This window comes from Pseudarthrobacter kochi (assembly GCF_055412805.1).
The window spans coordinates 1-113,389 of record NZ_JBVAYV010000005.1 but is presented as its reverse complement, the minus strand read 5'-3'; the positions used below and the strand labels follow the sequence as shown (position 1 = coordinate 113,389).

The following is a 113,389-nucleotide window of genomic DNA, read 5'->3' as shown; positions in this document are numbered from 1 at the left end:
GCATCGCAACAGAGAGTGCCGGCCCGGAATCGAAGGGGCCCGCATGCCGGAGCAACAGGAAACACTGGAGGGCTTCACCGAGTCGACCTTCAGCCACGGGGGCATCCAGCACCAGGTCTTCCGGGCAGGAGCGGGCCCGGCGGTGGTCCTGATCCATGAGGTCCCCGGGATCCACTCCGGGGTGCTGGACCTCGCCCGCCGCCTGATCGGCCGGGGCTACACCGTATACCTTCCGTCGATGTTCGGGCGGCCCGGCGGAAAAGCGGGCGAGGGAATCGTGAAGTCCATCGCGAAGGTCTGCATTTCCCGTGAATTCGCCGTGCTGGCGAACCGGAGCAGCCCGGCAACGGGGTGGCTGCGCGCCCTCGCCGCCCAGGCGCACCAGGAGTGCGGCGGTCCCGGGGTCGGGGCGATCGGGATGTGCATGACGGGGAGCTTCGCCCTCGCCATGGCACTGGAACCCGCCGTCCTGGCCCCGGTCATGAGCCAACCCGCGCTCCCGGCGGGCCTGACCGCGCGGCGGCGGGCCGCCGTCGGGCTTGACGACGAAGAGCTGGCGAGGATGAAAGACCGGACCAGCCAGGGGCTCCGGCTCCTTGGATTGCGGTTCAGCAATGACCGCGGGTGTCCGGCGGAGCGCTTCGCCACCCTGCGGCGCGAATTCGGTGCGGGCTTCGAAGGCATCGAAGTCGATTCTTCGCCCGGCAACCCGTTCGGGATTGCCCAGTCCGCGCACTGCGTCCTGACCGTGGACCTGGTGGACACTCCCGGCCACCCGACGAAGGCCGCGCTGGACCGGACCATCGAGTTCATTGGCGAGCGCCTTCGCCCGGAGCCCGCATCAACGACGAAACCCGAGGAGAAATGATGAAACCGATGACAGTGGTGTGGACCGCGGCTGCTACCGCCGCGACGGCCGCGGCCGGCGCGCTGGCAACGGATCCGGAGAGTTCCTGGTACCGGCGGCTGCGCAAACCGGACTGGCAGCCGCCCGCCATCGCCTTCCCGGTGGTCTGGACAGCGCTCTACGCGGACCTCGCCGTGAGCTCGGCCGCCGCGCTGGACAGCAACGAGGCGCCCGAGGTCCCCGGCGGCAAGACCGCGCAGCGGCAGATCCGCGCCTATCAGGGTGCCCTTGCCGCGAACCTCGTCCTCAATGCCGGGTGGAGTTGGCTTTTCTGGCGTAGCCGCCGGCCGTGGCTGGCTGCGGCGGAGTGCGCCGTGCTGACGGTGAGCAGCGCCGACCTGGTGCGGCGGACGTACAGGCTTCACCGCGGCGCCGGGGTGTCCCTGGCCCCCTACGCGCTGTGGTGCGGCTTCGCCACTGTCCTGTCGACGGCAATCGCGGGACTCAACCCCCGGGCGGACGGCCGGCAGCGGTAGTCCGCCGGTTCAGCGCCCGGCCACGAGGTTATCCCGGATCTCGCGGCGGAGCACCTTGCCGATGAGCGAGCGGGGGAGGGAATCGAGCACGACCACCCGGCGCGGCACCTTGTAGGCGGTCAGTTGCTTCCGGGCAAAGGCAACGAGCGCGTCAGCATCGATGGTGGTGCCCGGGATCGGCACCACGGCGGCGACGACGTCCTCTCCGCCTCCCGGGCGGGGCATCCCAACCACCGAGACTTCCGAAACGCCCGGGAAGGTGGCAATGACGTCCTCCACCTCACTGGGCGAGACGTTGAAGCCTCCCGTGATGATCAGTTCCTTGATCCGGTCCCGGATTGTCACGAAGTAGTCGTCATCCACCGAGACGATGTCGCCGGTGCGGAACCAGCCGCCGTCGAGCAGGGCGTCCTCGGTCTCCTGGGGCCGGTTCCAGTAGCCGGCGAACACCTGCGGGCCGCGGATCAGGAGTTCCCCCTCCTCACCCGGGGCGCGGTCCAGCGCGACGTTCCGGGGGTCCACCACCCGGATGTCGGTCAGCGGGAACGGGACCCCCACCGTGCCCGGCTTGCGGCTGGGGCCGAACGGGTTGCCAATCGCGATCGGGGAGGTTTCGGTCAGCCCGTAGCCCTCGATCAGGTAGCCGCCGGTCGCTTTCTCCCAGGTCTCCACGGTCGACGTCGGCAGGTTCATGGCGCCCGAGATCGAGAAACGGATGCTTTCCAGCCCGATGCCGCGTTCCGCCGCCGCGGCGGCGATCCGGTCATAAATCGGCGGCACCGCCGGCAGGAACGTCGCGGGGGACTTCTTGAGCGCCTTCAGCACGAGGTCGACATCGAACTTGGGGAACAGGACCAGCTTCGCGCCGATGCTGAGGGCGAACGTCATGCAGAGCGTCAGGCCGTAGGCGTGGAACATCGGCAGCACCGCGTACACAGTTTCCCGGCCGTCCTTGAGCCCGGGCACCCAGGCCCGGCCCTGCGCGGCATTGGCCTGCAGATTGGCGTGGCTGAGCATGGCCGCCTTGGGCAGCCCGGAGGTGCCGGAGGTGTACTGGAGGACGGCGAGGTCCTGGGCCGCCGGGCGCGGATGCTTCTTCCTGAGCTCGCCGGCGACGAGGAGCTTCCGCCACGGCAGCACGGGCCGCGCGGCCGGAGCCTGCCGGCCCTTCGGCTGGTCCTTTGCCACGGAAAGCGCGGCACGGGCCTTGCTGGCCGCCGGAACCGGAAGCCGCAGCGCGAGCCGCTGCAGCAGCGGCATCGCGGGGATGAGCTCCACCGAGACGATGCTGCGGAGCCCGACGTCGGCCGGCAGCTGGCGGACCCGCTCCACGGCCTTGTCCCAGACGATCGCGACGACGGCCCCGTGGTCCTCGAACTGGTGGCGCAGTTCCCGCTCCGTGTAGAGAGGATTGTGTTCGACCACGACGGCGCCGAGGCGCAGCACGGCATGGAAGGCAACGATGTGCTGCGGGCAGTTCGGCAGCACGAGGGCCACCCTGTCGCCGGCCTTGACGCCGAGCTTCTCCAGTCCGGCGGCCGCCCGGCTGATCAGCGTGCCGAGCTCGCGGTAGCTGGTGCGGGCCCCGAAGAACTCCAGGGCGGTCTTCGACCCGTAGCGGCGCACGGAGCTGTCCACGAGATCCACGAGCGAGCCCTTGGGCAACACCAGGTGCGCCGGAACCCCCGGCCCGTAGGAACGGGTCCACGGGCGTTCACGCCAGGGCTGCCCGGATTGATGTTCCGTGCTGCCGGGGGCCGTGCGTGTGGATTTCTTCTTCATGATCAGTCCTTGCCACTGCGAGCCGCCGGGTATTTGCGGGCCAACGGTCCCGCCGGGAAAAATCCTACCGGTGCCGGGCCATCCCCGCTGCCGGGGCTGCACGCGGGCCTGACCCTGGACGTTCGTGACTTTTGGCCCTAGGGGCCGGCCCGGCGCGGGCGGAAGCTTGGGTCAACGCCTGCGCGGATCAGCCGCGCCGTTTCGTGTCGATGCAGGCCATTCCAGGCCGGACATGCGGGATCGGGAGCACCATGAAGCACCAGCAGCCCACCCTCCGTTTCCTTGGAGCCACCGACACGGTCACCGGCTCAAGGTACCTGCTTGAGGCCGGCGGTAAACGCGTGCTGGTCGACTGCGGGCTCTTCCAGGGCTACAAACGAAGCCGCGAACGCAACCGGACGCCCTTCCCGGTCCGGCCCTCCTCGATCGACGCCGTGGTCCTGACCCATGCACACCTGGACCACACAGGCTACGTACCCGCTCTGGTGCGGGACGGATTCACCGGTCCCGTCATCGCCACCGACGGCACCACGGACCTGTGCAAACTGATCCTCCCGGACAGCGGCTACCTGCAGGAGGAGGAAGCCCGCTACGCGACACACCGGGGATCGACCAGGCACAGTCCTGCGCTGCCGCTCTACACCGCGGCCGACGCGGTGAAGTCCCTCAACAGCTTCAAGATCCACGATTTCGACGTTCCCGTGGACCTTGGCGGGGGGATGGAAATGACGTTCGTCCCGGCCGGGCATATCCTGGGCGCCGCCCAGGTCCACGTTCGGACGGGCTCCCACGCGGTGCACTTTACCGGAGACCTGGGCCGGTCGGATGACCCCCTGATGCACCCGCCACGGCCCCTGGGTACGACCGATGTGCTGGTGACGGAGTCGACCTACGGGAACCGGAAACACTCCACCGTGGATCCGGAAAAACAGCTGGGGGACATCATCAACCGGGTCGCGAAACGCGGCGGCGTGGTGCTGTTCGCCGCGTTCGCCGTCGGCCGCGCTGAAACGCTGATGCTGTACCTGTCCCGCCTCCGCAGCAAGCACCTGATCCCGGACATCCCGGTGTACCTCAACAGCCCCATGGCCATTGACGCCTCCGGGATGTACCAGCGGCACCCCGAGGAGCACCGGCTGAAAGAGCAGGAGTACATAAACATGTACAACGTGGCCAAGCTGACCCGCTCGGTCGATGAATCCAAGCTGTTGAACCTCCGCGGCGGCCCGATGATCATCATCTCCGCGTCCGGAATGCTCACCGGAGGAAGGATCCTCCACCATCTGGCCGCCTACGGGCCCGATCCGAAGAACGCGGTGATCCTCAGCGGCTTCCAGGCCGGCGGCACCCGCGGTGCCACGCTGGCAGCCGGCGGGCGCGAGCTGCGCATCTACGGCGAAGACGTCTTGGTCCGGGCTGAAGTGATCCAGATGGAGAGCCTGTCCGCGCATGCGGACACCGACGGACTGATGGCATGGATGAAAGCCGCAGAAAGGGAACCCCGGATGACCTACATCACCCACGGTGAACCGGAAGCGTCGGATGCCCTGCGCATCAGGATCAAACGCGAACTGGGCTGGCGTGCGCGTGTCCCCGAGCACCTCGAAACGATCTCCATCGAGGAGCCACGGTGACCTCCGGCGTCGGAAAGGCCCCGGTACTGGCTGAAATCCACTCAGTGGCCCGGCAGCTGAAGACGGACCGGGACCTCAACGGGCTGGTGCGGCGGGCGGCGGACTGCCGGTTTGCCGCGATCGGCGAAGCCTCCCACGGCACGCACGAGTTCTATACCTGGCGTGACACCCTCAGCAGGCGCCTCATCGAAGAGGAAGGCTACAACTGGATCGGCGCGGAGGGGGACTGGCCCGACTGCTGGCGGATCAACCGCTGGGTGCGGGGCGAGGCCGGGCAGGAGCAAGGCGTCCACGCCCTTCTCGGCGGCTTTGCGCGCTGGCCCACCTGGATGTGGGCGAACGAGGAAGTTGCGGCGTTCCTGGACTGGCTGCGAACCTGGAATCTCCGCCGGCCGATGAGCCAGCGGGTCGGCTTCTACGGGCTGGATGTGTACTCGCTGTGGGATTCGCTCCGCGAGATCATCGGCTGGCTCCAGGAAAACGTGCCCGACGCCGTCCCCGCCGCCATGCGCGCCTGGCAGTGCTTCCTGCCCCACCACGAAAACCCGCACAAGTACGCCTGGAGCACCCGGCTGGTGCCCGAGTCCTGCGAAGCTGACGTCATCGCCCTCCTCACCGAGGTCAGGAGCCGGGTGTCCCGTCCGGGCGGCCATGATGAAGAAGCGTTCGACGCGGTGCAGAACGCCGAGGTGGCGGCCAACGCCGAGCACTATTACCGGATCATGGTCCGCGGCGACCGCCAGTCCTGGAACGTCCGGGACCACCATATGGCCGACACCATAGACCGCCTCAGCAGGCACCTGGGTCCCGACTCGAAAGGCCTCATCTGGGAGCACAATACACACGTGGGGGATGCCCGGGCCACGGACATGGCCCAGGACGGCCTCATCAATGTGGGGCAATTGCTGCGCGAACGGCATGCCGCGGAAGGCGTGATGCTGGTGGGCCTCGCCTGCCACCGGGGCGAGGTGATCGCCGCGGAAGCCTGGGGCAGTCCGGAGCGGATCCTGCCGGTGCCGCCCGCGCGACCGGGCAGCCACGAAGACTTCCTCCACGAGGCCCTGGGGGTGCCGTCGGTCTTGGAGTTCGGTGAAGACAGGTCGGGACCGTGGCTTTCCACCTGGCTTGGCCACCGCGCCATCGGTGTGGTCTATCACCCGCAGCGGGAACTCGGGAACTACGTACCGACCCGGATGGGGGAGCGCTACGACGCGCTGATCTGGTTCGAGGACACCCACGCGCTGCGTCCGGTGCATCATGAAGGGCCGCCGGGGGAACCCGAATTCGAGACGGAACCGACCGGCTTCTAATCCGCCGTCCGGGAGCGGGCCGGGAGAGGCCTGCTGGCCGGCCAAGGGCATTGTTCATGCGGGGACTCGGCGTCCTGCGTGGTGCCCCCGTCCGGCCCCGACAGGCCGGCGGCGAGGATCCGCACGGCGCTGAGAGTCACGAATTCGTTCGGCCCCGTCCGGCCCCAGTCAGTCACGTCAGTCTGGCCCTCAGCCCCCGGCGGGGACCACCAGGCACCCTCGACCGGCCACCGCCCGTCCGGCAGCATCTTGCTCCGCAGCAGCTCGGCGGCCTCGAGGGCGCGGGGGTCTCCCGACAGCCCCATTCGGGACAGCAGCAGCAGGGCCGGGAGGATGCCGTAGTGCCAGAACTCCGGGTACCGAAGCTTGACCCACCGCGGGTCGATCGGACGCCCGGTTGAGGAAGATTTGACGAGCCGGTGTGCCAGCAACAGCTCGGCCGCCCGTTCGGCGGCCTCCCGGGCCGCAGGATCGCCCGTGGCTTTGCAGAACGCGTAGAGCCCTTTGGCGGCGGGCAGCGTCTCATGGAAGGAGGAACGGCGCCCGCTCGCACCGACGTCACAGTTCCAGCCGCCGTCGGGCCATTGCCAGAGCACCAGGTCGTGGGCCAGTTGAGCCACCCGGGGATCCGATGCCATTCCCAACCGGCTGCAGACGTAGAGGGCATTTCCTTCCTGCGATGCGCAGCGTCGGGTGAGTCCGTTGATGACACGGATCTGGCTCCGGTGCTGGTCGCCGTGCAGCCACCCGAGCACCGAACCGGCGGCGTCCAGCAGTGACGGTGCGTCCGCCGCTGTGACGCCGAGGTCGACGAGGGAGACGAGCCGCCAGTGCGCGCCCGTCCATTTCCGGTAGGGATGGACCCCGAAGCCGCCGTCGGGCTGTTGGCCGGACAACAGGGAGGAAACGATCCTGCCGTTGGTTACGGAGCCTTCGGACCACGGGGCGCCGAGGAACTCCAGTCGCGCCGCGCGGCGTACGGCAGGTTCCGGGGATGCCGCCAACCACGCAATGGCGGACAGCCACGCGTCGTGCTTCATGCCTCGACGCTACGCAGGCGGGCAAGGGCGAGTGAGGGGCTTAAGGCCCTAACCGGCGGTGCCCTCCCGGCGCACACTGAAGTGCCGGCGGACTCTTGGTGCTGCCGCCCGGATCATGCGATGCAGAACAGACCGCGCCACGGAAAAGAGCAGGATTCAGAATGAACAAGCCAATCGTCGTCGGTATCAACGGATCGGCCGGGAGCGAGGCAGCGCTGACGTGGGCCCTTGAGCGGGCGGCCCGGGACAAGCTTCCGGTCATCGCCATTCACGCGGTGGACGACCGCTGGATGTCCCCGGATTTCCAGTACCACGAGCTCATCCGGCAATCGGGTATGGAGCTGCTCCAGAAGGCCCAGGCCAGCGCCAGCGAGCAGGCGCCCGACGTCAAGGTGGACATCCAACTCCGTCATGGCAGCGGCGGCTCGGTCCTGCGGGAGGTTTCCAAGGAAGCGTCCATGGTGGTCGTTGGCGAGCATGACAAGCATTGGATGGACGGCGGTCCAATGACGGACCGTGCCTTGCAGATCGTCTCCGCCTCGGAAATCCCCGCAGCAGTGATCCCGCTGAAACGCGGCGGGGACCACGGAGTGGTGGTTGGTGTGGACGGCTCCGAAGAGTCCCTGCAGGCCGTGAGCTTCGCCGCGGCGGAAGCAGACCGGGGCGGTGACGAGCTGACCGTGGTCCTCGCCTTCCGCAGGCCGGCGCGCTGGGTCGAAAACCAGCTGCCGAACAGCGGGCTCGCCGAAACCATCCTCGAGGAGGACCGGATCGTCCTGGCCGAATCCGTCGCCGGGCTGGGCGACAAGTACCCGGACCTCGTCGTCCACCAGCGACTGGAGACCGACACCGAACCCGCCAAAGCCCTCGTCCAAGCCGCCAAGGACGCCCGGCTTCTCGTGGTGGGCAGCCGTGGCCGCGGAGGCTTCTCCCGGATGTTGCTCGGCTCCACAGCCCACGCGGTGCTCCTCAACGTGCCGTGCCCGACCATCGCGACCCGGGTGCACAAGGTCAAGCACGAGGACTGACCGGTAGAGCAGGAAATCCTCTGCAGAAAGGCCCCTCCCTGAAGGGGCCTTTCTGCGGCAGGACCCTTGAGGCTTCCCCGGCCGGGTGGGAGGATGATCCAGTGGAGCCCGTCTTCGATTTTGTCGGTCACTTCTGGGGCTCATTTTCCCGCTGAGCGGACTGTTCGGAGGCTGGGCGCGGTCCTGGTCCAGGGCCAGTGAACGCCGTCACCGGCGCCGGGTGGAACTCTACAAACTCCGGAACCAGGCGGCCGACGTGGAGCAGGCCAGCCGGTCCGAGGTCGGGCAGCTCATGGAGGGCCACGACGCCGTCAACCGGCGGTGGCTCGATTACGAACTCGACGTCGGCAAACTCATCGACTTTCCGGTCATGACCGATGTGCGCGAGCCATTGACGGTGGCGTTCCTGCGCGCCAAACGGACGGCCGACGCCTTGCGGCCGCGGACCCCGGGGACATCACGACGGCGGCGCGGATCGCGGCGGACGCCGGGAGGGCACCCGACTTCCAGCAGGGCTGACGGACCCCTGGTCCAGCACGCAACCGCGGGGCTGCGCGGTTCCGGCGCTTGTTTTGCCCTGATGTCTTTGCCCCGTACGCTTTAGGCGTCAGGCTACTTTGCTGAACGCTGCACCCCCGCCCGGTTAACTCCGTACGAATGTTGTGGCAACGGGGAATGAAACCGCTGACCGTCGACTCTGCAGATTGGGCAACAGGTGGAAATCACCATCATGGTGGTGCTGGTAATAGCGCTGGCGCTTTTCTTTGACTTCACGAACGGATTTCACGACACGGCCAACGCGATGGCCACCCCCATCGCCACCGGTGCCATCAAACCCAAAACGGCAGTAGCCCTCGCGGCCGTGCTGAACCTCGTGGGTGCATTCCTGTCCACTGAAGTGGCCAAGACCGTCTCGGGCGGCATCATCAAGGAAGGATCCGACGGGATCCAGATCACACCGGAAATCATCTTCGCAGGCCTCATGGGCGCCATCCTCTGGAACATGATCACCTGGCTGAAGGGCCTGCCGTCGAGTTCCTCGCACGCGCTCTTCGGCGGCCTGATCGGCGCGGCCATCGCCGGCATCGGCATCCACTCGGTGAACATCGAGAGCCTCATGCAGAAGGTGATCCTCCCGGCGATCTTCGCGCCGATCATCGCCGGCGGCGTAGCGTATCTTTGCACCAAACTGGCCTACGCACTCACCTCCCGCCACGACCCCGAAACCGGCAGCAAGCTCACGCAGAAGCGCGGTGGCTTCCGCACCGGCCAGATCTTCACGTCCAGCCTCGTTGCCCTCGCCCACGGCACCAACGACGCACAAAAGACCATGGGCATCATCACGCTTGTGCTGATCGCCGCCGGCACCCAGCAGCCCGGCTCCGGACCTCCCTTCTGGGTCATCGCCTCCTGCGCCCTCGCCATCGCGATTGGCACCTACTCCGGTGGCTGGCGGATCATCCGCACCATGGGATCCGGACTCACGGACGTTAAGCCGGCCCAGGGCTTCGCCGCCGAAAGCAGCACGGCGTCGGCCATCCTGGCGTCCTCGCACCTCGGGTTTGCACTGTCCACCACCCAGGTGGCGTCCGGCTCCGTCATCGGTTCGGGCATGGGCCGCCGCGGCTCCACCGTCCGGTGGGGAACCGCCGGAAGGATTGCGCTCGGCTGGCTCTTCACGCTGCCGGCTGCCGGGATTGTGGGGGCCCTGACGGCGCTGCTCGTGAAGACCGGCGTCGGCGGGGTGATCATCGCCGCCGCAGCCGGGACCGCGGCCGTGACTTACATGTTCCTCCACTCGAAGAAGTCGCACGTCGGGCACCACAACGCCGTCGAAGTTGAAGAAGCCGGCGCAGCAGTGCGCTTCCGCAGGAAGAAGGCGCTGGCCGTGAGCCGCGCCAACGACAAGCCGAAGGGCGAAGTTTAATGAAGTGGCTGGAACTGGTTCAAGTGGCCAGCGCAACGCTCGTCGCTGCAGTGACCGTCGTCGTCCTGTACGCCCTGGGGGTCCGTCTCACGGCCATCGCCGGCGACGTCAGTGAACGGAAGCCGGCGTGGGTCCGGCCGCTCGCCTACGCGTGCTTTGGCCTGTGCGGCCTCGCCGTGCTGTTCGGGCTGTACCTGATCATTCCCTACTTCAGCAAGTAGAGCCTTTCCGTAAGCAGCGCGGAGGATGGGCAGCCCGGCCGGGATTGGCTAGGCTGGGGCCATGCCTGGATTCCAGTATTTTGTCGCGTCCTCGCTGGACGGATTCATTGCCACCGCTGATGACGAACTGGACTGGTTGCTCCAGTTCGACGGTTTCGCCGGCGGCAAGGAAAGCTACGACGCCTTTATGGCCGACGTCGGCTGCATCGTGATGGGCGGCGACACCTACGCCTGGCTGCGGAAGCACGAACCCGGCACCTGGCCGTATCCCTCGACGCCGTGCTGGGTGTTCACGCACCACGAACTCTCGGCCCCCCGGGGAGCGGACGTGACGTTTGTCCGCGGGCCCGTCGCCGAATTCGTCGAGGACCTCAAAGCCGAAGCGGGAGGCCGGAACGTCTGGATCGTCGGCGGAGGTGTCCTTGCGGCCCAGTTCGCGGACGCCGGCGCGCTCGACGAGATCATCATTTCGATCATCCCCGTGGTGCTCGGCAACGGCAAAGCGGTGCTGCCCATGGCCGGACCGACGCCGCCTCTGGAGCTGGTTTCGTCGAACACCCTGGGGCGGGGCATCGTGGAGCTGCGGTACCGGTTCGGGAGCAGCCCGGCTTAGACCCTGTGCGGCGCCTACCCGGCGATGTCGCGGATCAGGTTGGTGATGCGCGCCGTTGACAGCCTGCGGCCCTGCTCGTCCGTCATGACGATCTCGTGTGTGGTGAGGGTGCGGCCAAGGTGGATTGCCGTGCACGTGCCGGTCACCGTGCCCGCGGTGATGGCCCGGTGATGCGTTGCGCTGACGTCAATTCCCAGGGCCTGGCGCTTGGGCCCGGCGTGCATTCCGGCGGCAAAGGAGCCCAGGGTTTCGGCCAACACCACGTGGGCGCCGCCGTGCAGGATCCCGGCCACCTGGGTGTTGCCTTCCACCGGCATCGTGCCAACCGTGCGTTCGGGACTCATCTCCAGGAAATGGATCCCCATCTTCACCACCAGGGCTCCCACGCCGTAGTGTCCAAGCCAGTCATGCATTTCCTCGGGAACCCCGGCAGCCGCCAGTTCGGCCGCGTACGGGCCCGGCGTGAAATTGTCCTTCATGGGAACTAGGCTGGCACCTGTGAGCGAAACTACCAAACCGGCCCCTTCCCCCCTTTCGGCAGACGCCTCGGCAGACCCGGCACCTGCCCCCGGCACTGCCTCCGTCCACGTCGCCGAGCCGGCCAGGAAGACCCGCCGCGCCGTCGCGGAGGTCTCCGCCACAGAGGCCCCGGTGGTGCCCATCACCGACCAGCCCCGGCTGCTGGTCCTCGACGGCCACTCCATGGCTTTCCGGGCCTTTTATGCGCTGCCGGCCGAGAATTTCGCCACGTCGACGGGCCAGCACACCAACGCCGTCCACGGCTTCACCTCCATGCTGATCAACCTGATCAAAGAGCAGAAGCCCACGCACGTTGCCGTGGCGTTCGACGTATCCGACGACACGACGTTCCGCAAGGCCGAATACGACGGCTACAAGGGCGGCCGGAACGAGACGCCCCGGGAGTTCAGCGGGCAGATCGACCTGATCGAGAAGGTCATGACGGCCTGGGGCATCAAGACCATCAGCATGCCCGGCTTCGAGGCTGACGACGTTCTGGCCACGCTTGCCGCCCAAGGCGAGGCCGCGGGCTACGAAGTGCTGCTCGTCTCCGGCGACCGCGACACCTTCCAGCTCATCACGGACAACGTCTTCGTGCTCTACCCGAAGACCGGTGTGAGCAACATCCCGCGGATGGACGCCGAGGCCATCGAGGCCAAGTACTTCGTCACGCCCCCGCAGTATTCGGACCTCGCCGCCCTGGTCGGGGAGTCGGCCGACAACCTTCCCGGTGTCCCCGGCGTCGGGCCCAAGACCGCGGCCAAGTGGATCAACCTGTACGGCGGCCTCGAAGGCATCCTGGCGAACCTCGACTCGATCGGCGGCAAGGTGGGCGACGCCCTCCGGGAGCACCTCGAATCCGTCAAGCGGAACCGCCGGCTGAACCGCCTCCTGACCGACCTGGAACTGCCCGTCTCGCTCAAGGAGCTGGAGGAGCCCCGCCCGGACCACGATGCGATCGAGGAGATCTTTGACCGGCTGGAGTTCAAGACCCTCCGCACCAGGCTGTTCGCCCTCTACGGCAACGAAGCCGAGGACGCCGGGCAGGACAGCATCGAAGTCCCGGAATTCTCCACCCTCCGTGACGCGGCGGAGCTCAAGGCGTTCTTCGATGCCGGCAAGGGCCACCGCTCCGCCCTCGCCGTCGACTTCGCGCCGGGCCGCATCGTCGACGACGCCCCGGCCATCGCCGTGCTCCGCAAGGATTCTGCGGCCTACATCGACCTCACGGCGCTCGACGCCGGGGCCGAGTCCGTACTCGCGGGCTGGCTGCTGGATACGGAGGCAGCCAAGGTCACGCACGGCTTCAAAGCCGCGCTGAAGGCCTTTACCGCCCGCGGCCTCGGGCTGGACGGCGTCGTGGACGACACCTCGGTTTCCGGCTACCTGATCCAGCCGGACCGCCGCAGCTACGAACTCGCCGAGCTCGCGCAGCACCACCTCAAGATGACGGTTTCCACGGAGGCCGCCAAAACCGGACAACTGGAGCTCGCCTTCGGGGGAGAGGACGACGGCGCCGCAACCGGCGCGCTCGTGCAGCAGGCCGCCGTCGTGTTCGCCTTGAGCCACCACTTCGAAACGGAGCTGAGGGTCCGGCAGGCGCAGGAGCTGCTGACCAGCCTGGAACTGCCGGTCAGCCGGGTGCTGGCCCGGATGGAACTTGACGGCATCGCCGTGTCCATGGACCGGATGAACGAGCAGCTCGCGGACCTGGCCAAGGTGATCGACAACGCCCAGGAGCTGGCGTTCGCCGCGATCGGGCACGAGGTGAACCTCGGCTCGCCCAAGCAGCTGCAGACGGTGCTGTTCGAGGAACTGGGCCTGCCCAAGACCAAGAAGATCAAGTCCGGCTACACCACCGACGCCGCCTCGCTGAAGCACCTGCTGGAAAAGACCGGCCACGAATTCCTGGTCCAGCTCATGGCCCACCGGGAATCCGCGAAACTGCGGCAGATGGTCGAATCGCTGAAGAAGTCCGTGGCCGAGGACGGCCGGATCCACACCACCTACGCCCAGAACGTGGCCGCCACCGGGCGGATCTCCTCCAACAACCCGAACCTGCAGAACATCCCCGTCCGCAGCGAGGAAGGCCGCCGGGTGCGGAGCATCTTCGTCGTGAGCGACGGCTACGACTGCCTGCTGTCCGCCGACTATTCGCAGATCGAAATGCGGATCATGGCCCACCTTTCCGGCGACCCCGGGCTGATCCAGGCCTACAAGGAGGGCGAGGACCTGCACCGTTACGTCGGCTCGCACATCTTCCATGTGCCCCCGGCCGAGGTCACCAGCGCGATGCGGTCCAAGGTCAAGGCCATGTCCTACGGCCTGGCCTACGGGCTGACGTCGTTCGGACTGTCCAAGCAGCTGGAGATCTCCGTGGACGAGGCCCGGACGCTCATGAAGGAGTACTTCGAGCGTTTCGGGGCGGTCCGCGACTACCTCCGCGGCGTTGTGGAGCAAGCCCGGATCGACGGCTACACCGCCACCATCGAAGGGCGGCGCCGCTACCTGCCGGACCTGACCAGCACCGACCGCCAGCTTCGCGAAATTGCCGAACGGGTGGCCTTGAACTCGCCCATCCAGGGCTCGGCCGCGGACATCATCAAGCGCGCCATGCTGGGCGTCTCCGGCGCGCTGGCCGAACAGGGCCTGAAATCCCGGATGCTGCTCCAGGTCCATGATGAACTGGTCCTCGAAGTGGCCCCTGGCGAGCGTGAGGCCGTGGAGAAGCTCGTGACGGAACAGATGGGCTCGGCCGCCAGCCTCACCGTTCCGCTGGACGTGCAGATCGGCATCGGCTCCAGCTGGTACGAGGCAGGGCACTAGCCGTCCATTCAGCGCGGTCTCCGGGCGCCCCTCCAAGGGGTTGGTTCCGGGCACCGCAGGAATTCCAGGGGGAGAACACATGGCAGAGAATTACGAGCTCCGGCGGTTCCGTGCAGCCGAAAAAGGCGAACCGGACTACGCGCTGGGGGTTTCCTGGCTGCGCGGTGTCGGCGTCGGGTTCTACGACGAGCGGCACAAGGACGAGTTCGTGGACAAGGTCATGGCCACGTACCGCGTGGACAACCGTGAAATGACCGGGGTCTACCAGGCCGGTGCCGTCGCAGCCCACTCCCTGTCGGCCGACATTCCCGTGGCAACCTTCGGGACCCTGCGCAAGGACCTGAACGTGGGCTACGGCAGGCAGCTCGAAGCGCAGCTGATCACCGCCGTGACCGTCCGCGGAACCCACCGCCGCCAGGGGCTCCTGCGCCGGATGATGACAGAGGACCTGGCCGCGTCGAAAGCCGACGGCCTGGCGATCGCTGCCCTGACGGCGTCGGAGGCCTCCATCTACGGGCGGTTCGGCTTCGGCGTCGCGACGTTCGAACGCAGCATCAAAGTCGACACCGGCCCGCGCTTCCGGCTGCGGCACAATCCGACCGGTACCGTCGAGATCGCTGACCGGAAGGTCCTGCTGGAGCTGGCACCGGGGGTGTTCGACCGCGTCCACCGGGTCACCCCGGGGTCGATCGTGCGGCAGGACGCGTACCGGCAGCGCAGTTCGGGAACCCTCGGCCGGGACGGCGCGGAGGACGAGTCGATCCGCTGCGCCCTGCACTACGACGCCGACGGCGTGGTGGACGGCTATGTCGCCTACAAGTTCTCCGGCTGGGACACCAAGCCCCACACCATGGACGTCATCGACCTCGTGGCGGCCACCGAGTCCGGCTACCTGGAGCTGTGGCAGTTCCTTGGCAGCCTCGACCTCGTCCAGCGGGTCACATGGCCCGAAGCCCCCGTGGACGATCCGCTGACGTGGGCCCTGGAGGATCCGCGCTGCATCGAGTCCTCCGAGAACGGGGACATGCTCTGGCTCCGGATCCTGGACACAGTTAAGGCCCTGGGCGCGCGACGCTATGCAGCGGACGGCAGCCTGGTCCTGCGCGTCACCGATACCCTGGGCTTCGCGGCCGGCACGTTCACCCTGGGCGTGAGCGCCAGCGAAGCGCGGGTTGCGGCTGCTCCGGAAGGCGCCGAACCGGACCTTACCCTCGACGTCGCGGAACTGGGATCCATCTATCTGGGCGCTGTCTGCCCGGTGACGCTGACGGCCGCCGGCCGGATCGCCGAGCACACTCCCGGGGCCGCGCGGACAGCGCGACTCATGTTCGCCGTCGAACGCGCAGCGCACTGCCTGACGCATTTCTAGTGGCCTCCGCCGTCCAGTTGCGCAGTCCCGTTGCGCTTTGACCGGCGTTGCCGTATACGACTAGACTAAACGGGCGTGTACTACGTGCGCGCATCTTCAATCCACAAATCAGGATGACCCGGCGATATGCCGTGTTCTGTGCCCGGGTCGCCGACCCGGATGCAGCGGTTCGCCTGACCGACTCACTATCCACAACGGAGCCCCTACTACATGACCATCACCTCCACCGAGAAGCCCGGTACCCCCGTAGTCGCGATTAACGACATCGGTACCGCTGAGGACTTCCTCGCAGCAGTCGACGCCACCATCAAGTACTTCAACGACGGAGACCTCGTCGAAGGTACCGTCGTCAAGGTCGACCGCGACGAAGTTCTGCTCGACATCGGTTACAAGACCGAAGGTGTCATTCCCTCCCGCGAGCTGTCCATCAAGCACGACGTTGATCCCGGAGACGTCGTCTCCGTTGGCGATCTCGTCGAAGCCCTGGTGCTCACCAAGGAAGACAAAGAAGGCCGCCTGATCCTCTCCAAGAAGCGCGCTCAGTACGAGCGTGCCTGGGGCGACATCGAGAAGGTCAAGGAAGAAGACGGTGTCGTCACCGGTACCGTCATCGAGGTTGTCAAGGGTGGTCTTATCCTCGACATCGGTCTGCGCGGCTTCCTGCCCGCATCCCTCGTCGAGATGCGCCGTGTGCGCGACCTTGCTCCGTACATCGGTCAGAAGATCGAAGCCAAAATCATCGAGCTGGACAAGAACCGCAACAACGTTGTGCTGTCCCGCCGTGCATGGCTCGAGCAGACCCAGTCCGAGGTCCGCTCCACGTTCCTCAACAAGCTGGAAAAGGGCCAGGTTCGTCCCGGCGTCGTTTCCTCCATCGTCAACTTCGGTGCCTTCGTGGACCTGGGCGGCGTAGACGGCCTCGTCCACGTTTCCGAGCTGTCCTGGAAGCACATCGACCACCCGTCCGAGGTTGTCGAAGTTGGCCAGGAAGTCACCGTCGAGGTCCTCGAGGTCGACCTGGACCGCGAGCGTGTGTCCCTGTCGCTCAAGGCTACGCAGGAAGATCCGTGGCAGACCTTCGCCCGCACCCACGCCCTCGGGCAGGTTGTTCCGGGTAAGGTCACCAAGCTGGTTCCGTTCGGCGCGTTCGTTCGCGTTGAAGACGGCATCGAAGGCCTGGTCCACATCTCCGAGCTCGCCGTGCGCCACGTTGAGCTGGCCGAGCAGGTTGTATCCGTAGGGGATGAGCTGTTCGTCAAGGTCATCGACATCGACCTCGAACGCCGCCGCATCTCGCTGTCCCTCAAGCAGGCCAACGAGGGCGTCGACGCCGAGTCCACCGAATTCGATCCGGCTCTCTACGGCATGGCCGCCGAGTACGACGAAGAGGGCAACTACAAGTACCCGGAGGGCTTCGATCCGGAGTCCAACGAGTGGCTTGAAGGCTACGAGACGCAGCGCGCCGCCTGGGAGCAGCAGTACGCTGACGCCCAGACCCGCTGGGAAGCCCACAAGAAGCAGGTTGTCCAGCACGCTGCCGACGACGCTGCAGCTGCAACGTCCGGTGAGAGCGACTCCGGCACCACCAGCTACTCCTCCGAGCCGGCTGCAGCCGAGTCCACCACCGGTGGCGGCACGCTCGCTTCCGACGAGGCTCTTGCAGCACTGCGCGAGAAGCTGACCGGCAACTAACTGCCTCTGGTTCCCGGGGAGTCCGCTCCCCGGGGCTCGGCAGTTCGTAGCTTGAAGTAGCACCGTCAAGGTGGCCGTCCCCTCCGGGGGCGGCCACTTTGCGTTGTGGGACATGCCCCGCGGGTTCAGCCCCAGGGGGACATGCCCAGTGGTGGGTGCTGCCATTGAACATGTGGGCTCTATGTCCAACCTTCGGGCCTGGGGCGGGACATGCCCAGAGCTGCTGGTGGGTCCGGGCCGCGCCGGGGGAGCATGCCCGGCCCGCCGGTTGGTCGCGGCGAGGGGACATGTCCAGTTCCGGCTCCCGACGTCGGACATGTGGCCACTATGTCCTTTCGCATTCCCTACGGGGGAGCATGTCCGGCGGCGTTCGACGATGATGCCTCGACTGAGTTCAAGTTCGAGAACACCCCGATCAACCTGCTGAATTCCTCAGAAGCACCGGAACTCGTAGTCCTCGCCGTGGCGGCTTCCCTCGAGGCAGGTGCCCGGATGCAGTCCGCCATCTAGGTCGACGACGCCAGGTGAAATTGCGGTCGCGGCCACGTAGCCATGGGATGGGGACATGTCCAACTTTGGCCCCGGCGGGTGGGCACGCTGGGACTATGTCCAAGGTCTTGGGCCATCGTGGGGCATGTGCAGTCCTTGGACGCGAAGCCCAGCACGGGACATGTCCAGTGGCGGCCCCGGCGGGTGGGCACGCTGGGACTATGTCCAAGGTCTTGGGCCATCGTGGGGCATGTGCAGTCCTTGGACGCGAAGCCCAGCACGGGACATGTCCAGTGGCCGGCCGGGCGGGTGGGCACGCGGACCCTAGCGCAGCGCGATCCTGGCCTTGACCGGGACGGCGGCGGCAGCGGAGGCTTCGCCTTCCTCCAGCTCGGCCCCGGCTGAGCGCAGGAGGACCAGTGCCGCGGCATTCCCGGCCGTTGTGTCGGCCTCCAGCACCGAAGCCCCGGACGCCGCGGCCCGGTCGATCACGAGGCGAAGGGCCTCCCGGGCGATCCCCCTGCCCCGGAAGCTGCGGCCGAGCCAGATTCCTGTTTCCAGCGCGCCTGCCCCGGTCCGCTTGAGCCGGATGGATCCTGCCAGTTCCCCGTCGGAGCTGATGGCCCAGCTCTTCTGCTGTGCAGGCCCGTCGAGTCCGGCCGCCGCATGGTGGTATTCGCGGAACCAGCTGATCCGGTCCGAGTTCCAGCCGGCGGCGCTGCCCAGGGGAGGGGTTACCTCGTCGGCGTCGGCGTCCTGGATCGCCACGGTCAGGAGTTGCTCCAGGACCGCCTCGGAGACATCGACGAGGCGGACAGCGGCGGGGGTGGGCTCAGCGGCATCGGAAGACTCAGTGCGGGACATCGATCCACTCCGTTTCTCCAGGCAGCAATTCGGCGGTTCCGGCAGACAACGCGGCGAGCCGTTCGGCCGCCCTGGCAAGGTCTGCCGGATCATCCGGCAGGGCTAACCTCAGGACAGTAGTTTGCGCCTCATAACTGCTTTCGGCCATGACATATCCCGCGGCGCGCAGGTCATTTTCCAGCCGCCCGGCCGCCGTGTGCGGAACGGTCACCGAGCAGATCCGCAGCCGCCGGCGTTGCACCAGCGGCGCCCGGTCCAGGGCCGCGGACACGGATTCCGAGTAGGCCCGGACCAGTCCGCCGGCGCCGAGCAGGATCCCGCCGAAGTACCGCACCACGACGGCGGTCACGTCGCTGAGGTCCGCCACGCCGGGCGCGGTTTCGCGTTTCAGCAGCGCGTCGAGCATTGGGATGCCCGCGGTGCCGGACGGCTCGCCGTCGTCGTTGGAGCGCTGGACGTCGCGGTCCGGACCGAGAACGAAGGCGGAGCAGTGGTGCCGCGCGGCGTAAAATTCCCGGCGCAGCCCGGCCAGGACCGAACGGGCGCTCTCCTCGTCCGCGGTGCGGTGCAGCACGGTGATGAACCGGGAGCGTTTCACCTCGAGCTCGTGGCGGAACTCCTGGCCTGCCGCCAGCGTGGTGTAAACGGTGGCCCTGCTCTCCGGGAAAACCGCATCATCAGCCACCGGATCAGTTTAGTCTGGTGGGGTGCTGAAAATCGGGTTGACGGGCGGCATCGCCTCAGGCAAGTCAGTGGCCGCCTCGCGCCTGCGCGAACTCGGCGCCGTGGTGATCGACGCCGACGCCCTGGCCCGTGAGGTCGTGGAGCCCGGAACGCCGGGGCTCGCCAAGGTGGTGGACGCTTTCAGCAAAGCCGTCCTGACGCACGACGGCGGCCTGGACCGGCCGAAGCTCGGCGCCCTTGTCTTCGGCAACCCGGATCGGCTCGCGGTGCTCAACAGCATCATCCACCCCCTCGTCCGGGAGCGTGCCGCCGCGCTGGCCGCAGCGGCCCCGAAGGGCGGCGTCGTGGTCCAGGACATCCCGCTCCTCGTCGAGACCGGCCAGGGCCACAATTTCCACCTGGTCGTGGTGGTGGACGCCCCGGACGCTGTCCGGGTGCAGCGCATGATGCAGCACCGGCACATGACCGCCGCGGACGCGCAGGCCAGGATGGCCGCACAGGCCGGCAGGCAGGACCGGCTGGCAGCGGCAGACGTTGTCCTGGACAACTCAGGATCCAAGGAGGAACTCCGCGACTCCGTGGACCGGCTCTGGAAGTTCCGGCTCGCGCCGTTCGCGGAGAACCTGTCCAAGCGCCGCCTCGCGCCGCGGACCGGCGGGCCGGTGCTGACGCCCGCCAACCCGGACTGGCCCGCGCAGGCCGCCCGGCTCATCGCGCGCCTGCGGGCGGCCGCGGCGCCGGACATCCTGGCCCTTGACCATGTCGGTTCCACTGCCGTTCCCGGACTCGCGGCGAAGGACGTTCTTGACCTCCAGCTCGGCGTGGAGGACATGGCCGCCGCGGACCGGATTGCGCCGCTGCTGGCGGAGGCCGGGTTCCCCGCCTGGCCCGGCGTTGTCGCCGATAACCCCAAGCCCCCGCACCCCGACCCGGCGGACTGGCGAAAGCGGCTGCACGGCAACGCGGACCCCGGGCGGGCGGTCAACCTCCACGTCCGGGCGGTGGGATCCCCGGGCTGGCAGTTCGCGCTCTGCTTCCGGGACTGGCTGCGCGACGACGCGGACGCCCGGGCTGACTACCTCGCCGAGAAGCGCCGGGTCGCCAGGCTGCACGACGTCGACAAATCCACTGCGGGCTACGCTGCCGACAAGGAAGCCTGGTTCGCCGGGCACGCCGCGGTGCGGATGGAGGAGTGGGCGCAGCGCACCGGCTGGAAACCGCCGTCGTACAGCACCCCGGGACCGGAGAGCCGGCCGGAGAACCGGCTGGAGAACCTGCCGGCGACGGACCCGGGCGATACCACCCCGGGTACCGCCCAAAGCTGAATCAGGACACAGCGTCGGGGGCCGGCGGTAGATTAGATACATGAGTCTTGCCCAGCAGATCAACCGTGTCGTGGCACCCTTCGAGGTCATCAGCGAGTTCCAGCCGGCGGGAGACCAGCCCGCCGCCATTGCTGAACTGACCGAACGCATCAAGAACGGCGAGAAGGACGTGGTGCTGCTCGGCGCCACCGGTACCGGCAAGAGCGCGACGACGGCGTGGCTGATCGAACAGGTCCAGCGGCCCACCCTGGTGATGGTGCAGAACAAGACCCTCGCCGCGCAGCTCGTCAACGAATTCCGCGAGCTGCTTCCGAACAACGCCGTCGAGTACTTCGTCTCCTACTATGACTACTACCAGCCGGAAGCCTACGTGGCGCAGACGGACACTTTCATCGAGAAGGACTCCTCCGTCAACGAGGAAGTCGAACGGCTCCGGCACTCCGCCACCAACGCGCTGCTGACCCGCCGGGACGTCATCGTCGTCGCCACCGTGTCATGCATCTATGGCCTCGGAACCCCGGAAGAGTACATCGCCGGCATGGTGACACTCCGCAAGGGCGCCGAAATGAACCGCGATGACCTGCTCCGGAAATTCGTTTCCATGCAGTACTCCCGCAACGACATGGACTTCCACCGCGGCACGTTCCGGGTCCGCGGCGACACCGTGGAAATCATCCCCATGTACGAGGAGCTGGCGATCCGGATCGAGTTCTTCGGGGACGAGATCGAGAACATCTACACCCTGCACCCGCTCACCGGGGAAATCATCCGGGATGAGACCGAGATGTATGTCTTCCCGGCCTCGCACTACGTGGCCGGCCCGGAACGCATGGGCCGGGCGATCAAGCGGATCGAGGACGAGCTCGCCGAGCGGCTCCAGGTCCTGGAGAGCCAGAACAAGCTCGTCGAGGCCCAGCGCCTGCGGATGCGCACCACCTACGACCTCGAAATGATGCAGCAGATGGGGTTCTGCAACGGCATCGAGAACTACTCCAGCCACATCGACGGCCGCGCCCGCGGGACAGCGCCGCACTGCCTTATCGACTACTTCCCGGACGACTTCCTCCTGGTCATTGATGAGTCCCACGTCACCGTCCCGCAGATCGGCGCCATGTACGAGGGCGACATGTCCCGCAAGCGCAACCTGGTGGACCACGGCTTCCGGCTGCCCTCGGCGATGGACAACCGGCCGCTCAAATGGGACGAGTTCCAGGACCGTGTGGGCCAGACCGTCTACCTCTCAGCCACCCCGGGCAAGTACGAGCTCGGCAAGTCCGACGGCTTCGTCCAGCAAATCATCCGGCCCACCGGGCTCATTGACCCCGAGGTGATCGTGAAGCCCACGAAGGGCCAGATTGATGACCTTCTCGGCGAGATCAAGACCCGCACCGCGAAGAACGAACGCATCCTGGTCACCACCCTGACCAAGCGGATGGCCGAGGACCTCACCGACTATCTGCTGGGGCACGGTGTCAAGGTCGAATACCTGCACTCGGACGTGGACACGCTGCGCCGGGTCGAGCTGCTCCGTGAACTCCGGATGGGCGTCTTCGACGTGCTGGTCGGCATTAACCTCCTCCGTGAGGGCCTGGACCTGCCCGAAGTGTCCCTGGTCAGCATCCTGGATGCGGACAAGGAAGGCTTCCTGCGCTCGGCGACGTCGCTGATCCAGACCATCGGCCGCGCCGCCCGCAACGTCTCCGGCGAGGTGCACATGTACGCGGACCGGATCACCGACTCGATGGCGAAGGCCATCGACGAGACCAACCGCCGCCGCGCGATCCAGGTGGCGTACAACACCGAAAACGGCGTCGACCCGCAGCCGCTGCGGAAGAAGATCGCCGACATCACCGACCAGATAGCCAAGGAGGACGCCGACACCCGCGAGCTCCTCGCCAACGCCGGCAAGGCGCGCGGCAAGGGCAAGGGCGGAGCCAAGGTGCGGGCGGACGGGCTGGCGGCAGCGCCGGCTGAGGACCTTGTCGGCCTGATCGAGCAACTCACCGAACAGATGCATGCCGCCGCCGGGGAGCTCCAGTTTGAGCTCGCCGCACGGCTCCGTGACGAGGTCGGGGAGCTCAAGAAGGAGCTGCGCCAGATGCAGTCCGCAGGGCACGCCTAGGGTAATGTTGGTCGGACGTAGGGGAGTATCCCAAGCGCTACGATCGTCAACACGCACGGCACAGATGCCCTGCCGGGCGTAGCGGGCAGCCAAAAAGTACCAGGTACGCAGTACCGGACCGCCAGGCCAGTCGGAGAGACTTACACCGCACAGTCACACCCTGCGAAAGGTATCTTCGTGCCCGAACTTCCCCTCTGGTTTGAGATCGGCTCCTTTGTCGTCCTCGGCATCATCCTGGCCATTGACCTGTTGCTGGTGGTGAAACGTCCGCATGAGCCGTCCATGAAGGAAGCCGGCCTGTGGGTGTCGTTCTATATCGCCCTCGCGCTGGTCTTCGCCGGAGCCATGTTCGCCTTCACCGGCCCCGAGTTCGGCGGACAGTTCATTGCCGGCTGGGTGACCGAATACAGCCTCAGCATCGACAACCTGTTTGTCTTCATCATCATCATGGCCCGCTTCTCGGTACCCCGTAAGTACCAGCAGGAAGTGCTCATGGTGGGCATCATCATCGCCCTGATCCTGCGCGGCATCTTCATCCTGCTCGGGGCGATCGTGATCGAACAGTTCAGCTGGGTCTTCTACATCTTCGGCGCCTTCCTGCTCTGGACGGCCTGGAAGCAGTCCCAGGACGAGGGCGAAGACGAGGAGGACAAGGAAAACCCGCTCATCGCCCGGATCCGCAAGGTCCTGCCGATGTCGGAGAAGTTCGACGGCGGCAAGCTGCGCACCGTCGTGGACGGCAAAAAGGTCTTCACCCCCATGCTGATCGTCTTCGTGACCATCGGCATGACCGACCTTCTCTTCGCGGTGGACTCCATCCCGGCCATCTTCGGCCTCACCCAGAGCGCCTTCATTGTCTTCACCGCCAACATCTTCGCCCTGATGGGCCTGCGGCAGCTCTACTTCCTGCTCGGCGGGCTGATGAACCGCCTGATCTACCTGAAGCACGCCCTGTCCGTGATCCTCGCGTTCATCGGCGTGAAACTGATCCTGCACGCCATGCACGTCAACGAACTCCCGTTCATCAACGGTGGCCAGCACATCGAGTGGGCTCCGGAGATCCCGACGTATGTCTCCCTCGCGGTGATTATCGGCACCATCATCATCGCCGTCGTCGCCAGCCTGATCAGCTCCAAGGCCGCAAAGTCGAAGCTGGACACCCGGCTGGAAGAGGACTCCCGCAAGAGCCTGACCGACGCGGAGTAGCCTCACGGTTCGGCTAAGCTCGGACCGTGAAAATATTCGAACCCAGAGCAGCAGACGGTACGGTGCTGGCACCGACAAGGGTCCCGCGCCAAACCATTTGGGTGTTCAGCCCCGCCCAGCTCCTCGGCGGGGTGGGCAGCGGCGCCAGCCTATCGGTCGGGTCCCTGCTGGCCGTCCAGCTCTCCGGCTCGAACGCCTGGGCCGGTTCAGTCACCACCACCATGACCCTCGGCGCCGCCGCGGCCGCCCTGCCCCTCGCCGGACTTGCCGGACAGCACGGGCGGAGGGCCTCCCTCGTCACGGGCCTGCTCGCCGCGATGGCCGGCGCGGTGCTGGTGATCGTCTCCACGGTGACGGGCGCGTTCCCGGTACTGCTGCTGGCAGCTGCCCTGCTGGGACTCGGCACGGCCGCGAACCTGCAGGCCCGCTTCGCCGCCGTCGACCTCGCCGAGCCGGAACACCGCGGCCGTTCCCTGGCCGTTGTGGTGTGGGCCGTGACCATCGGCGCCGTCGCCGGACCCAACCTGATCCGGCCGGGCGCCCTCGTGGGGGAGGCACTCGGCCTGCCGGCGCTGGCCGGGCCCTTTGTGTTCTCGACGGCGGGGCTGGCGCTGGCCGCCCTGCTCCTGCTCATCGGACTGCGGCCGGACCCGCTGCTGCTCGCCGGCCGGCTCCGTTCCGACCGCCAACCGCCCGCCGACAGCGCACCGGCCAAGGGCACTGCTGGACACCGGCGGCGACACGGCCTGCGTCACGGACTGCGCGCCATCCGGGCCTCGCCGAGGGCAGGCATGGCCCTGCTCGCGGTCATTGCAGCCCATGGCTGCATGGCCGCCGTAATGTCGATGACGCCCCTCCACCTGCAACTGCTGACGGAGGGGCCGCTGGCGGACATGCCGGCCGGCCACACGCACGCCGCCAGCACCGATGTCCTGGTCCTGATCGGCTTCACCATCTCGCTGCACATCGCCGGGATGTACGCGCTCTCACCGGTCATGGGCTGGCTGACAGACAAGGCGGGCCGGCTCCCGGTCATCCTGCTGGGCCACGGCCTGATCCTGGTCTCAGTCCTCGTGGCCGGCTTCGGCCAGGCCGAACCGGCCCTGGTAACCATCGGCCTGGTGCTGCTTGGGCTGGGCTGGTCCGCAGCGACCATCGCCGGCTCCACCCTGCTGGCCGAAAGCGTCGGCGCGGACGACCGCGTCCTCGTCCAGGGCGTCTCTGACACCATGATGGGCGTCGCCGGCGCGGTCGGCGCTGGGTTCTCCGGGCTGGTGATGAGCGGCGTCGGCTATGCGGGCCTCAACATGGCGGCAGCCGCCGTCGCCTCGGTGGTATTCTCTGTCGCCCTCCTCGCTGTCCTGCGTGCCCGCAGCCTGGCGGCGGCCTGACCGGCGGAGTCAGCCGCCTCGGCTCATTCCCGTACGGAGCGGGTCAAGCCGAGGAGCCGGGCGAAGATGCCTTCGCCGTCGTCCGCGATGCCGTCGTGGTGGAAGTCCGCTGACTCCCAGACCTGCAGTCCGCGGACGGCCGCGGCCGTCCCGAGCGAGAGTTCGCGGTCAACATAGATGTCGTCGGTGTACACGGCCGCGGCCACCGGCACCGTGTTGACTGCGAGCTGTCCGGCGTCGTAGAGAGGTGGCCAGTCGTCCTTTTCGGCGAGGAGCCGGGCAACGTTCCGCAGCGGCCGGAGGGCGGGATCCTGCTCGAAGTACCAGGGATAGACCATTTCGCCGGTGAGCAACGGCTCAGGGGCGTCCGGGGAGAACTCCGGGAAATCCTGCAGCACCCGCCAGGCGGCCCAGCCCGTGGACTCGCCCTGGCCGTAGATGGATTCGTGCATCAGCGCGTACAACGGATTGGCGGAGCGCGACACGAGCCCGCGGACCTGCTCCAGGAAGGCGTCCGAAAGCCGGTCGCCGCCGGGTGTGCCGACGAAAGCGTCCTCCAGCAGGTGGTGCAGGGCGTCCACCCGGGTGTTTCCGCCCAGGAAGGATCCGACCATCTGGAAGCGTTCCGCGGTGAGCCGTTCGCCGTCGGGCAGGAATTCCTCCGTGGCGCGCAGGTGCCGGGCGATCCGGGTGACCGCCGCACGGTCCTCGGGGTACCGTCCAAAGTACTCGGCGTTGCGTGCCGCCACCCGCTGGAAGGTGGCCTGGTAGACGCGGTCCGCGGGCCCCGACAGCGGGGCCAGGCCTCCCGTGATCAGGGCCTCGCGCAGGCCGTCCGGGGCGAAGGACAGGTACGTGAGGGCACAGAAGCCGCCGTAGCTCTGGCCGTAGATCGTCCACGGCCCGGAGCCCAGGGCCAGCCGGATGGCCTCGGCGTCGGCGACGATGGAGTCCGCCCGGAAGTGCGCCAGGTAGTCCGCCTGGTCGGCGTCGTTCCCGCGCAGCGGCAGCGTGTTGCGGTCGATCGGAGCCGCCAGGCCGGTGCCGCGCTGGTCCAGCATGAGGATGCGGAAGTCCTTCGCGGCGGCCTTGCTCCAGCCGCCGAGCGCGGGAAGCCGGTTCCCGCGCCCGCCCGGGCCGCCCTGCAGGTACAGCAGCCACGGGAGCTGGTCGGCCGCTTCCTCGCTGTGGTCCGCGGAGACGTATTCGCGGGCGAAGACGGTGATGGTTTCGCCGGCGCCACCGCCGAAGTGGTCCAGCGGCACTTCGAAGTAGTGCTCCGCCGTGCGCATCCCGCGATAGGCATGCCGCGACTTGACCGTGTGCGGGACCGTTAGCTGCGCGGCCTCCAGGAGGTCCGCCCGGGACAGGGCAGCAGCCGTCCGGTCAACAACTGTCCGGTCAGCCACGGGCCTGGGCCTTGCGGGCGCCTCCGAAGGCTTCCAGCGCCTCGCCGGTGAGCCGGAAGGTGGACCATTCCTGCATCGGGTGGGCGCCGAGTTTCTTGTAGAAATTGATGGAGGGCTCGTTCCAGTCGAGGACGCTCCATTCGACGCGCGCATAGCCGCGGTCGACGGCAGTCTCGGCCAGGTGCTGCAGCAGCGCCTTGCCGTGGCCTTCGCCGCGGGCCTCGGGGCGCACGTACAGGTCCTCGAGATAGATGCCGTGGACACCCTCCCACGTGGAGTAGTTCAGGAACCAGAGGGCGAACCCCCGGACCTCGCCGGTCCCGTTCTCGGCCATGGCGGCGAACACCCGCGGGTTCTCGCCGAACAGGGCCTCGCCAAGCATCTCCGGGGTGTTCCGGACGGCGTCCGGCTCCTTCTCGTAGAGCGCCAGGTCATGGATCATGTGGAGGATTGCGGGGACATCGTTCGCCGTCGCGGGCCGGATTACACTCATTCTCCGAGTTTACTAGGGCCGCCTAGAGCCGGTTGACGTCCGTCACGCGCACGACGGCGGTGCCGGTCTCGTCCGATGCCGCGAGGTCCACCTCCGCGGAGATGCCCCAGTCATGGTTGCCCGCCGGGTCCTCAAAGATCTGCCGGACCTTCCACAGGCCCGGCTCCTCCGTGATCATCAGCAGGCCCGGGCCGCGGGCGTCCGGGCCGGTGCCGATGTCGTCGTGTTCGTCGAAGTAGTCATCCAGCACGTCCTCCCAGCGTTCGGCGTCCCAGCCGGAGCCGGAATCGAGCTCGCCAAGGGCGGTGGCGTCCTCGTCGGCGAAGAGCTCCACCCGGCGGAACATCTCGTTGCGGACCATCACGCGGAAGGCCCGAACGTTGGACGTGAGCGACGGAGGCGGGGGAGGCGGGGCGTCGTGCGGCGTCGGGGCCTTGCCGGAGGTGAGCTCCTCCCATTCATCGAGGAGGCTGGAGTCGACCTGGCGGACCAGCTCGCCGAGCCAGGCGATGAGGTCCTCGAGGTCCTCGCGGAGGGCGTCCTGGGGGACGGTCTGCCGCAGCGCCTTGAAGCCGTCGGCCAGGTAGCGCAGCACGATCCCCTCGGAGCGGGCCAGTCCGTAGAACTGGACGAACTCGCCGAAATTCATGGCCCGTTCGTACATGTCACGGACGATTGATTTGGGCGCGAGTTCGAAGTCGCCGATCCACGGTGCGGCCCGGCGGTAGACGTCGAAGGCCCCACCGAGGAGCTCCGCGAGTGGCTGCGGGTAGCTGACGTCGTCGAGCATGGCCATCCGCTGGTCGTAGTCGATCCCGTCGGCCTTCATCGCGGCGACGGCCTCGCCGCGCGCCTTCTTCAGCTGCGCGGACAGGATCTGCCGGGGCTTCTCCAGCGTCGACTCGATGACGGACACAACGTCCAGGGCGTACGACGGCGACTCCGGATCCAGCAGCTCCAGCGCCGCGAGGGCAAAGGGGGACAGCGGCTGGTTCAGGGCAAAGTTGGCCTGCAGGTGGACGGTCAGCCGGACGGTGCGGCCGTCGGTGCCCTGCTCCTGAAGCGGGATCCGCTCCACGACGCCGGCTGCCAGGAGCTCACGGTAGATGCCGAGCGCCTTCCGCATGAGCTGCAGCTGGGAGGAGCGGGTCTCGTGGTTTTCGGTGAGCAGCCGGCGGGCGGCCTGGAACGGATCGCCCGGCCGTTCCATCAGGTTCATCAGCATCGCGTGGGTCACGGCGAAGCTCGACGTCAGCGGATCCGGGACGGATTCCACCAGGCGCTTGTAGGTCGGTTCGCCCCAGGACACGAAGCCCTCCGGCGGCTTCTTTTTGACCACCTGGCGGAGCTTCTTCTGGTCGTCGCCGAACTTGGCCGTGGCCTTGGCCATCGCCTTGACGTTCTCGGTGACATGCTCCGGGGCCTGCACGACGACGGTCCCGGCGGTGTCGTAGCCGGCCCGGCCTGCCCGGCCGGCAATCTGGTGGAATTCGCGGGAGTTCAGCAGCCGGGTGCGGACGCCGTCGTACTTGCTCAGCGCGGTGAGCAGCACGGTGCGGATGGGGACGTTGATGCCCACGCCGAGCGTGTCGGTACCGCAGATGACCTTGAGCAGCCCGGCCTGGGCGAGCTGCTCCACGAGCCGGCGGTACTTCGGCAGCATCCCGGCGTGGTGGACGCCGATGCCGTGCCGGACCAGCCGGTTGAGGGTCTTGCCGAAGCCGGCGGCGAAGCGGAAACCGGCGATGAGCTCGGCGATTTTGTCCTTCTCCTCGCGGGTGCAGACGTTGATGCTCATGAGGTTCTGGGCCCGGTCGATCGCCTCCACCTGGCTGAAATGCACCACGTAGACGGGCACCTGTTTCGTGGCGAGGAGTTCCTCGAGCGTCTCGTGCACGGGCGTCTGCTCGTAGTAGTAGTGCAGCGGGATGGGCCGCTCCACCGAACTGACGGTCGTCGTCGGGCGGCCGGTCAGCCCGGTGATGCCGGCTTCGAAGCGGCTGACGTCGCCGAGCGTGGCGGACATCAGCAGGAACTGCGCCTGGGGGAGCTCCAGCAGCGGGACCTGCCAGGCCCAGCCGCGCTGCGGGTCCGAGTAGAAGTGGAACTCGTCCATGATGACGGCGCCGAGCTCGGCGGCGGCGCCCTCGCGGAGGGCGATGTTGGCCAGGATCTCCGCCGTGCAGCAGATGATCGGGGCGTCCTGGTTGACGCCGGAGTCGCCGGTGATCATGCCGACGTTCTCGGCGCCAAAGATCTCGCACAGGGCGAAGAACTTCTCCGAGACGAGGGCCTTGATCGGTGCGGTGTAGTAGCTCCGCTGCCCGCGGGCCATGGCCTGGAAGTGGACCGCGATCGCGACGAGTGACTTTCCCGATCCGGTGGGGGTGGCCAGGATGACGTTGGCGCCGGAGGCAAGCTCCATGATGGCCTCGTCCTGGGCGGTGTACAGGGCCAGCCCGCGGGTTTCCGTCCACTCGACGAAGCGGGTGTAGAGCTCGTCCGGGTCGAGGCCGGTCCGGCCTGGGACCCGGGCGGACGGTGCGGGGAGCTGATCAACAAGTTTCATTGCTCACCAGCTTAGTGGCCGGCGCCGCGGTAGGGTCGCGCGCCTCCATGGCCGCTGTTCCGGCCGGGGTTAGGCTTCGGACGGCGCATCGTTGCCGGTGACTGGAGGACAGCTGTGAAATGGGATCCCGCCAAGTACGTGCAGTTCGGGGACTACCGGGACAGGCCTTACTTTGACCTGACGGCCCGGGTCCACGCGGACGCGCCCCGTCATGTCGTCGACCTTGGCTGCGGTCCCGGGAACCTGACGGCCACCCTCGCCGGGCGCTGGCCCACGGCAGAGGTCACGGGCCTGGACTCCTCAGCGGAGATGCTGGCCCAGTCCGGCGGCCATGCGGATCAATTCGCCAATCTCTCGTTCAGCCAGTCGGATATCGCCGGCTGGACGCCCTCCCGCGACACCGACGTCGTTGTCACCAACGCAGCCCTCCAGTGGGTTCCCGGCCACCGGGACATGCTGGCCCGCTGGCTCGCCGCGCTCAGGCCCGGAGCCTGGTTCGCGCTTCAGGTGCCCGGCAACTTCAACTCGCCCTCGCACACGCTGATGCGCGGGCTTGCGGAGTCCGGGGCGTGGGCGGGCCGGCTCGCCGGGGTGCTGCGCCACGAGGATGTTGTGGGCGGGCCGGACGACTACTTGAACATCATGCTCGACGCCGGCTGCGATGCGGACGCGTGGGAGACCACCTATTTCCTGCTCCTGCCCGGTCCGAACCCCGTGCTGGAGTGGGTCCGCGGCACCGGACTCCGGCCGGTCCTTGCCGCCCTGTCCGCCGCGGATGCCCGCGCGTTCGAAGCCGAATACACGGCCTTGCTGGCGGAGGCCTACCCCGCCGGCCCGCACGGCACGGTGTTCCCGTTCCGCCGGATCTTTGCCGTCGCCCGCAAGCGGGAATGATCCGCACGGGTTTCCGGACCGGCGGAGGGTCCGGAACCGTGTGACAACGGAGCACTGTGTGAGCGTGGTTACAATGTCGGGGCAGCGTGGGGACGGCTGCCGCGAACGATCCGATCCGTGCCCTGGTCTAGCGATGGAGGTTCGGTGCTTATTGGCCTGACGGGCCGGCTGTTGGCCGCCCACAAAGGTACCGTGCTGGCCATTGTGGCCCTGCAGCTCGTGCAGACGACGGCCACCCTCCTCCTGCCCACCCTGAACGCGGGCATCATCGACAGCGGAATCGTCGCTGGCAATGTCCCGGTGATCCTGAGGCTGGGTTCCTGGATGGCCGCGATCGCCTGTGTGCAGGTCGCGGCGGCCATCGGCGCCGGCTATCTGGGCGCTGTTGCGGCGATGGAGCTTGGCCGGAAACTGCGGGAAGAGCTGTTTGCGAAGGTGCAGTCGATGTCCTCCCAGGAAGTCGGCGCGTTCGGTGCCGCCAGCCTGGTGACCCGGGCCACCAACGACGTCGCGCAGGTCCAGAACCTTGTTGTCCTCGTTTTCACGATGCTCGTCGCAGCGCCTGCCATCTTCATTGGCGGCATCGTGCTCGCCGTGCACCAGGACATCGCCCTGTCCGGCATCGTCGTCGCGGTGATTCCGGTGCTGGCGGTCATCATGGTTCTGATCGTGCGCCGGCTCATTCCGCTCTACCGGCAGGGCCAGGAGCTCATCGACAGGATCGGCCGGGTCCTGCGTGAGCAGATCATCGGCGCCAACGTCATCCGTGGCTTTGTGCGGCAAGGGCACGAGATCCGGCGCTTCGACGGCTCCAACAAGGAACTGACCCGGAACAACCTGCATTCCGCGCTGCTGGTTGCCGGGATGATGCCGCTGATCATGCTCGTGGTCAATCTCTCCTCCGTCGGTGTGGTCTGGTTCGGCGGCCACCGGATCCAGTCCGGTGAGATGCGGCTGGGCGCCCTGACAGCGTTCATCGCCTACATCCTGCAGATCCTGATCGCGATCATGATGGCGATGTACGTCTTCATGACAGCCCCCCGCGCGGCTGCCTGCGCGGAACGAATCCAGGCGGTCCTCGACACCGCGCCGTCGATCACGGACGGCCCGGGGGGTGCTGCGCCCGAAGGCAACGCCGTGGAGTTCCGAAACGTATCCTTTGCCTACCCCGGCGCCGAGGCGCCGGTCCTCGACGGCGTCAGCTTCACGGCCGTTCCCGGGACCGTGACGGCGGTCATCGGCGCGACGGGCAGCGGGAAAACCACCCTGCTGAACCTGCTGCCCAGGTTCCTGGAGGCCACCGGCGGCGCCATCAGCATCGGCGGACGCGATGTGCGCAGCCTGCCCCTGGCAACGCTGCGGAACCTGATCGCCGTCGTTCCCCAGCACTCCTATTTGTTCTCCGGGACGCTCGCCGGGAACTTGAGGATGGGCGCGCCGGACGCGACGGACGACGACCTCTGGCAGGTGCTGGGAAGCGCGCAGGCCGAGGGGTTCGTGCGGAAGCTGCCGCAAGGGCTGCAGTCACCGGTGAGCCAGGGCGGCACGAACTTTTCCGGCGGCCAGCGGCAGCGCCTGTGCATCGCCCGGGCCCTGCTCCGCGAGGCTCCCTTGTACTTGTTCGACGACAGCTTCTCGGCGCTTGACTACGGCACCGACTACCGGCTCCGCGAGGCGATGGGGCCGCTGCTGCACACGGCCACCGTCCTGATCGTCGCCGAACGGATAGCCACGATTGTGGACGCGGGGCTGATCCTGGTCCTCGAGGGCGGCCGGCTCGTGGCGCAGGGAACCCATCAGCAACTGATGGAGTCGTCGCCGAGCTACCAGGAGATCGCGGCCTCGCAGCTCGTCCTCGAGGAGACCCTGTGACCCCGGAACCGGCGCCCGGCGCCGGAGCGGACACCCCCACCACCGCCGGCGCCCGGGACCAGGCGCCGGTGGACACGCCGACGGGCGGCCGGCACGAATCCCTCCCGGCGGCCGCCCCCGGGGACGCCGCGAAGGGCAGCCGTTTCCGCTGGCGCACCGCTGGTCGACTGCTCGGACTGCTGCGCCCGTCGAAGTGGCTGATGGCCGGTGTCATCGCCGCCACGTGCGCCTTTGTGGTGCTCAACGTTGCGGCACCGAAAGTGCTGGGTGACGCCACCGACGTGGTCGTTGAGGGGGTGGTCGGGGGATCCTTCAACCAGGCCAAACTGGCCGCCCTGCTGGCGGGGGTGTCCGTCATGTACCTGGGTGCCTCCCTTTTCAGCTGGATCCAGGGAACCCTGACCGCCGTGGCGGTGCAGCGCCTGGGCTACGGGCTGCGCGCATCGGTGGAGCGGAAACTGCACGTCCTGCCGTCCAGCCACTTCGACGAGCAGCACCGCGGTGACGTGCTGAGCCGCGCCACCAACGACGTCGACAACGTCGCCCAGGCGCTCAACCAGCTGCTCAACCAGCTGATCATGTCGCTGTTGATGCTCTCCGGAGCCCTGGCCATGATGCTGTGGCTCTCCCCGGTCCTGGCCGTGATCGCGCTGGCCTCCGTCCCGGTGTCCACCCTCATCACCGTCCTCGTGGCCCGGAAGTCGCAGGCCCATTTCACCGAGCAATGGGGGAGTACCGGCGAGCTTCACGCGCAGCTGGAGGAGTTCTTCACCGGCCACGAGGTGGTCAAGGCCTTCGGACGGCAGGAGGCGGCCGCGGCCAGCTTCAAGGACGGCAACGACAAACTGGCCCGGGCCAGCACCCACGCCCAGTACGTGTCCGGCGTCGTTCAGCCCCTGATGGTGCTGGTGTCCAACCTCAACTACGTCGCCGTCGCCGTCGTCGGCGCCCTCCAGGTCCTGGCCGGAGCCATGACCATCGGCGGCCTGCAGGCCTTCATCCAGTTCAGCAGGCTCTTCAGCCAGCCGATGGGGCAGATTGGCGGCATGCTGACCCTTCTGCAGTCCTGCCTCGTGTCGGCCGGGCGGGTCTTTGAGCTCCTGGATGCGCCGGAGATCCCGGCCGAGACTGCCGCCGGTGCGGCGCCGGCCCGTGCGGGCGATGCACCGCCCGACGCCGCCGGCCGGGTCGCGTTTGAGCATGTCACCTTCGGCTACAGCCCGGTCTCGCCTGTGGTCCAGGACCTGTGCTTCGCGGTCGAACCCGGCCAGACCGTGGCGATCGTGGGGCAGACCGGCGCCGGCAAGACCACCGTGGTCAACCTCCTGATGCGCTTCTACGAACTGGATTCCGGCCGGATCACGGTCGACGGCGCGGACCTCGCCGAGCTGACCCGCGACGAACTTCGGGCCAACTTCGGCACGGTGCTGCAGGACGCCTGGCTCTTCACCGGCAGCATCCGCGACAACATCGAGTACGGCCGGCCCGGCGCGGGCGATGCCGAGATCGTCGCCGCGGCGCAGGCCAGCCATGTGGACCAGTTCGTCCGGGCCCTGCCCGGCGGCTACGCCACGATGCTCGGCAACGACGGCGACTCGCTGAGCCGCGGCCAGCGCCAGCTCATCTCGATTGCCAGGGCGCAGCTGGCAGGCCGCAACATCCTGGTCCTCGACGAGGCCACCAGTTCGGTGGACAGCCGCACCGAGGTGCAGATCCGGCAGGCCATGCGGCGTCTCCGGCAGGGACGCACCAGCTTCGTCATCGCCCACCGCTTGTCCACCGTCCGGGACGCTGATCTAATTCTGGTCATGGACCAAGGACGCATCGTTGAACAGGGCACGCACCGCCAACTCATTGCCGGGGGCGGTTTCTACCTGAAACTGTACGAGGCGCAGTTCGCCCGCCGCGAACAAGGCAAGCCCGCCCGGGAGACGGGAAAGTGACGTCCATCGAAGCATCAACCTCGCCGTTCCCCGGTGCCTGGCGACCCAATCCGGGCAGCTCTGTCCCGCTGTTTGACCAGCTCCGGCTCACCATTATTGAACGGGCCGACAACGGGACCCTGGCGCCCGGAACCAAGCTCCCTGCCGTCCGGAGCCTTGCCGGCGAACTGGGCGTCGCGCCGCACACGGTGGCCCGGGCCTACAAGGAACTGGAGGCGGCCGGCGTCGTCGTGACCAGGGGCCGGAACGGGACAGTGGTGTGCGCCCGGGACGAGGCCTGGAGTTCACTTTCCGCTGCCGCGGCCGGGTTCGCCGGTGCTGCGAAGGCCCAGGGCGCCAGCTTCGCCGAAGCCGTGCAGTTGCTGGCCGCCGCCTACGACCGGGAGTAACTCTCCGGTAGCACATCGTGCGGCGTTTCCCGGCCGGGGGCGCAGCCGGGAATAGAAATTCGAAGAAGTTTTCGATTAGCATTGATAGCGTGCCTAAAGCCGTAGCTGAAGATCCAGCCGTTGATTCCCAGCCCACCGTTCAAATGGGCTCCGTTCCGATGAGTCCGGCAAAACCCGGCCGCGGGGAGGACTCCCGCCCCGCGGTGAAGCGTCCGGACATGTCCCGGCTCGTCGTCAAGGGCGCGCGCGAACACAACCTGCGCAACGTCGACCTGGACCTGCCCCGCGATTCCATGATCGTCTTCACGGGGCTCTCCGGCTCGGGCAAGTCCTCCCTGGCGTTCGACACGATTTTCGCGGAGGGCCAGCGCCGCTACGTCGAGTCCCTCTCCGCCTACGCCCGGCAGTTCCTGGGCCAGGTGGACAAGCCCGACGTCGACTTCATCGAGGGCCTCTCGCCCGCAGTATCCATTGACCAGAAGTCCACCAGCAAGAACCCGCGCTCCACGGTGGGCACCATCACCGAGATCTACGACTACATGCGTCTCCTGTGGGCCCGGGTCGGCCGCCCGCACTGCCCGGTCTGCGGGGAGCCCGTCGCGAAGCAGACCCCGCAGCAGATCGTCGACCAGCTGCTGGAACTGCCCGAGGGGACCCGCTTCCAGATCCTGGCCCCGGTGGTCCGTGGCCGCAAGGGCGAATTCGTCGAGCTGTTCAAGGAACTCACTGCCAAGGGCTACTCGCGCGCCCGGGTCGATGACAAGCTGATCCAGCTCAGCGATCCGCCCAAGCTGGGCAAACAGTTCAAGCACACCATCGAAGTGGTCGTGGACCGCCTCGTGGTCAAGGAGGGCATCAGCCAGCGACTCACCGACTCGGTGGAAACCGCCCTCGGCCTGGCCGAAGGACGCATTCTCGCCGAATTCGTCGACCTCGACGCTGACGATCCCGAACGCATCAGGGCGTTCTCCGAAAACCTTGCCTGCCCCAATGAGCACCCGCTTGCAATCGACGAGATCGAACCGCGCTCCTTCTCCTTCAACAACCCCTTCGGCGCGTGCTCGGCCTGCAGCGGCATCGGCACGAAGCTCGAGGTCGATGAGGAACTCATCATTCCGAACGGTGAGCTGTCCCTCTCGGAGGGAGCAATCGCCCCCTGGTCACTCGGCACAGCAACCACAGAATACTGGAACCGTTTGCTCGGCGGACTCGCCAAGGAACTCGGTTTCTCGATGACAACCCCGTGGGACAAGCTCTCCGAGGACACCCGCCAAACCGTGCTGCACGGCAAGGACCATAAAGTTGTGGTGCAGTACCGCAACCGCTTCGGCCGGGAACGCAAATACAGCACAGGCTTCGAGGGCGTCATCCAGTACGTCCACCGCAAACACCTCGAAACGGACTCGGACTCGGCCCGGGACCGCTACGAGGAATACATGCGGCAGATCCCGTGCCCGGCCTGCAACGGCGCACGCCTGAACCCGGCGTCGCTCTCGGTCCTGATCAACGGCAAATCCATTGCCGAAGTCGCCGCCCTGCCGATGCGCGAGTGCGCCCACTTCCTGGACAACCTCGTACTGAGCGGCCGCGAAGCCCAGATCGCGAACCAGGTCCTCAAGGAGATCCAGGCCCGCCTGACCTTCCTGCTCGACGTCGGGCTGGAGTACCTGAATCTCGAGCGGCCTTCCGGCACCCTGTCCGGCGGCGAAGCCCAGCGCATCCGGCTGGCCACCCAGATCGGCTCCGGCCTCGTGGGTGTGCTCTACGTCCTGGACGAGCCGTCGATCGGCCTGCACCAGCGCGACAACCGCCGCCTGATCGAAACCCTGACCCGGCTGCGGGACCTCGGCAACACCCTGATCGTGGTGGAACACGATGAGGACACCATCCAGGAAGCCGACTGGGTGGTGGATATCGGACCGGGCGCCGGCGAACACGGCGGCATGGTGGTGCACTCGGGTTCCTACAAGGACCTGCTCGAGAACACCGAATCCCTCACCGGCGACTACCTCTCCGGCCGGAAAAAGATTGAGATCCCCAAAAAGCGGCGCAAATACGACAAGAAGCGTGAGCTGAAGGTCGTCGGCGCCAAGGAGAACAACCTCCTGAACGTGGATGCCACGTTCCCGCTGGGCCTGTTTACCGCGGTGACCGGCGTCAGCGGCTCGGGCAAGTCCACGCTGGTCAACGAGATCCTCTACAAGGTCCTGGCCAACAAGCTCAACGGCGCCAAGCAAGTGGCGGGCCGGCACAAGTCCATCCAGGGGCTCGAACACCTCGACAAGGTGGTCCACGTCGACCAGAGCCCCATCGGCCGCACCCCGCGGTCCAACCCGGCCACCTACACGGGCGTCTTTGACAACATCCGCAAGCTGTTCGCCGACACCACCGAGGCAAAGGTCCGCGGCTACCTGCCGGGACGGTTCTCCTTCAACGTCAAGGGCGGACGCTGCGAGGCCTGCTCCGGTGACGGCACGCTGAAGATCGAAATGAACTTCCTGCCGGACGTCTACGTGCCCTGCGAGGTGTGCCACGGTGCCCGGTACAACCGCGAAACCCTGGAAGTCCACTACAAGGGCAAGACGATCGCCGACGTGCTGAACATGCCCATCGAGGAAGGCGCGGAGTTCTTCGCGGCGTTCACGCCGATCGCCCGGCACCTGCGCACCCTCGTCGACGTCGGACTCGGCTATGTCCGGCTGGGCCAGCCCGCGACGACGCTCTCCGGCGGCGAGGCGCAGCGCGTGAAGCTCGCGGCCGAGCTGCAGAAGCGCTCCAACGGCCGCAGCATCTACGTGCTGGACGAGCCCACCACCGGCCTGCACTTCGAGGACATCCGGAAGCTGCTGCTGGTCCTCCAGGGCCTCGTGGACAAGGGCAACACGGTCATCACGATCGAGCACAACCTTGATGTCATCAAGAGCGCGGACTGGATCGTCGATCTGGGGCCGGACGGCGGATCCGGCGGTGGCCGGATCGTCGCCTCGGGAACCCCGGAACATGTCGCCAAGTCCACGGAAAGCCACACGGCTGCCTTCCTGGCGGACATCCTGGCCTGAGACCGGCCCGGTGCCGGTGCCTGCGCGCTAGAAGCCGCAGAGGCGCCGGCACCGCCACCGCAGATACATTCCCGCCGGGGTATGCGAGTTTCTGGCATCCGTTGACTCGTGAGAAACTAAGCCGGTGACCCAAACAACAGTGCCCGTGATCTTTGACCTGGACGGCACTCTTGTCGACCCGGCGCAGGGAATATCGGACGGAATCGCAGCGGCCCTCACAGAGCTCGGACTCGGCATTCCCGGCAAGGCGCGGATGGATGCCATGATCGGCCCGAAACTCAGCCATTCCCTCACGGACATCGCCGGGGTCCCCGCCGAACAGCTCGACGACGCCATCCGCATCTACCGCGCCCACTACCGGGCCACCGGCATCGCCCAAAGCAGGCTCTACCCTGGAATCCGGGCGCTGCTGGAATCGTTCGTCGAGGCCGGACGGCCCCTCGCCGTCGCCACCCAGAAGCCCGAAGGCATCGCCCGCACTGTCCTGGAGCACCACGGCATTGCCGCCCTGTTCCACACTATCCGCGGCTCGGCCGCGGACGAAGCGGCAGCAGCCGGGGCGCCGTCGGGCAAGGCTTCCATCGTGGCTGCGGCATTGGCGGACCTCTCCACCGGACATGGCCTGGACACACAGCATGCCGTCATGGTGGGGGACCGCGCACAGGATGTGGCCGGAGCGGCTGCCAACGGTTTGGACTGCATCGGCGTAGGCTGGGGCTTCGCTTCGGACGGTGAACTGGACGCCGCAGGCGCCGTGGAGATCGTGCACAGCAGCACGGCACTCCACGACACCATAGTCCGGCGGGATCCGGTGCCGACCTCAGCGGTGTCCCCGAATGCAGTGAACCCTGACCAGAACCACAACGCCGTAATCGAGGTGCGCACCGATGGCAATGTTTGATGCAATCCGCTGGACCACGCGGGGCCTCGTGACCTCGACCTGCCGGCCCACGGTCATCGGACTGGACAACGTGCCCAAGGAGGGTCCGTTCATCGTGGCCCCCAACCACCTGTCCTTCCTGGACAGCGTGATCGTCCAGGCGCTGATGCCCCGGCCCGTGGCGTTCTTCGCCAAAGCGGAATATTTCACCACAGGCGGCGTCAAGGGCAAGGTGATGAAGTCCTTCTTCGAGGCTGTCGGCTCCATCCCGGTGGAACGCGGCGAGCAGGCCGCCAGCGTCCAGGCGCTTAAGACGCTGCTGGAAATTCTCGACGCCGGCAAGGGCATTGGCATCTACCCGGAGGGCACACGCTCCCGCGACGGCATCCTCTACCGCGGACGCACCGGCGTCGGCTGGCTTGCTTTGACCACCGGCGCCCCTGTCATCCCGGTCGGACTGATCGGCACGGAGCACCTGCAGCCGGCGGACAGTAAGTCGGTCAAACCCCAGCACTTCACCATGAAGGTCGGCGAACCGCTGTACTTCGACAAGACCGGGCCGGACCACTCCCTGCCCGCCCGCCGGCAGGCCACAGACCGCATTATGGATGCGATAGCCGCACTCAGCGGCCAGGAACGCTCCACCAGCTACAACCAGAGCAAGACCGTCGAGTAGTCACGTCGCCTCAGTCCGCGGGCGAGATGGGCTGGACCATTCCGCCGCGGTCAGGCGTGTTGGGCAAGGAAGTTTTCCAGGGTGGATTCGTCGAGTGGCTCTCTCCAGCCGGGGTTGTCCGTGCCTGCCGCGGGCCAGGGGTGCCCGGCCGTGAACAGGTGCCAGTCCGGGAAAGGGTCCGGGGGCAGTTCCTGGTCGGGATCCGGGCCGGGGTCCGGCGGCAGGCCCAGATCATTGTCCGGTGGCGGGTCCACGCCTGGTTTCATGTCTTCATCCGAGGTCTGTTCCCAGCCCAGGAGCCCGTTCGTTTCCAGGATGCCGGGTGGCCAGTGGGGTGGTTCCCAGTCCTGTTGTTCGCTGGGGTAGTGCCGTCCGGTCGGGGACGTCCAGCCGGGCGGTGCGTCTTTGCTGGCTCCGGCCGGTGTCCAGGCCGAGGAGTGTTTCAGGCCGTGGTGTTTGCGGCAGGGCTGGCCGAGGTTGGAGATCCCGGTGGTGCCTCCGTCAGCCCAGGCCAGGAGGTGGTCGGCGTCGTTGTCCAGGGACTGGTTGTTGCAGCCCGGGAACGGGCACTTCCCGTCGCGGAGCCGCAGCCACTGCCGCACTGCCTTCGGCACCCGGTAGCTGGACCGGCCGATTTCCAGCGGCGCCCCGTCCCGCGGATCAACCAGCAGCCGATAGAACGAACCGGCGCCTTCGGCGACGAGCCGGCGGGCCATCGAGGGCGGGATCGGCCCGTACCCGTCCAGGACCGCCGGTTCCTCCCCGGCGCCGAGCAGGGACAGGACCGGGACGGTGACCAGGACCTGCGCCCGCGGCGACGGCACACCCCCGCCCGCGCCCGTGCCGGTCCCGCCGCCTGCCACTTCGCCGTCGGCGAGTCCGCTGGTCAGCAGCCAGGTCGCGGCGACATCGGCGCGGAGCTGGGTCAGGGTCCTGGCCTCGCCCGGGCCCTGGAGGGCGCGGGCGGCCGCGGTGCTCCGGGCCCAGATCCCCGCGGCGGTATCGGCCGGGAGGTACGCGGAGAACCAGGCCATCCCGTCGGAGTCCGGGCGGTACTCGACCCGCCGGTCCGCAGCGCTCTTGGTGTGGCGTGTTTCGATGCTCTCCCGGTGGTGGCGTTCCCGCCAGGTGCGCGCCTTGGCCCGGAACCGGGACGGAACGAGCTCCCCGGCCGGGCACCCGCGGGCCGGGTCCGGCGCGTCCGGGTCCAGGAAGTGCGCCTCCAGCCCGGCCGCCCCGGCCGGGTCCAGGCCGGCGGTTTCGTCCACAATGATCCGGGCATGCGCCCACGAAATTCTCCCGGCCGCCAGCGCCGCCAGGGTCAGCGGCAAACCCCGCGTCAGCGCCACGCACTCGGACAGGAAGGCACCCGCGGTCCCCTCGCTCACCGTCAGGACACACGCGACCTCCGCCGTCACCGCCATCTCCTGGCACTTAGCGTCATGCGGTGCCACCGCCGGGGCCGCCATGGCATCGGTGGCCCGCAGATAGGCCGCGCCCAGCCGCACCTTCAACGCCGCAGCCCGAGCCTCCCACCGGGCGACCTCTGCCAGCCCGTCCAGGCAATCATCCGCCAAATCCCGCAACGGATCGTCCCCCAACGGACCAGCACCCCGGCCGACACCGGCCCCGGACGGACCACCGCCGTCAGCGCCGGCCCCGGCGACGGAATCCAGCGCCGCAGTCAACACCGCGACAGCAGCCAGGGCCTCCCTGCCATCCGCACTCCATGCTGCCGTGTTGTCCACACTCACATCAGATCACGAGGCAACGACAATTTAGATCGAACCCATGGGGCAGCAGAACGCCGGCAGAAATTGAAGTCCGGCGAAGATTTACCCTCAGGCCATCGCCTCAACGAATGGTGACTCGAGGCCTACGCTGCGAGGTCGCGGCGCCGCCAGCCGGTATAGCCGAGCGCGGCCAGTGCAGCGGCGGCCACGGTGAGCGCCGTCAGCGCCGCCCCGTCCCCGGCGACCACCGGGAGCAGCGGGGAATGCCTGAACGGGGAGAGGTCCATCAGCCATTCCGGGGCATTCCACAGCACCCCGAATTCTCCCAGGGCGACGAAGGCCAGCAGGAGGCCCCAGACCGCCCCGGCCAGCCGGGGTGCCCAGCCAAAGACCGCCAGGCCCGCACTGGTTACCACCCACGCGGCGGGCACCTGGGCCAACGCGGCCACCGTGCTCCGGCCCACCAGAGCGAAGTCATTGACGGCAAAGGCGGCGCCGACGCCGATCGATACCCCCGCCAGCAGGAGCAGCAAAGCCACCCCGGCCAAGGCAAACGTGAAGTGGCTGCTCGCCCAGCGGATCCGGGTAGTGGCCGTGCCCAGCAGGGCCTCGGTGTGGCCCGCGGCCTCCTCGCTGCGCAGATGGTTGGCCGAGGACACCCCGTAGGCTGCGGCCAGCAACCCCATGATGCTGATCTCCGCGGCCAGGAAAGCGTCCGTCAGGGCCTGCCTGCCGCCCAGCATCTTGATCAGGTCCTGGGCGTTCGGTGAACTCAGTAGTTCTGCCACGTTGCTGACCAGGGAACCGATCACGACGCCGAAAACCAGGAACGCCACGCCCCAGGCCACCAGCACGCGGTACTGCAGCCGCACCGCCAGATCCCAGACGCCGGAGAGCGAGCCGACAGCCGGCCCCGGGCGTTCGGCGCGGAGACCGGAACCAAGATCGCGCCGGCCACGGAGTGCGAACGCTGCCGGGACCAGCACGATGCACAGGAAGACCGGCAGCGCCAGCACCCACCAGCGGTCGCCCGCGAAAGCCCGGATCTGCTGGTTCCACCCGATGGGCGAGAGCCAGGAGAGCACAGACGGCCCCGGTTCGGCGAGGTCGCCGACGGCACGGAGCGCATAGGTGACGGCCACGACGCCGATGCTGATCCCGGTCGCGGCCCGGGCGCTGGCGGTGAGCTGGGCCGCCAGCCCGGCCATGGCACTGAAGGCCATCCCCGTGGCAGCCCAGCCCAAGCCGAAAGCGAGGGAGCCGGCGGCCGGCAGCCCGCCGGCGGCCAGCGCGGCTGCCGAGAGCAACCCGAGCAGCACGCTGGCGCCGAGGCTGATCGTGAGGGCGGCTGCCAGCGGCGCGTCGCGGCCCAGCCGTCCGCCGCCGAGCAGTTCGAGGCGTCCGCTCTCCTCGTCGCTGCGGGTGTGCCGGATGGCGAGGATGACCATGAGGACAGCCAGGATGGCGGTCATAAAGGCGGTGTATTTGATCAACGAGAGCGCACCGATCGAGGTGGGATCGTAGATCCGTCCGAACATCGCCACCACGGAGGCGGTCGCGTTCAGGGCGGTGGCGGCCTCGACACGGCTTGCCACATCCGGATAGAGCTCGGCCCCGGCCAGCGCGGTCGAGTAGGCGATCAGGGCAAAGCCGACGATCCAGACCGGCAACATCCAGCGGTCCCGCCGCAGCCCGAGGCGGATCAGGACGCCAGTTCCCGCGAGGGTTTCAGGCATCGCCGGCCCGCCGTCGGCCCGGCTCCCGCGAGGCGGGCCGGCCGGGCGAAGCGCCAACAGCCGCCGCCGGAACACCGGCGGTGATGTCACTGTAGTGGCGCAGGAACAGGTCCTCGAGCGTCGGCGGCTGGCTCGTGAGTGACTTCAGTCCCGCCGTCGTCAGCGCCTGCATCAGGTGGTTCAGGCCGATGGGTTCGACCTGGGCGTTGACCCGGTGATTCGTCACGACGACGTCGTGAACGCCGGGCAGCAGATCCAGTCCCGGCGGCACTGTTGCGACGTCGGCGGTCACGGAGGTGCGGGTCAGGTGCCGCAGTTGCTCCAGCGGGCCAGACTCCACCACCTTCCCGGCGCGGATGATGCTCACCCGGTCCGAGAGCGCCTCGGCCTCGCTGAGGATATGGCTGCTCAGCACCACGGTGCGCCCCTGCTCACGCAGTTCGCGGACGCAGCCGCGGAAGGCGTCCTCCATCAGCGGGTCCAGCCCGCTTGTCGGCTCGTCCAGCAGGAACAGCTCGGCGTCGGTGGCCAGGGCAGCAACGAGGGCCACTTTCTGACGGTTTCCCTTGGAGTAGGTGCGCGCCTTTTTACTGGGGTCCAGCTCGAACAGGTCCAGGAGCCGCTCCCGGCGGTCGCGGTCCTGGCCGCCCTGCAGCCTGCCCAGCAGGTCAATCACCTCGCCGCCCGTCAGGTTCGGCCACAGGGCCACGTCCCCCGGGACGTAGGCCAGCCGGCGGTGCAGCGTCGCAACGTCGCGCCAGGGGTCCAGCCCGAGCACCCGGATGGAACCCGCATCGGAGCGCAGGAGGCCCAGCAGGATCCGCAAGGTGGTGGACTTGCCGGATCCGTTGGGGCCGAGGAAACCATGCACCTCGCCGGAGGCCACGTCGAAATCCAGTCCGTCCAGGGCCGTTACGGCCCCGAACCGCTTCACGACGCCGGTCATTTCCACCACACTGCTCATAGTCAACAAGGTACGCCGGATTGGCGGGCGCGGACCCGTGCGGAAAGACCTGTTTTGCCGCAGGCCGCCACGGTTGGCGGGCGCTCCCGCGGCTGTGATTGAGTTGCTCCATGCCATCTCGCTGGTCCGGCCGGGACACCCAGACGCTTTCCGCCGTGGCGATGAGCGCCCTGTTGCTGGCCAACGCCGCGAAGCCGGTCCTGCGGAAACGGGCCCGTCGGTGAGGCTTCTGCAGTCCCCGGCGGTGCGGGTCGGGCTCTCCATCAGCATCGCCACCGGACTTTACGGCGTGTCCTTCGGTGCGCTGTCCGTCACCTCCGGACTCGACTTCTGGCAGACCATGGCCCTGAGCCTGCTGCTGTTCAGCGGCGGCTCGCAGTTCGCATTCATCGGGGTGGTGGCCGGGGGCGGCTCCGGCGTCGCCGCGATGGGGGCGGCCACCCTGCTGGGCATGCGCAACGGGATTTACGGCATGCAGGTCAACGCCCTGCTGCAGCCGCGGGGCTGGCTGCGGTTCGCCGCCGCCCACGTCACGATCGACGAGTCCACCGCCACAAGCACCGGCCAGACGGACCCGCTCGAGCAGAAGCGCGGCTTCTGGACCGCCGGCCTGGGCATCTTCGTCCTCTGGAACCTGTTCACCGCCGTGGGCGCGCTGGCAGGAGGTGCGCTGGGGGATCCCAAGCAGTGGGGCCTGGACGGTGCCGCCGTGGCGGCGTTCCTGGGCCTGCTGTGGCCGCGGCTCAAAGGCCGCGAACCTGTCGCGATCGCCGTCGTCTGCGCCCTGGCCACCGTGCTGGCTGTACCCTTTGTGCCCGCCGGGGTGCCGATCCTGGTGGCCGCGGTGGTGGCTGCGGCAATCGGCTGGTTCAGCCATGGCCGCAGCGACGAAGGACTGGAACCGGACGTGGACCCCTACGCCGAACACCCGCATCCGCATCCCTCCGGGGACGCCAAATGACCCTGTGGATGTGGCTGCTGCTCTCGTGCCTGTTGGCGTACGCCTGGAAACTGCTGGGCTATCTGGTCCCGGCCAGCGTGCTCCGTGATCCCCGGATGTCCCGGATCGCCGGCACCATGACCATTGGCCTGCTGGCGTCCCTGACAATTGTGAACACCGTGGCCTCGGGCCAGACGCTGGCGCTGGACGCGCGCCTGGGGGCACTGGCCGCGGCCGGCATCGCCCTCGTGTTCCGGGCCCCCTTCCTCGTGGTCGTCCTCGCCGGAGCCGGGGCGGCAGCCGGACTCAGGCTGCTGGGCTGGAACTAGCAGCCGCACCGACTGCCGCCGTACTGCTCCGTAACGGTCTTTAGTCCCTACTTGCCTCCCGGGCCCCATGGGAGCATTCGGTTATGAGCGACAACGACCAGCCGGATGCCCCTGCGCCCGGCAAAGGCCCGCACCACAAGCCGCATGAGCCGTTCGTTCCGCCAGGGGCCGAGTCCACCCGGGAGCTGCGCGAGATGGCACGACGCCGGCGGGAGGCTGAGGAGAAGCTGCAGCACCACCTGCAGGAAGCCAAAGAGAAGCCGGCGGAGGATTGATGCTGAAAACCCGGCTTTCGGAGCGCCTGCAGGATTTGTTGCTCGACAACGACGTGCTGGAGGATTTCCTCCGGCAGTTGGCCGGCCTGGCCGCCGAGTCCGCCGCAGCCGAAACCGGCCGCTCGGTGCGGTGTTCGGTGCTGGTGGCCCGGCACCGTCAACCGGCAGCCCTGGCGGGCAGCCGCGAGGCCCTGATGCTGGAACGGATGCAGGACGACGTTGCGGAGGATCCGGGGCTGGAGGCCCGGCAGACCGGGCTGGCCGTGCTGGTGCCTGACACGACGATGGATCCCAGGTGGCGGCGCTACCAGCGGGCAGCTGCCCAGCGCGGGAGCCGCAGTATCCTCGCCGTAGCCATGCTGGAGGACCGGTCCGCGGTCCTGACTTTCTCGTCGACGTCTCCCGAGGCTTTCGACGACGACGCGGTGGCCGCCTGCGCGGCTCTCGCCTTCCGCGCCGCCAAAGTGCTGCGGCTGGCTGTCCGGCTCGATTCTGCCAAGGGCCTGAACCGGGACCTGATGCAGGCAATGCGGTCGCGGACCGTGATCAACCTGGCCACCGGCATCCTCATGGCCCAGAGCCGGTGCTCGCAGTCCGAAGCGTTCGACCTGCTGTCCAGGGTCTCCAACACCAGGAACGTCAAGCTCCGGATCGTCGCCGAGGAGATCCTCCGGAGGTTCGACGGCGTGCCGGCCGGGACGGCCTTCAGCGCCTGAGCTCGTACGGAGCCGGTCCTAGCCGCGGACAGAGTCGAAGGCGGTGCCCGGCAGCGGTGCCTGCGGCGGCAGCGGCCGGTGGGGGCGCTCCGTGCGGATGGCGTCCTCGACGAGGGCGACCGGGCGGCGCCACGCATCCGACCCTGCCTCCATGGTGTCCACCACGCCAATCAGCATGGCCAGCAGCCGGATCAGGTCCGTCATCGAAATATCGCTGCGCAGGGTGCCCTGGCCCTGCCCGCGGCCCAGGAGGACGGCCACGGACTCGATCAGATCGCCCGTGATTCCCGTGAGCAGTCCGCGGCGGCCGGCGACGGCTCCCAGGAGGTTGGCTTCTTCGCTGGCCACGCCCATCAGCGCGTCAATGACGCGGAAGAGGCCGTCGGCGGCGTCGGGCCCGGCGAGGGCCTCCCCGATGACGGGATCGACCAGCAGTCCGAGTTGGCGGTGCAGCGCCGCGAGGACGAGTTCTTCCTTGTCGGCGAAGTTCCTGAAAAGGGTGGCAGGACCAACTCCGGCGGTCACAGCGATGGTCTGCAGCGGGACCTCGGGGCCGTGCTCGCGGAAGCACTGGCGGGCGGCGGTGATGATCTTGTCAACGTTCCGCGCGGCATCGGCGCGGAGCGGCCTGCGGTCTGCTACCCGGTTCATTTGCCTAGGTTAGCAACGCAAGGCCGGGCCGGGGAGATTACTCCCGAGTAGTGACTAATGTGACGGGTTCCACGGGCGCCAACCCCACCGGCAGGCCGCTGGAGCACGTGAAAGACTGGTGCCATGTTGCTTGCATTTTCTGTCGCACCCTCAGGCCGTCCCGCTCAAACGGCCGGTGACTCACCCGCCGGTTCGGCGGCGGTCCCGGCGGACGAGGCCTCGGTCCACGACGCCGTTGCCGAAGCGGTGCGGATCGTCCGGGAGTCCGGCCTGCCGAACCATACCGACTCGATGTTCACCACGATCGAGGGCGAGTGGGACGAAGTCTTCGACGTCGTGAAGCGCGCCACCGAGGCCGTGGGCCGCTACGGCAGCAGGGTCTCCCTCGTCATCAAGGCAGACATCCGCCCCGGCTACACGGGCGAACTCACCGGAAAACTGGACCGGCTGGAACAGGCCCTCGGGGACGCTCCGGGTCCGGCCGCAGGCTAGGACCCAGGGCCGAACGGGCCCTACCGCCGGGACAGGCCGGCTGGAAGACTGGGGGCATGTTCGAGCATCAGCCCACCGCCCGCTGGACCGCCGTCGAGGGCTTCCTGTCCGAGGTTGTGGTCCGCCCGGACAACTCCCTTAGACGCGCCATAGCCAGCGCCCTCGAGGCGGGCATGCCTCCCATCGAGGTCGCCCCTAACGCCGGGAAGCTGCTCAAGCTGCTCGTGCAGCTCTCCGGTGCCCGGCGGGTGCTGGAGATCGGGACCCTGGCCGGCTTCAGCACCATCTGGATGGCCCAGGGGCTGCCCGACGGCGGCCGGCTCCTCACCTGCGAGTACCTGCCCAAACACGCCGCCGTGGCCCGCGCCAACGTCGACGCCGCCGGGCTGGGCCATCTTGTCGAGATCCGGGTCGGGGCGGCACTGGAGACGCTGCAGGCGCTCGCCGACGAAGGCGTCGAGCCCTTCGATTTCGTCTTCATCGACGCAGACAAGGAAAACAATCCGCATTACCTCGACTGGGCCATCCGCCTCGGCCGGCCGGGCACCGCCGTCGTGATGGACAACGTGGTCTGGGAAGGCGCCGTGCTGGATCCCGCCATGGATGCCGTCAACGCCCCGGGCATCATCAGCGCCCTGCACATGCTGGGCGAGGACCCGAGGCTGGACGGCACCGTGATCCAGACCGTGGGTTCCAAAGGCTGGGACGGCTTCGCCCTGGCGCGGGTGTAGCAGCGGCGGGCGCCGCGCCGGCACTGGACCTGACGCCGGAATTCCCAAAGTGCTAAGTGTGCTTAGATTTACTGACGGCCGAAATTACCGGGCAGTAGCCCGACCGGCAGGCATGGACGCCAACAGCACCAGAGACCCTTCGAAGGAGAACAGGCCCGAATGAACCGGACTCCCGATTCCCAGCGGCCCGTTGCCGTCAGGATCAGTTCTGCGCCGGAGGACCTGGCCGTCCTCGGCCCCCTGCTGGCGGCGGCCCGGTCCGCCGTCGGCGACGTCCCGGCGTTGCTGGAGCTGGCCAAGGCCGCGGCAGCGACCGCCCCGAACCCCGGCGAGGGCCGGACGGCCTTCCTGTGGGAAATCCTGGCGTCGGTCACGGCCGTCGACGTCGCCGCCGGCCGTGCCATCGAACCGCACCTGGACGCCTCGGCGATCCTCGCCCAGGCAGCCGGCCACGCGGCGGTGGAAGGCTGGGAATGCCCGGACTTTGACGGTGTCCACTTTGACGGCGCCTGGGGTGTCTTTGCCGCTGAAGCCGCAGGCCTGCGGCTCGAGGCCAAACCGGCGGACGGCTGTTTCCTGCTGCAGGGTTCCAAACCCTGGTGCTCGCTCGCCGCCCAACTGGATCACGCCGTCGTGACCGCCCACCTGGACGACGGCGGCCGGGCCGCCTTCGCCGTCGACCTCCATGCCCCCGGTGTGAGCTTCGCGGACCCGGAATGGACCAGCCGGGGACTCACGGAAATCCCCAGCGGCACCGTGCACTTCGACGCCGTTCCGGCCGTGCCGCTGGGCGACGCCGGCTGGTATTACCGCCGGCCCGGCTTCGCATGGGGCGGCATGGGCGTGGCGGCGTGCTGGCTGGGCGGCGCCGTCGCGGTGGCCCGCGGGTTCAAGGTATCCCTGCTCGCAGCTGCCGACGGCGGCCGCGAACCGGACCAGCTCGCCCTCGCGCACCTCGGCGAAATCGACCGCACCCTCACCGCCCTGACCGGATACCTGGCCCGGACCGCCGCGCGGATCGATGCCGGGGAAGTCTCGGACCGCGGCGCCTGGAGCGAGGCCCTCCGCGTCCGCGGCAACGTGGCCACCGCCGTCGAACGCATCCAGACCCTGGCCAGCCAGAACCTTGGACCCGCCCCGCTCGCCTTCGACCCGGTCTACGGCAAGCGCATGGCCGACCTCGCCCTGTACATCCGGCAGCACCACGCCATGCGCGACGACGCGCAGCTCGGAGCCCTCACGCTCAAGGGGGACCACCCGTGGTGAGCTTCACCCACCAGGACACCGGCACCAGCGAGGACGCCTGGGCAGCCAGCGGGCTGGCTGCGCTCCCGGAATTGCCGCTCGACGCCGGCGAGCTCGCCGGCCAGGCTTTCATCGTCCTGGCCGCGCACCCCGACGACGAATCCCTCGGCGCCGGCGGCCTGATGGCCCGGCTGCGGGGGCTGGGCGCCCGGGTCACGGTCTTGTTGTGCACGGCGGGGGAGGCCTCCCACCCGGACTCGCCCACGACGACGCCGGAACAGCTCGCCGCCGTGCGGCTCAAGGAATTCGGCCGCGCGCTGACGCATCTGCTGCCGGATCCGGGCTGGCGGTACCTCGCCCTGCCCGATGGCAAGCTCGCCGGGCACCGGCCGGAGGTGCACGCCGCGCTGCAGCGCGCCATTACCGACACAACCGCCGCAACGGGACTGCCGGCGGGGCACATCACGCTCGTGGCCCCCTACCGGCACGACGGCCACACCGACCACGAGGCACTGGGCGCCGCCGCCGCCGAGGCCGCAGGCGCAGGCGGCCACGGACTGCTCGAGTACCCCGTCTGGTACTGGCTCTGGGCGGACACCGCGGACCCGGCCTGGCAGTCCTGGCTGCGCCTGCCGCTGGACCCCGCCGAACGGCGGGCCAAGGCGGCAGCGATGTCCTCCCACACCTCTCAAGTCCGGCCGCTGTCCGGCCAGCCCGGGGACGAGGTGCTGCTCCCGCCGGCTTTCCTGGCACACTTCGACCGGCCCTTCGAGACGTTTGCGTGGCAGGGCCCGGCCGCCGGCGCCACCGGTGCCAGTTCCTACGCCGCCGCCGATGCGGAAGGGGTTTTCGACGCCGTCCATACCGGAACGGACGACCCCTGGCAGTACATGACCAGCTGGTACGAACACCGCAAACGCACCCTCACCCTCGCGGCCCTGCCCGGCCTGAACTACACGGCAGGACTGGAGATCGGCTGCTCGATCGGGACCCTCAGCGTCGAACTCGCGCAACGCTGCGCCAGCTTCCTGGCCGTGGACGCGAGCAGCGCCGCGCTGGCGCACGCCGCCCGGCGCCTCGAACACCTCCCCGCCGCCCGGACCAGCCACCTCACCGTCCCGACGGACTGGCCGGACGGCCGGTTCGACCTGATCGTGGTCTCCGAGATGGGCTACTACCTTTCGCCCGGCGAGCTGGCCGGGCTGTTCGAGCGGGTCGAGGCCGCGCTCCTGCCCGGCGGCACCCTGGCCCTGTGCCACTGGCGCCATCCGATCTCCGGCTGGGAGCTCGACGGCGACGCCGTGCACGCCGCCGCGCGACGCCAACTGGGCTGGGTCGACGCCGGACTGTACCGGGAACGCGACTTCATCCTGGAGGTCCTGGTCGCGCCCGGGTCCGCCGGGGACGCCCAGCCGGCAACCATCGTCGTGCCGGGCCCGGAAGGGTAGGAGAAATGGCCGCCCTTGCCCTGCCGCTCCCGCGCGGACACAGCATCGACCGGATCGCCGTCGTGATGCCGGCCCACAATGAGGACGAGCACCTCAGCCGAGCGCTGCTGGCCGTGCAGCGCGCCGCCGACGCCCTGGTGCAGCTGCGTCCCGACGTGGAGGTCCAGGTGACAGTGGTCCTGGACAGCTGCACCGACGGCTCCGCCGGCATCACGGCCGGCTACACAGCGGCCGACCCGCGCTTCCGAGCCCTCGAAGTGGACTTCCGCAACGCCGGTGCCAGCCGGGCAGCCGGCATCCGGGCGGCCGGCGTCGGCACAGCCCGGCGGCGGCCGCCCGGCAAACGCTGGACTCCGCCGCCGTGGGCCGGACGGACGTGGCTCGCCAACACGGACGCTGACTCCCAGGTTCCGGAAAACTGGCTCGTCCGCCAACTGGAATTCGCCGAGGCCGGAGCCGACGCCGTCCTGGGCTCGGTGGAACCGGACCCCGCCGGGATGGACCCGGAGCTGCTCCGGCGCTGGCTGCAACGCCACCCCTTCGAGGAAGACCACCCACACATTTACGGCGCCAACTTCGGGGTCAGGGCCTCCGCCTACCTGGTCGCCGGGGGTTTCCCGAAGCTCGCCTCGCACGAGGACCGGACCCTGGTGCAAAGCCTCCGCAACCGCGCCTTCACCGTGACGGCAACGGACAGCATGCGCGTGCTGACCTCGGGCCGGATCCAGGCCAGGGCGCCGCATGGCTTCGGCGCCTACCTCCGGACGCTGGGACGGAACCGGCCACCCGAGAGCCAAGTTCCGGGCAGGTGACTTGCCATCCGGTGGACCGGCCGTAGACTCGGCCCATGTCTGGTCCTGGGGGAACGAAAACAGTCCGCTGCCTTCTGGCGCTCATTATCGCTATGCCCCTGGCCGGGGGCCTGGCCGCCTGCGCTTACGAGGACGGGGACGATCCCCAGCCGACGGCGGCAAGCGCAAGCCTCCGGCCCGGGCCCACCCTCCCCGCGAAGGACCCGGACGTCCTGGCTGTGGAAGCGCGCAACTACGCTGAACTGGATCAGCGCCTGGCCAGGGTACCCGGGTCGGTTCTCCTGGCCGACACCGGCCCGGCCGACGGGCCAGGCGTCGGCTTCAGCAAGGGCGCGACAGTGACAACCGCTGGCCCGCACACTGTCGCCGCAGCGTGTGTAGGCATCCCCCAAGCCCAGATTAGCCTCTCCCAGTACACGGTAGGCGGCGGCGAAGATAAGGTCTTCGAAGTCGATTGCTCGGGAACCCAGACACAGGTGGTCCAGCTCCAGAAGGGGTACATCGGTGCCCAGCTGGTAGGGCGCCGCGACCCTGCGGGTGCCTGGACCGGGGCGGTCGCCGGGATCAGGATCACGGTCGGAGAGAACGCGGCGCCGCCAACCTTGCCAGCCCGTTGGGGCACGAGGTCGAAGCTTCACGATGGCCTTCGCCAGCTGGTTGACATCCGGCGTTACGAGGTCTAGTGGTTGGCAGGTCGAACACATCCAGACCGGCCTAGGAGTAGATATGGAAGCAGCGCCCTATGGAATCGTGCACTTCTTTGCGGGAGGCACGAAGGACCAGTACGAGGCCTCAATTGCCGCTGTTCACCCTGGTGAGGGGCGCCTGCCCGACGGACAGGTCTTCCATGCAGGCGGCTCTTCTGCCGGCGGCTGGACGATCATGGCTGTCCATGAGTCGAAGGAGAGCTGGGAGAAATTCCGCGATGGCATCCTCCTTCCCCGGATGCAACAGGGCATCGAGGGCGGATTCGCATCGCCGCCCGAGGAGACCGTCATCGATCTGTACAAGATCATGCCCTAGCGATGCGGGCGCCGACGCGCCGCCGTGACCTTTGGCCCTAACGGCCGGCACGCCCGGGGCGCACCCTCAATCCATGAGCTACCTGACCCGGGCCGGTCTACGGTGTTGCGCCTAAGCCGCCCCGGCTGGCCGTGACACCGCAGGCTCCGGCCGGGGGGCGGGACACCGGGGCGTTGCCTGGCGTTGCCGGCCTGAGCTCCGCCGAGGCGGCCCGCCGACTCGCTGAATTCGGGGCGAACAAGCTGCCGGAGGCCGGCACGGTCCCCGGCTGGCGGAGGCTGCTTGCCGAACTGACCCACTTCTTCGCCATCCTGCTCTGGTGTGCCGCCGTGCTGGCCTACCTGGCCGGCATGCCGCAGCTGGCCATCGCGATCGTCGTCGTGATCCTGGTGAACGGAGTGTTCGCGTATATCCAGCAGGAGCGCGCCCAGCATGCCGCCGCGAAGCTCCGCGAGCTGCTCCCGGCGATGGTCTCGGTCCGCCGGGACAACCGCATCGTCAAGGTCCACACCACCGAGCTCGTCCCGGACGACGCCGTCGTGCTGGTTGCCGGCGACCGGGTCCCGGCGGATCTCCGCCTGGCGGTGGCGGCAGGCTGTTCCGTGGACGAATCGATGCTCACCGGTGAAAGCGAGGCGCTCGCCAAGGTCCCCGGCGACACCGTTTTTGGCGGGACCTTCCTGGTCAACGGCCAGGCCGAAGGCGTCGTCGCGAGCACCGGCGGTAAGACCCGGCTCGCCGAAATCGCGGCCCTGACTGGAAAGGTCGAGGCGCCGCCCAGGCCGCTGGCCCGGGAACTGCAGCGAATCGTCCGCATTACGGCGGCGATGGCCCTGGGCATCGGCACGCTGTTCTTCGTGCTGTCCCTGCTGGTCGGAATCTCCTGGCGGGACGCCTTTCTTTTTGCCATCGGTGTGATGGTGGCGCTGGTGCCCGAGGGCCTGCTGCCCACGGTCACACTGTCCCTGGCCGTCGGGGCGCAACGGATGGCACAGCGCAACGCCCTCGTCCGCAACCTGGAAGCCGTGGAAACCCTCGGGTCCACCACCTTCATCTGCACGGACAAGACCGGCACCCTCACCCAGAACAGGATGAACGCCGTCGAGGTCTGGACCCCCGCAGGGCTGGTCAGCATTATCGGGGCGGGGTACGGGCCGGAGGCCGAGGTCACCGGGACGGGAGCCGGGGAGGCGCGGCACCTCAGCACCGCCGCACTGGCCGCTTCAGTGGGCCGCGCCGTGCTCCACGAGGGCAAGTGGATCGCCGAGGGTGACCCGATGGAGGCCGCCATCGATGCGCTGGCCGCCCGGCTGGCAGATCCGGGACAACCACGCGATGATCCCGACGTGTCGCACCGCTTCGCCTTCGATCCCCGCCGGCTGCGGGAGTCCGCGATCGTCGGCACCACGCTGTACGTCAAGGGCGCCCCGGAGTCCGTGATTCCACTGTGTGGCGGGGACGGCGACAGTGTCGCCGCCCGGGCGCGGGAGATGGTCGACCAGATGGCCTCCCACGGGCTCAGGGTGCTGGCCGTGGCTGAGCGGACTTTGCCCGGCCGGCCCGGCGCCAGCTTCAAACTGGAGGACGCCGAGAGCGAACTGACGCTGCTGGGACTGATCGGCCTGCACGACCCGCCCCGGGCCGAGGTCCGCGTGGCCCTCGAGGCGGCCCGCGAGGCCGGCATCAAGGTCGCCATGGTCACCGGCGACCATGCCTTCACGGCGGCCGCCATCGCCCGGGAAACCGGGCTGATCGGATCCCCCGAGCTGGTGCTGGAAGGTCACAACCTGCCCGAGGACGACGCCGTCCTGGCCGCGCTGCTGGACCGCGACGGTGTGGTGGTCAGCCGGGTCACTCCGGAACAGAAACTCCGGGTGGCCCGCCTGCTTCAGAGCCGCGGCCACGTCGTGGCGATGACCGGCGACGGCGTCAACGACGGCCCCGCCCTCCAGCAGGCCGACATCGGCGTGGCGATGGGCCTGAGCGGCACGGACGTGGCCCGCGAGGCCGCGGACCTTGTGCTGCTCGATGACGACTTCGCCACCATCATCGCCGCGGTGGAGCAGGGCCGCGCCACGTACGCGAACATCAGGCGCTTCCTGACCTACCACCTGACGGACAACGTCGCCGAGCTCACCCCCTTCGTGATCTGGGCGCTCTCCGGCGGGCGCTTCCCGCTGGCGCTGAGCGTGCTGCAGATCCTCGCCCTCGACATCGGCACCGACCTGCTGCCCGCACTGGCGCTGGGCAGCGAGGCCCCGAGCAAGGGAACACTGAAACGGCCGCCGGAGCGCAGGCACCTGATGGACCGGGCACTGATGTTCCGGGTGTTCGGGCTGCTGGGCCCGGTTGAGGCACTCTTCGAAATGACGGCATACACGGCGGTGCTGCTCGGGACCGGCTGGACCCCGGGGGCGGAGCTGCCGGCGTCGGACGTGCTGATGGCCGCCTCCGGCGCCGCGTTCACCACCGTGGTCCTGGCCCAGCTTGCCAACGCCTTCGCCTGCCGCAGCGCCTCCGTGCCGCCGTGGCAGCTCGGCTGGTTCACCAACAGGCTGCTGGTCTGGGCAGTGCTGGCAGAGCTGGGCCTGCTGGCGGTGTTCCTGTTCCTCGGGCCGCTGGCCACCCTGCTGGGCCACGCCCCGCCGTCGCCCGGCGGACTGGCCGTGGCGCTCGCCGCCATTCCCGCGGTGCTGCTCGCGGACTGGCTGTACAAGATCGCCCGCCACCGCCGGGCCGCCAAGGCCGTACCGGACACCAAGGTCCAAAGACTCTGACACCGGACGGCCCGCCGCCACAGGATGGGTGCAGAGGCGCCGGTGTCAGGCGCGCCCGTTCCAATTTGCCGAAAGCAGGAGCTGCGACATGGCTGAATCCCCGGTGCTGTGGTTTGAAGAGATCGGAATGGGCGATGTCCCGCAGGTGGGCGGCAAGAACGCCTCCCTCGGCGAACTCATCCAGACCCTCAAAGCCAAGGGCGTGCGCGTGCCGGACGGCTTCGCCACCACCGCGGACGCCTACCGCCGGTTCCTCGAGGCCAACGGGATCGAGGCCGAAATGCGCTCGCGGATCCAGTCCTACCGCTCGGGCGAAACCTCCCTGCGCGCCACCGGGGAGGCCATCCGGGAGCTGTTCCTGGGCAGTGAGTTCCCTGCGGACATCGGCGAATCCATCCGCTCCCACTACCGGGAACTGGGGGAGCGCGCCGGATTGGAGAGGCTCTCGGTCGCGGTCCGCAGCAGCGCCACCGCCGAGGACCTCCCGGACGCGAGCTTCGCCGGGCAGCAGGAGACCTTCCTGAACATCGCCGGGGAACGGGAGCTCCTGGATGCCTGCCGCCGCTGCTACGCCTCGCTCTTCACCGACCGGGCCATCAGCTACCGCGAGGTCAAAGGCTTTGACCACCTCGACGTCGCGCTCTCGATCGGGGTGCAGCGGATGGTGCGCTCCGACGTCGGCGCCTCCGGGGTGATGTTCTCCATCGACACGGATTCCGGTTTCCCGCGGGTGGCCGTGGTCAGCGCCGCCTGGGGCCTGGGCGAAACCGTGGTCCAGGGCACCATCAACCCGGACAAATACGTCGTGTTCAAGCCGCTCCTGGCGCAGCCGGAGTTCGCGCCGATCATCGAAAAGACCCTCGGTTCCAAGGACCGGAAAATGGTTTACAGCCGGGGCGGCCATGCACGCACCAAAATGGTGGACACCTCGGACGCGGAACGCCGCGCCGTCGTCCTGGACGACGCCGAGATCCTCGCCCTGGCGCGCTGGGCCGTGATCGTTGAGGAGCACTACGCCCGGCCGATGGACATGGAATGGGCCCGGGACGGCGTGACCGGGGAGCTGTTTATGGTCCAGGCCCGGCCGGAGACGGTCCAGTCGCAGAAGACCGGCTCCCGGTTTACCCTCCACCACCTGCTGGAAACCGGCACCGTGCTGGCGCGCGGCGCCGCGATCGGTGATTCGATCGCCCAGGGCACCGCGTGTGTGATCAGGAGCGCGGCGGACATTGAAAACTTCCGCGACGGGGCCATCCTCGTCACCGAGATGACTGACCCGGACTGGGTTCCCATCATGAAGCGGGCGGCGGGCATCGTGACCGACCACGGCGGCCCGACGAGCCACGCGGCGATCGTGAGCCGCGAACTCGGGGTCCCCGCCGTCGTCGGCACCGGCAACGCCACCACCGTCCTGGCGGAAGGCCTGGCCGTGACCATCTCGTGCGCCGAGGGCGATGAGGGCCGCGTCTACAAGGGCAGCCTTGCCTTTGAAACCGAGGAGGTGGACCTCGGGGAACTGCCGGAGACGCACACCAAAGTCATGGTCAACATCGCCAGCCCCGCGGCCGCGTTCCAGTGGTGGCGGCTGCCCGCCGACGGCGTCGGGCTGGCCCGGATGGAGTTCATTATCAGCGCCCTGATCCGGGTCCATCCGATGGCACTGGTCCATCCCGAGCGGGTCACCGACCCCGGCGAAGCCGAGCAGATCCGCGCCCTCACCAGCGGCTACGCGGACCCGAAGGACTACTTTGTGGACGCCCTGGCCCTGGGGATCGCCAAGATCGCCGCGCCCTACCATCCCCGGCCGGTGATCGTCCGGCTCAGCGACTTCAAGACGAACGAGTACGCGCACCTGATCGGCGGGTCCGCCTTCGAGGAGCCGGAGGAGAACCCCATGCTGGGCTTCCGCGGTGCCTCCCGCTACTACGACGATCGCTACCGCGAGGGATTCGCCCTTGAATGCGCGGCCCTCAAACGGGTCCGGGAGAAGCTCGGGTTCGGCAACATCATCGTGATGATCCCGTTCTGCCGGACCCCGCAGGAAGCGGACCGGGTGCTGGCCGTGATGGCGGAGAACGGCCTGGTCCGGGGGGAGAACGGCCTGCAGGTCTACATGATGTGCGAGATCCCGTCCAACGTCGTCCTCGCCGAAAAGTTCGCCACCCGCTTCGACGGTTTCTCCATCGGCTCCAACGACCTCACCCAGCTGGTCCTGGGCGTGGACCGGGATTCGGCGCAGCTGGCCTCACTTTTCGACGAGCGGGACGAGGCCGTGATGGCGATGATCAGTGAGGCCATCCGCAAGGCCCACGCCGCCGGGATCAAGATCGGCATCTGCGGGCAGGGGCCCAGCAACCACCCGGAGTTTGCGGCGTTCCTGGTCGGCGAGGGCATCGATTCGATCTCACTGAACCCGGACAGCTATCTCAGGACCGTTCCGAGGATCGCGGAAGCCGAGAAGCAGGCACCGGCCCGGTAGCGCCGACGGCGGCCTTCTGCCCTGGCGCCTTTGTTCCGGCCCCCGTCTTGCCGGGGCTGAGGGCCCGAAGCGCATTGAGGATCGTGGCCAGGTCCACGAGTTCCTGGGACAGGGCGCCAGCGATGGCCGGGATATAGCCTGCCGCCGCTGCGAGCATCAGCGCCACGCTCAGCCCCATCCCGATCCAGATACTCTGCAGCGCCACCTTGATGGTGCGCTGGCCGATCCGCACGGCGGAAGCGGCCTTGGACAGGTCATCGAGGATGATCACGACGTCGGCCGACTCGCCGGCCGCTGTCGAGCCGCGCGCACCCATAGCGATCCCGACGTCGGCGACTGCCAGGACCGGGGCGTCGTTGACGCCGTCGCCGACCATCATGACCGGGCGGAGGGGCAGGGCCCGGACGGCTTCGACCTTGTCCGCCGGCAGGCACTCGGCGCGGACGTCGGTGAGCCCGGCCTCGTCCGCGATGTGTCTGGCTGTGGCGAGCGCATCGCCGGTCAGCATGACCGTCTGGGTGACGCCGAGTTCCTTGAGCTCGGCCAGGGTACGGCGGGTTTCCCCGCGGATCGGGTCGCTCATCACGAGGGACCCGGCGAATTCCCCGGCCACGCCCACGTAGATGGCGAGTTCGCCGCTGGCCAGCTCCGTTTCCACGACGCCGGGGGCCGATTCAGCCACGAAGTTGGGCTTGCCGACCACCACGTCGCGGCCGTCGAAGCGGGCCCGGACGCCGTGTGTGGCGAATTCGGTGGCCTCCGTGGCGGTTTCGAACATCAGCCCGCGGGTGTGCGCGGCCTCCATCACCGAGGCGGCGAGGACATGGGAGGAATACTGTTCGGCAGAGGCCGCCAGTGCGAGAACCTCGTCCTCGGTGAAGGACCCCGCGGTCCGGACCCCGACCAGGGACGGGCGGCCGTACGTGAGGGTGCCGGTCTTGTCGAAAGCGACCGTCTTGATCCGGCTCAGTTGTTCCAGGACGCCGGCGTACTTGACGATGATGCCGGCGCGTGCGGCGCGGCTCATGCCGCCCAGGAACGCCACGGGGGCGGCGATCAGCAGCGGGCACGGGGTGGCCACCACCAGTACTTCCGCGAACCGGGCCGGGTCGCCGCTGATGATCCAGCCGACCGCGCCAAGGAAGTAGGCGAGGGCCGTGAACGGAACGGCGTACCGGTCCGCGAGCCGCACCATGGGCGCCTTGCTGTCCGCCGCCTCCTTGACCAGGGCCACAATGCGGCTGTACTGCGAATCCTCCATCCGGGCCGAGACCTGCATCCGGACCGCCGCCTCACCGTTCAGGGACCCGCTCATCAGCGGCTCGCCGGCGACCCGCTCCACCGGCAGGCTCTCCCCGGTGAGCGAGGATTCGTCGAAGCTGCCGGATTCAGAGAGCAGGACGCCGTCCAGCGGCACCACTTCACCCGGCCTCACCAGCAGGATGTCACCGATCTCGACCTTGGTGGCGGCAACATCCTCATGGGTTTCGCCTGCGTAGGTTCCGGCGGCGGAGCTGCCGGCGCGTTCCCGGTGGGCAGTCTGCGGCACGCGCTCCAACAGGGAGGTCAGTTCTTTCTTGGCCCGGCCGGCCGCGAAGTCCTCAAGGGCTGTGCCGCCGGCCAGCATGAGGACAATGATCATGGAGGCGATGTACTCGCCCACGACCACCGTGCTGACGATCGCGGTCACGGCCAGGATGTCGATGCCCCATTGGCCGCCGATCAGGCGGCGGACCATGCCGACGCCGAGGTAGACGGCCACCGCCAGGGCGTAGACGCTGGCCGCGAGCTGGGCAATCAAGGGCTGCCCGGACAGGAACAGTATAAGCACCGCGAGCAGGGCAGCGACTGTGCCCGCAACAAGCGGATACCGGAGCAAAAGTTTCACGGATATCCTGCCTTAGTATTCGCGTCATCTACACGCGTTTTCCACTATCTGCATCCTACTGCGGCACCCTCCCTGGCAGGCCCGAACGGGCCCAGGTTACGAACCGCCGGCGGGGCGCCACCGGATACCGCCGGACGGAAGACTCCTTCTTCCGCTTGTTCGACCGGTACCGCGCCGACCGCCTGATTCCGGCAGCGCCCCAAGCGGCGCGGGCCTTTCAGCCCTAGCCCGGCTGGGGCCGGTGGTGCCACCGTGAACCATGTGGTCGATCTTTTCCGGCCGGCGCCGGTGGCTGGCGGCCGCGGCTGCGGTGCTTTTGCTGGCTGCCGCAGTGGTGCTGGCCGTCGTGCTGACGGCAGTCCCGCCGTCGGCTGTTCCGACACCGCCGTCATCGCCGTCATCTTCACTCCCCACCACGGCCGGCCCGACGGAGAGCCCGACGGCGGGTCCGTCGCCGTCGGGCGTTCCGGGCCCCACTCCCAGCGGAACAGTTCCGGCCGGGCCCGCGCCGCTGCCCACGATCCCGGCGACCGAACCGGCGACCGAACCGCCACTTCCTGAACCGCCGGCTCCTGAACCGCCGGCCCCGTTCCCCGCCGCGCTCGCCGGCCGCGACCTCGAGGTGATCCCGGGCGCCGGCCCTGTGGTGGCGCTGACGTTCGACGCCGGAGCCAACTCGGCAGGGTTGCCCAGCATTCTGCGGACGCTGGCCGCCACCGGCGTGCGCGGCACGTTTTTCCTCACCGGCAACTGGGCCGGCGCCAACCCGCAGGGGGTCGCGGCGATCGTGGCGGGCGGCCACCGGGTGGGCAACCATTCGATGACCCACCCCGGCTTCACCGGGCTCGCGGACGCCGCGATCGGTGACCAGCTGGTCCGGGCGCAGCAGGCCATCCAGGCCGGTGGCGGGGATCCGCGGCCCTTGTTCCGCTTCCCCTTCGGCGATCGCGACGCCCGGACCATCGCCACGGTCAACGCCTACGGCTACCTGCCCGTCCGCTGGACCGTGGACACCCTGGGCTGGAAGGGCAGCAGCGGCGGGATCACCGCGCAGATCGTGGCGGACCGTGCGCTCGCCCGGCTTCAGCCCGGGGAGATCGTGCTGATGCACATCGGCTCCAACCCCGACGACGGGACCACCCTCGACGCCGACGCCCTGCCCGGGATGATCGAGCGGATGCGCCAGGCCGGCTACGGCTTCATCACCCTCGACGCGCTGCTGGGCTGACGGCAGTCAGCCGTCCGGGAAGCCCCGGACCGGACGCACATTGCGGTAGAACGCCACTGTCGCGGCGGGCGCGGGCCTGATACGACTGAGGCATGACGGAGTCGCCCACCCTTGCCGCCGCCCTGGCGCCCGTTGACGCCGTGATCTTTGACCTCGACGGGGTGGTCACGGACACGGCCGAGATTCGTGCGGCCGCCTGGAAGCAACTCTTCGACGCAGTCCTCCAGGACCCGAGGCTTCCCGCCGGGACCCGCCGCGACCCGTTCAGCACGGACGAGTACCTGGACCTGGTGGCGGGCCGGACCTGGGAGGACGCGGTAACCACCTTCCTGGCCTCCCGCGGCGGGGCCGTCCCGGAAGGCTCGCCCGCTGATGGTTCCGGGGACTGGACCGCCTTCGGACTCGCGGCACGCCAGAACGAACTGTTCGAAAAGCTGCTCAGCGACAACCCGGTCCGGGCCTTCCCCGGCACCGCGGACCTCCTCGGCCGGCTGAAGGCCGGCAGGATCCCGGTGGTGCTTGCCACCTCGGCCCGGAACGCGGGCGCGCTGCTGGCCGCCGCGGGGCTCGGGGACGTCTTCGACCACATCGTCGACGGGCAGACGGCCCTGGACCGCGACGTTGCGGGCAAGCCGGCCCCCGCGTTGCCGCTGGAAGCGGTGCGCCGGCTCGAAATCCCGCCCGCCCGGGCGATGGTCATCGAGGATTCAATCACCGGGGTGGAGGCCGGGCGGCGCGGCGGTTTCGGGCTGGTAGTCGGCATCGACCGGTCCGGGCGCCGGGGCCCGCTGGAAGCGGCGGGCGCCGACGTCGTCGTCGAGGATGTCAGCCAACTGGACATCGGGCTGGTCATCACCCACCCGTGGCTGCTGGTCTATGAGGGCTTTGACCCGGCGCACGAGGGGCACCGCGAAGCCCTCACCACCCTGGGCAACGGTTACCTGGCCACGCGGGGCGCCGCCCCCGAGCACCGCGCCGGGGCCGTGCACTATCCCGGCAGCTATCTCGCCGGCGTCTACAACAGCCTGCGCAGTGTTGTTATGGACCAGGAAACGGTCGACGAGCACATGGTCAACATCCCCGACTGGCTGCCGCTGGACCTCAGGATCGGCGACGGGGCGTGGTGGTCCGAGGGCGGGCTCTCGCTCCGCAGCGAGCGCCGCACCCTGGACCTGAAGCGGGCGTTGCTGACGCGGGAGGCGCTCCTGGAGGACGATGCCGGCCGGCAGCTCCGGCTGCTGCAGCGCCGCCTCGTGTCCATGGCGGCACCGCACCTCGCCGCGCTGGAGACCGTCATCACGGCCGTCGGCTGGGACGGCGGCGTCAGCGTCCGCAGCGGCTGCGACACGGGCGTCACCAACTCCAACGTCCCCGAGGACGCTGCGCTCTCCACCCGGCACCTGGGATCCGTCCGGGTTGCCGCCGCCGGGGCCGGCCCGGGCGTCGCAGGCCTCACGGTGGAGGTCCGGACCGTCACCAGCGGGATCGGGATCGCCCTCGCACTCCGGACGGAAGTCTCCGGTGCCGACGGGCCGCCCGTGGCCGGAATCGCCGAGCAACTCGGCGGGGTGCACGCCCACCGCTTCGAGCTGTCCGTGGCCGCGGGGGAGCCGCTGACCATCCTCAAGACCGTGGCTGTGTCATCCTCCCGTGACCACGCCATCGCCTCGCCGCTGACGGCAGCCCGGGCTGCCCTTGCGCGCGCTACCGGCGGTTTCGCGGCGCTGCAGGCCGAGCACGAGGCCGCGTGGGCGGTCCTGCTCCGGCCCTTCGTCATCGAGTTCGACGCCAGCTCGCAGGCGCAGCTCATCCTCAACCTGCACGTCTTCCACCTGCTGCAGACGCTCACCACCCACACCGCCGAACTCGACGCCGGGGTGCCGGCCCGCGGGCTGCATGGCGAGGGATACCGGGGACACGTCTTCTGGGATGAACTCTTCGTCCTGCCGCTGCTGAACTCGCGGCTGCCGTCCCTCGCCCGGGAGCTGCTCGATTACCGCTGGCGGCGGCTCGGCGCGGCCCGGGACGCGGCGCGGGATGCCGGGCTGGAGGGGGCCCTGTTTCCGTGGCAAAGCGGCAGCGACGGCACGGAACAGACGCCCAAGCTGCTGTTCAACCGGCGCTCCGGGCACTGGATGAAGGACTACTCCCGGCTCCAGCGGCACGTTGGCCTCGCCGTCGCCTACAACGCCTGGCAGTACTTCGAGGCGACCCAGGACCGCGGGTGGCTGACGGAGCACGGCGCGGAAATCATCGTCGAAGTCGCCCGGCTGTTCGCGTCCATGGCGGAGTTCGACCCGGCCGGAGAACGCTTTCACCTCCGCGGTGTGATGGGCCCGGACGAATACCACACCGGCAATCCCGGCGACCCGGGCGGCGGACTGAACGACAACGCCTACACCAACATCATGGCGGCGTGGGTGTTCGACCAGGCCGTCTGGATCATGCATTCCGTCCGGGGGTTCGACATGGAGGAGCTGCGTGCCCGGCTGATGATCACCGCCGCCGAGATCGAGGTCTGGGAACACCTCAGCCGCCGCATGTTCGTGCCGTTCCATGACGACGGAGTCATCAGCCAGTTCGACGGCTACGGCGCACTCCGGGAACTCGACTGGAAGCACTACCGCCGGACCTACGGGCTCATCGAGCGGCTGGACCTGATCCTGGAGGCGGAAGGGGACAGCACCAACCACTACCGGCTGGCCAAACAGGCCGACGTCCTGATGCTGCTGTACGTCCTGGGCGAGGACCAGCTGATCCAGTTCCTGGCCCGGATGGGCTACGCCATCACCTCTGCCCAGATGGCCGCCACAGTGGACTTCTACCTGGCCAGGACTGCGCACGGATCAACGCTTAGCCGCGTGGCCCACGCCTCGGTGCTGGCCCAGCGCGACCCCGAGCAAGCGTGGGCGACTTTCCGGGAGGCACTGGACGCGGACCTGGACGACACCCAGGGCGGAACCACCCGCTCCGGCATCCATCTGGGCGCCATGGCCGGGACGATCGACGTGGTCCAGCGCAGCTTCGCCGGGCTGCGGATTACGCGCGATGCCATCGACTTCGCGCCCCGGCTGCCGGCCCAGCTCAGCCGCGTGGACTTCCAGGTCCGCTACCGGGATCAGATGCTCGCCGTGCACCTGGAACGCGACCGGCTCCGGGTATCGGCGGCGCCGGGCGATGCCGCCCCGGTGCTGGTGCGGGTGGGTACGCAGCGGGTCCTGCTCCAGGCCGGACAGGAACACGAATTCCTGCGGAAAGACGACTGACCCGGCTGCCCGCCAATGCCCGCTACGGGGAGTCCATCCGCAGCACGGCCGCGCCCGTAACCCGGTCCTCCGACAGGTCCAGCAAAGCCTGGTCCGCGGCCGAGAAGGGATAGGACACCGTGGTGGGGCGCAGCGGGATCTCCGCGGCGATGCGGAAGAACTCCTCGCCGTCGGCCCGGGTATTGGCGGTGACACTGCGCAGCTGGCGTTCCTGGAACAGCTCCGTCGCGTAGTGCAGCGGCGGTATGTCACTCAGATGGATGCCGGCGACGGCAAGGGTGCCGCCGCGGTCCAGGGCACGCAGGGCCACGGGGACCAGGCCGCCGGCCGGAGCGAAGAGGATGGCCGAATCCAGCGGATCCGGCGGCTGCTCTTCGGCGCCGCCGGCAAAGGTCGCCCCCAGCTCACGGGCGAGGGCGCGGGCTTCCTCGGACCGTGTCATCACATACACGCGTGCACCCTGGAAGAGGGCAATCTGCGCCGCCAGATGCGCGGAGCCGCCGAAGCCGTAGATTCCCAGCCGGCCGCCGATGGGCAGGTCGGCACGGCAGAGCGCCCGGTAGCCGATGATCCCCGCGCACAGCAGGGGTGCCGCCTCCTCGTCCGAGAAGCCCGGCGGGAGCCGGTAGGCGAAGTTTTCGGCCACCGTGATGAGTCCGGCGTAGCCGCCGTCGCGGTCCCAGCCGGTAAATACGGGTGAGAGGCAGAGGTTCTCGTCGCCACGCAGGCAGAAGCGGCAGGAGCCGCAGGTGCGCCCGAGCCAGGCGACGCCGACCCGGTCGCCCGGGGAGAACCGCGTGGCGCGGTCCCCGCACGTGATGACTTCGCCGACGACCTCGTGGCCCGGGATGACACCGGGGCGCCGCGGGGCAAGGTCACCCTCGGCCAGATGCAGGTCCGTGCGGCAGACTCCGCACACGCGGACCCGCAACAGCACCTCCCCCGGGCCCGGCCGGGGATCGGGGCACTCGTCCGCCACCAGGGGGCCGCTTCTCATCGGCCCGGGCTGTCCTACCCGCCAGGCTCGCACGGGCGTCCTCCTCTGCTAGAACCTCCAGCTCCCCTCTGAAGGCGGTGGTCCGGTGGAGCGGGGTCAGCGCGTAATCAGGACATTGCAGCGCGCTTTGTTCAGGACGGCCGTGACGGTGTTGCCTGGGCCGCCCTCGCGGTTGTGGGTTCCAATCACCAGTACCTCGGCATCGGCGGCGGCCGCCAGCAGTTCCTTGGACGCCGAGTGGCCTTCCCGCAGGACGCCGGAGATTGACAGATCCGGGGCCAGGGTGCGGGCCTCCGCCAGGGCATGGTCCAGCAGTTCCTGGCCGTGCAGCGGGCCGTGCCGGCCGTGCCCTTCCCGGGTCCCGCCGCGGGTCTGGTCGATGTGGACAATCTGGAGGGTTGTGCCAAGCACGGCCGCCAGCCGTGCGGCGCCGGCCAGCGCCGCGGAGCTCCGGGACGTCCCGTCGACGCCGACCACCACTGGCGCCGCGGACTGGCCCGGGCTGCGCAGCTGGCGGACCACCATCAAGGGGCAGGGGGAGGAGCCGGCCAGGTCGAGGCAGACCGATCCGGCAAGCTGCCCCAGCACCCCGCCGATTCCCCGGCTGCTGACCACGAGGAGGCGCGCATCACGGGCCGCATCGCGCAGCACCGCGGCCGGGAGCCCTGTTTCCATAACACCCTCGACGGCGGGACCGGGACCGGGACCGGGACCGGGTGCCGGCGCGGGTTCGGCAAGTTCGGCGGCGGGGGTTCCGGCGGCGGCGAGGGCAGTACGGGCGAGGTCGACGCCCTCCGCAAGGAGGGCCTCGGCGGAGTGCCGCAGGCCGCTGCCCTCAACGCCCTTGACCGGCCCGAGCTTCTTGGTGAACATGGGCCACACCCACGCGTGGACCACGCGGAGCCGGTAGTGTCCGGCGGCCGCGTACTCCGCGGCCCACCGGACGGCCTCCTGCGCTGCCTCGGAGCCGTCGTAACCCACAGCCACGGTGGTGCGTACGTGTCCTGCGGCGGGTGCCGTCATGCGTCCTCCCGGTCAGCCGAGTCCGCCTCCGGGCGGTACTTTGCCCAGTAGAACTCAACGGGCGGAGAAGGGCTAGGGGCTTTGGTCCCGCGGGTTCCGCTGATCCGCTGCGCCCGCCCTGTACTCCGGGGCCTCTGCGTCCGGCACGCTGTGCTGTTCCCGCAGCTCGCGGCCGCGCTTGATGTCTTCCTCTTCACGCGCCTGCAGCTTGTCGCTCTGCTTGGTATCCCTGGGCGGCAGCTGGATGGTTTCCTCGGCTTCGATGCCGGCCTGGAGCTGGCGGCCGCGTTCGGTCTCGGCGTCGAATTCGGCCCCGAACAGCAGCGACATGTTGAGGATCCAGAGCCAGAGCAGCGAAATGATGACGCCTCCGATCGCGCCATAAGTCTCGTTGTAACTGCTGAAGTTGGCGACGTAGAACCCAAAGGCAAGGGAGGCCAGCAGGAAGATCACCAGGGCAATGAGCGACCCCAGGCTCATCCAGCGGAACTTGGGCTGCTTCACATTGGGAGTGGCGTAGTAAAGGATGGCGATCGCAAGAACCACGAGCAGCAGGATGACGGGCCACTTGGCGATGTTCCAGACGGCGAGGAAGGCCCCGCCCAAGCCAATCGCGTTCCCGACGGACTCTGCCACCGGGCCGCTCAGGACCAGCATGGCAGCCAGCAACACCACGATCAGCACGGTGGCGATGGTGACGCCGAGCATGGTGCCCCGAAGCTTGACGAACGGACGGCCTTCATCGATTTCGTAAATCCGGTTCATGGCCCGGCCGAACGCTCCAACATAGCCGGAGGCAGACCAGAGGGCGGTGAGGATGCCCAGCACCAGGGTAAATCCGGCTGCGTTGGAGTTGCTGAGCTGCTCGACCGGCCGGCGGATGGCTTCCAGGGTTTCGGCGGGCGCGAAACCCTGGACGATGTCCAGGAGCGCCGACGTGGTCTTGCCGGGCTGCCCGAAGATCCCCAGCAGGGACACGAGGGCCAGCAACGCCGGGAAGATGGAGAGAACCGAGTAGTACGTCAGGGCCGCGGCGAGGTCGGGGCACTGGTCCTTGGTGAATTCCCGCAGCGTTTTCTTCGCGATGTACTCCCACGAAGGCCTGGTGACATCGGTGGGGCTGTCCGGTTTGCGCGAGTCGTCCGGAGCGGGCGCCGTGCGGGCCTTGGCGGTGCTGCTCTCCCGGGTTTCGGCGTCGGCCGCGGTCTCTGCCGTGGCGGGGTTCTTGGCCATGGGAATCTTCCTTTGGGTGTTTGATGCGTCAGCCGGCCGCCCGGCGCGTGGGCGCAGGACGGCCGGCCGGTGTCGAACGGGGTCAGGCCTGCTGGACGTTGTCCTTGGCCTCGACGGTCCGCTCCTTGACATCCGCCACTGCGACTTGGCCCTCGGCCTTGACGTGCTCGGTGGCGTCCGTGGCAGTGGCCTTGACATTTTCCATCGCGGCCCGGGCGGGCTCCTTGAGACCCTCGGCCACGTCCTTGGCGGCCTCGGTGAGTTCCGAGGTGAGCGGCTCGGCCGCGGTCTTCAGCGCGTCCGCTGCTTCGCGTTCCTTCTGGCTCGCCGGGATCAGGGAGGAAACCAACAGGCCGGCCCCGAAGGCAATCAGACCTGCCGCCAGGGGGTTGCCCTGCGCCTTCGCCCTAACCTGCGTGGGGGCGTCGCCGATGGCTGCACCGGCGTCGCTGAAGTGCGCCCCAGCCGTGCCGGCGGCGGAGTGGACATTGCCGGCGGCGTGGTCGGCAGTTCCCATGACTTTCTCCTTCACTCCAAAAACGGCGTCCCGTACTTTGTCCGTCTGCCGCTGGACGATGTGCGACGGGGTGACCTTGTCCGCCACGGCGTCGACGTTGGTGCCCAGCCGCGCGCGGGTTGCTTCAATATCTGCTCGGATGGCATCCGGGTTTTCACTCATCGTGTTTCCTCGCTGGATCTAGGTGGTGGGTTTGAGCGTGGGCGGGATTTCCTGCAGCGTCGCGGCGGTCTGGGGCATGCCCTTGATCGCGTTGAGTTCCTTGCGGCCCTTGGCTGCCAGGACGGCGGCGACGATTCCCCAGATGATGGCGACGACGACGCCGGACCAGCCCAGGCCCATGACGTTCCCGAGCGCCCACCAGAGCGCCAAGGACAGGAACAGCAGGACGAAGTGGCTGGCGACGCCGGCCCCGGCCAGCATTCCGCTGCCCTTGCCTGCGCGGGTCGCGGACTGCTTCAGTTCGACCTTGGCCAGCTCGACTTCCTGCCGCATCAGGGTGGACATGTCCCGCGATACCTCGCCCAGGAGGTCGCCCAGGGACGACGTTTCAGCCTTGGCGTGCGCGGCGGTCTGGGGCATTTCGCTGGTCATCGACGGCCACCGTCAAAGGGATCATCACGGAGCGGATCCTGCCGGAGCGGGTCAGTGACCACGGGCTCGGAGGCCCAGGGGTCCTGGCGGTTGCCGTCACCCAGCGGATCAGTCCCGAGGGGATTGGGCGGGTAGGTGTCCGCGAAGCCCGCCGTCGTGGTTTCCGGCGCCGGCATCTGCACGGGCGGAGGCGGAACGGCCATGCCGGCGTCAGCGATCCTCGTGCCCGGCGTTGAGGTGGCGCCGGTGGCAGCCGGCTCCGGTGCGCCGGCGCTGAGGCTGCGGCTGAGCCGGCCTGCCAGCACGCCGGCTCCGGCTGCGAGGAGCAGGAATGTGCCGGGACGCTGGCGGGCAAAGGTCTTCACCTCGGTCAGCAGGGAACCCGGATCGCGGCCATCGAGCCATCCGGCGACGGCGGACGACCGCTCGGCAGCCTGGCGCACGAGGTCGGCGGCGACCCCGGGCTGATCGGAGGCGGCGGCCATGGTGTGCAACTCGGTGGAGATGGAGCGCAGGCCTTCGGCGACCTTCTGCTGCTGCGTGCCGGCCTGGTCCGTCAGATCCGACTTAGCCTGGTTCACGAGGTCCCTGGCGTTCGTCTTCACTTCGGCCGCGACGTTGGCGGCTTCCGTCTTAGCCGTCTCAGCCACGGTCTGGGCTGAATCCGCGGCCTGGCGCTTCACATCGGCTGCCTCGCCCTTGGCGGCATCGGTCTTTGACGCTCCGCCGTCGCTGGGGGTGACGGTCGACGACGTCGTGCCCCTTGCCGCCGGCGGGAACATGGTTTCCGGCCGGAGGGGAGGCTGCTGGGTGGCGGTAGGGGTGCGGTAGCTACCGTCCTGGGGCCATTGGTTCTCTGTCATCTTCGCTCTCTTTTCAAGATCGGCTGCTGATCACGAACCAGCAATAACTGGAGGCTTAATAGTAAGCAAGATTACTAAATATAGTAAGTACCCTTTGCTTTATTTTTCGGCGGGCAGCGCCTGCCCACCCATCCCCGGCCCATCCGCGGTGAAGCCCGTGCCGGCCGGTGAACTAGGCTTGAAACATGAGCAAAACGGTGGGTGGCTGATGGCGAAGCGGGGCAGGGCAGCCGGCCGGAGCAACACCGAAAAGACGGCGGGAGTCGTGGAGCTGCCGAAGGGGAGCCGCCCCGAGGGGCCGCTGGAGGGCGTCTATTACATCGACACCGGTGACTGTGAGCTGATCGCCGACCAGGACAACTCCAATGGCTGGCTGCTGCGGATCAATGGCGTGATGAGTTCGCACATCGACCTGGCGGATCCGTTGTTCCTCGATTTCGAGTACATGCGGTGGATCGCGGCCCTGGTGGAATCGCGCTGGCCGCGGGAGTCCCGGCCGAAGCTGCGCGCCCTGCACCTTGGCGGCGGGGCATGCTCACTGGCGCGCTACTTCCACGCCGCCTACCCGGACGCCCGCCAGGTGGTGGTGGAACTCGACGGCAAGCTGGCCGAATACGTCCGTGGCTGGTTCGACCTGCCCAAGGCGCCACTAGTGCGCCTGCGCGTCGGGGAGGCCCGCGAAGTCACCGAAAGCCTGACGCCGCAGACCCGGGACCTGGTCATCCGCGATGTTTTTGCCGGCTCGCTGACGCCGCGTCCGCTCACCACACGCGAGTTCAACGAGCACGCCCAGCGCGTCCTGGCCCCCGGCGGGATCTACGTGGTGAACTCCGGCGACGCCCCGGACCTCAGGAATGCCCGCGAGGACGCCGCGACCATTGCGGACACCTTCAAGCACACCGTGATCATCGCCGACCCTGCCATGCTCAAGGGCAGGCGCTACGGGAACATGATCATGGCCGGCAGTGACGTCCCGTTCGACAACGACCCCGGACTGGCACGGCGGCTGCTGGGCGGCGCGGTGCCGGCACACATCTGGAACGACGCCAAGGTCCGGGCCTTCGCCGCCGGTGCGCCGGTCCGCCACGACCCGAAAGCCGTCGACCCGCCGTCGACTGCTCCGTAACGGCCCTTTAGCGGCCCGAAAACGGCACTTACGGAGCAGTCGATGCAGGTCCTCCCCGCCCCATGAGCGCCTCGCGGTGCCCCTTCGTCTGTTCGCGCAACGCCTGCACCACGGCAGCGACGGCGGGCCGGCGCATGGAATCGGGCCGCAGTACCATCCAGTACGGCAACAGCTCGGCGAAATCCTCCGGCAGCAGCCGGACGAGGTCCGGATGCAGGTCCGCCGCGAAGCACGGCAGGAACCCGATCCCGGCACCGGCGCGGGTCGCCTCCACGTGGACGAAGACGTTGGTGGAGCTCAGGCCGTCCCGCATGGTCGGCACCAGGCGGCGCGGGGCATCCAGATCGTCCACCTGAAGCATCGAATCCACGAAGTACACGAGCGAATGCGTCGTCAGTTCCTCGATCGTCGTCGGGGTGCCGTACTCGGCGAGGTAGCCGCGGGAGGCATACATACCGAGCATGTACTCGCCGAGCCGGGCCGCCGCCGCCCGGTGCACCTGCGGTTCGCCCACCACCACTTCGATGTCCAGCCCGGACCGCTGCTGGAGCGCCCGCCGGGTCACGGTGATGATCTCCACGCTGAGGCCCGGATGGTCCCGGCGGAGCCTCGCCACCGCGGGGGCCGCGATATAGGCGCTGAAGCCGTCCGTCGCGGTCATCCGGACGACGCCGGTGATCGGGTCCGGTACACGGCCGGGCTGTTCGAGGGTCCTGATCGCAGCCTCCACCCGCTCAGCCACCTGCACAGCTTCCGCGCCCAGCTCCGTCAGCTCCCAGCCGCCCGAGGCGCGCGAGAGCACCCGGCCGCCCAGCGCCTTCTCCAGCGCCGCAATCCGGCGCGACACCGTGGTGTGGTTCAGCCCCAGGGCCTGCGCCGCCGTCGTGAACTTCGCGGAGCGGGAAACCGCCAGGAGCACGAGCAGGTCATCAGGGTTCGCGTTCATATCTGCAATTCTGCACATAAGGCGTGCTTGTTTGACCATTGAATCGCACACTTTGTGCGGCAATACTCAGTAAAGTCGCTCAGTGCCGTGCATCGCACCTCCTCTGGGCCGTTGAAGACCGCGAACTGAGGAGTGCAGACATGGAGAGCAGTAGCTTGAACGGGCGCAAGGCCCTGGTGACCGGCGGTGCCGGCGGAATCGGCGCTGCCAGTGTCCGCGCCCTCGCGGCACGCGGTGCCAAGGTGGTGATCGCGGATGTGGACGAGGCCGCGGCCGCAGCCCTCGCCGACGAGGTCGGCGGCACCTCCTGGGCGGTGAACCTGCTCGACGTCGAGGCTCTCGAGGCCGTGAGCCTGGACTGCGACGTCCTCGTCAACAACGCCGGCATCCAGCGGATCAGCCCGATCGAGGACTTCGACCCCGCGGATTTCCGCCGCATCATCACCCTGATGCTGGAGGCGCCGTTCCTGCTCATCCGCGCCGCGCTGCCGCACATGTACGCCAACAACTTCGGCCGGATCATCAACCTGTCCTCAGTGCACGGGCTCCGCGCCTCGCCGTTCAAAAGCGCCTATGTGTCGGCCAAGCACGGCCTTGAGGGCCTGAGCAAGGTCACGGCGCTGGAAGGCGGCGCGCATGGCGTCACGTCAAACTGCATCAACCCCGGCTACGTCCGGACGCCGCTCGTCGAGTCCCAGATCGCGGACCAGGCCAAGGTGCACGGGATTCCGGAGTCCGAGGTCCTCGCCAAGATCATGCTGACCGAGGCCGCGGTCAAGCGCCTTGTCGAGCCGGAGGAGGTCGCCTCCCTCGTGGCCTGGCTGGCCTCCGACGACGCCGGCATGGTCACCGGCGCAAGCTACACAATGGACGGCGGCTGGTCCGCCAGGTAGTCAGCCGGCCGCCAGTGAGCCCGCTCAGTCGGTTGTCTTGTCGTTGCCCTGATCCGGGGTGGCCGGTTCGGTGGATCGGCGGATGTAATCGTTGACGGCGTCCTCGGGAACACGGAACGATCGGCCCACCCGCACGGCCGCGATGGCATGCGACTTCACCAGCCGGTAGACGGTCATCTTGGATACCCGCATGGCCGCAGCGACTTCCGCGATGGTCAGGAAGTGCGAGGAGACATTTGCTGAGCTCATTTCTTCTGGCCCGTCCACTAGTCGGGGTACCGGAGTTGCCGGTAGTCGTAGAAGATGACGTCGCCCGCCGGGCTGCCGGCCATCCGAAGCCCGACGTAGGGGGCCTCGATCACGGCCACCGTGCCCAGGTGCCGGCCATTGAACGGATCATCGCCAATCAGTACCTGTCCCACCCGGAACGGAATCCGCGGTGTTCTTGCCCGGCCAACCGTTCCCGACAGGAAACTGGCCACGCGGCTTCGTTCGCGTTGAGCCTGTGGAGATGCTGGGAACTCCATCGGAACCACTCCTTCAGAAGGCGTGCCACTCGGATTTTCGGCAAGTCCGGGCCAGCTACGGGAGGGCTCCCCAGCCAGCGTTCCGGCCGGTCCGGTACCGCCGTGAAGCAACTGTATCCGTCAGCCCCTTTCGTCACACGAGTAACTTCTACCCCTGCCGGACCGGGCACCACTTGGGCCGCAGCGCCGACTACTTGCCGGCCTGGAACTCCATCGCGTTTCCGGCCAGGGCAAGGGTTCCGCCCAGGCCGATCATCATCACCCCGCCGGTGCGGCCCAGGGCGGCGATCCGCCGGGGCGAGCTGGCAAACCAGCGGCGGGCCTTGCCCGCGATGAGCGCCCAGCCGCTGTCCGAGACCAGTGCAATCGCGAGGAAAAGCGCCCCCAGCGTTGCCAGCTGCAACGGGATGGCGCCGGTCGGGTAGTCCACAAACTGCGGCAGCACGGCGACGAAGAAGACAATCGACTTGGGGTTGGTGGCACCCACGATGAACCCCTCCCGGAGGATCCGGAACGTCGACGTCGGACGCGAGGGACCGGCCGCCGTCGTGCCGCCACTGCGGTGCCGGATGGCCTGGACCCCCAGGTAGACCAGATAGGCCGCGCCCGCGAACTTGACCACGCTGAAGAGCAGCACGGACTGGGCCAGCACCACGCCCACCCCCAGGGCGACCGCGGCGATCTGCAGCAGTTCCCCGGCGGCGTTGCCCAGCACGCTCAGGAGCCCGCCCCTGCGGCCCAGCGCCAGCGTCCGGCCGACGACGAACAGCACGCTGGGACCCGGCACGGCAATCAGGAGGAGGGCCGCGAGGGCAAACGCCAGCAGGTTCGGGGCAGGGACCATAACTGATTTTAGCCCCGCCATGGAGCCGGGCGCAGGTGCCGCCGGCGTCCCTAGCGTGCTGCCGGCGCCCCCGCCGGAATCCGGGGGAGCGACGCGGTTTCGTCGGCGAGCTCGGCCCGGACCCGGCCGTGGCCGCGGACCCACAGCCGGTACCCGGCCACCAGCAGCCCGAGCCAGACGGCGCCCACATAGAGTGCCACGCGCGTGTCCTCGAACGCACCCAGGATCACGATGACGAGTGCCATGAACACGATCGTCGCCACCGATGCCGCCGGCCACCACGGTGACGGGAATTCCGACGCCGGCAGTGGCTTGCGCGCGATCTCGCGCTTCATCGCCACATGGGAGGCCAGGATCATCACCCAGACCCAGACAGTGGCGAAGGTCGCGATTGAGGCGATCAGGAGGAAGACGTCCTCCGGGATGACGGCGTTCAGGACCACGCCCACCAGCAGGATGCCCGTCATCATCACCACGGTCATCCACGGCACGCCATGGCGTGATACCTTGCCGAAGCTCGCGGGGGCATGCCCCTGCCGGGACAGGCCGAAGAGGATCCGGCCGGCGCCGAAGATGTCGCTGTTGATCGCGGACAGCGCGGCGGTGATGACCACGGCGTTGAGGATGTGGGGTGCTGCCGGTATGCCCAGTCCGCTGAAGATCTGCACGAACGGGCTGCCGTTGGTGCCGATCTCGTTCCACGGGAACAGGCTCATCAGGACACCCAGGGTCAGCACGTAGAACAGCAGCACGCGCACCGGGACCGTGTTGACGGCTTTCGGAATCACCGTCTTCGGGTCCGCGGCCTCGCCGGCGGTGATGCCCAGGGTTTCAATGCCGCCAAAGGCGAACATTACGACGGCGAACGAGGCCAGGAGCCCTTCGAAACCGTTGGGGAACAGGCCGCCGTGTTCGACGAGGTTGCCGAGGCCAGGCGCCACGGTGGCACCCCCGGCCTGGAATCCGAAAGCGATGATGGCGGCGCCGCCCACGATCATGGCGATGATCGCCACCACCTTGATGAGCGAGAACCAGAACTCGAGCTCACCGAAGACCTTGACGCTGAGCAGGTTCAGCGCCGCCAGGAAGAAGATGATCGCCAGGACCCAGATCCAGCGTTCCACCTCGGGGAACCAGAAGCCCATGTAGATGCTGAAAGCGGTGACATCCGCGATGGCCACGATCGCCATCTCAAACACGTAGGTCCAGCCGGTCACGAAGCCAGCCAGCGGGCCGAGGTAGCGGCTGGCGTACTGGCCGAAGGAACCGGACACGGGGTGCCGGACGGCCATCTCACCCAGGGCGCGCATCACCATGAATACTGCGGCGCCTCCGATCATGTAGGCCAACAGCACGGCGGGGCCGGCCTTCTGGATGGCCGAGGCGGAGCCGTAGAACAACCCGGTCCCGATCGCCGAGCCGAGTGCCATGAAGCGGATATGGCGGATGTTGAGCCCGCGGTTCAGGACGGTCCCGACGGCGGCGCTGGCGGAGCTGCCGCGGCTGCCCGGCGTACCGCCGGGTCCTGCAGCGGGCGTTGGCTTGGTGTCGGTGATGGCTTGTTGCATGCGAATACCTTCTCGTCATTGGGAGGGGGATCGCTATCCAGCAGACCATGTTGCGCGGAGCTGTGATGAGCCTCACGGGCAGCTGGTGTCTTCGATTTCAGACAACGGCGCACGGCGGCAGGGCGGTCATGTCCTAACGGATGGGGGTCCGGCCGTGGTAGAACCGACCCAGGCCAGGAGCTCCATCGGACAGTGAAGGAGATGCACCATGAAAGCCATCATCCAGGACGTGTACGGCCCGGCAGATGTATTGGAACTGCGCGACGTCGACCAGCCGGTACCCGGCGACGGAGACGTGCTGATCCGGGTCCGCGCCGCCGGCGTCGAGCAAGGGGTTTGGCATCTCATGACCGGACTGCCGATTCTGACCCGGGCCTTCTTTGGGTTCAGGGCCCCCAAAAACCCGATCCGCGGGAGGGAACTCGCCGGCCGGGTGGAGGCGGTGGGGAAGAATGTCGTCGGGTTCCGTCCGGGGGATGAGGTCTTCGGGACCGCAGAGGGTACCTTCGCCGAATTCGTCTGTGCCAAGGAGGGCAAGATCGCCCTGAAACCGGTCAACGCCAGTTTCGAGCAGGCAGCAGTCGTGCCCATCTCCGGCACCACGGCGCTGCAGGGCCTCCGCGACAGCGGCCTGCTCCAGCCCGGGCAGGATGTCCTGATCATTGGCGCCGGCGGCGGAGTGGGTTCCTTTGCCGTTCAGCTCGCCAAGGTGCTCGGAGCACAGGTCACCGGTGTCTGCAGCACCGAAAAGCTGGACCTGGTCCGGTCGATCGGCGCCGATCACGTCATTGACTACAAACACGACGACTTCGCGGACGGCGCGCGGCAGTTCGACGTCATCCTCGACACTGCCGGCAACCGTCCGCTGTCAGTCCTGCGCCGGGCACTTAAACCCAAGGGAACCCTCGTGATTGTCGGAGGCGAAGGCGGCGGCCGGTGGACCGGAGGATTTGAACGCTCCCTCCGGGCTTCGATGCTTTCCCCCTTTGTGGGCCAGACGCTCAAGGGCCTGATGGCAACCGAGCGCCAGGAGGACCTTCGCTTCCTCGCCCAGCTCATCGACGCCGGCTCCGTCACGCCCGTCATCGACAAAAGCTATCCGCTGGCCGACACCCCGGCGGCCATCCGCTACATGCACGACGGCCATGCCCGCGGCAAGGTGGTTGTCACCGTCTGAGCTGTGGCCGGGGGCCCGGAAGGCCCGGCCGGAAGCCCCGCGCTCAGCCGGCCTGCTGCAGTGCGAGCACAATGATCGCGGCGTTGATCCCGAGGCCAATCAGCCACCAGCGGTTGAAGGTCAGAATCAGCAGCGCGGCAGAAACCGCGGCGCCCGTGACCGTGACCGGAATCCACCAGGACGCGTCCCCGATCAGGCCAAGCCCGCCGAGCGCCAGGATCACCGCGGCCGCAATGGCCAGTCCCGAAGCCAGCCGGCGGACGTTGCCCGCAAACGGCGAGTGTCCGACGTCGAACGGTGCCTTCTCGTCCGGCTTTGGCAGCCAGATGGCCAGGTGAACCAGGCCGTGCGCAATCACGAACAACCCCGCAATCCAGCGCATGGCGGCCCTCCTTGCATCCCAGCCGACGCGTCCATCGAAGCACCGCCGCCGCGGGGCGGCAAGGGGCGGAAGTCCGGGCCGCCCGGCACCTTCCGGTTTGTCCGGGGCGTCGGGCGGCGGGGCAAGTGTCCGGCATTCCAGACACGACGAACGGGGCCGGACTGTCCGGGACCCCGGTCAGGGCGCATGCTTAAGTACGGGATACCGGACACCGTGCTATTTGAAGAGGATCCATGCCAGCCACCACCATCACCCCGAGTGCCGCCGAGGGGGCGCCCAAAGCAACCCCGGCGAAGGCCGCCTCCAAGGTTCCGGCCGCGGAAAACACCCTGCGCATCCTCAAACTGCTCGCCTCCAAGCGGGGGCCGATGGCGGCGTCGAACATTGCCACGGCGCTGGGGCTGCCGCGCTCCAGCGTCTACCACCTGCTTGGCGTGATGGAGGCCAACGGCTTTGTGCTGCACCTGCATGAGGAGCAGCGCTACGGTCTGGGGATCAGCGCCTTCGAACTGAGTTCGGCGTATTCCCGCCAGGAGCCGCTCTCGCGCCTGGGCCGGCCGCTGCTTGCCTCGCTGGTGGACGTTATCGGCGAAAGCGCCCACCTCGCCGTGCTGCACGGCCGCGACGTGCTCTACATTGTCGAGGAGCGGGCGAAGAACCGTCCGTCGCTGGTGACCGACGTCGGGGTGCGGCTGCCGAGCCACCTCACCGCGAGCGGGCGCGCCATCCTCGCGGCGCTGCCCAAGTCGCAGGTCCGTGCGCTGTACCCCAACGCGGCTGCCTTCAGCGCCCGGCACGAGACTGAATCGCCCATCATGAAGTACTCGGCGCTGTCCTCGCATCTGGACCAGGTCCGTCAGCGCGGCTACGCCACCGAACACGGGGAGGTCACGCCGGGCTTCGGGTCGATCGCCGCCGCCGTCACGGACCACGTGGGCTGGCCGACCGCCGCCGTCGCCGTAACGTTCCTCGAGGACAAACTGCCGCCCGATCAATGGCCCGCCCTGGCCGCACGCGTGCAGAAGGTCGCCGACGATCTCTCCATCCGGATCCACGGCCGCCCCTCCGCCTGACCCCGAGCCCGCGCGCAGCCAGCCCAACTAGTTGGCCAAGGGCTCGTCTGGAATACCGGACAGCACCCCTGCGAACCCTCTGTTTCCGCGGCGGCGGACAGGCTTTAGTTGATACAGAACCTCATTCCACGAACCACCAAGAAACGAAGGAGCCCCCATGGCACCCGCCGATTTCACCACCGGTGCCCGCCCGGTCAAAGCAGCCCGCGGCACCGAGCTCACCGCCAAGAGCTGGCAGACGGAAGCCCCGCTGCGCATGCTCATGAACAACCTCGACCCCGAGGTCGCCGAACGCCCCGACGACCTCGTGGTCTACGGCGGCACCGGCCGCGCCGTCCGGTCCTGGGCCGCGTTCGACGCGATCACCCGCACCCTGGAAACCATGGAAAAGGACGAGACCCTGCTGGTCCAGTCCGGCAAGCCGGTCGGCGTCTTCCGCACCAACGAATGGGCACCGCGCGTGCTCCTGGCCAACTCCAACCTCGTCGGCGACTGGGCCAACTGGCCCGAATTCCGCCGGCTCGAGGCCGAGGGCCTGATGATGTACGGCCAGATGACCGCCGGGTCCTGGATCTACATCGGCACCCAGGGCATCCTGCAGGGCACCTTCGAAACCTTCGCGGCAATCGCCCGCAAGCTCACCGGAGACGAGAACGGCACGCTCGCCGGCACCCTGACCCTCACCGGCGGCTGCGGCGGCATGGGCGGCGCTCAGCCGCTCGCCGTCACCCTGAACGACGGCGCCTGCCTGATTGTCGACGTCGACGAAAGCCACCTGCGCCGCCGGGCCGGCAAGCGCTACCTCGACGAGGTGGAAACCGACCTCGACGCCGCGATCGCCAAGGTGCTCAAAGCCAAGGAAGAGCGCCGCGGCTGGTCCGTCGGCTACGTCGGCAACGCCGCCGCAGTCTTCCCGGAGATCCTGCGCCGCCACAACGCCGGCGAGCTCACCGTGGACATCGTCACGGACCAGACCTCCGCGCACGATCCGCTGAGCTACCTCCCCGAGGGCATCATGGTGGCGGAATGGCACCGCGAGGCCGCGGCCGATCCCGAAGGCTTCACCAAAAAGGCCCAGGCCTCGATGGCCAAGCACGTCCAGGCCATGGTCGAGTTCCAGGACGCCGGCGCCGAAGTGTTCGACTACGGCAACTCCATCCGTGACGAGGCCCGCAAGGGCGGCTACAACCGGGCCTTCGAGTTCCCCGGCTTCGTCCCGGCTTACATCCGGCCGCTGTTCTGCGAGGGCCTCGGCCCGTTCCGCTGGGTGGCGCTCTCCGGCGATCCGGAGGACATCGCGGTCACGGATGCCGCCATAAAAGACCTCTTCCCGGAGAACAAGCACCTGCACCGCTGGATCGACGCAGCACAGGAACGCGTGGAGTTCGAAGGCCTCCCGGCCCGGATCTGCTGGCTCGGCTACGGCGAGCGGGCCAAGGCCGGGCTGCTGTTCAACCAGCTCGTCAAGGAGGGCAAGGTCAAGGCGCCCATCGTGATCGGCCGCGACCACCTCGATTCCGGCTCCGTCGCCTCCCCGTACCGCGAGACCGAGGCGATGGCCGACGGCTCCGACGCGATTGCCGACTGGCCGCTGCTCAACGCCCTGCTCAACACCGCCTCCGGCGCCACCTGGGTCTCCATCCACCACGGCGGCGGCGTCGGCATCGGCCGCTCCATCCATGCCGGCCAGGTTTCGGTCGCCGACGGCACCGACCTCGCCGCGCAGAAGCTCGAACGCCTGCTCACCAACGACCCCGGCATGGGCGTCATCCGGCACGTCGACGCCGGCTACGACCGCGCCGTCGAGGTCGCCAAGGAACGCGGCGTCCGCATCCCGATGTCAGAAACCCGCTAACCGCTCCCGACCCCACATCGACTGCTCCGTAACTGCCGTTTTGAGCCTCCAAAAGGGCACCTGCGGAGCAATCGATCCCCACAAAGTAGGAATCATGACCATCACCACGCAAGCACCCCTCACCGTCACCCTCGGTTCCAGCGGGGTCACCCCCGAGGACGTCGTCGCCGTCGCCCGGCACGATGCCCGGGTGACCATCTCCCAGGACGCCCTCGACGCCGTCGCCAAAGTCCGCGCCCACATCGACAACCTCGCGCACAGCGAAACCCCGGCGTACGGTATCTCCACCGGATTCGGGGCCCTGGCCAACCGGCACATCCCCAACGAACTGCGCACCCAGTTGCAGAAGTCGCTGATCCGCAGCCACGCCGCCGGCATGGGCCCGGCCGTGGAACGCGAGGTGGTCCGCGGCATTATGTTCCTGCGCGCCAAGACCCTCGCCTCCGGCCGGACCGGTGTCCGCCCCGTGGTGCTGCAGACCATGGTGGACGTCCTGAACGCCGGCATCACCCCGGTGGTCCGCGAATTCGGCTCGCTCGGCTGCTCGGGCGACCTCGCGCCGCTGTCCCACTGCGCCCTGGTCCTGATGGGCGAGGGCGAAGCTGCCGGCCCGGACGGCACGCTGTACGGCACCAAGGGCGCCCGCCCGGTCGCGGAACTCCTCGCCGCGCACGGCATCGAACCCGTCACGCTGGCCGAGAAGGAAGGCCTGGCGCTCGTCAACGGCACCGAAGGCATGCTGGGCATGCTGCTGATGGCCATCGCGGATATCCGCCAGCTGCTCACGACGGCGGACATCACCGCCGCGCTCAGCGTCGAGGCGTTGCTTGGCACGGACCAGGTGTTCCTGCCGGAGCTGCACGCTGCGCTCCGGCCGCACCCGGGCCAGGCCGCCTCCGCGGACAACATGCTGCGGGTCCTGTCGGACTCGCCGATTGTGGCCTCGCACCGGATCAACGACACCAAAGTCCAGGACGCCTACTCGCTGCGCTGCGCACCCCAGGTGGCCGGCGCCGTCCGCGACACCGTGGACCACGCCGCCATGGTCGCCTCCCGCGAACTCGCCGCCGCGATCGACAACCCGGTGGTCCTGCCCGACGGCCGCGTCAGCTCCAACGGCAACTTCCACGGCGCCCCGGTGGCCTACGTGCTGGACTTCCTGGCCATCGCCGTCGCGGACCTGAGCTCCATCGCCGAGCGCCGGACCGACCGGATGCTGGATCCGGCCCGCTCGCACGGGCTGCCGGCGTTCCTGGCCGCCGACCCGGGCGTCGACTCCGGGCTCATGATCGCCCAGTACACCCAGGCCGGGCTCGTCTCGGACAACAAGCGGCTGGCCGTCCCGGCGTCGGTGGACTCGATCCCGAGCTCCGCGATGCAGGAGGACCATGTCTCGATGGGCTGGCATGCAGCCCGCAAGCTGCGCCGCTCGGTGGAGAACCTGCGCCGTGTCCTGGCGATCGAGCTGGTGACGTCGGCGCGGGCCCTGGACATCCGTACCCAGCTCTCCGGCGGCGAACTGACCCCGGGCCCGGCAGGGGCCGCCGTGATCGCCGCCCTGCGGGACGTCGTCGACGGTCCGGGCGCGGACAGGTTCCTTTCGCCGGAACTGGAAGCGGCGGACCTTCTGGTTGCCTCGGGCAAGGTGCGGGCGGCTGCCGAATCCGCCGTCGGAAATCTTGCCTAAAGGAAAACAAAATGCAGTTTGGGTGAATAATTTCCGGTCCCCCGAAATAGTCGGCATTACGGCCGCGGGGGGCCTGAAACTGTAGTACAAAGAGAAAGTCACACCAATGAAGTTGTGACAAAGAACATATACAAAGGGGTAGAAGTTCATGAAAGCACGCGGGACGGTTATGTCCAGGCGCCTGGCATCGGCCACGGCGGTTTCCGACTGGCGGAGCCTCAAGGCAGGCGATCGGGTCGAAATCCTCAAGCACGCACAGGTCCTGGCTGCCGGTGAAGTCGAAGAGGTTTCACTGAGCGGCAATGTCCTCTGGCTGGTCCCGGCGGACCCGTCACTTCCGTCCGAGGCCGGGCTGTTCCTGAAATCCGACGGCGTGGAAGTGCGGCGCAGCTAGCCGCAACCGGTCCGACAGAAAGTCCCTGCTCCGGCGGGACTTTCTGTGTTCCGGGCCTGTTTTGATGGACGGTTCGCCGGCCCCGCGTGGACGGTTCGCCGCCCCCGCGCGCGGCTAGTGCGGCCCAAACGGCGGCGGCCCCAGCAGCACGATGCCGCCGTTTTTGCGTGCGGACTCCTGGACCCTGCCGAAATCCACCGCGCCGGTCCCGCCGGTGTCCCCGTCGGCGAGCGGTGTGCTCGCGTCCCAGTAGAAGGACTCGCAGCAGCCGGGCGTGTGCAGGCAGAGCATCCGCGCAGACCCGGAAACCACCATAAACGCGTGCGGAACGCCCCGCGGCGCCACGGCCAGGCCACCGGCGCCGATCCGGTGTTCGGCACCGTCCATGTGCATGAGGATCTCGCCTTCCAGGATGTACATGGTCTCGTCCGAATCGGGATGAGTGTGCAGCGGTGTCATCTTGCCGCCGGCCATCTGGTCTTCAAACAGCAGGAAGGCGCCGGCAGTCTCCGCCGCCCTGGCTTTCCAGATGTGGACTCCGCCGCCGAAGAACCAGCGGCGCTCGCCCTGGCCTTCCGCGCGGATGATGGCTGCCGGGCTGCTGACCGTTTCCATGGGATCGCCTCTTCACGTGCTTATGGGACTTATGTCCCATAACAAGACTGGGGTACCATAAAGTCCATGTCAACCCCCTATCAGGATGCCGGCCGCACGGGCCAGAAGCGCCGGACGTTCGAGGCACTCGTTGCTGTCGCCCGGGAGGCCGTGGCGGCGGGGGAGTCCCCGACCGTCGACAGCACGGCGGCGGCAGCCGGCGTCGCCCGGAGTACTGCTTACCGCTACTTCCCGAGCCAGCGTGACCTCCTCGCGGCAGCCCACCCGGAAACCGCCCGGCAGTCGTTGCTGCCGGCGGACGCGCCGGAGGACCCGGGGGCGCGGCTGGACGTCGTCGTGGCGGAGTTCACCCGGCTGATCGCCGACACGGAAGCCCAGCAGCGCACGATGCTCCGGCTCTCCTTGGAGCGAGACCCTGCGGAATGGGCACTTCCGCTGCGCCAGGGCAGGGCGATCGCCTGGATCGAGGAAGCCCTCAGACCTCTCCAGGGCACGTTTTCCGCACCGGAGATCCGCGCCCTTGCGCTGGCTGTGCGCAGCGCGATCGGGATCGAGGCGCTCGTCTGGCTGACTGATATCGGCGGCCTCTCGCGCGACCAGGCCAGGGCGTCGATGCGCTGGTCCGCGCGGGCGCTGCTCCACCAGGCCCTCGTCTCCGGACCCCCGCCGGCAGCCCAGCGCTGATGCCGGCTACCCCAGCAGCGTGTTGATCAGTCTCGCGGCCACCTTCGCGGTGCGGTGGTCCAGGTCGAACTCGGGGTTCAGCTCCGCGACATCCAGGTGCAGCAGCTTTCCGCTCGCGGCCACCTGGCGGCACACGGCGCTGATCACCGGCAGCGGCACCCCGTACGCGGCCGGCGCGCTCACGCCGGGGGCCACCGACGCCGGCAAAACGTCCAGGTCGATCGTCAGGTACAGGGCGTCCACCTGCGCCAGGAACGCTGCCACAAAGGCGTGCGCGGCCCCGGCCGAACAGTCCTCGTCCAGCAGGTAGTCGACGCCGAGCTCCTCCGCCGTCCGGAAGAGGGCGCGGGTGTTGTTGGGTTCGGAGATCCCGACGACGGCGTACCTCAGTTCGCGTCCCGCGGCGGCTTCAGCCCGGGCCATCTGCAGGAACGGGGTGCCGGAACTGGGCACGGCCTCGTCGCGGAGGTCGAAGTGGGCATCCAGGTTCAGCACGCCCACGCGCAGGCCCTCGCGGACCGGCGCCGAGCCAGCCACGCCCAGGTAGCTCGCGAACGCGGTTTCGTGCCCGCCGCCCAGCACTACGGGAAGCTGCCCGGCGTCGAGCAGGCCGGTAATGGCGAGCCCGGCACGTGCCTGCCCTGCCTCCAGGGCATCCCCGGCCACGGTGACGTCGCCGGCGTCGTGCACGTCCCGGCCCAGGTGGAAGGCGAGCGGGGCGAGGGCGGCGCGGATCGCGGCGGGGGCCGCGGCGGCACCCGTTCGGCCCTTGTTGCGGCGCACCCCGGCGTCGCTGCGGAAACCGAGAATCACCGCGGGGCGCACGACGGGGCGCGCGGGCTTGACCCGGCGCGGGGCGTAGGGCGTGACGGCCTGCCACCAGCGCCGGTGCCCGGGGCCGTCGCCGTCGAACCGTCCGGTCCAGGGCTGCGGCGGGACATCAACGGCGGGCACGGGGGAAACCATGCCCCTAGCTCACCGCAGCGCGGGCCGGAAAACCAGCTGCGCCGCCGTCGTGCTGTCCGGAATCCCGGAACCTGCCCCTTGCAAGGCCGAAAACGCCGCCGAGAGGGCCCACGCCCGCGGAGGGGGAGGGAGGGGAATGCGGGGATCCTTAGTGCAGCCCCAGCGCCGCCTCGATCGGGCCGATCGCGAAGAACAGCAGGAAGGCCGCGGCCACAGCCCACATCAGCGGGTGGACCTCACGCGCGCGGCCCTGGAAGGTGCGGATCAGGACGAACGTGATGAAGCCGGCGCCGAGGCCGTTGGCGATCGAGTAGGTGAACGGCATCAGGGTGAACGTCAGGAAGGCCGGGATGGCGATGCCCAGGTCCTGCCAGTCAATCTTGCCGATCTGGGAGACCATCATAAAACCGACGACGACGAGCGCCGGCGCCACCGCCTCGAATGGAACGAGGTTGATCAGCGGGGTGAAGAACATGGCCACGATGAACAGCAGGCCGGTGACAATCGAGGCGAGGCCGGTCCGGGCGCCTTCGCCGATGCCGGCACCGGACTCGACGTAGATCTGGTTCGAGGAGACGGAGGCTCCGCCGCCGATGATCGCGCCGAGCGCGTCCACCTGCAGGACCCGGTCGACGTTGGGGATGTTGCCGTCCTTGTCGATGGTGCCGGCCTCGGTGGCCAGGCCCACCATGGTTCCCATGGCATCGAAGAATATGCTCAGCAGGATCACGAACGCCAGCAGGGTCGCGGCGACGAAACCGAGGTGCTCAAAGGCGCCGAACGGGTTGGCCTTGCCGATCAGGGACAGGTCCGGGGCGGCCCATTCGGAGAATGCCGGGGCCACGAGGGACCAGCCTGCCGGGTTGTAGGTCTTGCCGTCGAAGCTGGGGCCGATGTGCAGGGTGAATTCCAGGATCACGGACAGGATGGTCGAGGCGACGATGCCGATCAGGATCGCGCCCTTGACCTTGCGGACCACGAGGGCGATGGTCAGGATCAGGCCGACGACGAAGACCAGGGTGGGCCACCCCACGAGCTTGCCGTCGAAGCCCAGGCCCACCGGCACGGTGGTCCCGGCAACATCCGGGATGCGGCGCACAAAGCCCGCGTTGACCAGGCCGATCAGGGCGATGAACAGGCCGATGCCCACCACGATCGCGGTCTTCAGCCCTTCCGGGACGGCCTTGAAGACGGCAGTCCGGAAACCGGTGAGGACCAGGATCAGCATGGTGACGCCCGAGAGCACCACCAGGCCCATCATGTCCGGCCAGGTCAGTCCGGGGTTGGTGGCCACCGTAACGGCGACGAAGGCATTGACGCCGAGGCCCGTCGCCAGCGCGAAGGGGTGCTTGGCCCACGCCCCCATCAGGATGGTCAGGATGCCTGCGACCAAGGCGGTGACGGCGGCGACGGCCGGGAAACCCAGTGTGGCGCCGGAGGAATCGGGGCCCGAGAGGATGAGCGGGTTCAGCACCACGATGTAGCTCATCGCGAAGAACGTGGCAAAGCCGCCACGGATCTCGCGCGAGAAGTTCGACCCCCGCTCGGATATCTTGAAGTACCGGTCGAGTGCAGAGCCCTGCTTGAGCATTAGTCCTCCGGGGGATGTGGATGGTTACTTGAATCCTATTAGGCGCACACGCGGCGTCCGGCCGATTTCGCCTAGTCTGTAAGGAAGCCAACACTAGGAGCAGCTTTTCCCATGCGCCCCATCCGACAGCTCTTGAGTGCCCTGCTGGGCGCCGCGATCTTCGCCGCAGCCCTGCTGGGTGCGGTTGCTCCGGCCTCGGCCCACGACGTCGCCGAGTCCACCAGCCCGGCCGCCGGCGCCACGGTGGCGACGCCGCCGGAGAAGGTGTCGATCACGTTCAATAAGAACCCCCTGGCGCTGGGTTCGCAGGTCGCGGTGAACCACGACGGCGCCAACTGGGCCGACGGCGCCGTCGAGATCGTGGACAACGCCGCCTCGCAGAAGCTCAAGCCCGGCGCCCCCGCAGGGCTGTACACGGTCGCCTGGCGTGTGGCCAGCTCGGACGGCCACCCCATCGAGGGAACCTTCACGTTTACCGCCACAGCCGGAGCGACAGGCTCGACGGCGGTTGCCGCGGTTCCCACGATGGGAACCGCCCAGCCAGGTATTACGCCGGCGCCGGAGCCGCGGACCAGCTCCTCGGAGCCGTTCCCCTGGAGCATTGTTATTTTCGTTGGAACGGCCATCGGCATCCTGGTCGTCCTGGGCCTGATGGCCAAGAGCAGGCTCAAGCCGGGCGCCGGCAACGACACCGGAAGCTGACCCCGCGTTGCCTTGGGTAGGGGCAGAGTGTTCCGGTCAGGCCGGCGCGGCGAGGGCGTAGCCCCCGGGCAGGACGGCGGGAAACCCGTCGGGGTAGACCTTGGCGGAGATCGCCTGGCCCACAACCTTCGCCTGGCGCAGCACTTCCTTCGGCGTCGGCGTAATGAGTTCGCCCACACCCACGAGGTACATCCCGAGGGCGTGCATCGCCGCCATGAGGTTTTGCCCCGCGGCCACACCAAGCTCGGAGAGCATCCGGCGCAGCTGGCTGTGGGCACAGCGCGTCAGGACGAGGTGATCGGCCAGCAGGATGCCGCCCGGCGTGCGGACGGCCCACTGCTGGGCAGGCCCGGCGATGCCGGCATCAACATGGTCCAACTGCAGGGCCCGGATATTGTTCCGGACGTCCAACTTGTGGCTGGCGGCGTAGTTCCGCAGATGCCGGAGGATTTCGTTGCGTTCCCGCAGGCTGGCGGCGTCGGCCGCGTCGCAGCGCTGCAGGGAGGACGTATTGGCCGGATGCCCGGCACCCAACAGATCGAGCCCGTCCACAATGATGGAGTCAACCCCGCGCCGCTGCAGCTCGCTGGCCACCGCCAGCCCGGACAGGCCGGTGCCGATCACAATGGCTGCGGTCCGTTCGATCTCCGCGGACATTGGCATGCTCGACACTGCGGGGTCCTTCCTCGATTGATGCCTGTTGCGGGGCTGGTGCCCCGGACGCGTTCCGTAGCCCGCTCCGAACGCAGTGCCGCTGGCGCCACGTTCTGAAACACGAGTCTCGGTTCAGCAACGCCTCGAAGACTACCTAACATTGGCCGCCTTGGATAGAGCAGGCGAAACATTGGCGGATCCCGGGATTCCCGGACTTTTCGGGCGGCAACGGGGGTTCATCTGCCGTCATTCGGGGTCATCGGACGCCGCGTTAACACTGGGTAAAACCTGCGTGACGATCGTCGGTCCGGCCGTTCCTCCGCCCGCTTGCTTGTTCCCGGCAAACCGAGAATAGTTGGGAAAACCAGGGGTTCTGGCCGCAGATTCTTTGGGCGCGTCGCCGTTGGACGCTGCACCCGGACACGTCTGGCAGAATAGCCGCAACATCAGGCAAGAATCGCGAGGAGGCGGACCCCATGGGCCGAGAACAGGTGCATCCGGATCCGGCAGGGGAATCCGCCGGCAGGTCCGCGGCTCCCCGAGGCATCGTGGTCGGCGTCGACGGCTCCGACCACAGCAAGTGCGCCCTGGTGTGGGCCGCCCGCGAAGCCGAGCGCCGCAACCGACCCTTGCACATAGTCACCGCCTACTCCGTTCCGATCTTCGCCGCGTCAGGACTCGACGGCGGTTACGCCACTGTCGACGATTCGGTGATCCGCGAGGGCGCGGAGGCCATCCTGAAGCAGGCCGTGAACAAGGTCGCCGGGTACGTGATCGACGTCGACGCCTCCGTCGAAAACGGCGATGCCTCCGGCGTCCTGCTGGAAATGTCCGAAACCGCCGAGCTGCTCGTCTTCGGCACCCGGGGACGGGGCGGTTTCGTCGGCCGGCTGCTCGGCTCCGTCAGCAGCGCCCTCCCCGCGCACGCCAAGTGCCCCACCGTCACCGTGCCCCTGATCTGCGCCGACCGCCTGGGCGAAACCACCGACGACAAGCATGTCCTCGCGGAGCGGGCGAAGTCCGGCCGCGTCCCGGTCGAAAACGTGGTCGTGGTGGGCGTCGACGGCTCCGAACAGGCCCGCGTGGCGGTACTGGAAGCGGCGGCGCAGGCCGAACGGCTCTCCGCGCCGCTTCGTGTGGTGTGCGCCGTCCCGCAGTACAACGGCTCGCTGGCCTGGGTGCCAGCGCCAATGGACCGCGAAGCGCTCTTCGCCGACATCAGGACCCAGCTCGACGCCGGCACCGCCTGGATCAGGAGCCACTTTCCGCACCTCACCGTGGAGTCCCAGCTCGTGGATGGCTCCCCTGTGGACATCCTCGTCGAGGCCAGCCGGCATGTGGAACTGGTGGTCGTTGGCACCCGCGGCCGCGGCGGCTTCGCCGGGATGCTGCTCGGGTCCACCTCCGACGGGATCCTGCATCACGCCAAGGGCCCCGTCATGGTGGTCCCGGACCGGGATGATCCCCGGCTGGCTGACCGGGTGAACTTCGGACCCATTCTCGGGGATTCGTAGCGGGTCCCGGGGTGGACCCGGGGCCGGTCCCGGGACCGCAAACCTGAGGGGAAGGTCGACAGATGGGGCAGCGACCAGGCACAGGCAGGCCGCGGCGGGAACCGGGGCTGGTGCTCGCACTGGAGCTGGCCGGCACCGGACTGCTTCCCGACGTCGGCGGCAAAGCGGCCAACCTCGGTGAACTGATCCGCGCCGGGCTGCCGGTTCCGGCCGGTTTCTGCCTGACCACCCAGGCTTACCGGCGCGCCACGTCGGGTGCCGGCCTCGACCTTGTCCACGCTGACCTGGCCGCGACCGCCCCGGATGACCTGCCGCGGCTGGCCGGGCTGGCCGCCGCCGCCCGCCGCGCGGTCCTGGCCGCGGACGTGCCCGCTGACATCGCCATGGCTGTCCGTGACTCCTATGCGGCGCTGGGAACTGACGTCCCGGTGGCGGTCCGCTCATCCGCGACTGCCGAGGATTTGCCGTTCGCCAGTTTCGCCGGCCAGCAGGACACCTTCCTGAACGTCGTGGGCGTGGAGTCAGTCCTGGCGGCGGTCCGGCAGTGCTGGGCCTCGCTCTGGACGGACCGTGCCGTGAGCTACCGCGCCACCCACGGGATCGGCCCTTCAACGGTGTCGCTCGCCGTGGTGGTCCAGCGAATGGTCGACGCAGCCGTGGCCGGAGTCCTGTTCACAGCCAATCCGGTCACCGGACGACGGCGGGAGGCGGTCATCGATGCCAGCCCCGGGCTCGGCGAAGCCGTAGTCTCCGGGGCCGTCAACCCGGACCACTTCGTCGTCGACAGCGCCACCCGAAGAATCCTCGAGCGCCTGATTGGGAGCAAAGGGCTGGCGATCAGGCCGCTGCCGGGCGGGGGAACCGAACGGATCGACCAGCCCGGCGCCGGGTCGCAGCCCTGTCTGGACGATGCCCAGCTCCTGGCGCTGGAACTCCTTGGCCGCCGCGCCGCAGTGCACTTCGGCGCGCCGCAGGACCTCGAATGGGCCATCGACGGCGGCGGAGCCGCCTGGCTGACGCAGTCGCGGCCGATCACCACCCTCTACCCGTCGCCGGAGCGGCAGCGGGTCCTGGCCGGGACCCGCGTCTACCTGTGTTTCAGCCTGGCCCAGGGCCTGACGCGCCCGCTGACGCCGATGGGGCTGGCGGCCTTCCGGCTGATTGCCTCGTCCGTGGCCCGCGCGGCGCATTTCGAGGTCCCGGCACCCCACGACGGGCCGCCCCCGTATGTCCAGGCCGGCCAGCGCCTCTTCTTCGACCTGACCCCGGTTCTGCGCAGCGCCATTGGACGGGCCATCGTGCCGAGCGTCTTCGACGTGATGGAAGCCCGCTCCGCGGCCGTGTTGCGCGGCCTGTTCGATGACCCCCGGTTTTCCGTCACCAGCCGGTCCCCGTGGCGGGTGCTGCGGCACGTCGGCCCTGTGGCGGCCCGGGCCAGGGTCCCGGAGTCGCTGCTCCGCGCCCTGCTTCGGCCGGAGGCCGCGCTGCGCCGGGCGGACCGCTTCGGCGAACGCTTCCGGGCCGCCCTGGTGGTCCCGGCCGGGTCCACCGCGGCGCAGCGCCTGGACCACGTGGAGCGCATCCTGGGCCAGGAGCTCTTCCCGGTGGTGCCCAACATCCTGCCGCTGCCGGCCCTGGGCTTTGCCCTGCTGGCAGCCGCCGGCAGGCTGCTGGGACCCGTTGCCGGCCCGGGTTCGCTGCAGCCGGTCCTGCGGGGACTTCCCCACAACGTCACCACCGAAATGGACCTGGCACTCTGGCAGCTCGCTGCAGCCATCCGGGCCGACGCCGAGTCCGCAGCGGTATTCGATGGCGCTGTATTCGACGGTGCTGTGTCCGATGACGCAGGGGTGCCGGAACTCGTCCGCCGCTACCGGGCCCGCGGGCTGCCCGCCGTCGTGCAGTCCGGCCTCGCCGGTTTCCTGGGCCGTTACGGGCACCGGGCAGTGGCTGAAATAGACGTGGGAATGCCCCGCTGGTCCGACGACCCGGCCCATATCCTCGGGGTCCTGGCCAACTACCTGCGCCTGGACGATCCCGGCCAGGCTCCGGACCGGCAGTTCAGCAAGACGGCGCGGGACGCCGAGTCCCAGGTGGAGCGGCTGTCCGCCGCCGCGGGGGAGCGGAGCAGGCTGCGCGGCGCGCTGGTGCGGGCGGCACTGAAACGCACCAGGATGTTCGCCGGGCTGCGGGAACTGCCGAAGTACCACATCGTCGAGGCCCTGGCCGCGGCCGGCCGCATCACTGAAGCGGACGACGTCATCTTCCTGGACCTGGTCGAGGTCCGCGACGGCCTCTCGGGGACGGCGCTGCACACCGTCGTGGCGCAGCGCCGCGAAGCCTACGCCCAGGAACTGGGCCGCCGGCACATCCCGCGCGTGCTGCTCTCGGACGGGACGGAACCGGAAGCGCTGCAGGCCGGTGCTGCCGGGACGGATGCCGGAACCCCGGGAGTCCTGACGGGCACCCCGGCATCGGCCGGCACCGTCACCGCCGCCGCCCGCGTCATCCTGGAGCCACAGGGGGCGCACCTGGAGCCCGGCGAGATCCTCGTGGCTCCGTCCACGGACCCGGGCTGGACGCCGCTGTTCCTGACCGCCGGCGGACTGGTGATGGAAATGGGCGGCCCCAACTCGCACGGCGCGGTGGTCGCCCGGGAGTACGGGATTCCCGCAGTGGTCGGGGTCCCGGACGCCACCTCGCTGATCGTCACCGGGAACCGCATCACGGTCGACGGCGCCGCGGGCACCGTCGCACCGGGCGCCGCGCCCGAGGACGCCTAGCTACAGTGGCATCATGAGTGACGTGCAGGGTGCCCCGCGGCCGGTGGCGGACGACGGCGGGACCGGGCCCGACCAGCCGGCAGAGCAACAGGCGCCGAAGCCCGGCGTCGACGATCCCTGGCTTCCCGGTTGGCTGGTCCGCCACCCGCTCACCGCCGGCTGGGCCTGGACCGGATTCTGGGCGGCACTGATCATCGCGGACGACGCCTTCGACTTCGCGGGCTGGGCCTGGTACGTGATGGTCGGGATGGCCGCGCTGCCCACCCTCCTGGCCACCCTTGCATTGCTGCAGGCCACTCCCAGCCGGCATCTCAAACGGCGGAATGACTCCGTGCTGGGGCACTTCTTCGTCCGCTTCCTCGCCCTCACGGCGGCGTTCCTCGTGTGGGGTGTCTCCGTGGTCATGAGCGCGTCGATTTCCACCACTATCCAGTCACTCGTCGGCGCTTCCGAGCGGGAGGTCACAGCCGTGGGGTTCCACCTCCTGCTGGCCGCTGTCCCCCTTGTGGTGTCCGTGCTCTGGCTGGCCTTCATCATCCGCTGCGCGTGGTTCCTGCGGCGCCTCCGCGGCTGGAGACAGGACCCCGCGTCGTCCCTGCTGCCCAAGAAATTCCTGCGGGGGCGGCCGCGGCTCAGGCGGGTCGTCGTCGGCCTGGCGCACCCGGGGCTGTTGCTCGTCGCCGGACTCGGGACCTCGGTCCTCGCGCTCCTGCTCGGGGCGGTCGAGCTGACGCTGAATGTGCTCACCTGAACGCGATGCCGGGCCCGGACCAACGGCGTCGGCCCCAACACCAATCTGCCGGGGAAAGGGTGAAACGGGCCATTCCCGGGCGTACTGTTGAATCATGAGCTGCAAGGTTGGAGCGCCGTCGCAATGACGCGCAAATGGTTGCGTTGGATACCCGCTGTTGCTGTGCCTGCCGTGATCGCGGCCGGCGTCCTGTCCGGATCGCTGCCCGCAAATGCCGGAGACCCGCTGCCGGAGAAGACCCCGCAGGAGGTGCTGGTGCTGATCGCCCAGCACGGCGAAAAATCCCTGTCCGGGACCCTGGAACAGAGCTCCGGGATCGGCCTGCCGGAACTTCCGACGTCTGGGCCCGGTGCGGGGTCACCGGAAACGGCCTGGCTGGAACTGCTGACAGGACCCCACACCGCCCGGGTCTACCTTGACGGGCCCGGGAACGCCCGGGTGCAGGTCATGGACCGGATGGCGGAGCGGGACGCGGTCCGGCATGGCAACGAGCTGTGGTTCTACAACTCCAAGGACAACACGGCCGCCCATGCCCAGCTTCCGGCCGATGCTGCCGACCGCCACACGGCCCGCCCCGGCGGCGTGGCCACCCCCGAGGACCTGGCCGGCAAGCTGCTCGCCAAACTCGATGCGGGCACGGACGTGACCGTCGGCCCTGATGTCCAGGTGGCCGGACGGGCAGCCTACAACCTCGTCCTTACGCCCAAGTCCGACGTCACCCTGGTGGACTCCATCGCCATAGCGGTCGACGGCGAAACCGGACTCCCGCTCGGCGTCGACCTGAAAGCGCGGGGACAGTCCGAGCCGGCCTTCAGCGTCGCCTTCACGAGCCTCACGCTTGAGGCTCCGGATTCCTCCATCTTCAACTTCACCCCGCCGGCCGGGGCCACCGTCAAGGAAATTCCGTTGCCGGACCACAAGGCCGACGCCGCCAAGCCGCCGTCGGATACCGCCAAGTCGAAGGCTGGGAAGAAGCCCACCGTTACGGGTACAGGCTGGGAATCGGTGCTTGAGTTCCCGGCGGGAGCACTGGCGCTGCCGGCCCGGAACGGAACACCTGACCCCGCGACGGCCAACCCGCTGCAGCCAAGGGCCCCGCTCCCCGACGGATCCCGGTCCGGCGCCGGCGCGCTGCTGGAGCAGGCTGCCGTCGCTGTCCCGGGCGGACGCCTCGTATCGACGTCGATCGTGAATGTGCTGATCCTCGACGACGGACGGATCTTTGCCGGATCGGTCCCGTTGGAGCGGTTGCAGGCCGCCGTCGAACTCGGTAAATAGTCCGGTGACCCCCCCGGTGACCAACGCGTGACCGCCGCCGCGCCGGCGACGGAACTGAGCATCGAGACCACCGGCCTCAGCAAGCGCTTCGGCCGCCAGCTGGCCGTCGACGGCGTCGACCTTGCCGTGCCCAGGGGCTCGGTCTTCGGCTTCCTCGGTCCCAACGGCTCGGGCAAGACCACCACGATCCGGCTGATGCTTGGGCTCGCCGCGGCCACGTCCGGCTCCGTTCGGCTCCTCGGCCAGGAGATGCCGGGGCAGCTGCACGGCGTGCTGCCCCGCGTGGGCGCACTGGTGGAGGGGCCCGCGTTCTACCCGTTCCTCTCCGGCGCGGCCAACCTGCACCGCTTCGACGCCGCGGACCCGCATGTTCCCGCCGCCACCAGGAAAGCCCGCGTCCAGTCGGCGCTCGAGCGGGTGGGGCTGACGCACGCCGCGGACAAAAAGGTCCGGGCCTATTCCCTGGGCATGAAGCAGCGGCTCGGCATCGCCAATGCCCTGCTGGCACCCCGCGAACTCCTGATCCTGGACGAACCCACCAACGGGCTGGATCCACAGGGCACCCGTGAGGTCCGCAGCCTGGTGCGCTCGCTCGCTGCCGACGGCGCCACTGTGTTTGTCTCCAGCCACCTGCTGGCCGAAGTGGAACAGATCTGCACCCACGCGGCCATCATGAGTGCGGGCCGGCTGGTGGCGCAGGGGACCCTCGCGGAACTGCGCCAGGACGGGCAGGCGAGGATCCGGGTCCTGACGCCCGACGCCGGGGCCGCGGCCGAGGTGTTCGCCCGGCTGGGCCTGAGCCCGGCCGTGGACGTCCCGAACGACGCCGGGGCGCCCGCCCGTGCCGGTTCCGGCAGCACAGGTTCCAGCGGCGCACCCTTCGGCGGTGCAGGCGACGTGCTCTACGCACCACTTCCCGCCGGGGCAGGCAACGGAGCTGTGGCGCCGGAGGCGGTGGTGGCCGCCCTGGTGGCGGCCGGGGTCCGCGTACGGGGCTTCGCCACCGAACAGGTCAGCCTCGAGGAACGCTTCGTGGCGCTGACAGGGGAGGGCTTTGACGTTGTCCAGTAAGGAATCCGGCGCCGCTGCGACGACGACCCGGCGAGGCACATGGGGCCGCGGCCTGCTCGCGTCCGAACTCGGGGTGCTCTTCCGCCGCCGCCGTACCTGGGCCATGCTGTGTGCGCTGGCGGCCATTCCCATCCTGATTGCCGTGGCGGTCCGGGTGTCCTCCGCGGTGCCGGCGGGCCGGGGGCCGGCGTTCCTGGACCGGATTTCCCAAAACGGCCTGTTCGTCGGGGTGACCGCCATGCTCGTATCGGTGCCGCTGTTCCTGCCGCTGACCGTCGGGGTGGTGGCGGGGGATACCGTGGCGGGCGAGGCCGGGCTCGGAACCCTGCGGTACCTGCTGGTGGCGCCCGCAGGCCGGGTCCGGCTGCTGCTCGTGAAGTACGCCGGGGCGGTGGCCTTCGCCATCGCGGCGCCGCTGGTGGTGGCACTGGTCGGGGCCGCGATCGGTGCGTCGCTCTTCCCGGTGGGGCCCGTTTCGCTGCTTTCCGGGGACTCGATCGAACCGGCCGAGGCACTGGTGCGGCTGCTGCTGATTGCCGCCTATCTTGCCGTCTCGCTGATGGGCCTGTCGGCGATCGGACTCTTTATGTCAACGCTCACGGACGTGCCCGTGGGTGCAATGGCGTCCACGGTGGTGCTCTCAGTTGTCTCGCAGGTCCTGGACGCGCTGCCGCAGCTGGAATGGCTGCACCCATGGCTGTTCAGCCACTACTGGCTCGACTTCGCGGACCTGCTGCGCCAGCCTGTCGCCTGGGATTCCTTCCTCACGAACTCGCTGTTGCAGGGCGGCTACGTCGCCGTTTTCGGCGCGCTCGCCTACGGCAGGTTCATCACCAAAGACGTGCTTTCCTAAGCACGGTATGCGGCCATCCCGAAATCCGGCGACGGCGGGGGCTGCTCAGGTTCAGTACCGCGCGGCGACGGGGTGAAGCTGCATGCCGGACATGGAGGCGAGGTCCGTCACGGTGATCCCGGCGTCCTCGTTCAGTGCCTGGACCACACGGCCGCCGCCGAGGTAGATCGCCACGTGGTAGAAACCCGGTGCCGAGCCCCAGACCAGCAGGTCCCCGGGCTGGGCCTGGGCGAGCGGAACGTGCACGGGGGCCTGTGCGAACTGCTGGGACGCGGTGCGGGGCAGGTATTTTCCGGCCGCGGCGAAGGCGTTTTGCACCAGGCCGGAGCAGTCGAAGCCATAGGCCCCTGTTCCGCCGTACTGGTAGAAGTAGGGCGAGCCGACCTTGCCGAGAGCCACGGAGATTGCCGTCCGGTTGGAGCCGCCCGGGGAGGGCGAGGGCGGTGGAGCGGGTGCGGGAACCGGTGCGGGACCGGGCGCCGGCAGGGCCGGAGCAGGGGCGGCAGGGCCTGGGCCCGGAGCAGCGGGTACCGCTGGCGGCACAGGAGCCGGTGCGGCCGGTGCCTGCGGGCTCTGGTTTACCGAAGCGGGGCTGCCGGCGGTGGGCTCCGGGGCAGGCCCCTGACCGGAGCCCTGGGCGGGCGCCGCCGTCACTGCGGCCAGCCGGTCCTGCTGGCGCTGCAGGTCCAGGGCGTCCACCCGGGCGGATTCCAGAGCAACGGTTGAGTTCTTGAGGTTCGCGAGCTGGTCCACCAGCACGGTCCGCTGCGTCCTGGCCTCGGACACAGCCGTCCGCTGGGCATCGCTGGCACGCTCGGCATCGAGCTTGCGCGTCTCCGCCGTCCGCGCGGCCTCGTCCGCGGCCCGGTTGGCGTCGGCGGCGGCAGCAGTCAGCGACTCGGCGGCCACTGCGGCGGTTTCCGCGGACTGGAAGGCCCGGGTGCGGCCGGCTGTGACGGCCTCGAGGGTGGCGGCCTGTTGCAGGGCGTTGCCGCTGCCGCTGACAAAGCTGCTCAGGGCGGGATTCAGCCCGCCGTTGCGGTAAAGATCGCCGGCGAGCTGGCCGATCTGCTTGCGCGTTTTCTGCTGCTCCGTCCCGGCTGCCCCGGCCCTGGCGGCGGCCACCGCGGCGGCGTCGCGCCGGAGCTGGAGCTCCACGAGCGCTTCGCCGTAGGCGTTGTTGGCCTGCAGCGACGCGGCGAGGCTGGCGTCCTGGGCCGCGGAGGCATCCGCCAGGAGCCGGTCAATCGTGGCGACCTGTGCCGCCGTCGCGCTTTCACTGGATTTTGCGGCGGCAATCTCGTCCGGAGAAGGAACGTCCGGCGCAGCCGGGACTCGTTCTGCCGGGACCTGGAAGGCCGGCGGGAGCGGGGCCGCGTTCGCGGGAAGGGCCAGAGTCCCCAGGAGTACGACGGCGGCGCACAGCGCGGCCGTCTTTCGGCCGGAACCGGTCCAAGTCATGGGCAAACCTCGCTGCAGTGTCGGGCTGGAGCGGGTGGGCGTGGCTTCCGGCGCGTGGAAAACCCGCGGCTGAACCCCCAGCACGGTCGAGGCTACGTGCCAATTGCCACTTTGGCAACACTGGTCACATCAATAACATAAACAACAACTATGTCATTTGGTCACATTGCGGCGGGCGTGTCGGCAGCAGAGTCCGCGGCGGACACCCCGCCGGAGATTCCGGGGTCAGGCGTGCTGGTGTGACTCGTGTTCCGCGTGGGAGGCCGGTTCCAGCTGGAAGGTGCAGTGCTCGGTGTCGAAGTGCGAGCCGAGGCAGCTGACGAGTTTGTCCAGGACCTGGTCGGCGCCGCGGGCACCCAGGGCCGCGTCCTCCACCACCACGTGGGCTGAAAATACGGGCACGCCGGAGGTGATGGTCCAGATGTGGATGTCGTGCACCGACACCACGCCCTCCACGGCCAGGATGTGCTCGCGGATCAGCTGTACCTCCACACCCTTGGGGGTCGCCTCGAGCAGCACGTCCACCACATCGCGGAGCAGGTGCCAGGCCCGCGGCAGGATCATCAGCGCAATGACGATCGAGGCGATGGTGTCCGCCGCCTGGTAGCCGGTGGCCATGATGACCACTGCGGCGGCGATCACGGCGAAGGAGCCCAGCAGGTCGCCCAGGACCTCGAGGTAGGCGCCGCGGACGTTGAGGCTTTCCTTCTGGGCGCCGCGCAGGATCAGCAGGGACACAAAGTTGGCGACGGCACCCAGGACGGCGGCGTACAGCATGACGTCGGTCTGGACCTCGGGGGCGGAGCCAAGCCGGCGGATGGCTTCCGTAAAAATGACCACCGAGACGACAATCAGCACCAGGGCGTTGGCCAGGGCGGCCAGCACCTCGGCGCGCTGGTAGCCGTAGGTCCGCTGGTCGCTGGCCGGCCGGGCGGCGATCCATGCGGCCAGCAGGGCGATGAAGACTCCGGCGGCGTCGGAAAGCATGTGGCCGGCGTCCGCCAGGAGGGCGAGGGACCCGGAAACGAGCGCCCCGGCGATTTGGATCAGGACGACCGCGAGGGTGATGGCAAGGACCGTGACCAGGCGCTTGCGGTGCCTGGCAGTGCCGGTGGCAGAGATGCCGTGTGAGTGGCTGTGGTCGTGTCCCATGCCTACAAGGCTAGCCCCAGCCGAGCTCGTGCAGGCGCTCGTCACTGATGCCGAAGTGGTGCGCGATCTCGTGGACCACGGTGACCGTCACTTCCTCGATCACGTCCTCGCGGGATTCGCAGATGTCCAGGATCGGTTCGCGGTAGATGGTGATGCGGTCCGGCAGCGAGCCGGCGTCCCACCACGAGTCCCGTTCGGTCAGCGGCACGCCCTCGTAGAGGCCCAGCAGCACGGTGTCCGGGTCCTCGCCGGGCTGGGGCGTGTAGTCGTCCTCGATGAAGATGGCCACATTGTTCATGGTCTTGGCGAGTTCCGGCGGGATCCGGTCCAGGGCGTCGTGCACGGCGGCCTCGAAGTCTGTCTCGGACATCGGGAACGGCGCGTGCGGTTGGTGGTGTCCGCCGTCGTCCGGGCTGTCCGGAATGATGGGCAGGCCGGGCGGCAGGGTAGCGGGCATAGCTGAAACTCTAGCGCCGAATCAGCGGGACCTGCGCCGGGTCAGGCCCACCCCCACGAGGCAGATGGCGCCGCCCACCAGACCCCAGACGGTGGGGATTTCGCCGAGTACCAGCCAGGAGATGAGGATCGTGGTCCCGGGCACCAGGTAGGTGGTGGCGGCGAGCCGGCCGGCGTCGACGAGGGACAGTGCGTAGGCCCAGGTGGTGAAGGCAATCGCGGTGGGGAAGACGCCAAGGTAGACGAGTCCCAGCGTGGCCGGCAGCGGGGCGACCTGCAGTTCGGCGATCAGCTGGCCGCTGAAGGGGAGGCAGCAGATTGCGCCGACCATGATCCCGAACCAGGTGGCCTGGGCCGCGGGGAACTTCCGCAACACCGGCTTCTGCACGATGACGCTGACCGCGGCGAGGGCCGCCGCCAGCAGGCAGAGCAGCACGCCGGCGACGTCCGCCGTCGACCGCTGGCCGGAGCCGAGCGCGATCACGGCGACCCCGCCGAACGCGACGAGGCTGCCGATGATCAGCCAGCGCGGGAAGCCCTCCTTGAGGATCAGGCCGGCCATGATGGCGACCAGGATGGGGTTGACGTTGATCAGCAGGGCGGCAGTGCCGGCGTCGAGGAGGTGCTCCGCGGCGTTCAGCGCGACGTTGTAGCCGCCGAACCACATCACGCCGTAGGCCAGGATGGGCCACCATTCGCGGCCCCGGGGGAGGTTCTTGTTCTTCAGGAGCTGGGGCAGCACCACCGCTCCCAGAACGACGGCGGCAACCGCCAGCCGGCCGAGGGTCAGGGGGCCGGGGGAGAAGCTGGGCCCGACGGCGCGGATGCCTACGAAGGCTGAGGCCCACAGGACCACGGTGACGATCACGGCGGCGATGCCGAGCCTGCTGATCTGTCCCGGCTGGGCGGGCTGGGCGGCGGGAGTGTGCGGCGGCACTTCGTGGGTGCCGTCCGGATGCGTGCTGTCCGGTTGGGGTGAGCCCGTGCGGGCGGTTGTTGCCATGCTGCCAATCTAGTCCGTGCCGGGCCTCGGGGACTGGCGGAAATCGGCCACGTCTAGTCGAGTTCCTGCCATCCGCGGCCGGTCCGGCCCCGTCGGCTTACCGGAGGGGCCGGGCTGCGGCCTGGATGGCCGCGGCGACCTCGTCGAGGGCGGCCGATCCGTGCCGCCACTGCTGCCAGTGGAGCGGCACGTCAACGTGCGCTGCGGGGTCCAGGGAGACCAGTGTGCGGCGCTTCAGTTCCTCCGAGACCTCGATTTCGGGGAGCAGCCCCCATCCCATGCCCCAACGGATGGCTTCGCCGAACTCGTGGGCGGCCGGGACGTAGTGCCGCGGCGGCTGGAGTGCCTTGCGGCTCACGCCCCGCAGGTAGCGGTCCTGCAGGTCGTCCTTGCGGTCGAAGATGATGACCGGGGCCTCGGCGAGCGTTCCTGCCAAGGCCCCGCCGGGGAACCACCGGGCGGCGAAGTCCGGGGTGCAGACCGGCAGGTAGCGCATAACACCCAGGCGCCGTGAGGAACAGCCCGGCGCCGCCTTGGCCGTGGTGGTGATGGCGGCGGCCGCGGCGCCGCTGCGGAGAAGCTCCAGCGAGTAGTCCTGGTCCTCGCGCAGAATCTCCAGCTGGACCTTGCCTGCCACGGCGGCCAGGCCCGGCAGCGCCCAGGTGTGCAGTGAATCGCTGTTGATGACCAGGGTCAGGCGGGCGAGGGAGGGCTGGGCGCCGGGCTGCAGCTCTTCGGCCAGATCGGCGGAGAGCATGTCCAGCTGCCGGGCGAAGCGCACCACCGCGTGGCCGTGCGGGGTGAGTTCGACGGGGCGCGTCCGTTTCAGCACCGGGCGGCCGACGGCTACCTCGAGGGCGCGGACGCGCTGGCTCACTGCCGACGCCGTGACCGAGAGGTGGCGGGCGGCGGCCTCGAAGCTTCCGTGCGCCACGATGGCAGCCAGGGTCCGGGCCTGGTCCGGATGGATGTCGATCATTAGATCATCTTATGTTGGCCAAGAATTATTAACTGGTTTCATGTCCCCGCGCCCCCTAGCGTGGGACGGGTGATCCTCTCTCTCCTGTCGGGCCTGGCAAGCGGGCTGTCCCTGATCGTCGCCATCGGTGCACAGAACGCCTTTGTGCTCCGCCAGGGCGTCCAGCGCTCGCACGTCGTGCTGGTTGTTGCCGTCTGCGCATTGTCCGACCTCGTGCTGATCGTTCTGGGTGTGTCCGGGGTGGGCGTCCTCATCGAGCGGGCGCCCGCAGTTCTCGAAGTCGTGCGCTGGGCGGGCGCCGCCTTCCTCCTGGCATACGGGGCGATGGCAGCAATGCGGGCCGTCCGCGGAACGCAGGCCTCCCTGCCTGGGGCCGGGCAGAAGGGAACCTGGGCGGCCGCGCTGGGGACCTGCCTCGCGCTGACCTGGCTCAACCCCCACGTCTACCTGGACACCGTCCTGCTGCTGGGATCCCTGGCCGGCACCCACGGCCCGGACGGGCGGTGGTGGTTTGCTGCCGGCGCCGGCCTGGGCAGTATCGTGTGGTTCGCCGCCCTCGGCGCCGGTGCCCGGTTCCTCGCGCCGGTGTTCGCCCGGCCGGGCAGCTGGCGCGTGCTTGACGGCGGCATCGCCTTGGTCATGGTCACCCTGGCTGTCATGCTCGTAACCTGAGCTTGTCAGACGTCCTGCACAACGCCCCACAAAGGAAGCTCCCATGTACGTCCCCGCGCATTTCGCCGCCGACCAGGGCGCCATCACGGAACTGCTCTCAAACTCCGGGGCAGCCAACCTGGTGACATCGACGGAGCACGGCCTGCTCGCGACGCTGCTGCCGTTCGTCTATGACCCGGACGCCGGCGACCACGGGGCCCTGCTGGGCCATGTTGCCCGCAGCAACGACCAGGGGCTGCTGCCGGCATCAGGCGAATCCCTCGTCATCATCCAGCGGTCCGATGCCTACATCTCCCCGTCGTGGTACCCGTCCAAGGCCGAACACGGCCGAGTGGTGCCAACCTGGAACTACACCACCGCGCACGTCTACGGCCGGCTTGTCATCCATGACGACCCGGCATGGGTGGAGAACCTGGTCCGCCGGCTGACCACGCTGCACGAGGCATCTTCGGCGGACCCCTGGACGGTGGACGACGCCCCCGCCCGCTTCATCACCGGCCAGCTCCGGGCGATTGTCGGCGTCGAACTTCTCATCACGAGGGTTGAAGCCAAACGCAAGCTCAGCCAAAACCGGCCGGCTGCCGACATTGACGGCGTGATCACCGGGTTGCGGACCAGGGGCGACCTGGAATCGGCCGGCGATGTCGAGCGGGCGCAACAGGACCAGATCCGGCGGACCTGACCGCCCCAAAGGCCGGCGGCCGCCGATTTTGGATAATCCGGGGATGTGCCCTTATAGTTTTATAGTCCAGTTCGGAGGAACCCGAAAGGACAAAAATGAACGGCTTCGGCCCTTAATTTTTGCCCTTGTTTCAGTGGTTTCAACCGGATGGCGTTCTGGCCCCCATCGTCTAGCGGCCTAGGACACCGCCCTTTCACGGCGGCGGCACGGGTTCGAATCCCGTTGGGGGTACGCAAGGAACTGGTCAAACCGGATGGGAAAGTCTGGTAGGCTAAAGGCCTTGAAAAATTGCGGTAGCGATACTGCAGCAAGAAAATAGCAAGGCCCTGTAGCGCAGTTGGTTAGCGCGCCGCCCTGTCACGGCGGAGGTCGCGGGTTCAAGTCCCGTCAGGGTCGCTCTGATTGCCGGAAGAAATTCCTGCTGTCATGGTGACATGTCACCTAGGCTCTGTAGCTCAGTTGGTAGAGCGTTCGACTGAAAATCGAAAGGTCACCGGATCGACGCCGGTCGGAGCCACCACTGGGAAGCATCAGTTCTTCGGAACTGGTGCTTTTCTTCTTTAACCCCATCGATTGCTCCGCAGGTGCCGTTATGGGGGCCCAAAAGGGCACCTGCGGAGCAATCGATGGGGGTCGACGGCGGCGGCCGGTTTGCGGGCCGGCCCACCGGCCGGGCTAGACTCGCACGCTGGGGAAAGAACGGCACGACCGCCGGCATCTCGATCGGGCCGGCGGTGCAATCTCAACCGAAAAGTGATTCCTACACGTGATCTTCAAGAATGCTCTACGCCCGCTGACCGTTATCACCCTCCTCGCGGGCCTGGCACTTACCGCCTGCTCGGCGCCGGAAGCCGGCAGTGCGCCGTCGTCCGCGGCCGCCAGCCCCGCACCGTCGACCGCGACGGCGAGCCCCAGCAAGTCCTCCGGCCCCTGGGGGGACTTTGCCACGGCGGCGGAGGCCTGCACCAAGATTTCGGAGCAGGCCACCGGCTCCACCCTGCTGCCCCTGGCGGCTTCACAGGGCACGGCTGCCGAACTGGAGAAGACCAAAGCCGAGCTGAGCCGCACCGCGGAACGAGTCCCCGACAGCATCAAGGCCGACTTCACGACCCTCAGCCAGGTGGCCATCGCCGGCATCAAGGACCAGACGGTTTTCTCCAGCGGCAAACTCCAGGACGCCATGGCTCCGGTGCAGGGCTGGCTCGCCGCCAACTGCACGTAGCCAGACCCCCCGACCCTGACCGTGCGCGGCCCTGGCTGCCCCTGACTCTTTGGCGTTCCCTGCGCCAAGCGGCCACCATGTCGGGGGCAGGTACTAGGGTGGTCACAAAGAGAAGGGGGAGTGCCTCATGGAATACCAGAATTCCCAGTCCGCAGCGGCCCCGGTGCCCGGGCCGGCGGCCAACGTGCCCATTCTTGGCGGCGGCCGCACCGTCATTTCCGAGACCGCCGTCGCGAAGGTCGCGGGCATCGCCGCCCGGGCCGTCCCCGGTGTCTACTCCCTCGGATCGGGGCCGTCCCGTGCGCTGGGCGCTTTCCGCGACGCCGTCGGCAGCGCGGACCACGCCGCCGGTGTCCGTGCCGAGGTCGGCGAAACCCAGGTGGCCGTCGACATTGACCTGGTGGCGCTCTACGGCACACCCCTTCACGCCCTGGCGGACCAGATCCGCGCCGCGGTGTATGCGGCAGTGCAGGAGCTCGTCGGGCTCCAGGTCATCGAAGTCAACATCGAGATCAACGATGTCTACGTGCCCGGCCCGGCGAAGCCCGGTACCCCGGCCGAGACCCGGCCCTCAAGGGAGGCAATCCAGTGAATCTGACCGTTGTGGGGATCGCGATGGGCGCCTTCGTCGCGTTCATGTCCTTCCAGTTCGGCGTCTGGGGTTTCCTCGGCGCCCTGCTGTTCATGGGAATCGGAGCACTGCTGGGCCGAGCCGCGGAAGGGAAACTGGACCTGCGCAGCGTGCTTGACGCCCTCACGGGCCGGCGTTCCTCCTCATGAGTGGCGCAGCTGGTGCCGTCCACGCCGCCGCGCGGGCTGGACACACCAGGATCAGCACCCAGGCGCTCACCAGCGTGGCGCAGGCCGCCGCTGCCGAAGCCCTTGGGGTTACGCCGCAGGAGGTCCGCGCTGAGTGGACCGACGACGACGGGCTGTTGGCCCTGTCCCTTGTCGCCCCCATCACCGTCCCCCCGCTGACTGCCCTCCTCCGGGATCCCGGCCGGATCGCGGGCTTCGGCGGTTCCATCTGGGACCGGGCCGTGGCCGCCAAGGCCGACATCCTGCGCCGGGTGACCGAGCTTAGCGGTGCCCGGCTGAGCCGGGTGGACATCCGGATCAGCGGCGCCAGCGTGAGGGAAGGAGGGCGCGTCCATTGAGCCACGACACCGAGCACGAACCGGGCGGCGGGCGCTACGTCCCGCCTGCCCCGCCCGACGCGCCCACGGCCGGCAGCACCGGACCTGCCGGGGCAGCCGTCGAGGGCATGGAGCGGATCCTCAAGCGCGAGACCCACTCCTCGAGGGCCGTGGCCTCGATCCTCGCCGCTGTCCTGGTCATTGCGCTGTGCGTCTACGCCCTCCTGGAAACAGCGGTCCGGGCCGTCGGGCAGCCGCCGTGGCTCGTGGATCCCGATACTGCGGCGGAGCAGGTGGTGGCGCTCCCGAACGGGGTTCCGCCCCTCCTGCTTGGGGTGGTCGGTGCGGTACTGCTGATGGCGGGCCTGTTCTTCTTCCTGAACGCAGTCCTGCCTGGCCGGCGTGCCCGCCACCTTCTGCAGGACCGCCGGACCGCCGTCGTCGTGGACGACGAAGTGATTGCCTCCGCGCTGGCACGCCGGGCACGGGTGGCCGCCAATGTGAGCCAGGAGCAGGTGATGGTGACTGTGTCCCGGCAGCAGGTCCAGGTCAACGTCCGTCCGACGTCCGGCGTCCCGCTGAGCCCGGATGCCGTGCTCGCGGCCGTCCAGGATGAACTCCGGGACATGAGGCTGGCCCCTACGCCTGAAGTCCGGATCGGTGTGGCCCCGGCCGGGGTGATCGGCGCATGAACGGCACCCCCAGAATCCTCAACCGGGTCCTCATCGGCATCCTGGGAATTGCCCTGTCCGGACTCGGGGTGCTGCTCATCCTGCTGGCGAGCGTGCCGGCGGTGGCTGTGTGCTGGCAGGGATGGGCCGCCGGTGTCTGGAGCATCTGGCGGGACCTCTTCGAACGCACCCGCTTCCCGGGGCGTGCGGAGAGCTGGCTGTGGATTGCGGTGGTCCTGGCACTGCTCCTGGTGAGTGGTGCCATGGTTGCCTGGGTCGCCCAGCAGGGCAAGGGCAGGGCAAACCTGCTCGTGTCCGAAGAGGATCCGGGCGAGGTGCCCGGAAGCGTCAGGATCGGCAGCGGCGTTGCCGAGCAGGCGCTCCGGGCTGCGTTGGCGGACCGTCCGGACCTGGCTGGCGCAACCGTTTCAACCTACGAATTCCGCGGCGAACCGGCCCTGAGAATCAGGATCCAGCCACGCCAGGGCGTCGCCCCCCACCGGCTTGCAGCCGAGGTGTCCGCCCTCGTGGAGGCGCTTGACCTCGCGATCGGCAAGCGTACCGTGGTGCTCATCCATATCGTCTCGGGTGCCCGGTCAAGGTTCGGGCGGGCTGAGCGGGTCCGCTGATCCCCGCGGTGAGGTTGCCGCAACATGTTCGCGGGTCGCGCGCAGGGCGGGCGGCGGGCCGACTTCCCAGCAGCGGCGCGCATTGGCGTGCATAGCTGTGTGCCCGGCGAGGGTCTCCTTTCCGCAAAGGTTGTGTGTAAACGCTTGCATTCCTCACCGGATGGTGATTATTGTGATGGGCACCACACGCACGCACCGCCGCTCCAACGCCGATCGCTACCTAGTCAATGAGGAGTTTTCCGCATGAAGAACCGCAACTATTTGCTGCCCGTCGCCTCGATCGGGGTTTTGGCCCTATCCCTGACGGCCTGCAGTGGATCCACCGGCGGCACCGCCAGCTCCGGGTCAGCAGCCGACACGGACTGCGCCGCGTATTCCAGCTACGGCAAGCACGACGGAAAGACTGTTTCTGTGTACTCGACCATTGTCGATATTGAAGCGACCAATCTTGAAGCGGCCTGGGCGCCCTTTGAGAAGTGCACCGGCATCACTGTGAAATATGAGGGCAGCAAGGAATTCGAGACCCAGATTGGTGTGCGGGCCAAGGCTGGAAACGCGCCGGACGTCGCCATTTTCCCGCAGCCCGGACTCATGGCTGACCAGGCAAGGGCGGGCAACCTGAAGGAAGCCCCTAAAGCCGTTTCGGACCTTGTCGACAAGAACTGGTCGGCCGACTGGAAGAAATACGGAACCGTCGACGGCAAGTTCTACACGGCACCGATGCTGGCCAACGTCAAGGGATATGTCTGGTACGCACCCAAGACATTCAAGGCCAAGGGCTGGGAAGTCCCCAAGACCTGGGACGAGATGCTGACTCTCAGCAAGAAGATCGCGGACGACAAGGCGATGAAGCCCTGGTGTGCGGGATTCGAATCCGGCGAAGCCACCGGCTGGCCCGGCACGGACTGGATTGAGGATGTTGTCCTCCGGGCAGAGGGCCCTGAAGTCTACGATCAGTGGGTCAGCCATCAGATTCCCTTCAACGATGCCAAGATCGTCAAAGCCTTTGACAAGACCGGTGAGATCCTGCTCAACCAGGGCTTCGTCAACGGCGGCTTCGGCGACGTACGGTCCATCCTGACAACCGGTTTTGCGCAGGCCGGTCAGCCGGTGCTTGATGGGCAGTGCGCCATGCACCACCAGGCCAACTTCCAGGCCGCCAACTGGCCGCAGGGGACCGTTGTCGCGCCGGAGGGTGACGTCTGGGCGTTCATGACCCCGCCGATCGACGCCAGCCGGGGCGAGTCCATCACGGGTGGCGGCGAAATGGTGGGCGCATACAAGGACACCCCCGAGGTCCAGGCGTACTTGGCCTACATGGCCAGTGCTGACTTCGCCAACAACCGCGTGAAGCTGGGCGGCGTCATCAGTGCCAACAAGGGACTTGACCCGAACAACGCGCAGTCCGAACTGGACAAGCAGTCCGTCAAGCTCCTCCAGGACCCGAAGACGGTATTCCGCTTTGACGGCTCTGACCTGATGCCCGGAGCCGTCGGCTCGAACTCCTTCTGGAAGGGAATTGTCACCTGGATCAACGGCACCCCCTCCCAGCAGGTCGCCGACACCATCGAAGCCAGCTGGCCGAAGAGCTGATACTTAGTGCGCTGCCTTCCTGCACAGTACGTCCTGGGCAGGAAGGCAGCGTTTTCTCTCGAACTCACTGATCCACGGACACCTCGAAGGATGGGCTATGGAATTTATCGGAGGGAAACTTCTTCAAGTAGTGATTGCACTGGCGGTCTTTGCCGCCATCATTGGCCTCATCATGCTGGTGGTGGACAAGGCGCCAAAATCGTCGAGAGACAAACTGACGGTCATCGGTTTTCTGGCGCCGGCAGCAATCCTTATGCTGGTGGGTCTCGTGTATCCGGCTATTCAGACCTCGTTCTTCGCTTTTACTGATGCCAAGGGCCAGCCGAACGGCGTCGACAACTTCGTCTGGATGTTCACCCAGCCGGAAGCCTTGGTGACGCTCAGGAACACGATCGTCTGGACGGTCCTGGTGCCCCTGTTGTCAACGGGATTCGGCCTCGCTTACGCCGTGTTCATCGACAAGGCCCGGGGCGAAAAGGTATTGAAGGCCCTGGTGTTCATGCCGATGGCCATCTCCTTCGTAGGAGCGGGCATCATCTGGAAACTTGTCTACGATTATCGCGGTCCGGGTATTGAGCAGACCGGCGTCCTGAATTTCTTCCGTGTTGCCATGGGGATGCAGCCCAAGCAATTCCTGCTGGATGCGCCGGAAAACACCATCTTCCTGATTATCGTGATGGTTTGGATTCAGACCGGGTTCGCCATGGTTGTTTTGTCGGCCGCGATCAAGGGAGTGCCCACGGAGCTGGTTGAGGCCGCCCGTTTGGACGGTGCGAATCCGTGGCAGCAATTCCGCAATGTCACCATTCCCGGGATCCGCGGGGCGCTGGTCGTAGTGCTGACCACCATTACGATCGCGACGCTGAAGGTCTTTGACATTGTCCGGACCATGACAGCCGGCAATTACGATACCTCCGTCGTCGCCAATGAGATGTACACCCAGGCATTCCGGGCCGGTGAACCAGGCCGCGGTGCGGCCCTCGCCCTGGTGCTGTTCCTGCTGGTCCTGCCCATCGTGGTGTACAACGCCCGCGTCCTTCGTCAGCAAAGGGAGATCCGATGACCGCCACCCCAGTTCCGGACGAGGCCTCGCAGGAGACCCGGATCCGCCCCCGCGCCGAGCAGCCCAACGTCACCGGATCACCGGAGGATGCCGCTCCGATCATGCGCAGGGTCAAGCAGAAACTGACGTCGCGCTGGGCCACGGCGGCGGCTTTGCTGATCGCCGTCGTCTGGACGGTGCCGACCTTCGGGTTGTTTGTTTCCTCGTTCCGCCCGGCTGCGAAACAGGTCGGACCGCGCTCGGACGGGTGGTGGAACTTCTTTGAGGACTGGCAATTCACATTCCAGCACTATATAGACGTGACCGCCTCGGCCGGTTCCCAGTCGCCGAATTTGTCCCAGTACTTCGTGAACTCCCTTGCCATTGTCATACCCGTCACCCTGTTCATTCTGGTCCTGGCGTCCATGGCGGCCTACATCTTCGCCTGGGGCAAGTTCCGGGGCCGGGACGGACTGTTCATTTTCGTCTTCGCCCTGCAGATCATCCCGCTGCAGATGTCCCTGATACCGTTGCTCCAGCTCTTCACCCAAGTCCTCCAGATGCCCTCCGGCTCCTACGCCCAGCTGTGGATTGCCCACACGATGTTCGGACTGCCGTTGGGGATCTTCCTGCTGCACAACTTCATCTCGGAGATCCCGGGCGAAATGATCGAGGCGGCCAGGGTCGACGGCGCCGGGCACACCACCATTTTTTGGCGGATCATCCTGCCGCTGTCGGTGCCGGCGCTGGCGTCGTTGGCCATCTTCCAGTTCCTCTGGGTTTGGAACGACCTGCTGGTGGCCCTCGTATTCTCCGGCGGCACCGCGGATGTGGCTCCCATTACCCAGCGGCTGGCGGAGATCTCTGGCACCCGCGGAAGCAGGGATTACCTCAACCCCGCTGCGGCATTCGTGTCGATCATTGTCCCGCTGGCAGTCTTCTTCGGGCTGCAGCGCTACTTTGTCCGTGGCCTGCTTGCGGGTGGGCTGAAGGGATAGCCGCGGCGAGCCGATAAGGGGACACGGTGGCAAAGACAACAGACAGGGCACAGCGCGGAGGCCACTCCGGCGTCAGCATCGAAGATGTTGCCACGGCCGCCGGAGTGTCCACCGCCACCGTGTCCCGCGCCGTCCGAGGACTGCCCAGGGTTTCGCCGGCAACCCGGGAGAAGATCCTGGGCATCGCCGAAGAACTGGGCTACGTGGCTTCCTCGTCAGCGTCCGGGCTGGCCACCGGGCGCACCAGGACCATCGGCGTCCTGGCGCCCTTCGTGAGCCGCTGGTTCTTCTCCAAAGCCATCGAGGGCGCCGACCGTGAACTGCACGCCCGCCAGTACAACCTCTCGCTCTTTAACCTGGGCGGCCACGGCAGCAACCGTGAGCGGCTCTTCAGCAAGACTATGGTCTACAAACAGATCGACGCGCTGCTGGTCCTGTGCATGGCGCTGACCCACGAGGAAATTGCACACCTCCAGAAAATCGACATCCCGTTGGTCGTCGTCGGCGGCCACGTCGAGGAATGCCCCTACATCGGGATCGACGACTACGCCGCCGCCGCAACGGCCGTCCGGCACCTGATCGGCCTGGGACACACGGAGATCGCCCTGCTGCACGGCGATGATGAAACCGACCTCAACTTCGATGTCCCCCGGGTCCGGATCAAGGCCTTTCAGGACGTTATGGCCCAAGCCGGCCTGAACGTCCGGGACGAATGGGACGAATGGGGGGACTTCACGGTCCGCAGCGGCCAGGACGCCTTCCACCGGCTCTGGGACGGGCCCGGACCGAAGCCCACGGCTATCTTCTGCGCCTCGGATGAGATGGCCATGGGAATCATCTTCGAGGCCGCCCGGGCCGGGGTGCGGATCCCTGAGGACCTCTCGGTGATCGGGATCGATGACCACGACTTCTCCGAGGCCATGGGTCTCACCACCGTCAGGCAGCGCCCGGACGAGCAGGCCGAACTGGGTACCAAAATGCTGCTGGACGAGCTCGACGGGATCACCGGATCAGTGCGTTCCACGGTGGCCCCGCACCAGCTGATAGTCCGCGGCACGACGGCCCCGCCCCGCAGCGCGGACGCGGCAGCCTGGGACAGCGCAGCGGCCCCGCAGCTGCCGGCACCTTGAACCATGAGCCCGGCCGCCGGCAGCGCTCCTAATCAGTGTCTGAGGCGGGGGGCGGGCGAACTATTTTCCGGCCCTATTTCATCTTTCTTGAATGCCAGCCATAAGAGCGAAATATCCCGGCACGCGCTGCGGGACAGCCTTGGACTTCATAGGGACAACTTCGATGCTGACCGGGCCGTCGTCGATCAACTGCCAATCCGCGTCAGGGAATACTGCATGCCTCTCCTGGGCCCCGAATCGACCTGGCCGGGGCAGGTTCTCCAGGGCACGCTGCAACTGGCGGGGCATGCTTCCGCGAGTTGCGCCGAGTTCTGCCAGGTACTCGAGGCTGTTCCCGGGGAAGTTGGTTTCGGCGATGAATGCGCGGCCCTTGCTTCCGACGACCGTCCGGATGTTTGCCGCCATGGCAGCTTGTTTGTCGGGTTTCAGGACGTGAAAAACCCCGCGGACGAAGACATTTGCCGGCCCCAGACGACCGAACAAAAGTTCGCCGGCAGCTCTGTCCGCGGCATCCAGGACCATGAACTCGGCGTTGTGGATGTCCTCCGATTCCCCGGCAGCCCGCGCGACGGCGCCGGCGGACACGTCGATTCCCATCACCCTGGGAAAGAGCTCGGCAAGCCAGCGGGTGTGGGTTCCGTTCCCGCACCCCACATCGATGACGGGAAGGGCCGGATCGAAGTGGGCAACGATTAAGTCCTTGTATTGCCCACGCTCCGCCGCGGAGCCGGAATCCCAGAGCACGTCGCCGGCGCCGCCCGTGGTGTGGATGCCGTTCCAGTATCTGTCCCACGCGGTGTTCGGATCCTTTGGGGCCCGGGACGCGAGGCGCACCACTGTCGGGACTAGCAGCATCCGGTCCCAAAGCGTCGACATAGAACCACTTTACCTATGCGGTTCAGTGCTGCGGACCCGGTCGAGGATATCACTGGCCGGTACGGGGCGTCCGTAGTAGTAGCCCTGCCCGTATAGGCATCCCATTTCCTCCAGCTTTGCGGCCTGTCCGGCGGTTTCGACGCCCTCGACGATCGCCTCGAGTTCGGCTGCGGAAATCAGCTGCAGAATGGCAGAAACGAACTTTTGCTGCTGAGGGTCGGAATCGAGGTCCTTGATGAGGGCGTGGTCGACCTTCACAGCGTCCGCGGGCAGCGACCGAAGATAGCTGATCGACGAGTAGCCGGTGCCGAAGTCGTCGATTTGCAGACCGATGCCCAGAGCCCGGAGTCCGCTCAGAACCTGTTCTTCTCCCGTTCTCCGGGACATCAGCACGGTTTCGGTGATCTCCAGCACCAGGCGGCAGGGTTCCACCTCATGCGTGGCCAATGTTGCCTGGACGTCTTCCAGTAAATCGCTTCGGAGAAGCTCAGCGGCCGAGAGGTTCAGGTGCAGGCGGAAGTTTGTGAGCTCGGGTGCGGCTGTCTTCCAGCGGCTTAGCTGGGTGATGCCTTCATGAAGGACCCACCGACCCAGTTCCAGTATGAGGCCGGTTTCTTCCGCGATGCTTATGAACTTATCGGGCATGATGGTCCCGTGTACGGGGTGGTGCCATCGGACCAGGGCTTCTACGCCAGCGACTCTGCCGGAAGCCAATTCGATCACGGGCTGGTAGAGCAGCGCCAGGTGGCCGCTGGCAGCTGCGGTGCGCAGTTCAGCCGTTATTCGCGAGCGTTCCTGGACTGCGTTGAGCATATCGGGGTGGAAGAGCTGGACCTTGTTCCTGCCCTGGGCCTTCGCCTGATACATGGCGATGTCGGCGTCGCGCATCAACTCCTCTGCTGTGTAGCCGGGGTCGCGGAGGCAGACTCCGATGCTGGCCGTGGCCCAGACGGTTTCGGTTCCGATGTCCACGCTTTCCTGCAGGGCTTCCCAGGCGCGGTGCGCTATGTGCAGGATTTCCGCTTCTGTCGCGCCGGTGATGAGGACGGCGAATTCGTCCCCGCCCAGGCGCGCCACGGTATCCGAGGCCCGCACAGCCGCCCGGAGGCGGCTGGAGACTTCGACCAGCACGGCGTCACCGGCGCTGTGGCCGAGCGTGTCATTGATGGCCTTGAAGGAATCCAGATCCAGGATGAGCACGGCCGGGGCATTCCCGCCGTGGGCACTGGCCAGGATAGCGTCATTAATCCGTTCGTTGAGCAGGATCCTGTTTGCCAGGCCAGTCAGGGCATCGGTTTTGGCCATCTGCTCCAGCTCGACCTGCGTTCGTCGTAACATGGCTGTCCGGGCGGTTACCCGGGCCTCCAGGTCCGCGTGGATGTGGCCTAGTTCTTCTGCCAGAAGGTTGACGCCGGTGATGACGGCATCAATTTCATCCCTCTGTTCGGAAGGCTCTATGCGCGCACTCAGCTCGCCGGCGGCCAGCCGGACGATGCCGTCAACCAGCTGTTGCAGGCGTGCATCCTGAATGTCTTCATCCGGATTCATGCAGGCGAAAGCGCGGGATGACGCAGTGTGTGTGTTTCCGGGCGAATCTCAGTTAGCAGATGCCAGCCGTCACCGGTTGCCATTGAGCCAGTCCATTGCCTCGGTGCGGGATGTGAAGAACCGCGTGGGACAGGGAGGTACGTGCACGCCGAGGAAGAAGTTCGCCACTACCCGGTCCACGGGGGAACGCCCCAGAAGGGCGATGCGGGAGGCACTGCAGGGAATGGACCAGATACTTCTGGCTTCCCGGCTGACCGACGCAACCTCAGCCATATCAACGAGCATCGGGCGCTCTTGACTCTGGCAGACCTCGTTTACCTTCGCCATGGCCGCTCGTGCGTCTTCGACTTCAATGGCGATGCCGGACAGCCACTGCAGATGGATGAGGCCGTCGTCGCGCAATTCGACACTGCCCTTTCCACCGTCCACAGTTTCCGGTGCTGTGACCACGTACCCTCCTTAGCCTTGATCCACCGATGATGGTCGGGGCGCCGACGGCGGTTTAAACCGAGAATGCCCGTCTTTGGCGGATTCTAGGGGTCGATGCAACACCCGAGGTCAGCTGGCTTCCAGTAGATCACGAAGACGCTCGGCCGGGGTGTCCCAGTCCAGTGTTTTGCGTGGTCTTGCGTTGAG

Annotated in this window: 103 protein-coding genes and 3 tRNA genes; 69 read left to right on the top strand and 37 right to left on the bottom strand. The window is 68.2% G+C overall.

Annotation, left to right across the window (positions count from 1 at the left end; all coding sequences use genetic code 11):
- Positions 1–43 precede the first annotated feature (43 nt).
- On the top strand, positions 44–868 hold the full coding sequence (locus ACZY0Y_RS04615; RefSeq protein WP_463956951.1) for a dienelactone hydrolase family protein: 825 nt from the start codon (positions 44–46) through the stop codon (positions 866–868).
- Positions 868–1,383 (top strand): TspO/MBR family protein, encoded by a 516-nt coding sequence (locus ACZY0Y_RS04610; protein WP_463956950.1) that lies wholly within the window; start codon positions 868–870, stop codon positions 1,381–1,383. The genes ACZY0Y_RS04615 and ACZY0Y_RS04610 overlap by 1 nt, the downstream gene beginning before the upstream one ends.
- 9 nt (positions 1,384–1,392) lie before the next feature.
- Here ACZY0Y_RS04610 and ACZY0Y_RS04605 read toward each other — a convergent pair whose 3' ends face one another.
- Positions 1,393–3,165, bottom strand: a complete 1,773-nt coding sequence (locus tag ACZY0Y_RS04605) for a long-chain-fatty-acid--CoA ligase (protein WP_463881298.1) — start codon at positions 3,163–3,165, stop codon at positions 1,393–1,395.
- Between the two features lie 251 nt (positions 3,166–3,416).
- On the opposite strand from ACZY0Y_RS04605, the gene ACZY0Y_RS04600 reads away from it, so the two are divergent.
- Together ACZY0Y_RS04600 and ACZY0Y_RS04595 are read left to right on the top strand one after the other, a co-directional pair.
- Positions 3,417–4,799, top strand: coding sequence for an MBL fold metallo-hydrolase RNA specificity domain-containing protein (locus tag ACZY0Y_RS04600; protein ID WP_463956949.1), 1,383 nt, complete (start codon positions 3,417–3,419; stop codon positions 4,797–4,799).
- A complete protein-coding gene (locus tag ACZY0Y_RS04595; protein WP_463956948.1) occupies positions 4,796–6,109 on the top strand; it encodes an erythromycin esterase family protein in 1,314 nt (437 codons plus the stop codon). Before ACZY0Y_RS04600 ends, ACZY0Y_RS04595 begins: the two co-directional genes overlap by 4 nt.
- On the opposite strand, the gene ACZY0Y_RS04590 is transcribed toward ACZY0Y_RS04595, so the two are convergent.
- Positions 6,106–7,149, bottom strand: coding sequence for a hypothetical protein (locus ACZY0Y_RS04590; protein ID WP_463956947.1), 1,044 nt, complete (start codon positions 7,147–7,149; stop codon positions 6,106–6,108). The two genes, ACZY0Y_RS04595 and ACZY0Y_RS04590, sit on opposite strands and share 4 nt — an antisense overlap.
- A 161-nt stretch (positions 7,150–7,310) precedes the next feature.
- Between ACZY0Y_RS04590 and ACZY0Y_RS04585 the strand changes: the two genes are divergently transcribed.
- From ACZY0Y_RS04585 to ACZY0Y_RS04565, 5 genes are all read left to right on the top strand, one after another.
- Entirely contained in the window at positions 7,311–8,177 is an 867-nt protein-coding gene (locus ACZY0Y_RS04585; RefSeq protein WP_463881289.1) for a universal stress protein, read from the top strand.
- Between the two features lie 220 nt (positions 8,178–8,397).
- Positions 8,398–8,781: a hypothetical protein gene (locus tag ACZY0Y_RS04580; protein WP_463956946.1), complete on the top strand. Its 384-nt coding sequence runs from the start codon at positions 8,398–8,400 to the stop codon at positions 8,779–8,781.
- Positions 8,782–8,892: 111 nt separating this feature from the next.
- The gene (locus ACZY0Y_RS04575; RefSeq protein ID WP_463956945.1) at positions 8,893–10,104 is read left to right on the top strand and encodes an inorganic phosphate transporter; all 1,212 of its coding nucleotides are present in this window, start codon (positions 8,893–8,895) and stop codon (positions 10,102–10,104) included.
- Positions 10,104–10,325, top strand: a complete 222-nt coding sequence (locus ACZY0Y_RS04570) for a hypothetical protein (protein ID WP_463956944.1) — start codon at positions 10,104–10,106, stop codon at positions 10,323–10,325. The genes ACZY0Y_RS04575 and ACZY0Y_RS04570 overlap by 1 nt, the downstream gene beginning before the upstream one ends.
- Positions 10,326–10,386: 61 nt before the next feature.
- Positions 10,387–10,938: a dihydrofolate reductase family protein gene (locus ACZY0Y_RS04565; RefSeq protein ID WP_463881282.1), complete on the top strand. Its 552-nt coding sequence runs from the start codon at positions 10,387–10,389 to the stop codon at positions 10,936–10,938.
- A 14-nt stretch (positions 10,939–10,952) separates the two neighbouring features.
- On the opposite strand, the gene ACZY0Y_RS04560 is transcribed toward ACZY0Y_RS04565, so the two are convergent.
- Positions 10,953–11,417 carry a hotdog fold thioesterase gene (locus tag ACZY0Y_RS04560; RefSeq protein WP_463881280.1) on the bottom strand — a complete coding sequence of 155 codons (465 nt, stop codon included), beginning with the start codon at positions 11,415–11,417 and terminating at the stop codon, positions 10,953–10,955.
- A 223-nt stretch (positions 11,418–11,640) separates the two neighbouring features.
- Between ACZY0Y_RS04560 and polA the strand changes: the two genes are divergently transcribed.
- The 4 genes from polA to ACZY0Y_RS04540 all read left to right on the top strand — a co-directional run bounded on the left by polA (position 11,641) and on the right by ACZY0Y_RS04540 (position 17,854).
- Positions 11,641–14,283: a DNA polymerase I gene (gene polA / locus ACZY0Y_RS04555; RefSeq protein ID WP_463956986.1), complete on the top strand. Its 2,643-nt coding sequence runs from the start codon at positions 11,641–11,643 to the stop codon at positions 14,281–14,283.
- 79 nt (positions 14,284–14,362) lie between these two features.
- Positions 14,363–15,652: a GNAT family N-acetyltransferase gene (locus ACZY0Y_RS04550; RefSeq protein WP_463956943.1), complete on the top strand. Its 1,290-nt coding sequence runs from the start codon at positions 14,363–14,365 to the stop codon at positions 15,650–15,652.
- Positions 15,653–15,862: 210 nt separating this feature from the next.
- Positions 15,863–17,344, top strand: a complete 1,482-nt coding sequence (gene rpsA, locus ACZY0Y_RS04545; RefSeq protein ID WP_463881275.1) for a 30S ribosomal protein S1 — start codon at positions 15,863–15,865, stop codon at positions 17,342–17,344.
- Between the two features lie 327 nt (positions 17,345–17,671).
- Complete coding sequence (locus tag ACZY0Y_RS04540) at positions 17,672–17,854, top strand: hypothetical protein (protein ID WP_463881272.1); 183 nt, start codon at positions 17,672–17,674, stop codon at positions 17,852–17,854.
- A gap of 303 nt (positions 17,855–18,157) precedes the next feature.
- On the opposite strand, the gene ACZY0Y_RS04535 is transcribed toward ACZY0Y_RS04540, so the two are convergent.
- On the bottom strand, positions 18,158–18,697 hold the full coding sequence (locus tag ACZY0Y_RS04535; protein ID WP_463881270.1) for a GNAT family N-acetyltransferase: 540 nt from the start codon (positions 18,695–18,697) through the stop codon (positions 18,158–18,160).
- The gene (locus tag ACZY0Y_RS04530) at positions 18,684–19,382 is read right to left on the bottom strand and encodes an IMPACT family protein (RefSeq protein ID WP_463956942.1); all 699 of its coding nucleotides are present in this window, start codon (positions 19,380–19,382) and stop codon (positions 18,684–18,686) included. Before ACZY0Y_RS04530 ends, ACZY0Y_RS04535 begins: the two co-directional genes overlap by 14 nt.
- Positions 19,383–19,404: 22 nt before the next feature.
- Between ACZY0Y_RS04530 and coaE the strand changes: the two genes are divergently transcribed.
- The 4 genes from coaE (at position 19,405) to ACZY0Y_RS04510 (ending at position 25,425) form a co-directional block, all read left to right on the top strand.
- Positions 19,405–20,706 (top strand): dephospho-CoA kinase, encoded by a 1,302-nt coding sequence (gene coaE / locus ACZY0Y_RS04525; RefSeq protein WP_463956941.1) that lies wholly within the window; start codon positions 19,405–19,407, stop codon positions 20,704–20,706.
- A gap of 40 nt (positions 20,707–20,746) precedes the next feature.
- A complete protein-coding gene (gene uvrB / locus ACZY0Y_RS04520) occupies positions 20,747–22,828 on the top strand; it encodes an excinuclease ABC subunit UvrB (RefSeq protein WP_463881265.1) in 2,082 nt (693 codons plus the stop codon).
- Between the two features lie 177 nt (positions 22,829–23,005).
- Entirely contained in the window at positions 23,006–24,034 is a 1,029-nt protein-coding gene (locus tag ACZY0Y_RS04515; protein ID WP_463881262.1) for a TerC family protein, read from the top strand.
- A 26-nt stretch (positions 24,035–24,060) separates the two neighbouring features.
- A complete protein-coding gene (locus ACZY0Y_RS04510) occupies positions 24,061–25,425 on the top strand; it encodes an MFS transporter (protein ID WP_463956940.1) in 1,365 nt (454 codons plus the stop codon).
- Positions 25,426–25,448: 23 nt separating this feature from the next.
- On the opposite strand, the gene ACZY0Y_RS04505 is transcribed toward ACZY0Y_RS04510, so the two are convergent.
- From ACZY0Y_RS04505 to ACZY0Y_RS04495, 3 genes are all read right to left on the bottom strand, one after another.
- Positions 25,449–26,717 carry an alpha/beta fold hydrolase gene (locus ACZY0Y_RS04505; protein WP_463956985.1) on the bottom strand — a complete coding sequence of 423 codons (1,269 nt, stop codon included), beginning with the start codon at positions 26,715–26,717 and terminating at the stop codon, positions 25,449–25,451.
- A 109-nt stretch (positions 26,718–26,826) separates the two neighbouring features.
- Entirely contained in the window at positions 26,827–27,327 is a 501-nt protein-coding gene (locus tag ACZY0Y_RS04500) for a GNAT family N-acetyltransferase (RefSeq protein WP_463881257.1), read from the bottom strand.
- A 22-nt stretch (positions 27,328–27,349) separates the two neighbouring features.
- A complete protein-coding gene (locus ACZY0Y_RS04495; RefSeq protein ID WP_463956939.1) occupies positions 27,350–29,896 on the bottom strand; it encodes a DEAD/DEAH box helicase in 2,547 nt (848 codons plus the stop codon).
- Between the two features lie 114 nt (positions 29,897–30,010).
- On the opposite strand from ACZY0Y_RS04495, the gene ACZY0Y_RS04490 reads away from it, so the two are divergent.
- The 7 genes from ACZY0Y_RS04490 (at position 30,011) to ACZY0Y_RS04460 (ending at position 39,609) form a co-directional block, all read left to right on the top strand.
- The gene (locus tag ACZY0Y_RS04490; RefSeq protein ID WP_463956938.1) at positions 30,011–30,790 is read left to right on the top strand and encodes a trans-aconitate 2-methyltransferase; all 780 of its coding nucleotides are present in this window, start codon (positions 30,011–30,013) and stop codon (positions 30,788–30,790) included.
- Between the two features lie 144 nt (positions 30,791–30,934).
- On the top strand, positions 30,935–32,662 hold the full coding sequence (locus ACZY0Y_RS04485; protein WP_463956937.1) for an ABC transporter ATP-binding protein: 1,728 nt from the start codon (positions 30,935–30,937) through the stop codon (positions 32,660–32,662).
- A 200-nt stretch (positions 32,663–32,862) separates the two neighbouring features.
- Positions 32,863–34,605, top strand: coding sequence for an ABC transporter ATP-binding protein (locus tag ACZY0Y_RS04480; protein ID WP_463956984.1), 1,743 nt, complete (start codon positions 32,863–32,865; stop codon positions 34,603–34,605).
- Positions 34,602–34,994: a GntR family transcriptional regulator gene (locus tag ACZY0Y_RS04475; protein ID WP_463881249.1), complete on the top strand. Its 393-nt coding sequence runs from the start codon at positions 34,602–34,604 to the stop codon at positions 34,992–34,994. The genes ACZY0Y_RS04480 and ACZY0Y_RS04475 overlap by 4 nt, the downstream gene beginning before the upstream one ends.
- Positions 34,995–35,152: 158 nt before the next feature.
- Complete coding sequence (gene uvrA / locus ACZY0Y_RS04470; RefSeq protein ID WP_237393986.1) at positions 35,153–38,053, top strand: excinuclease ABC subunit UvrA; 2,901 nt, start codon at positions 35,153–35,155, stop codon at positions 38,051–38,053.
- Between the two features lie 124 nt (positions 38,054–38,177).
- The gene (locus ACZY0Y_RS04465; RefSeq protein ID WP_463956936.1) at positions 38,178–38,954 is read left to right on the top strand and encodes an HAD hydrolase-like protein; all 777 of its coding nucleotides are present in this window, start codon (positions 38,178–38,180) and stop codon (positions 38,952–38,954) included.
- On the top strand, positions 38,941–39,609 hold the full coding sequence (locus tag ACZY0Y_RS04460) for a lysophospholipid acyltransferase family protein (protein WP_463956935.1): 669 nt from the start codon (positions 38,941–38,943) through the stop codon (positions 39,607–39,609). Before ACZY0Y_RS04465 ends, ACZY0Y_RS04460 begins: the two co-directional genes overlap by 14 nt.
- 50 nt (positions 39,610–39,659) lie before the next feature.
- Here the strand turns inward: ACZY0Y_RS04460 and ACZY0Y_RS04455 are convergent, their stop codons facing one another.
- The 3 genes from ACZY0Y_RS04455 to ACZY0Y_RS04445 form a co-directional block, all read right to left on the bottom strand.
- Entirely contained in the window at positions 39,660–41,357 is a 1,698-nt protein-coding gene (locus ACZY0Y_RS04455; RefSeq protein WP_463956934.1) for an HNH endonuclease signature motif containing protein, read from the bottom strand.
- A 128-nt stretch (positions 41,358–41,485) separates the two neighbouring features.
- On the bottom strand, positions 41,486–43,078 hold the full coding sequence (locus ACZY0Y_RS04450; protein ID WP_463882020.1) for an ABC transporter permease: 1,593 nt from the start codon (positions 43,076–43,078) through the stop codon (positions 41,486–41,488).
- Positions 43,071–44,042, bottom strand: coding sequence for an ABC transporter ATP-binding protein (locus ACZY0Y_RS04445; protein WP_463882023.1), 972 nt, complete (start codon positions 44,040–44,042; stop codon positions 43,071–43,073). The genes ACZY0Y_RS04450 and ACZY0Y_RS04445 overlap by 8 nt, the downstream gene beginning before the upstream one ends.
- 220 nt (positions 44,043–44,262) lie before the next feature.
- On the opposite strand from ACZY0Y_RS04445, the gene ACZY0Y_RS04440 reads away from it, so the two are divergent.
- The 4 genes from ACZY0Y_RS04440 to ACZY0Y_RS04425 all read left to right on the top strand — a co-directional run bounded on the left by ACZY0Y_RS04440 (position 44,263) and on the right by ACZY0Y_RS04425 (position 46,302).
- Positions 44,263–45,003, top strand: a complete 741-nt coding sequence (locus ACZY0Y_RS04440) for an AzlC family ABC transporter permease (protein ID WP_160668297.1) — start codon at positions 44,263–44,265, stop codon at positions 45,001–45,003.
- The gene (locus ACZY0Y_RS04435; RefSeq protein WP_160668295.1) at positions 45,000–45,311 is read left to right on the top strand and encodes an AzlD domain-containing protein; all 312 of its coding nucleotides are present in this window, start codon (positions 45,000–45,002) and stop codon (positions 45,309–45,311) included. The genes ACZY0Y_RS04440 and ACZY0Y_RS04435 overlap by 4 nt, the downstream gene beginning before the upstream one ends.
- A gap of 83 nt (positions 45,312–45,394) precedes the next feature.
- Positions 45,395–45,586 carry a hypothetical protein gene (locus ACZY0Y_RS04430; RefSeq protein ID WP_024367309.1) on the top strand — a complete coding sequence of 64 codons (192 nt, stop codon included), beginning with the start codon at positions 45,395–45,397 and terminating at the stop codon, positions 45,584–45,586.
- Positions 45,586–46,302, top strand: a complete 717-nt coding sequence (locus ACZY0Y_RS04425) for an ANTAR domain-containing protein (RefSeq protein WP_463956933.1) — start codon at positions 45,586–45,588, stop codon at positions 46,300–46,302. The genes ACZY0Y_RS04430 and ACZY0Y_RS04425 overlap by 1 nt, the downstream gene beginning before the upstream one ends.
- Before the next feature lie 18 nt (positions 46,303–46,320).
- Here ACZY0Y_RS04425 and ACZY0Y_RS04420 read toward each other — a convergent pair whose 3' ends face one another.
- Positions 46,321–46,953 carry a TetR/AcrR family transcriptional regulator gene (locus ACZY0Y_RS04420; RefSeq protein ID WP_463956932.1) on the bottom strand — a complete coding sequence of 211 codons (633 nt, stop codon included), beginning with the start codon at positions 46,951–46,953 and terminating at the stop codon, positions 46,321–46,323.
- Between the two features lie 123 nt (positions 46,954–47,076).
- Between ACZY0Y_RS04420 and ACZY0Y_RS04415 the strand changes: the two genes are divergently transcribed.
- The 9 genes from ACZY0Y_RS04415 (at position 47,077) to ppsA (ending at position 57,960) form a co-directional block, all read left to right on the top strand.
- Complete coding sequence (locus tag ACZY0Y_RS04415) at positions 47,077–47,445, top strand: thiamine-binding protein (RefSeq protein ID WP_160668290.1); 369 nt, start codon at positions 47,077–47,079, stop codon at positions 47,443–47,445.
- A gap of 56 nt (positions 47,446–47,501) precedes the next feature.
- Positions 47,502–48,176: an O-methyltransferase gene (locus ACZY0Y_RS04410; RefSeq protein WP_463956931.1), complete on the top strand. Its 675-nt coding sequence runs from the start codon at positions 47,502–47,504 to the stop codon at positions 48,174–48,176.
- 159 nt (positions 48,177–48,335) lie between these two features.
- A complete protein-coding gene (locus ACZY0Y_RS04405; RefSeq protein WP_463956930.1) occupies positions 48,336–49,442 on the top strand; it encodes an acyl-CoA dehydrogenase family protein in 1,107 nt (368 codons plus the stop codon).
- Positions 49,436–50,869 (top strand): PIG-L family deacetylase, encoded by a 1,434-nt coding sequence (locus ACZY0Y_RS04400; protein ID WP_463956929.1) that lies wholly within the window; start codon positions 49,436–49,438, stop codon positions 50,867–50,869. The genes ACZY0Y_RS04405 and ACZY0Y_RS04400 overlap by 7 nt, the downstream gene beginning before the upstream one ends.
- A 5-nt stretch (positions 50,870–50,874) precedes the next feature.
- Positions 50,875–51,681 (top strand): glycosyltransferase family 2 protein, encoded by an 807-nt coding sequence (locus tag ACZY0Y_RS04395; protein ID WP_463956928.1) that lies wholly within the window; start codon positions 50,875–50,877, stop codon positions 51,679–51,681.
- Positions 51,682–51,716: 35 nt separating this feature from the next.
- Positions 51,717–52,364: a hypothetical protein gene (locus ACZY0Y_RS04390; protein WP_463956927.1), complete on the top strand. Its 648-nt coding sequence runs from the start codon at positions 51,717–51,719 to the stop codon at positions 52,362–52,364.
- 43 nt (positions 52,365–52,407) lie between these two features.
- A complete protein-coding gene (locus ACZY0Y_RS04385) occupies positions 52,408–52,704 on the top strand; it encodes a hypothetical protein (protein WP_463956926.1) in 297 nt (98 codons plus the stop codon).
- A gap of 173 nt (positions 52,705–52,877) precedes the next feature.
- On the top strand, positions 52,878–55,481 hold the full coding sequence (locus ACZY0Y_RS04380) for a cation-translocating P-type ATPase (protein ID WP_463956925.1): 2,604 nt from the start codon (positions 52,878–52,880) through the stop codon (positions 55,479–55,481).
- A gap of 88 nt (positions 55,482–55,569) precedes the next feature.
- A complete protein-coding gene (gene ppsA, locus ACZY0Y_RS04375) occupies positions 55,570–57,960 on the top strand; it encodes a phosphoenolpyruvate synthase (protein WP_463956924.1) in 2,391 nt (796 codons plus the stop codon).
- On the opposite strand, the gene ACZY0Y_RS04370 is transcribed toward ppsA, so the two are convergent.
- On the bottom strand, positions 57,908–59,848 hold the full coding sequence (locus tag ACZY0Y_RS04370) for a heavy metal translocating P-type ATPase (RefSeq protein WP_463956923.1): 1,941 nt from the start codon (positions 59,846–59,848) through the stop codon (positions 57,908–57,910). The genes ppsA and ACZY0Y_RS04370 overlap by 53 nt on opposite strands.
- Positions 59,849–60,107: 259 nt before the next feature.
- On the opposite strand from ACZY0Y_RS04370, the gene ACZY0Y_RS04365 reads away from it, so the two are divergent.
- The gene (locus ACZY0Y_RS04365) at positions 60,108–61,076 is read left to right on the top strand and encodes a polysaccharide deacetylase family protein (protein ID WP_463956922.1); all 969 of its coding nucleotides are present in this window, start codon (positions 60,108–60,110) and stop codon (positions 61,074–61,076) included.
- A gap of 92 nt (positions 61,077–61,168) precedes the next feature.
- Positions 61,169–64,342 (top strand): HAD-IA family hydrolase, encoded by a 3,174-nt coding sequence (locus ACZY0Y_RS04360; protein WP_463956921.1) that lies wholly within the window; start codon positions 61,169–61,171, stop codon positions 64,340–64,342.
- Between the two features lie 22 nt (positions 64,343–64,364).
- On the opposite strand, the gene ACZY0Y_RS04355 is transcribed toward ACZY0Y_RS04360, so the two are convergent.
- The 6 genes from ACZY0Y_RS04355 to ACZY0Y_RS04330 all read right to left on the bottom strand — a co-directional run bounded on the left by ACZY0Y_RS04355 (position 64,365) and on the right by ACZY0Y_RS04330 (position 69,569).
- Positions 64,365–65,372 carry a zinc-dependent alcohol dehydrogenase family protein gene (locus ACZY0Y_RS04355; protein ID WP_463956920.1) on the bottom strand — a complete coding sequence of 336 codons (1,008 nt, stop codon included), beginning with the start codon at positions 65,370–65,372 and terminating at the stop codon, positions 64,365–64,367.
- A gap of 63 nt (positions 65,373–65,435) precedes the next feature.
- Entirely contained in the window at positions 65,436–66,362 is a 927-nt protein-coding gene (locus ACZY0Y_RS04350; protein ID WP_463956919.1) for a universal stress protein, read from the bottom strand.
- A 72-nt stretch (positions 66,363–66,434) separates the two neighbouring features.
- The gene (locus ACZY0Y_RS04345) at positions 66,435–67,595 is read right to left on the bottom strand and encodes a YihY/virulence factor BrkB family protein (protein WP_463956918.1); all 1,161 of its coding nucleotides are present in this window, start codon (positions 67,593–67,595) and stop codon (positions 66,435–66,437) included.
- Positions 67,596–67,677: 82 nt separating this feature from the next.
- Complete coding sequence (locus tag ACZY0Y_RS04340; protein ID WP_463882062.1) at positions 67,678–68,274, bottom strand: DUF3618 domain-containing protein; 597 nt, start codon at positions 68,272–68,274, stop codon at positions 67,678–67,680.
- 18 nt (positions 68,275–68,292) lie between these two features.
- Positions 68,293–68,706, bottom strand: coding sequence for a phage holin family protein (locus ACZY0Y_RS04335; RefSeq protein ID WP_463956917.1), 414 nt, complete (start codon positions 68,704–68,706; stop codon positions 68,293–68,295).
- Positions 68,703–69,569 carry a methyl-accepting chemotaxis protein gene (locus ACZY0Y_RS04330; RefSeq protein ID WP_463956916.1) on the bottom strand — a complete coding sequence of 289 codons (867 nt, stop codon included), beginning with the start codon at positions 69,567–69,569 and terminating at the stop codon, positions 68,703–68,705. The genes ACZY0Y_RS04335 and ACZY0Y_RS04330 overlap by 4 nt, the downstream gene beginning before the upstream one ends.
- A 208-nt stretch (positions 69,570–69,777) precedes the next feature.
- On the opposite strand from ACZY0Y_RS04330, the gene ACZY0Y_RS04325 reads away from it, so the two are divergent.
- On the top strand, positions 69,778–70,695 hold the full coding sequence (locus ACZY0Y_RS04325; RefSeq protein ID WP_463956915.1) for a spermidine synthase: 918 nt from the start codon (positions 69,778–69,780) through the stop codon (positions 70,693–70,695).
- Positions 70,696–70,723: 28 nt separating this feature from the next.
- Here ACZY0Y_RS04325 and ACZY0Y_RS04320 read toward each other — a convergent pair whose 3' ends face one another.
- Positions 70,724–71,641: a LysR family transcriptional regulator gene (locus tag ACZY0Y_RS04320; RefSeq protein WP_463882072.1), complete on the bottom strand. Its 918-nt coding sequence runs from the start codon at positions 71,639–71,641 to the stop codon at positions 70,724–70,726.
- Positions 71,642–71,781: 140 nt separating this feature from the next.
- Between ACZY0Y_RS04320 and ACZY0Y_RS04315 the strand changes: the two genes are divergently transcribed.
- Positions 71,782–72,534, top strand: coding sequence for a 3-hydroxybutyrate dehydrogenase (locus ACZY0Y_RS04315; protein WP_463882075.1), 753 nt, complete (start codon positions 71,782–71,784; stop codon positions 72,532–72,534).
- 24 nt (positions 72,535–72,558) lie between these two features.
- On the opposite strand, the gene ACZY0Y_RS04310 is transcribed toward ACZY0Y_RS04315, so the two are convergent.
- From ACZY0Y_RS04310 to ACZY0Y_RS04295, 4 genes are all read right to left on the bottom strand, one after another.
- Positions 72,559–72,783: a helix-turn-helix domain-containing protein gene (locus ACZY0Y_RS04310; protein ID WP_463956914.1), complete on the bottom strand. Its 225-nt coding sequence runs from the start codon at positions 72,781–72,783 to the stop codon at positions 72,559–72,561.
- Between the two features lie 17 nt (positions 72,784–72,800).
- Positions 72,801–73,061 (bottom strand): hypothetical protein, encoded by a 261-nt coding sequence (locus ACZY0Y_RS04305; RefSeq protein ID WP_463956913.1) that lies wholly within the window; start codon positions 73,059–73,061, stop codon positions 72,801–72,803.
- A gap of 190 nt (positions 73,062–73,251) precedes the next feature.
- Positions 73,252–73,905: a LysE family translocator gene (locus ACZY0Y_RS04300; protein ID WP_463956912.1), complete on the bottom strand. Its 654-nt coding sequence runs from the start codon at positions 73,903–73,905 to the stop codon at positions 73,252–73,254.
- Between the two features lie 50 nt (positions 73,906–73,955).
- Positions 73,956–75,473, bottom strand: coding sequence for an amino acid permease (locus tag ACZY0Y_RS04295; RefSeq protein ID WP_463882086.1), 1,518 nt, complete (start codon positions 75,471–75,473; stop codon positions 73,956–73,958).
- A 208-nt stretch (positions 75,474–75,681) separates the two neighbouring features.
- Between ACZY0Y_RS04295 and ACZY0Y_RS04290 the strand changes: the two genes are divergently transcribed.
- On the top strand, positions 75,682–76,650 hold the full coding sequence (locus ACZY0Y_RS04290) for an NAD(P)-dependent alcohol dehydrogenase (RefSeq protein WP_463956911.1): 969 nt from the start codon (positions 75,682–75,684) through the stop codon (positions 76,648–76,650).
- Positions 76,651–76,693: 43 nt separating this feature from the next.
- On the opposite strand, the gene ACZY0Y_RS04285 is transcribed toward ACZY0Y_RS04290, so the two are convergent.
- The gene (locus tag ACZY0Y_RS04285; RefSeq protein WP_160668267.1) at positions 76,694–77,032 is read right to left on the bottom strand and encodes a hypothetical protein; all 339 of its coding nucleotides are present in this window, start codon (positions 77,030–77,032) and stop codon (positions 76,694–76,696) included.
- Between the two features lie 233 nt (positions 77,033–77,265).
- On the opposite strand from ACZY0Y_RS04285, the gene ACZY0Y_RS04280 reads away from it, so the two are divergent.
- The 4 genes from ACZY0Y_RS04280 to ACZY0Y_RS04265 all read left to right on the top strand — a co-directional run bounded on the left by ACZY0Y_RS04280 (position 77,266) and on the right by ACZY0Y_RS04265 (position 82,041).
- Positions 77,266–78,105, top strand: a complete 840-nt coding sequence (locus ACZY0Y_RS04280; RefSeq protein WP_463956910.1) for an IclR family transcriptional regulator — start codon at positions 77,266–77,268, stop codon at positions 78,103–78,105.
- Positions 78,106–78,262: 157 nt separating this feature from the next.
- Complete coding sequence (gene hutU, locus ACZY0Y_RS04275; protein WP_463956909.1) at positions 78,263–79,960, top strand: urocanate hydratase; 1,698 nt, start codon at positions 78,263–78,265, stop codon at positions 79,958–79,960.
- 94 nt (positions 79,961–80,054) lie between these two features.
- Positions 80,055–81,647 carry a histidine ammonia-lyase gene (hutH, locus tag ACZY0Y_RS04270; protein ID WP_463882095.1) on the top strand — a complete coding sequence of 531 codons (1,593 nt, stop codon included), beginning with the start codon at positions 80,055–80,057 and terminating at the stop codon, positions 81,645–81,647.
- Between the two features lie 148 nt (positions 81,648–81,795).
- Entirely contained in the window at positions 81,796–82,041 is a 246-nt protein-coding gene (locus ACZY0Y_RS04265) for a hypothetical protein (RefSeq protein ID WP_463882096.1), read from the top strand.
- Positions 82,042–82,155: 114 nt separating this feature from the next.
- Here ACZY0Y_RS04265 and ACZY0Y_RS04260 read toward each other — a convergent pair whose 3' ends face one another.
- Positions 82,156–82,656, bottom strand: coding sequence for a cupin domain-containing protein (locus tag ACZY0Y_RS04260; protein WP_463956908.1), 501 nt, complete (start codon positions 82,654–82,656; stop codon positions 82,156–82,158).
- A 66-nt stretch (positions 82,657–82,722) separates the two neighbouring features.
- On the opposite strand from ACZY0Y_RS04260, the gene ACZY0Y_RS04255 reads away from it, so the two are divergent.
- Positions 82,723–83,340, top strand: a complete 618-nt coding sequence (locus ACZY0Y_RS04255; protein WP_463956907.1) for a TetR/AcrR family transcriptional regulator — start codon at positions 82,723–82,725, stop codon at positions 83,338–83,340.
- 6 nt (positions 83,341–83,346) lie between these two features.
- On the opposite strand, the gene hutG is transcribed toward ACZY0Y_RS04255, so the two are convergent.
- Positions 83,347–84,306 carry a formimidoylglutamase gene (gene hutG / locus ACZY0Y_RS04250; RefSeq protein ID WP_463956906.1) on the bottom strand — a complete coding sequence of 320 codons (960 nt, stop codon included), beginning with the start codon at positions 84,304–84,306 and terminating at the stop codon, positions 83,347–83,349.
- Between the two features lie 148 nt (positions 84,307–84,454).
- Positions 84,455–85,897, bottom strand: a complete 1,443-nt coding sequence (locus ACZY0Y_RS04245; protein ID WP_463956905.1) for an NCS2 family permease — start codon at positions 85,895–85,897, stop codon at positions 84,455–84,457.
- A gap of 111 nt (positions 85,898–86,008) precedes the next feature.
- On the opposite strand from ACZY0Y_RS04245, the gene ACZY0Y_RS04240 reads away from it, so the two are divergent.
- Entirely contained in the window at positions 86,009–86,599 is a 591-nt protein-coding gene (locus ACZY0Y_RS04240) for a copper resistance CopC family protein (protein WP_463956904.1), read from the top strand.
- A gap of 36 nt (positions 86,600–86,635) precedes the next feature.
- Here ACZY0Y_RS04240 and ACZY0Y_RS04235 read toward each other — a convergent pair whose 3' ends face one another.
- The gene (locus ACZY0Y_RS04235; protein WP_463956983.1) at positions 86,636–87,262 is read right to left on the bottom strand and encodes an NAD(P)/FAD-dependent oxidoreductase; all 627 of its coding nucleotides are present in this window, start codon (positions 87,260–87,262) and stop codon (positions 86,636–86,638) included.
- A gap of 467 nt (positions 87,263–87,729) precedes the next feature.
- On the opposite strand from ACZY0Y_RS04235, the gene ACZY0Y_RS04230 reads away from it, so the two are divergent.
- From ACZY0Y_RS04230 to ACZY0Y_RS04205, 6 genes are all read left to right on the top strand, one after another.
- The gene (locus ACZY0Y_RS04230) at positions 87,730–88,767 is read left to right on the top strand and encodes a universal stress protein (protein ID WP_463956903.1); all 1,038 of its coding nucleotides are present in this window, start codon (positions 87,730–87,732) and stop codon (positions 88,765–88,767) included.
- A 62-nt stretch (positions 88,768–88,829) separates the two neighbouring features.
- Entirely contained in the window at positions 88,830–91,550 is a 2,721-nt protein-coding gene (locus tag ACZY0Y_RS04225; RefSeq protein ID WP_463956902.1) for a PEP/pyruvate-binding domain-containing protein, read from the top strand.
- A gap of 13 nt (positions 91,551–91,563) precedes the next feature.
- Positions 91,564–92,301 carry a hypothetical protein gene (locus ACZY0Y_RS04220; protein ID WP_463956901.1) on the top strand — a complete coding sequence of 246 codons (738 nt, stop codon included), beginning with the start codon at positions 91,564–91,566 and terminating at the stop codon, positions 92,299–92,301.
- A gap of 123 nt (positions 92,302–92,424) precedes the next feature.
- Entirely contained in the window at positions 92,425–93,579 is a 1,155-nt protein-coding gene (locus ACZY0Y_RS04215) for a LolA family protein (RefSeq protein WP_463956900.1), read from the top strand.
- Positions 93,580–93,606: 27 nt separating this feature from the next.
- Positions 93,607–94,650 (top strand): ABC transporter ATP-binding protein, encoded by a 1,044-nt coding sequence (locus ACZY0Y_RS04210; protein ID WP_463882119.1) that lies wholly within the window; start codon positions 93,607–93,609, stop codon positions 94,648–94,650.
- Positions 94,634–95,503: an ABC transporter permease gene (locus ACZY0Y_RS04205; RefSeq protein ID WP_463956899.1), complete on the top strand. Its 870-nt coding sequence runs from the start codon at positions 94,634–94,636 to the stop codon at positions 95,501–95,503. The genes ACZY0Y_RS04210 and ACZY0Y_RS04205 overlap by 17 nt, the downstream gene beginning before the upstream one ends.
- 51 nt (positions 95,504–95,554) lie before the next feature.
- Here ACZY0Y_RS04205 and ACZY0Y_RS04200 read toward each other — a convergent pair whose 3' ends face one another.
- The 5 genes from ACZY0Y_RS04200 to ACZY0Y_RS04180 all read right to left on the bottom strand — a co-directional run bounded on the left by ACZY0Y_RS04200 (position 95,555) and on the right by ACZY0Y_RS04180 (position 100,554).
- Positions 95,555–96,964: a C40 family peptidase gene (locus ACZY0Y_RS04200; protein WP_463956898.1), complete on the bottom strand. Its 1,410-nt coding sequence runs from the start codon at positions 96,962–96,964 to the stop codon at positions 95,555–95,557.
- A 225-nt stretch (positions 96,965–97,189) separates the two neighbouring features.
- Positions 97,190–98,116: a cation diffusion facilitator family transporter gene (locus ACZY0Y_RS04195; RefSeq protein ID WP_463956897.1), complete on the bottom strand. Its 927-nt coding sequence runs from the start codon at positions 98,114–98,116 to the stop codon at positions 97,190–97,192.
- A gap of 10 nt (positions 98,117–98,126) precedes the next feature.
- The gene (locus ACZY0Y_RS04190) at positions 98,127–98,573 is read right to left on the bottom strand and encodes a metallopeptidase family protein (protein WP_463882130.1); all 447 of its coding nucleotides are present in this window, start codon (positions 98,571–98,573) and stop codon (positions 98,127–98,129) included.
- A 21-nt stretch (positions 98,574–98,594) separates the two neighbouring features.
- Positions 98,595–99,575, bottom strand: coding sequence for a DMT family transporter (locus ACZY0Y_RS04185; RefSeq protein ID WP_463956896.1), 981 nt, complete (start codon positions 99,573–99,575; stop codon positions 98,595–98,597).
- A 97-nt stretch (positions 99,576–99,672) separates the two neighbouring features.
- A complete protein-coding gene (locus tag ACZY0Y_RS04180; protein ID WP_463956895.1) occupies positions 99,673–100,554 on the bottom strand; it encodes an ArgP/LysG family DNA-binding transcriptional regulator in 882 nt (293 codons plus the stop codon).
- A gap of 69 nt (positions 100,555–100,623) precedes the next feature.
- Between ACZY0Y_RS04180 and ACZY0Y_RS04175 the strand changes: the two genes are divergently transcribed.
- From ACZY0Y_RS04175 to ACZY0Y_RS04105, 15 genes are all read left to right on the top strand, one after another.
- A complete protein-coding gene (locus ACZY0Y_RS04175; RefSeq protein ID WP_463882137.1) occupies positions 100,624–101,226 on the top strand; it encodes a LysE/ArgO family amino acid transporter in 603 nt (200 codons plus the stop codon).
- A 43-nt stretch (positions 101,227–101,269) separates the two neighbouring features.
- A complete protein-coding gene (locus ACZY0Y_RS04170; protein ID WP_463956894.1) occupies positions 101,270–101,908 on the top strand; it encodes an FMN-binding negative transcriptional regulator in 639 nt (212 codons plus the stop codon).
- Between the two features lie 158 nt (positions 101,909–102,066).
- A tRNA-Glu gene (locus ACZY0Y_RS04165) sits at positions 102,067–102,139 on the top strand.
- A gap of 91 nt (positions 102,140–102,230) precedes the next feature.
- Positions 102,231–102,304, top strand: a tRNA-Asp gene (locus ACZY0Y_RS04160).
- A 48-nt stretch (positions 102,305–102,352) separates the two neighbouring features.
- Positions 102,353–102,428 (top strand) — tRNA-Phe (locus ACZY0Y_RS04155).
- A 246-nt stretch (positions 102,429–102,674) separates the two neighbouring features.
- The gene (locus tag ACZY0Y_RS04150; RefSeq protein WP_463956893.1) at positions 102,675–103,130 is read left to right on the top strand and encodes a hypothetical protein; all 456 of its coding nucleotides are present in this window, start codon (positions 102,675–102,677) and stop codon (positions 103,128–103,130) included.
- Positions 103,131–103,257: 127 nt separating this feature from the next.
- Complete coding sequence (locus ACZY0Y_RS04145; protein WP_463956892.1) at positions 103,258–103,722, top strand: Asp23/Gls24 family envelope stress response protein; 465 nt, start codon at positions 103,258–103,260, stop codon at positions 103,720–103,722.
- The gene (locus ACZY0Y_RS04140) at positions 103,719–103,910 is read left to right on the top strand and encodes a hypothetical protein (RefSeq protein ID WP_024367397.1); all 192 of its coding nucleotides are present in this window, start codon (positions 103,719–103,721) and stop codon (positions 103,908–103,910) included. The genes ACZY0Y_RS04145 and ACZY0Y_RS04140 overlap by 4 nt, the downstream gene beginning before the upstream one ends.
- Positions 103,907–104,287 carry a hypothetical protein gene (locus ACZY0Y_RS04135; protein ID WP_463882147.1) on the top strand — a complete coding sequence of 127 codons (381 nt, stop codon included), beginning with the start codon at positions 103,907–103,909 and terminating at the stop codon, positions 104,285–104,287. The genes ACZY0Y_RS04140 and ACZY0Y_RS04135 overlap by 4 nt, the downstream gene beginning before the upstream one ends.
- Before the next feature lie 107 nt (positions 104,288–104,394).
- Positions 104,395–104,958, top strand: coding sequence for a DUF6286 domain-containing protein (locus tag ACZY0Y_RS04130; protein WP_463956982.1), 564 nt, complete (start codon positions 104,395–104,397; stop codon positions 104,956–104,958).
- Positions 104,955–105,566 carry an Asp23/Gls24 family envelope stress response protein gene (locus tag ACZY0Y_RS04125; protein ID WP_463956891.1) on the top strand — a complete coding sequence of 204 codons (612 nt, stop codon included), beginning with the start codon at positions 104,955–104,957 and terminating at the stop codon, positions 105,564–105,566. The genes ACZY0Y_RS04130 and ACZY0Y_RS04125 overlap by 4 nt, the downstream gene beginning before the upstream one ends.
- Before the next feature lie 243 nt (positions 105,567–105,809).
- Complete coding sequence (locus ACZY0Y_RS04120) at positions 105,810–107,159, top strand: ABC transporter substrate-binding protein (RefSeq protein WP_463956890.1); 1,350 nt, start codon at positions 105,810–105,812, stop codon at positions 107,157–107,159.
- A 97-nt stretch (positions 107,160–107,256) separates the two neighbouring features.
- Complete coding sequence (locus ACZY0Y_RS04115) at positions 107,257–108,222, top strand: carbohydrate ABC transporter permease (RefSeq protein WP_463956889.1); 966 nt, start codon at positions 107,257–107,259, stop codon at positions 108,220–108,222.
- Complete coding sequence (locus tag ACZY0Y_RS04110; RefSeq protein WP_463956888.1) at positions 108,219–109,199, top strand: carbohydrate ABC transporter permease; 981 nt, start codon at positions 108,219–108,221, stop codon at positions 109,197–109,199. Before ACZY0Y_RS04115 ends, ACZY0Y_RS04110 begins: the two co-directional genes overlap by 4 nt.
- Before the next feature lie 26 nt (positions 109,200–109,225).
- Positions 109,226–110,329 (top strand): LacI family DNA-binding transcriptional regulator, encoded by a 1,104-nt coding sequence (locus ACZY0Y_RS04105; RefSeq protein WP_463956887.1) that lies wholly within the window; start codon positions 109,226–109,228, stop codon positions 110,327–110,329.
- A gap of 78 nt (positions 110,330–110,407) precedes the next feature.
- Here the strand turns inward: ACZY0Y_RS04105 and ACZY0Y_RS04100 are convergent, their stop codons facing one another.
- From ACZY0Y_RS04100 to ACZY0Y_RS04090, 3 genes are all read right to left on the bottom strand, one after another.
- Positions 110,408–111,205: a class I SAM-dependent methyltransferase gene (locus ACZY0Y_RS04100; RefSeq protein ID WP_463956886.1), complete on the bottom strand. Its 798-nt coding sequence runs from the start codon at positions 111,203–111,205 to the stop codon at positions 110,408–110,410.
- A gap of 9 nt (positions 111,206–111,214) precedes the next feature.
- On the bottom strand, positions 111,215–112,753 hold the full coding sequence (locus ACZY0Y_RS04095) for a putative bifunctional diguanylate cyclase/phosphodiesterase (RefSeq protein WP_463956885.1): 1,539 nt from the start codon (positions 112,751–112,753) through the stop codon (positions 111,215–111,217).
- A 69-nt stretch (positions 112,754–112,822) separates the two neighbouring features.
- Complete coding sequence (locus ACZY0Y_RS04090; RefSeq protein WP_463956884.1) at positions 112,823–113,203, bottom strand: DUF7793 family protein; 381 nt, start codon at positions 113,201–113,203, stop codon at positions 112,823–112,825.
- Positions 113,204–113,389: the final 186 nt, after the last annotated feature.

Bases quoted from the DNA above. Each gene is read 5' to 3' on its own strand.
- ACZY0Y_RS04610 (WP_463956950.1), top strand. From the start codon at position 868: ATGAAACCGATGACAGTGGTGTGGACCGCGGCTGCTACCGCCGCGACG.
- ACZY0Y_RS04405 (WP_463956930.1), top strand. From the start codon at position 48,336: ATGAACCGGACTCCCGATTCCCAGCGGCCCGTTGCCGTCAGGATCAGT.
- hutU (WP_463956909.1), top strand. From the start codon at position 78,263: ATGGCACCCGCCGATTTCACCACCGGTGCCCGCCCGGTCAAAGCAGCC.
- ACZY0Y_RS04100 (WP_463956886.1), bottom strand. From the start codon at position 111,205: ATGTCGACGCTTTGGGACCGGATGCTGCTAGTCCCGACAGTGGTGCGC.
- ACZY0Y_RS04550 (WP_463956943.1), top strand. From the start codon at position 14,363: ATGGCAGAGAATTACGAGCTCCGGCGGTTCCGTGCAGCCGAAAAAGGC.
- ACZY0Y_RS04245 (WP_463956905.1), bottom strand. From the start codon at position 85,897: ATGCTCAAGCAGGGCTCTGCACTCGACCGGTACTTCAAGATATCCGAG.
- ACZY0Y_RS04130 (WP_463956982.1), top strand. From the start codon at position 104,395: ATGGAGCGGATCCTCAAGCGCGAGACCCACTCCTCGAGGGCCGTGGCC.
- ACZY0Y_RS04600 (WP_463956949.1), top strand. From the start codon at position 3,417: ATGAAGCACCAGCAGCCCACCCTCCGTTTCCTTGGAGCCACCGACACG.
- ACZY0Y_RS04230 (WP_463956903.1), top strand. From the start codon at position 87,730: ATGGGCCGAGAACAGGTGCATCCGGATCCGGCAGGGGAATCCGCCGGC.
- ACZY0Y_RS04145 (WP_463956892.1), top strand. From the start codon at position 103,258: ATGGAATACCAGAATTCCCAGTCCGCAGCGGCCCCGGTGCCCGGGCCG.
- ACZY0Y_RS04535 (WP_463881270.1), bottom strand. From the start codon at position 18,697: ATGTCCCGCACTGAGTCTTCCGATGCCGCTGAGCCCACCCCCGCCGCT.
- ACZY0Y_RS04385 (WP_463956926.1), top strand. From the start codon at position 52,408: ATGGAAGCAGCGCCCTATGGAATCGTGCACTTCTTTGCGGGAGGCACG.
- ACZY0Y_RS04225 (WP_463956902.1), top strand. From the start codon at position 88,830: ATGGGGCAGCGACCAGGCACAGGCAGGCCGCGGCGGGAACCGGGGCTG.
- ACZY0Y_RS04415 (WP_160668290.1), top strand. From the start codon at position 47,077: ATGTTGCTTGCATTTTCTGTCGCACCCTCAGGCCGTCCCGCTCAAACG.
- ACZY0Y_RS04450 (WP_463882020.1), bottom strand. From the start codon at position 43,078: ATGCCTGAAACCCTCGCGGGAACTGGCGTCCTGATCCGCCTCGGGCTG.
- ACZY0Y_RS04320 (WP_463882072.1), bottom strand. From the start codon at position 71,641: ATGAACGCGAACCCTGATGACCTGCTCGTGCTCCTGGCGGTTTCCCGC.
- ACZY0Y_RS04215 (WP_463956900.1), top strand. From the start codon at position 92,425: ATGACGCGCAAATGGTTGCGTTGGATACCCGCTGTTGCTGTGCCTGCC.
- ACZY0Y_RS04395 (WP_463956928.1), top strand. From the start codon at position 50,875: ATGGCCGCCCTTGCCCTGCCGCTCCCGCGCGGACACAGCATCGACCGG.
- ACZY0Y_RS04120 (WP_463956890.1), top strand. From the start codon at position 105,810: ATGAAGAACCGCAACTATTTGCTGCCCGTCGCCTCGATCGGGGTTTTG.
- ACZY0Y_RS04340 (WP_463882062.1), bottom strand. From the start codon at position 68,274: ATGAGTGAAAACCCGGATGCCATCCGAGCAGATATTGAAGCAACCCGC.
- ACZY0Y_RS04110 (WP_463956888.1), top strand. From the start codon at position 108,219: ATGACCGCCACCCCAGTTCCGGACGAGGCCTCGCAGGAGACCCGGATC.
- ACZY0Y_RS04190 (WP_463882130.1), bottom strand. From the start codon at position 98,573: ATGCCCGCTACCCTGCCGCCCGGCCTGCCCATCATTCCGGACAGCCCG.
- ACZY0Y_RS04235 (WP_463956983.1), bottom strand. From the start codon at position 87,262: ATGCCAATGTCCGCGGAGATCGAACGGACCGCAGCCATTGTGATCGGC.
- ACZY0Y_RS04325 (WP_463956915.1), top strand. From the start codon at position 69,778: ATGGCGAAGCGGGGCAGGGCAGCCGGCCGGAGCAACACCGAAAAGACG.
- ACZY0Y_RS04605 (WP_463881298.1), bottom strand. From the start codon at position 3,165: ATGAAGAAGAAATCCACACGCACGGCCCCCGGCAGCACGGAACATCAA.
- ACZY0Y_RS04540 (WP_463881272.1), top strand. From the start codon at position 17,672: ATGTCCTTTCGCATTCCCTACGGGGGAGCATGTCCGGCGGCGTTCGAC.
- ACZY0Y_RS04295 (WP_463882086.1), bottom strand. From the start codon at position 75,473: ATGCAACAAGCCATCACCGACACCAAGCCAACGCCCGCTGCAGGACCC.
- ACZY0Y_RS04310 (WP_463956914.1), bottom strand. From the start codon at position 72,783: ATGAGCTCAGCAAATGTCTCCTCGCACTTCCTGACCATCGCGGAAGTC.
- ACZY0Y_RS04285 (WP_160668267.1), bottom strand. From the start codon at position 77,032: ATGCGCTGGATTGCGGGGTTGTTCGTGATTGCGCACGGCCTGGTTCAC.
- ACZY0Y_RS04615 (WP_463956951.1), top strand. From the start codon at position 44: ATGCCGGAGCAACAGGAAACACTGGAGGGCTTCACCGAGTCGACCTTC.
- ACZY0Y_RS04435 (WP_160668295.1), top strand. From the start codon at position 45,000: ATGACCCTGTGGATGTGGCTGCTGCTCTCGTGCCTGTTGGCGTACGCC.
- rpsA (WP_463881275.1), top strand. From the start codon at position 15,863: ATGACCATCACCTCCACCGAGAAGCCCGGTACCCCCGTAGTCGCGATT.
- ACZY0Y_RS04280 (WP_463956910.1), top strand. From the start codon at position 77,266: ATGCCAGCCACCACCATCACCCCGAGTGCCGCCGAGGGGGCGCCCAAA.
- ACZY0Y_RS04335 (WP_463956917.1), bottom strand. From the start codon at position 68,706: ATGACCAGCGAAATGCCCCAGACCGCCGCGCACGCCAAGGCTGAAACG.
- ACZY0Y_RS04125 (WP_463956891.1), top strand. From the start codon at position 104,955: ATGAACGGCACCCCCAGAATCCTCAACCGGGTCCTCATCGGCATCCTG.
- ACZY0Y_RS04290 (WP_463956911.1), top strand. From the start codon at position 75,682: ATGAAAGCCATCATCCAGGACGTGTACGGCCCGGCAGATGTATTGGAA.
- ACZY0Y_RS04265 (WP_463882096.1), top strand. From the start codon at position 81,796: ATGAAAGCACGCGGGACGGTTATGTCCAGGCGCCTGGCATCGGCCACG.
- ACZY0Y_RS04135 (WP_463882147.1), top strand. From the start codon at position 103,907: ATGAGTGGCGCAGCTGGTGCCGTCCACGCCGCCGCGCGGGCTGGACAC.
- ACZY0Y_RS04350 (WP_463956919.1), bottom strand. From the start codon at position 66,362: ATGACGGCACCCGCCGCAGGACACGTACGCACCACCGTGGCTGTGGGT.
- ACZY0Y_RS04095 (WP_463956885.1), bottom strand. From the start codon at position 112,753: ATGAATCCGGATGAAGACATTCAGGATGCACGCCTGCAACAGCTGGTT.
- ACZY0Y_RS04185 (WP_463956896.1), bottom strand. From the start codon at position 99,575: ATGGCAACAACCGCCCGCACGGGCTCACCCCAACCGGACAGCACGCAT.
- uvrB (WP_463881265.1), top strand. From the start codon at position 20,747: ATGAGTCTTGCCCAGCAGATCAACCGTGTCGTGGCACCCTTCGAGGTC.
- ACZY0Y_RS04305 (WP_463956913.1), bottom strand. From the start codon at position 73,061: ATGGAGTTCCCAGCATCTCCACAGGCTCAACGCGAACGAAGCCGCGTG.
- ACZY0Y_RS04420 (WP_463956932.1), bottom strand. From the start codon at position 46,953: ATGAACCGGGTAGCAGACCGCAGGCCGCTCCGCGCCGATGCCGCGCGG.
- ppsA (WP_463956924.1), top strand. From the start codon at position 55,570: ATGGCTGAATCCCCGGTGCTGTGGTTTGAAGAGATCGGAATGGGCGAT.
- uvrA (WP_237393986.1), top strand. From the start codon at position 35,153: ATGAGTCCGGCAAAACCCGGCCGCGGGGAGGACTCCCGCCCCGCGGTG.
- ACZY0Y_RS04460 (WP_463956935.1), top strand. From the start codon at position 38,941: ATGGCAATGTTTGATGCAATCCGCTGGACCACGCGGGGCCTCGTGACC.
- ACZY0Y_RS04300 (WP_463956912.1), bottom strand. From the start codon at position 73,905: ATGGTCCCTGCCCCGAACCTGCTGGCGTTTGCCCTCGCGGCCCTCCTC.
- hutH (WP_463882095.1), top strand. From the start codon at position 80,055: ATGACCATCACCACGCAAGCACCCCTCACCGTCACCCTCGGTTCCAGC.
- ACZY0Y_RS04570 (WP_463956944.1), top strand. From the start codon at position 10,104: ATGAAGTGGCTGGAACTGGTTCAAGTGGCCAGCGCAACGCTCGTCGCT.
- ACZY0Y_RS04590 (WP_463956947.1), bottom strand. From the start codon at position 7,149: ATGAAGCACGACGCGTGGCTGTCCGCCATTGCGTGGTTGGCGGCATCC.
- ACZY0Y_RS04390 (WP_463956927.1), top strand. From the start codon at position 51,717: ATGTCTGGTCCTGGGGGAACGAAAACAGTCCGCTGCCTTCTGGCGCTC.
- ACZY0Y_RS04365 (WP_463956922.1), top strand. From the start codon at position 60,108: ATGTGGTCGATCTTTTCCGGCCGGCGCCGGTGGCTGGCGGCCGCGGCT.
- ACZY0Y_RS04445 (WP_463882023.1), bottom strand. From the start codon at position 44,042: ATGAGCAGTGTGGTGGAAATGACCGGCGTCGTGAAGCGGTTCGGGGCC.
- ACZY0Y_RS04560 (WP_463881280.1), bottom strand. From the start codon at position 11,417: ATGAAGGACAATTTCACGCCGGGCCCGTACGCGGCCGAACTGGCGGCT.
- ACZY0Y_RS04260 (WP_463956908.1), bottom strand. From the start codon at position 82,656: ATGGAAACGGTCAGCAGCCCGGCAGCCATCATCCGCGCGGAAGGCCAG.
- ACZY0Y_RS04360 (WP_463956921.1), top strand. From the start codon at position 61,169: ATGACGGAGTCGCCCACCCTTGCCGCCGCCCTGGCGCCCGTTGACGCC.
- ACZY0Y_RS04425 (WP_463956933.1), top strand. From the start codon at position 45,586: ATGCTGAAAACCCGGCTTTCGGAGCGCCTGCAGGATTTGTTGCTCGAC.
- ACZY0Y_RS04170 (WP_463956894.1), top strand. From the start codon at position 101,270: ATGTACGTCCCCGCGCATTTCGCCGCCGACCAGGGCGCCATCACGGAA.
- ACZY0Y_RS04220 (WP_463956901.1), top strand. From the start codon at position 91,564: ATGAGTGACGTGCAGGGTGCCCCGCGGCCGGTGGCGGACGACGGCGGG.
- ACZY0Y_RS04255 (WP_463956907.1), top strand. From the start codon at position 82,723: ATGTCAACCCCCTATCAGGATGCCGGCCGCACGGGCCAGAAGCGCCGG.
- ACZY0Y_RS04565 (WP_463881282.1), top strand. From the start codon at position 10,387: ATGCCTGGATTCCAGTATTTTGTCGCGTCCTCGCTGGACGGATTCATT.
- ACZY0Y_RS04115 (WP_463956889.1), top strand. From the start codon at position 107,257: ATGGAATTTATCGGAGGGAAACTTCTTCAAGTAGTGATTGCACTGGCG.
- ACZY0Y_RS04195 (WP_463956897.1), bottom strand. From the start codon at position 98,116: ATGGGACACGACCACAGCCACTCACACGGCATCTCTGCCACCGGCACT.
- ACZY0Y_RS04180 (WP_463956895.1), bottom strand. From the start codon at position 100,554: ATGATCGACATCCATCCGGACCAGGCCCGGACCCTGGCTGCCATCGTG.
- hutG (WP_463956906.1), bottom strand. From the start codon at position 84,306: ATGGTTTCCCCCGTGCCCGCCGTTGATGTCCCGCCGCAGCCCTGGACC.
- ACZY0Y_RS04200 (WP_463956898.1), bottom strand. From the start codon at position 96,964: ATGACTTGGACCGGTTCCGGCCGAAAGACGGCCGCGCTGTGCGCCGCC.
- ACZY0Y_RS04505 (WP_463956985.1), bottom strand. From the start codon at position 26,717: ATGCGCACGGCGGAGCACTACTTCGAAGTGCCGCTGGACCACTTCGGC.
- ACZY0Y_RS04330 (WP_463956916.1), bottom strand. From the start codon at position 69,569: ATGACAGAGAACCAATGGCCCCAGGACGGTAGCTACCGCACCCCTACC.
- ACZY0Y_RS04410 (WP_463956931.1), top strand. From the start codon at position 47,502: ATGTTCGAGCATCAGCCCACCGCCCGCTGGACCGCCGTCGAGGGCTTC.
- ACZY0Y_RS04345 (WP_463956918.1), bottom strand. From the start codon at position 67,595: ATGGCCAAGAACCCCGCCACGGCAGAGACCGCGGCCGACGCCGAAACC.
- polA (WP_463956986.1), top strand. From the start codon at position 11,641: ATGGCTTTCCGGGCCTTTTATGCGCTGCCGGCCGAGAATTTCGCCACG.
- ACZY0Y_RS04430 (WP_024367309.1), top strand. From the start codon at position 45,395: ATGAGCGACAACGACCAGCCGGATGCCCCTGCGCCCGGCAAAGGCCCG.
- ACZY0Y_RS04315 (WP_463882075.1), top strand. From the start codon at position 71,782: ATGGAGAGCAGTAGCTTGAACGGGCGCAAGGCCCTGGTGACCGGCGGT.
- ACZY0Y_RS04500 (WP_463881257.1), bottom strand. From the start codon at position 27,327: ATGAGTGTAATCCGGCCCGCGACGGCGAACGATGTCCCCGCAATCCTC.
- ACZY0Y_RS04585 (WP_463881289.1), top strand. From the start codon at position 7,311: ATGAACAAGCCAATCGTCGTCGGTATCAACGGATCGGCCGGGAGCGAG.
- ACZY0Y_RS04480 (WP_463956984.1), top strand. From the start codon at position 32,863: ATGGCCGGTGTCATCGCCGCCACGTGCGCCTTTGTGGTGCTCAACGTT.
- ACZY0Y_RS04240 (WP_463956904.1), top strand. From the start codon at position 86,009: ATGCGCCCCATCCGACAGCTCTTGAGTGCCCTGCTGGGCGCCGCGATC.
- ACZY0Y_RS04495 (WP_463956939.1), bottom strand. From the start codon at position 29,896: ATGAAACTTGTTGATCAGCTCCCCGCACCGTCCGCCCGGGTCCCAGGC.